At 71.8% G+C, this 115,343-nt stretch carries 94 protein-coding genes and 6 pseudogenes (1 of these 100 cut by a window edge); 65 read left to right on the top strand and 35 right to left on the bottom strand.

Translation table 11 applies throughout. From position 1 onward, the window contains the following. The first annotated feature begins 96 nt into the window (after window positions 1–96). On the top strand, window positions 97–564 hold the full coding sequence (gene rplQ, locus CP981_RS17250) for a 50S ribosomal protein L17 (protein WP_085925694.1): 468 nt from the start codon (window positions 97–99) through the stop codon (window positions 562–564). Between the two features lie 97 nt (window positions 565–661). Next, the gene (truA, locus tag CP981_RS17245) at window positions 662–1,516 is read left to right on the top strand and encodes a tRNA pseudouridine(38-40) synthase TruA (RefSeq protein ID WP_085925695.1); all 855 of its coding nucleotides are present in this window, start codon (window positions 662–664) and stop codon (window positions 1,514–1,516) included. Between the two features lie 49 nt (window positions 1,517–1,565). Here the strand turns inward: truA and CP981_RS17240 are convergent, their stop codons facing one another. Continuing rightward, window positions 1,566–2,432, bottom strand: a complete 867-nt coding sequence (locus CP981_RS17240) for a hypothetical protein (protein ID WP_085925696.1) — start codon at window positions 2,430–2,432, stop codon at window positions 1,566–1,568. Between the two features lie 56 nt (window positions 2,433–2,488). Here CP981_RS17240 and CP981_RS17235 point away from each other — a divergent pair, with 56 nt between their 5' ends. The 4 genes from CP981_RS17235 to glmM all read left to right on the top strand — a co-directional run bounded on the left by CP981_RS17235 (window position 2,489) and on the right by glmM (window position 6,878). Then, the gene (locus tag CP981_RS17235; RefSeq protein WP_085925697.1) at window positions 2,489–4,123 is read left to right on the top strand and encodes an ABC-F family ATP-binding cassette domain-containing protein; all 1,635 of its coding nucleotides are present in this window, start codon (window positions 2,489–2,491) and stop codon (window positions 4,121–4,123) included. A 249-nt stretch (window positions 4,124–4,372) separates the two neighbouring features. Continuing rightward, window positions 4,373–4,816 carry a 50S ribosomal protein L13 gene (rplM, locus tag CP981_RS17230; protein WP_006604900.1) on the top strand — a complete coding sequence of 148 codons (444 nt, stop codon included), beginning with the start codon at window positions 4,373–4,375 and terminating at the stop codon, window positions 4,814–4,816. Between the two features lie 43 nt (window positions 4,817–4,859). After that, window positions 4,860–5,378: a 30S ribosomal protein S9 gene (gene rpsI, locus CP981_RS17225; RefSeq protein ID WP_085925698.1), complete on the top strand. Its 519-nt coding sequence runs from the start codon at window positions 4,860–4,862 to the stop codon at window positions 5,376–5,378. Window positions 5,379–5,519: 141 nt separating this feature from the next. Continuing rightward, the gene (glmM, locus tag CP981_RS17220; RefSeq protein WP_085925699.1) at window positions 5,520–6,878 is read left to right on the top strand and encodes a phosphoglucosamine mutase; all 1,359 of its coding nucleotides are present in this window, start codon (window positions 5,520–5,522) and stop codon (window positions 6,876–6,878) included. Between the two features lie 134 nt (window positions 6,879–7,012). Here the strand turns inward: glmM and CP981_RS17215 are convergent, their stop codons facing one another. After that, the gene (locus CP981_RS17215; RefSeq protein WP_085925700.1) at window positions 7,013–7,951 is read right to left on the bottom strand and encodes a DUF389 domain-containing protein; all 939 of its coding nucleotides are present in this window, start codon (window positions 7,949–7,951) and stop codon (window positions 7,013–7,015) included. A 14-nt stretch (window positions 7,952–7,965) separates the two neighbouring features. Beyond that, window positions 7,966–8,949 (bottom strand): type I pantothenate kinase, encoded by a 984-nt coding sequence (gene coaA / locus CP981_RS17210; RefSeq protein WP_085925701.1) that lies wholly within the window; start codon window positions 8,947–8,949, stop codon window positions 7,966–7,968. 196 nt (window positions 8,950–9,145) lie between these two features. Between coaA and CP981_RS17205 the strand changes: the two genes are divergently transcribed. The 12 genes from CP981_RS17205 (at window position 9,146) to CP981_RS17150 (ending at window position 20,908) form a co-directional block, all read left to right on the top strand. Continuing rightward, entirely contained in the window at window positions 9,146–9,421 is a 276-nt protein-coding gene (locus CP981_RS17205; RefSeq protein ID WP_244329686.1) for a hypothetical protein, read from the top strand. Window positions 9,422–9,690: 269 nt separating this feature from the next. Next, entirely contained in the window at window positions 9,691–10,014 is a 324-nt protein-coding gene (locus tag CP981_RS17200; RefSeq protein ID WP_085925703.1) for a type VII secretion target, read from the top strand. Next, a complete protein-coding gene (locus tag CP981_RS17195; RefSeq protein ID WP_085925704.1) occupies window positions 10,011–11,138 on the top strand; it encodes a WXG100 family type VII secretion target in 1,128 nt (375 codons plus the stop codon). Before CP981_RS17200 ends, CP981_RS17195 begins: the two co-directional genes overlap by 4 nt. Then, on the top strand, window positions 11,135–12,472 hold the full coding sequence (locus CP981_RS17190) for a hypothetical protein (protein WP_244329685.1): 1,338 nt from the start codon (window positions 11,135–11,137) through the stop codon (window positions 12,470–12,472). Before CP981_RS17195 ends, CP981_RS17190 begins: the two co-directional genes overlap by 4 nt. 85 nt (window positions 12,473–12,557) lie before the next feature. Then, on the top strand, window positions 12,558–14,405 hold the full coding sequence (glmS, locus tag CP981_RS17185) for a glutamine--fructose-6-phosphate transaminase (isomerizing) (RefSeq protein WP_085925705.1): 1,848 nt from the start codon (window positions 12,558–12,560) through the stop codon (window positions 14,403–14,405). After that, window positions 14,402–14,770: a holo-ACP synthase gene (locus CP981_RS17180; RefSeq protein WP_085925706.1), complete on the top strand. Its 369-nt coding sequence runs from the start codon at window positions 14,402–14,404 to the stop codon at window positions 14,768–14,770. The genes glmS and CP981_RS17180 overlap by 4 nt, the downstream gene beginning before the upstream one ends. A 97-nt stretch (window positions 14,771–14,867) precedes the next feature. Then, window positions 14,868–16,292: an NAD(P)H-hydrate dehydratase gene (locus tag CP981_RS17175; protein WP_085925707.1), complete on the top strand. Its 1,425-nt coding sequence runs from the start codon at window positions 14,868–14,870 to the stop codon at window positions 16,290–16,292. Between the two features lie 107 nt (window positions 16,293–16,399). Further along, entirely contained in the window at window positions 16,400–17,206 is an 807-nt protein-coding gene (locus tag CP981_RS17170) for a L,D-transpeptidase (RefSeq protein WP_085925708.1), read from the top strand. A gap of 59 nt (window positions 17,207–17,265) precedes the next feature. After that, on the top strand, window positions 17,266–18,453 hold the full coding sequence (gene alr, locus CP981_RS17165; RefSeq protein ID WP_085925709.1) for an alanine racemase: 1,188 nt from the start codon (window positions 17,266–17,268) through the stop codon (window positions 18,451–18,453). Next, window positions 18,450–19,784, top strand: a complete 1,335-nt coding sequence (locus CP981_RS17160) for an alpha/beta fold hydrolase (RefSeq protein WP_085925710.1) — start codon at window positions 18,450–18,452, stop codon at window positions 19,782–19,784. Before alr ends, CP981_RS17160 begins: the two co-directional genes overlap by 4 nt. A gap of 160 nt (window positions 19,785–19,944) precedes the next feature. Beyond that, the gene (gene tsaE, locus CP981_RS17155) at window positions 19,945–20,469 is read left to right on the top strand and encodes a tRNA (adenosine(37)-N6)-threonylcarbamoyltransferase complex ATPase subunit type 1 TsaE (RefSeq protein ID WP_085925711.1); all 525 of its coding nucleotides are present in this window, start codon (window positions 19,945–19,947) and stop codon (window positions 20,467–20,469) included. Between the two features lie 199 nt (window positions 20,470–20,668). Then, window positions 20,669–20,908, top strand: coding sequence for a hypothetical protein (locus tag CP981_RS17150; protein WP_085925712.1), 240 nt, complete (start codon window positions 20,669–20,671; stop codon window positions 20,906–20,908). A 40-nt stretch (window positions 20,909–20,948) separates the two neighbouring features. Here CP981_RS17150 and CP981_RS17145 read toward each other — a convergent pair whose 3' ends face one another. Beyond that, a complete protein-coding gene (locus tag CP981_RS17145; protein WP_085925713.1) occupies window positions 20,949–21,518 on the bottom strand; it encodes a hypothetical protein in 570 nt (189 codons plus the stop codon). Window positions 21,519–21,657: 139 nt separating this feature from the next. On the opposite strand from CP981_RS17145, the gene tsaB reads away from it, so the two are divergent. The 4 genes from tsaB (at window position 21,658) to CP981_RS17125 (ending at window position 24,529) form a co-directional block, all read left to right on the top strand. Then, complete coding sequence (gene tsaB, locus CP981_RS17140) at window positions 21,658–22,317, top strand: tRNA (adenosine(37)-N6)-threonylcarbamoyltransferase complex dimerization subunit type 1 TsaB (protein WP_085925714.1); 660 nt, start codon at window positions 21,658–21,660, stop codon at window positions 22,315–22,317. A 107-nt stretch (window positions 22,318–22,424) separates the two neighbouring features. Continuing rightward, the gene (gene rimI, locus CP981_RS17135) at window positions 22,425–22,898 is read left to right on the top strand and encodes a ribosomal protein S18-alanine N-acetyltransferase (RefSeq protein WP_085925735.1); all 474 of its coding nucleotides are present in this window, start codon (window positions 22,425–22,427) and stop codon (window positions 22,896–22,898) included. A gap of 5 nt (window positions 22,899–22,903) precedes the next feature. Further along, complete coding sequence (gene tsaD, locus CP981_RS17130; protein ID WP_085925715.1) at window positions 22,904–24,043, top strand: tRNA (adenosine(37)-N6)-threonylcarbamoyltransferase complex transferase subunit TsaD; 1,140 nt, start codon at window positions 22,904–22,906, stop codon at window positions 24,041–24,043. Window positions 24,044–24,163: 120 nt separating this feature from the next. Then, window positions 24,164–24,529: a hypothetical protein gene (locus tag CP981_RS17125; protein WP_085925716.1), complete on the top strand. Its 366-nt coding sequence runs from the start codon at window positions 24,164–24,166 to the stop codon at window positions 24,527–24,529. Here the strand turns inward: CP981_RS17125 and CP981_RS17120 are convergent. Both CP981_RS17120 and CP981_RS17115 read right to left on the bottom strand, forming a co-directional pair. Next, window positions 24,513–25,736: a THUMP-like domain-containing protein gene (locus tag CP981_RS17120; RefSeq protein WP_085925717.1), complete on the bottom strand. Its 1,224-nt coding sequence runs from the start codon at window positions 25,734–25,736 to the stop codon at window positions 24,513–24,515. The two genes, CP981_RS17125 and CP981_RS17120, sit on opposite strands and share 17 nt — an antisense overlap. 461 nt (window positions 25,737–26,197) lie before the next feature. Beyond that, window positions 26,198–27,550 (bottom strand): FtsW/RodA/SpoVE family cell cycle protein, encoded by a 1,353-nt coding sequence (locus tag CP981_RS17115; RefSeq protein ID WP_085925736.1) that lies wholly within the window; start codon window positions 27,548–27,550, stop codon window positions 26,198–26,200. A gap of 503 nt (window positions 27,551–28,053) precedes the next feature. On the opposite strand from CP981_RS17115, the gene groES reads away from it, so the two are divergent. Further along, a complete protein-coding gene (gene groES / locus CP981_RS17110) occupies window positions 28,054–28,362 on the top strand; it encodes a co-chaperone GroES (protein ID WP_018090856.1) in 309 nt (102 codons plus the stop codon). A 135-nt stretch (window positions 28,363–28,497) separates the two neighbouring features. Next, window positions 28,498–30,120, top strand: coding sequence for a chaperonin GroEL (gene groL / locus CP981_RS17105; protein ID WP_085925718.1), 1,623 nt, complete (start codon window positions 28,498–28,500; stop codon window positions 30,118–30,120). A 162-nt stretch (window positions 30,121–30,282) separates the two neighbouring features. On the opposite strand, the gene CP981_RS17100 is transcribed toward groL, so the two are convergent. The 3 genes from CP981_RS17100 to CP981_RS17090 form a co-directional block, all read right to left on the bottom strand. Then, window positions 30,283–31,341, bottom strand: coding sequence for a hydroxyacid dehydrogenase (locus CP981_RS17100; protein ID WP_244329684.1), 1,059 nt, complete (start codon window positions 31,339–31,341; stop codon window positions 30,283–30,285). A 215-nt stretch (window positions 31,342–31,556) separates the two neighbouring features. After that, window positions 31,557–32,330: an SDR family NAD(P)-dependent oxidoreductase gene (locus CP981_RS17095; RefSeq protein ID WP_085925720.1), complete on the bottom strand. Its 774-nt coding sequence runs from the start codon at window positions 32,328–32,330 to the stop codon at window positions 31,557–31,559. 133 nt (window positions 32,331–32,463) lie between these two features. After that, complete coding sequence (locus tag CP981_RS17090; protein ID WP_085925721.1) at window positions 32,464–33,129, bottom strand: MOSC domain-containing protein; 666 nt, start codon at window positions 33,127–33,129, stop codon at window positions 32,464–32,466. A gap of 168 nt (window positions 33,130–33,297) precedes the next feature. Between CP981_RS17090 and CP981_RS17085 the strand changes: the two genes are divergently transcribed. Continuing rightward, on the top strand, window positions 33,298–34,209 hold the full coding sequence (locus CP981_RS17085) for a LysR family transcriptional regulator (RefSeq protein WP_085925722.1): 912 nt from the start codon (window positions 33,298–33,300) through the stop codon (window positions 34,207–34,209). A 69-nt stretch (window positions 34,210–34,278) separates the two neighbouring features. On the opposite strand, the gene CP981_RS17080 is transcribed toward CP981_RS17085, so the two are convergent. Further along, entirely contained in the window at window positions 34,279–34,611 is a 333-nt protein-coding gene (locus tag CP981_RS17080; protein WP_042155964.1) for a WhiB family transcriptional regulator, read from the bottom strand. A gap of 380 nt (window positions 34,612–34,991) precedes the next feature. On the opposite strand from CP981_RS17080, the gene CP981_RS17075 reads away from it, so the two are divergent. The 4 genes from CP981_RS17075 (at window position 34,992) to CP981_RS17060 (ending at window position 39,356) form a co-directional block, all read left to right on the top strand. Continuing rightward, window positions 34,992–35,603, top strand: a complete 612-nt coding sequence (locus CP981_RS17075) for a response regulator transcription factor (RefSeq protein ID WP_003948568.1) — start codon at window positions 34,992–34,994, stop codon at window positions 35,601–35,603. 283 nt (window positions 35,604–35,886) lie between these two features. Beyond that, entirely contained in the window at window positions 35,887–36,462 is a 576-nt protein-coding gene (locus CP981_RS17070) for a sigma-70 family RNA polymerase sigma factor (RefSeq protein WP_018090849.1), read from the top strand. Between the two features lie 139 nt (window positions 36,463–36,601). Beyond that, window positions 36,602–38,104, top strand: a complete 1,503-nt coding sequence (guaB, locus tag CP981_RS17065; protein WP_085925723.1) for an IMP dehydrogenase — start codon at window positions 36,602–36,604, stop codon at window positions 38,102–38,104. 124 nt (window positions 38,105–38,228) lie between these two features. After that, a complete protein-coding gene (locus CP981_RS17060) occupies window positions 38,229–39,356 on the top strand; it encodes a GuaB3 family IMP dehydrogenase-related protein (RefSeq protein ID WP_085925724.1) in 1,128 nt (375 codons plus the stop codon). Window positions 39,357–39,415: 59 nt separating this feature from the next. Here the strand turns inward: CP981_RS17060 and CP981_RS17055 are convergent, their stop codons facing one another. Further along, window positions 39,416–40,663 (bottom strand): nucleotide sugar dehydrogenase, encoded by a 1,248-nt coding sequence (locus tag CP981_RS17055; RefSeq protein ID WP_085925725.1) that lies wholly within the window; start codon window positions 40,661–40,663, stop codon window positions 39,416–39,418. A 219-nt stretch (window positions 40,664–40,882) separates the two neighbouring features. Here CP981_RS17055 and CP981_RS17050 point away from each other — a divergent pair, with 219 nt between their 5' ends. Then, window positions 40,883–42,589: a glycerol-3-phosphate dehydrogenase/oxidase gene (locus tag CP981_RS17050; protein WP_085925726.1), complete on the top strand. Its 1,707-nt coding sequence runs from the start codon at window positions 40,883–40,885 to the stop codon at window positions 42,587–42,589. Between the two features lie 18 nt (window positions 42,590–42,607). Here CP981_RS17050 and CP981_RS17045 read toward each other — a convergent pair whose 3' ends face one another. Continuing rightward, window positions 42,608–43,843, bottom strand: a complete 1,236-nt coding sequence (locus CP981_RS17045; RefSeq protein WP_085925727.1) for a serine hydrolase domain-containing protein — start codon at window positions 43,841–43,843, stop codon at window positions 42,608–42,610. Window positions 43,844–44,032: 189 nt separating this feature from the next. Here CP981_RS17045 and CP981_RS17040 point away from each other — a divergent pair, with 189 nt between their 5' ends. Both CP981_RS17040 and CP981_RS17035 read left to right on the top strand, forming a co-directional pair. Beyond that, window positions 44,033–46,147, top strand: coding sequence for a serine/threonine-protein kinase (locus CP981_RS17040; protein ID WP_208852945.1), 2,115 nt, complete (start codon window positions 44,033–44,035; stop codon window positions 46,145–46,147). Between the two features lie 215 nt (window positions 46,148–46,362). Then, window positions 46,363–48,570 carry a protein kinase gene (locus tag CP981_RS17035; protein ID WP_085925728.1) on the top strand — a complete coding sequence of 736 codons (2,208 nt, stop codon included), beginning with the start codon at window positions 46,363–46,365 and terminating at the stop codon, window positions 48,568–48,570. Window positions 48,571–48,577: 7 nt separating this feature from the next. Here the strand turns inward: CP981_RS17035 and CP981_RS17030 are convergent. Further along, window positions 48,578–50,178, bottom strand: a pseudogene (locus CP981_RS17030) (class I adenylate-forming enzyme family protein). A gap of 233 nt (window positions 50,179–50,411) precedes the next feature. Between CP981_RS17030 and CP981_RS17025 the strand changes: the two are divergent. From CP981_RS17025 to CP981_RS17015, 3 genes are all read left to right on the top strand, one after another. Further along, a complete protein-coding gene (locus tag CP981_RS17025) occupies window positions 50,412–51,593 on the top strand; it encodes an acyl-CoA dehydrogenase family protein (protein WP_085925729.1) in 1,182 nt (393 codons plus the stop codon). 7 nt (window positions 51,594–51,600) lie between these two features. Beyond that, window positions 51,601–52,599, top strand: coding sequence for an acyl-CoA dehydrogenase family protein (locus tag CP981_RS17020; protein WP_085925730.1), 999 nt, complete (start codon window positions 51,601–51,603; stop codon window positions 52,597–52,599). 473 nt (window positions 52,600–53,072) lie between these two features. Beyond that, window positions 53,073–53,558 (top strand): ATP-binding protein, encoded by a 486-nt coding sequence (locus CP981_RS17015; RefSeq protein ID WP_085925731.1) that lies wholly within the window; start codon window positions 53,073–53,075, stop codon window positions 53,556–53,558. A 116-nt stretch (window positions 53,559–53,674) separates the two neighbouring features. Here CP981_RS17015 and CP981_RS17010 read toward each other — a convergent pair whose 3' ends face one another. Beyond that, window positions 53,675–54,601 (bottom strand): cyclase family protein, encoded by a 927-nt coding sequence (locus CP981_RS17010; protein WP_085925732.1) that lies wholly within the window; start codon window positions 54,599–54,601, stop codon window positions 53,675–53,677. 108 nt (window positions 54,602–54,709) lie between these two features. Between CP981_RS17010 and CP981_RS17005 the strand changes: the two genes are divergently transcribed. The 4 genes and pseudogenes from CP981_RS17005 (at window position 54,710) to CP981_RS16990 (ending at window position 59,542) form a co-directional block, all read left to right on the top strand. Then, complete coding sequence (locus CP981_RS17005; protein ID WP_085925733.1) at window positions 54,710–55,615, top strand: SDR family oxidoreductase; 906 nt, start codon at window positions 54,710–54,712, stop codon at window positions 55,613–55,615. Between the two features lie 254 nt (window positions 55,616–55,869). After that, window positions 55,870–57,059, top strand: a pseudogene (locus CP981_RS17000) (acyl-CoA dehydrogenase family protein). Beyond that, complete coding sequence (locus tag CP981_RS16995) at window positions 57,059–58,159, top strand: Zn-dependent alcohol dehydrogenase (RefSeq protein ID WP_085928563.1); 1,101 nt, start codon at window positions 57,059–57,061, stop codon at window positions 58,157–58,159. Before CP981_RS17000 ends, CP981_RS16995 begins: the two are co-directional and overlap by 1 nt. Window positions 58,160–58,216: 57 nt before the next feature. After that, entirely contained in the window at window positions 58,217–59,542 is a 1,326-nt protein-coding gene (locus CP981_RS16990) for an MFS transporter (protein WP_085928572.1), read from the top strand. 88 nt (window positions 59,543–59,630) lie between these two features. Here CP981_RS16990 and CP981_RS16985 read toward each other — a convergent pair whose 3' ends face one another. Next, entirely contained in the window at window positions 59,631–60,266 is a 636-nt protein-coding gene (locus CP981_RS16985) for a flavin reductase family protein (protein ID WP_244329683.1), read from the bottom strand. A gap of 195 nt (window positions 60,267–60,461) precedes the next feature. Here CP981_RS16985 and CP981_RS16980 point away from each other — a divergent pair, with 195 nt between their 5' ends. Then, window positions 60,462–61,046 carry an RNA polymerase sigma factor gene (locus CP981_RS16980; RefSeq protein ID WP_085928565.1) on the top strand — a complete coding sequence of 195 codons (585 nt, stop codon included), beginning with the start codon at window positions 60,462–60,464 and terminating at the stop codon, window positions 61,044–61,046. A gap of 8 nt (window positions 61,047–61,054) precedes the next feature. Beyond that, a complete protein-coding gene (locus CP981_RS16975) occupies window positions 61,055–61,708 on the top strand; it encodes a hypothetical protein (RefSeq protein WP_249030750.1) in 654 nt (217 codons plus the stop codon). A 21-nt stretch (window positions 61,709–61,729) separates the two neighbouring features. Here the strand turns inward: CP981_RS16975 and CP981_RS16970 are convergent, their stop codons facing one another. Together CP981_RS16970 and CP981_RS16960 are read right to left on the bottom strand one after the other, a co-directional pair. Then, on the bottom strand, window positions 61,730–62,626 hold the full coding sequence (locus CP981_RS16970) for an enoyl-CoA hydratase/isomerase family protein (RefSeq protein ID WP_244329682.1): 897 nt from the start codon (window positions 62,624–62,626) through the stop codon (window positions 61,730–61,732). 112 nt (window positions 62,627–62,738) lie between these two features. After that, window positions 62,739–64,994, bottom strand: a complete 2,256-nt coding sequence (locus CP981_RS16960; RefSeq protein ID WP_085928567.1) for an acetate--CoA ligase family protein — start codon at window positions 64,992–64,994, stop codon at window positions 62,739–62,741. A 418-nt stretch (window positions 64,995–65,412) separates the two neighbouring features. On the opposite strand from CP981_RS16960, the gene CP981_RS16955 reads away from it, so the two are divergent. Together CP981_RS16955 and CP981_RS16950 are read left to right on the top strand one after the other, a co-directional pair. Next, complete coding sequence (locus CP981_RS16955) at window positions 65,413–65,850, top strand: Zn-ribbon domain-containing OB-fold protein (protein WP_244329681.1); 438 nt, start codon at window positions 65,413–65,415, stop codon at window positions 65,848–65,850. Window positions 65,851–66,004: 154 nt separating this feature from the next. Beyond that, entirely contained in the window at window positions 66,005–66,493 is a 489-nt protein-coding gene (locus CP981_RS16950) for a GNAT family N-acetyltransferase (RefSeq protein ID WP_085928575.1), read from the top strand. A 69-nt stretch (window positions 66,494–66,562) separates the two neighbouring features. Here the strand turns inward: CP981_RS16950 and CP981_RS16945 are convergent, their stop codons facing one another. Both CP981_RS16945 and CP981_RS16940 read right to left on the bottom strand, forming a co-directional pair. Then, entirely contained in the window at window positions 66,563–67,297 is a 735-nt protein-coding gene (locus tag CP981_RS16945; RefSeq protein ID WP_085928576.1) for a pyridoxine/pyridoxamine 5'-phosphate oxidase, read from the bottom strand. A gap of 324 nt (window positions 67,298–67,621) precedes the next feature. After that, window positions 67,622–68,659: pseudogene (locus CP981_RS16940) on the bottom strand (FAD-dependent monooxygenase); the annotation flags it as partial. A gap of 247 nt (window positions 68,660–68,906) precedes the next feature. On the opposite strand from CP981_RS16940, the gene CP981_RS16935 reads away from it, so the two are divergent. Beyond that, the gene (locus CP981_RS16935; protein ID WP_085928568.1) at window positions 68,907–69,680 is read left to right on the top strand and encodes a VOC family protein; all 774 of its coding nucleotides are present in this window, start codon (window positions 68,907–68,909) and stop codon (window positions 69,678–69,680) included. A gap of 18 nt (window positions 69,681–69,698) precedes the next feature. Here CP981_RS16935 and CP981_RS16930 read toward each other — a convergent pair whose 3' ends face one another. Next, window positions 69,699–70,883, bottom strand: a complete 1,185-nt coding sequence (locus CP981_RS16930; protein WP_085928569.1) for a thiolase C-terminal domain-containing protein — start codon at window positions 70,881–70,883, stop codon at window positions 69,699–69,701. A gap of 440 nt (window positions 70,884–71,323) precedes the next feature. Between CP981_RS16930 and CP981_RS16925 the strand changes: the two genes are divergently transcribed. The 5 genes and pseudogenes from CP981_RS16925 to CP981_RS16905 all read left to right on the top strand — a co-directional run bounded on the left by CP981_RS16925 (window position 71,324) and on the right by CP981_RS16905 (window position 76,509). Next, the gene (locus CP981_RS16925) at window positions 71,324–72,886 is read left to right on the top strand and encodes an IPT/TIG domain-containing protein (protein ID WP_244329680.1); all 1,563 of its coding nucleotides are present in this window, start codon (window positions 71,324–71,326) and stop codon (window positions 72,884–72,886) included. A 201-nt stretch (window positions 72,887–73,087) separates the two neighbouring features. Then, on the top strand, window positions 73,088–73,591 hold the full coding sequence (locus CP981_RS16920; RefSeq protein WP_085928571.1) for an allene oxide cyclase barrel-like domain-containing protein: 504 nt from the start codon (window positions 73,088–73,090) through the stop codon (window positions 73,589–73,591). 153 nt (window positions 73,592–73,744) lie between these two features. Further along, window positions 73,745–74,574: pseudogene (locus CP981_RS16915) on the top strand (IS5 family transposase). Window positions 74,575–74,695: 121 nt separating this feature from the next. Then, on the top strand, window positions 74,696–76,039 hold the full coding sequence (locus tag CP981_RS16910; RefSeq protein WP_085928734.1) for an acyl-CoA dehydrogenase family protein: 1,344 nt from the start codon (window positions 74,696–74,698) through the stop codon (window positions 76,037–76,039). Further along, the gene (locus tag CP981_RS16905; protein WP_085928733.1) at window positions 76,039–76,509 is read left to right on the top strand and encodes a nitroreductase family deazaflavin-dependent oxidoreductase; all 471 of its coding nucleotides are present in this window, start codon (window positions 76,039–76,041) and stop codon (window positions 76,507–76,509) included. Before CP981_RS16910 ends, CP981_RS16905 begins: the two co-directional genes overlap by 1 nt. A gap of 211 nt (window positions 76,510–76,720) precedes the next feature. Here CP981_RS16905 and CP981_RS16900 read toward each other — a convergent pair whose 3' ends face one another. Next, a complete protein-coding gene (locus CP981_RS16900; RefSeq protein ID WP_042156052.1) occupies window positions 76,721–77,368 on the bottom strand; it encodes a TetR family transcriptional regulator in 648 nt (215 codons plus the stop codon). Window positions 77,369–78,298: 930 nt separating this feature from the next. On the opposite strand from CP981_RS16900, the pseudogene afsK reads away from it, so the two are divergent. Then, window positions 78,299–80,925 (top strand): annotated as a pseudogene (afsK, locus tag CP981_RS38155) (protein serine/threonine kinase AfsK). A gap of 76 nt (window positions 80,926–81,001) precedes the next feature. On the opposite strand, the gene CP981_RS16890 reads toward afsK, so the two are convergent. Both CP981_RS16890 and CP981_RS39385 read right to left on the bottom strand, forming a co-directional pair. Further along, window positions 81,002–81,985 (bottom strand): IS481 family transposase, encoded by a 984-nt coding sequence (locus tag CP981_RS16890; RefSeq protein ID WP_150522341.1) that lies wholly within the window; start codon window positions 81,983–81,985, stop codon window positions 81,002–81,004. Between the two features lie 162 nt (window positions 81,986–82,147). Next, window positions 82,148–83,128: a hypothetical protein gene (locus tag CP981_RS39385; protein ID WP_107429545.1), complete on the bottom strand. Its 981-nt coding sequence runs from the start codon at window positions 83,126–83,128 to the stop codon at window positions 82,148–82,150. A 194-nt stretch (window positions 83,129–83,322) separates the two neighbouring features. Between CP981_RS39385 and CP981_RS16875 the strand changes: the two genes are divergently transcribed. After that, the gene (locus CP981_RS16875) at window positions 83,323–83,871 is read left to right on the top strand and encodes a hypothetical protein (RefSeq protein WP_085925808.1); all 549 of its coding nucleotides are present in this window, start codon (window positions 83,323–83,325) and stop codon (window positions 83,869–83,871) included. A gap of 24 nt (window positions 83,872–83,895) precedes the next feature. Here the strand turns inward: CP981_RS16875 and CP981_RS16870 are convergent, their stop codons facing one another. The 3 genes from CP981_RS16870 to CP981_RS16860 form a co-directional block, all read right to left on the bottom strand. Next, window positions 83,896–84,690, bottom strand: a complete 795-nt coding sequence (locus CP981_RS16870) for an enoyl-CoA hydratase/isomerase family protein (protein ID WP_085925807.1) — start codon at window positions 84,688–84,690, stop codon at window positions 83,896–83,898. Then, window positions 84,687–85,169, bottom strand: coding sequence for a Zn-ribbon domain-containing OB-fold protein (locus tag CP981_RS16865; protein WP_085925806.1), 483 nt, complete (start codon window positions 85,167–85,169; stop codon window positions 84,687–84,689). Before CP981_RS16865 ends, CP981_RS16870 begins: the two co-directional genes overlap by 4 nt. Window positions 85,170–85,295: 126 nt before the next feature. After that, the gene (locus tag CP981_RS16860) at window positions 85,296–86,447 is read right to left on the bottom strand and encodes a lipid-transfer protein (RefSeq protein ID WP_085925805.1); all 1,152 of its coding nucleotides are present in this window, start codon (window positions 86,445–86,447) and stop codon (window positions 85,296–85,298) included. Between the two features lie 105 nt (window positions 86,448–86,552). Between CP981_RS16860 and CP981_RS16855 the strand changes: the two genes are divergently transcribed. After that, window positions 86,553–88,193: a FadD3 family acyl-CoA ligase gene (locus tag CP981_RS16855; RefSeq protein ID WP_085925804.1), complete on the top strand. Its 1,641-nt coding sequence runs from the start codon at window positions 86,553–86,555 to the stop codon at window positions 88,191–88,193. 77 nt (window positions 88,194–88,270) lie between these two features. Here CP981_RS16855 and CP981_RS16850 read toward each other — a convergent pair whose 3' ends face one another. Then, on the bottom strand, window positions 88,271–88,858 hold the full coding sequence (locus tag CP981_RS16850) for a TIGR03086 family metal-binding protein (RefSeq protein WP_085925803.1): 588 nt from the start codon (window positions 88,856–88,858) through the stop codon (window positions 88,271–88,273). A gap of 186 nt (window positions 88,859–89,044) precedes the next feature. Further along, a complete protein-coding gene (locus tag CP981_RS16845) occupies window positions 89,045–89,767 on the bottom strand; it encodes a dienelactone hydrolase family protein (protein WP_425282136.1) in 723 nt (240 codons plus the stop codon). 125 nt (window positions 89,768–89,892) lie between these two features. On the opposite strand from CP981_RS16845, the gene CP981_RS16840 reads away from it, so the two are divergent. After that, a complete protein-coding gene (locus CP981_RS16840) occupies window positions 89,893–90,375 on the top strand; it encodes a MarR family winged helix-turn-helix transcriptional regulator (RefSeq protein WP_085925802.1) in 483 nt (160 codons plus the stop codon). A 72-nt stretch (window positions 90,376–90,447) separates the two neighbouring features. On the opposite strand, the gene CP981_RS16835 is transcribed toward CP981_RS16840, so the two are convergent. The 4 genes from CP981_RS16835 to afsR form a co-directional block, all read right to left on the bottom strand. Further along, on the bottom strand, window positions 90,448–92,001 hold the full coding sequence (locus CP981_RS16835; protein ID WP_085925801.1) for a class I adenylate-forming enzyme family protein: 1,554 nt from the start codon (window positions 91,999–92,001) through the stop codon (window positions 90,448–90,450). Between the two features lie 250 nt (window positions 92,002–92,251). Continuing rightward, window positions 92,252–92,443 carry a hypothetical protein gene (locus CP981_RS16830; protein WP_085925800.1) on the bottom strand — a complete coding sequence of 64 codons (192 nt, stop codon included), beginning with the start codon at window positions 92,441–92,443 and terminating at the stop codon, window positions 92,252–92,254. 245 nt (window positions 92,444–92,688) lie between these two features. After that, a complete protein-coding gene (locus CP981_RS16825; RefSeq protein ID WP_085925799.1) occupies window positions 92,689–92,991 on the bottom strand; it encodes a hypothetical protein in 303 nt (100 codons plus the stop codon). Between the two features lie 215 nt (window positions 92,992–93,206). After that, window positions 93,207–96,134, bottom strand: coding sequence for an SARP-family global regulator AfsR (afsR, locus tag CP981_RS16820; protein WP_085925798.1), 2,928 nt, complete (start codon window positions 96,132–96,134; stop codon window positions 93,207–93,209). A gap of 258 nt (window positions 96,135–96,392) precedes the next feature. Between afsR and CP981_RS16815 the strand changes: the two genes are divergently transcribed. Continuing rightward, complete coding sequence (locus CP981_RS16815; protein ID WP_085925797.1) at window positions 96,393–97,631, top strand: amidohydrolase family protein; 1,239 nt, start codon at window positions 96,393–96,395, stop codon at window positions 97,629–97,631. An 83-nt stretch (window positions 97,632–97,714) separates the two neighbouring features. Here the strand turns inward: CP981_RS16815 and CP981_RS16810 are convergent, their stop codons facing one another. Next, window positions 97,715–100,525, bottom strand: a complete 2,811-nt coding sequence (locus tag CP981_RS16810; protein WP_085925796.1) for a toll/interleukin-1 receptor domain-containing protein — start codon at window positions 100,523–100,525, stop codon at window positions 97,715–97,717. Between the two features lie 206 nt (window positions 100,526–100,731). On the opposite strand from CP981_RS16810, the gene CP981_RS16805 reads away from it, so the two are divergent. From CP981_RS16805 to CP981_RS16780, 6 genes are all read left to right on the top strand, one after another. Then, on the top strand, window positions 100,732–101,634 hold the full coding sequence (locus tag CP981_RS16805; RefSeq protein ID WP_085925819.1) for a DUF4231 domain-containing protein: 903 nt from the start codon (window positions 100,732–100,734) through the stop codon (window positions 101,632–101,634). Window positions 101,635–101,792: 158 nt separating this feature from the next. After that, the gene (locus CP981_RS16800; RefSeq protein WP_085925818.1) at window positions 101,793–102,704 is read left to right on the top strand and encodes an LLM class F420-dependent oxidoreductase; all 912 of its coding nucleotides are present in this window, start codon (window positions 101,793–101,795) and stop codon (window positions 102,702–102,704) included. 46 nt (window positions 102,705–102,750) lie between these two features. Further along, complete coding sequence (locus CP981_RS16795) at window positions 102,751–103,536, top strand: SDR family NAD(P)-dependent oxidoreductase (protein ID WP_085925795.1); 786 nt, start codon at window positions 102,751–102,753, stop codon at window positions 103,534–103,536. Window positions 103,537–103,651: 115 nt separating this feature from the next. Further along, window positions 103,652–104,776, top strand: a complete 1,125-nt coding sequence (locus tag CP981_RS16790) for an LLM class flavin-dependent oxidoreductase (protein WP_085925794.1) — start codon at window positions 103,652–103,654, stop codon at window positions 104,774–104,776. 29 nt (window positions 104,777–104,805) lie between these two features. Continuing rightward, window positions 104,806–106,545 carry an N-acyl-D-amino-acid deacylase family protein gene (locus tag CP981_RS16785; protein ID WP_085925793.1) on the top strand — a complete coding sequence of 580 codons (1,740 nt, stop codon included), beginning with the start codon at window positions 104,806–104,808 and terminating at the stop codon, window positions 106,543–106,545. A gap of 208 nt (window positions 106,546–106,753) precedes the next feature. Beyond that, complete coding sequence (locus CP981_RS16780; protein ID WP_085925791.1) at window positions 106,754–108,247, top strand: aldehyde dehydrogenase family protein; 1,494 nt, start codon at window positions 106,754–106,756, stop codon at window positions 108,245–108,247. Window positions 108,248–108,277: 30 nt separating this feature from the next. Here the strand turns inward: CP981_RS16780 and CP981_RS16775 are convergent, their stop codons facing one another. Further along, on the bottom strand, window positions 108,278–109,798 hold the full coding sequence (locus tag CP981_RS16775) for a CehA/McbA family metallohydrolase (RefSeq protein ID WP_107429544.1): 1,521 nt from the start codon (window positions 109,796–109,798) through the stop codon (window positions 108,278–108,280). Window positions 109,799–109,971: 173 nt separating this feature from the next. Between CP981_RS16775 and CP981_RS16770 the strand changes: the two genes are divergently transcribed. The 4 genes and pseudogenes from CP981_RS16770 to CP981_RS39535 form a co-directional block, all read left to right on the top strand. Beyond that, window positions 109,972–110,796, top strand: a complete 825-nt coding sequence (locus CP981_RS16770; RefSeq protein WP_085925789.1) for a TIGR03619 family F420-dependent LLM class oxidoreductase — start codon at window positions 109,972–109,974, stop codon at window positions 110,794–110,796. Between the two features lie 310 nt (window positions 110,797–111,106). After that, window positions 111,107–111,505, top strand: coding sequence for a VOC family protein (locus tag CP981_RS16765; RefSeq protein WP_085925788.1), 399 nt, complete (start codon window positions 111,107–111,109; stop codon window positions 111,503–111,505). Window positions 111,506–111,638: 133 nt separating this feature from the next. Then, a complete protein-coding gene (locus tag CP981_RS16760; protein WP_085925787.1) occupies window positions 111,639–114,287 on the top strand; it encodes a bifunctional FO biosynthesis protein CofGH in 2,649 nt (882 codons plus the stop codon). Between the two features lie 127 nt (window positions 114,288–114,414). Continuing rightward, window positions 114,415–114,648, top strand: a pseudogene (locus tag CP981_RS39535) (ATP-binding protein); the annotation flags it as partial. Here the strand turns inward: CP981_RS39535 and CP981_RS37745 are convergent. Next, window positions 114,589–114,738, bottom strand: coding sequence for a hypothetical protein (locus CP981_RS37745; protein ID WP_167536025.1), 150 nt, complete (start codon window positions 114,736–114,738; stop codon window positions 114,589–114,591). The pseudogene CP981_RS39535 and the gene CP981_RS37745 sit on opposite strands and share 60 nt — an antisense overlap. Between CP981_RS37745 and CP981_RS16750 the strand changes: the two genes are divergently transcribed. Next, window positions 114,722–115,343 carry the beginning of a tetratricopeptide repeat protein gene (locus CP981_RS16750; protein WP_085925786.1) on the top strand. It continues 2,627 nt past the right edge of the window, so 622 of the gene's 3,249 nt are visible here — the first part of the coding sequence; the start codon lies at window positions 114,722–114,724; its stop codon lies beyond the right edge, outside the window. The two genes, CP981_RS37745 and CP981_RS16750, sit on opposite strands and share 17 nt — an antisense overlap.

Here is a 115,343-nt window from a genome sequence, read left to right as displayed (position 1 = left end):
CCCTTACGGGGCGCTGGTTGTTGCCGGTGAGCAACCGCTCACCGGGTCCTGACCTCGGTACCTGATACGGCCGGGGCAGATACCAAGGAGAAAAAAATGCCGAAGCCCGCCAAGGGTGCCCGTCTGGGCGGCAGCGCTGCGCACGAGCGCCTCATGCTGCGCAACCTGGCCACCGCGCTCTTCGAGCACGGCCGCATCACGACGACCGAGGCCAAGGCCCGTCGTCTGCGTCCGTACGCGGAGCGCCTGGTGACCAAGGCGAAGAAGGGCGACCTTCACAACCGCCGTCAGGTCATGCAGCTGATCTCGGACAAGAGCGTCGTGCACACGCTCTTCACCGAGATCGCCCCGCGGTTCGAGAACCGCCCGGGTGGCTACACCCGTATCACCAAGATCGGTAACCGTCGTGGCGACAACGCTCCCATGGCCGTCATCGAGCTGGTGGAGGCGCTGACCGTGGCCCAGCAGGCCACCGGTGAGGCCGAGGCCGCGACCAAGCGTGCGGCCAAGGACGCGGAGGCGGCCCCGGCTGCCGAGGCGACCGAGGAGTCGAAGGACGCCTGAGTCCCGGCTTGAGCGTCAGCGGGTCCGCCCTTCGGGGCGGGCCCGCTTTCGTATGCGGGTGCGGGCGCCGCGCGCGGGGCTTGAGAGGATTGCTGGTGTGAGCGACGAAGTGAAGCCGGGCGCTGTCCGGGTGCGGATGGACCTTTCCTACGACGGAAAGGACTTCTCCGGATGGGCGAAGCAGGCCGGCGGGCGGCGGACCGTCCAGGGGGAGATCGAGGACGCGCTGCGGACGGTGACCCGGTCCGCGGAGACGTATGAGCTCACCGTGGCCGGGCGGACGGACGCCGGGGTGCATGCGCGGGGGCAGGTGGCGCATGTGGATCTGCCCGCGGAGCTGTGGGCCGAGCACCAGGACAAGCTGCTGCGGCGGCTGGCCGGGCGGCTGCCGAAGGATGTCCGGGTGTGGCGGCTCGCCGAGGCGCCGTACGGCTTCAACGCACGGTTCTCGGCGATCTGGCGGCGCTATGCGTACCGGGTCACCGATCACCACGGCGGGGTGGACCCGCTGCTGCGCGGCCATGTGCTGTGGCACGACTGGGAGCTGGACGTCGAGGCGATGAACGAGGCCTCCCGGCCGCTGCTGGGTGAGCACGACTTCGCGGCGTACTGCAAGCGCCGGGAGGGCGCGACGACGATCCGTACGCTCCAGGAGCTGAGCTGGGTGCGCGGGGCCGACGGGATCATCACGGCGACCGTGCGGGCCGATGCCTTCTGCCACAACATGGTGCGGTCGCTGGTGGGGGCGATGCTGTTCGTCGGGGACGGGCACCGGCCGGTGGAGTGGCCGGGCAAGGTGCTGGCCGCCGGGGTGCGGGACTCGGCCGTGCATGTCGTACGGCCCCATGGGCTGACGCTGGAGGAGGTCGGCTATCCCGCCGACGAGCTGCTGATGGCGCGTAACCAGGAGGCGCGGAACAAGCGGACGCTGCCGGCGGCCGGCTGCTGCTGAGCGGCGGCCCGGTGGTGGCGCCGCCGGAGGGGCGGCGCCACCGGAGGCGTCAGGACTGGCCGGCCTTCTCCCGGGCTTCCTTCAGCTGCTGCTCGGCGGCCTTGGCGGCCTGGTCCTTGCCGCGCTGGGTGATCTGGCTGAACGCGTAGGCGCCGCCGTCCCGGGCGATCTGCCGGGCCTTGGTCTCGGCGCCGGTGACGTCCTTGCCGTTGAGGTAGCCGGCGATCGTGAAGTAGGCGTAGCGGCCGGTGGCGTTGGTCGCCATCCGGCACTTCGTGCCCTGGCAGAAGTTTCCGGGGACACCGCCGCCGGGCAGCGGCATGAGGTTGGCCTTGTTCTCGTTCATGACCTTGGTGGCCTGGGCCGGGGAGTCGAAGACCGCGATGCCGATGGTGACCGCGACACCGCCCTTGGCGTACGTGGCCCGCAGCAGCTGCCGGCAGCCGTTGTGGGTCAGCGAGGAGACCAGCGGGCCCTGGGCGGCGGCGGTGCAGTCCTTGGTGCCGGCGGTCTTGGCGCGGGGGTAGGTGTGCTCGCCGACGACCATGCTCTTCTGCGGGAAGAGGGTGGCGGGCGTCAGCGGCGCCCTGTCCTTCTTGGGGTCGGAGATGTAGTCCCGCGGGTTGGGCGGGGGCGGGACGGAGACGTCCGGGAAGGACGGCTTGTCGTCCGGCTCCGCGGCCTCGTCGGACGCGCTGGGCGACGCCGTCGGACTGCCGCCCTTCGCGCCGCCGGTCATGACGGCGGCGGTGACGATGCCGGCCACCGCGAGGGCCGCCAGCACGCCGCCGCCGATCCACAGCAGACGCTTGCGGCGGGACTGTGCCTCACTCTCCTCGGCGAGTGCGCCCCAGTCCGGCGTGGACGACGAAGAACCCCCGGGGCCGTCGAACGGCCCGCCTTGCCCAAAGCTCATGCCGCGCATCCTAATGGGGTTGGTAGAAGGCTTGGAGGCCGGTCACAATCCCGTTCATGGGACATCTTGAGGCCGGACATCTGGAGTACTACCTGCCGGACGGGAGGGTCCTGCTGGGGGATGTGTCCTTCCGCGTGGGGGAGGGCGCGCCGGTCGCGCTGGTGGGGGCCAACGGGGCCGGCAAGACGACGCTGCTGCGGCTGATCGCGGGGGAGCTCCAGCCGCACGGCGGGGCGGTGACGGTCAGCGGCGGGCTGGGCGTGATGCCGCAGTTCGTGGGCTCCGTACGGGATGAGCGCACCGTGCGTGACCTGCTGATTTCCGTGGCACAGCCGCGCATCAGGGAGGCGGCAGCGGCGGTGGACGCCGCCGAGCTGGCGATCATGACCGCCGAGGACGACGACGAGGCCGCGCAGATGGCCTATGCCCAGGCACTCAGCGACTGGGCCGAGGCGCGCGGCTACGAGGCCGAGACCGCCTGGGACATCTGCACGACGGCGGCGCTGGGGATGCCGTACGAGAAGGCGCAGTGGCGCAAGGTGCGCACGCTGTCCGGCGGTGAGCAGAAGCGGCTGGTGCTGGAGTCGCTGCTGCGCGGCACCGACGAGGTGCTGCTGCTGGACGAGCCGGACAACTATCTGGACGTGCCGGGCAAGCGGTGGCTGGAGGAGCAGCTGCGGCAGACCCGTAAGACGGTGCTGTTCGTCTCGCACGACCGGGAGCTGCTGGCCCGCGCCGCGGAGAAGATCGTCAGCGTGGAGCCGGGCCCGGCGGGCTCCGACGTCTGGGTGCACGGTGGCGGCTTCGGCACCTACCACCAGGCACGCAAGGAGCGCTTCGCCCGCTTCGAGGAGCTGCGGCGGCGCTGGGACGAGAAGCACGCCCAGCTGAAGAAGCTGGTGGTGTCGCTGCGGCAGGCCGCCTCCATCAGCCATGAGATGGCCTCGCGCTATGCCGCGGCGCAGACCCGGCTGCGGAAGTTCGAGGAGGCCGGGCCGCCGCCGGAGCCGCCGCGTGAGCAGGAGATCACCATGCGGCTGCGCGGCGGGCGCACCGGCGTGCGCGCGGTCACCTGCGAGAACCTGGAGCTCACCGGCCTGATGAAGCCCTTCTCCCTGGAGATCTTCTACGGCGAGCGGGTCGCGGTCCTCGGCTCCAACGGTTCCGGCAAGTCGCACTTCCTGCGGCTGCTGGCTGGGGACGAGGAGAATCCCGTCCCGCACACCGGTGCTTGGAAGCTGGGCGCCCGGGTCGTCCCCGGTCACTTCGCGCAGACGCATGCCCACCCCGAGCTGATGGGCCGCCCCCTGCTCGACATCCTGTGGACCGAACACGCCAAGGACAAGGGTCAGGCCATGTCCGCGCTGCGCCGCTATGAGCTGGAGAAACAGGCCGAGCAGCGCTTCGAGCGGCTCTCCGGCGGCCAGCAGGCGCGCTTCCAGATCCTGCTGCTGGAGCTGGCCGGGACGACCGCCCTGCTGCTCGACGAGCCGACCGACAACCTGGACCTGGAGTCGGCGGAGGCGCTTCAGGAGGGGCTGGAGGCGTACGACGGCACCGTGGTGGCGGTCACCCACGACCGGTGGTTCGCGAAGTCCTTCGACCGGTTCCTGGTCTTCGGCTCGGACGGGCTGGTGCGGGAGACGGCGGAGCCGGTGTGGGACGAGCGGCGGGTGGAGCGGAAGCGGTAGGCCGGGGACGCCCCGGACCGCACGCCGGTTCGGGGGGCGTTTTGACCCCGCTGGGGACGGCCCGGTATTCTGCTGGTTCGTTATGCGTATTGGCTTGCTCTATCTCACGTGAGGGGCCCTTACGCCGGTCCCTGGGCCGATAACCAGCGGCGGACGATCGGGTTGCGTCACCCGTAGTGCCGCCCTGCTGCGGGATCGGTCACGGCGACCAGTACAGGACCCATTCACTTAAGAAGCGAAGGCTAAGACGTGCGTACGTTCAGCCCCAAGCCCGGCGATGTCCAGCGCCAGTGGCACATCATTGACGCGCAGGACGTTGTCCTGGGCCGTCTGGCCACCCAGGCCGCGTCCCTCCTGCGGGGCAAGCACAAGCCGGTCTACGCGCCGCACGTTGACATGGGTGACTTCGTCATCATCGTCAACGCCGACAAGGTGCACCTGTCCGGCAACAAGCGGACCCAGAAGATGGCCTACCGCCACTCGGGCTTCCCGGGCGGTCTGCGGTCGGTCCGTTACGACGAGCTGCTCGACAAGAACCCCGAGAAGGCCGTCGAGAAGGCCATCAAGGGCATGCTCCCCAAGAACACCCTCGGCCGTCAGATGCTCTCGAAGCTGAAGGTCTACGCAGGTGCCGAGCACCCGCACGCTGCGCAGCAGCCGGTCCCGTTCGAGATCACCCAGGTCGCGCAGTAAGTCCGGCCACCCCCTAAGACGACAGAGAATTCTGAGGAGCATCGTGGCCGAGACCACTCCCGAGACCGTCATCGAGAACGAGAACGAAGACGCCGTCGAGGAATACACCACCGAGACCGAGGTCGTGGAGTCGGAGTACACCTCCGAGTCCCTCGCCTCCCGCTTCGGCGACCCGCAGCCGGCGGCCGGCCTGGGCCGTCGCAAGAACGCCATCGCCCGCGTCCGGATCGTTCCGGGCACCGGCCAGTGGAAGATCAACGGTCGCACCCTTGAGGGCTACTTCCCCAACAAGGTGCACCAGCAGGAAGTCAACGAGCCCTTCAAGGTGCTCGAGCTCGACAACCGCTACGACGTCGTCGCCCGCATCTCCGGCGGCGGCATCTCCGGCCAGGCCGGTGCGCTGCGCCTGGGCGTGGCCCGTGCGCTGAACGAGGCGGACGTGGACAACAACCGCGGTGCGCTGAAGAAGGCCGGGTTCCTCAAGCGTGACGACCGTGCGGTCGAGCGCAAGAAGGCCGGTCTCAAGAAGGCCCGTAAGGCGCCGCAGTACAGCAAGCGCTAATCGCGCGTGCTGCACCATGCAGCATCTTGGCGAACGCCCCGGTGGCACCTCCGTGCTGCCGGGGCGTTCGGCTATCCGGGACCAGGGGCGTATACCTGGACTTAATGCTCTGGTCCAAGCTCATCTACTCGGAGGACACCAGTGGGACGACTCTTCGGCACGGACGGTGTGCGCGGCGTCGCCAATGCGGATCTGACGGCGGAGCTGGCGCTCGGTCTGTCGGTCGCTGCGGCGCATGTGCTCGCGGAAGCCGGCACCTTCGAGGGGCACCGGCCGGTGGCGGTGGTCGGACGCGATCCACGCGCGTCCGGTGAGTTCCTGGAGGCCGCGGTCGTCGCGGGCCTGGCCAGCGCCGGTGTGGACGTGCTGCGGGTGGGGGTGCTCCCGACCCCGGCGGTCGCGTATCTGACCGGCTCGCTCGGTGCGGACCTCGGCGTGATGCTCTCCGCCAGCCACAACCCGATGCCCGACAACGGCATCAAGTTCTTCGCCCGCGGCGGCCACAAGCTCGCCGACGAGCTGGAGGACCGGATCGAGCAGACCTACCGCGCGCACAGCTCCGGCGAGCCCTGGGAGCGGCCGACCGGTGCCGGTGTGGGCCGGGTCACCGTCTATGACGAGGGCTTCGACAACTATGTCGCGCACCTCGTCGGTGTGCTGCCCAACCGGCTGGACGGGCTGAAGATCGTCATCGATGGCGCCCATGGCGCGGCGGCGCGGGTCTCGCCCGAGGCGTTCGCCCGGGCCGGTGCCGACGTCATCACGATCGGTACCGACCCCGACGGCCTGAACATCAACGACGGCTGCGGCTCCACGCACCTGGAGCTGCTGCGGGCGGCCGTGGTCGAGCACGGCGCGGACCTGGGTGTCGCCCACGACGGCGACGCGGACCGCTGCCTGGCCGTGGATCACGCGGGCAACGAGATCGACGGCGACCAGATCCTGGCCGTCCTGGCGCTCGGGATGCGCGAGGCGGGCACGCTGCGCAAGAACATCGTGGTCGCCACCGTGATGTCGAACCTCGGCTTCAAGCTGGCCATGGAGGGCGCGGGCATCGACCTCGTCCAGACCGCGGTCGGCGACCGCTACGTCCTGGAGGAGATGAAGGCGCACGGCCTCGCGCTGGGCGGTGAGCAGTCCGGGCACGTCATCGTGCTGGACCACGCCACCACCGGTGACGGCACGCTGACCGGTCTGATGCTGGCCGCCCGGGTCGCCACGACCGGCAAGCCGCTGGCCGAGCTGGCGGGCGTCATGGAGCGGCTGCCGCAGATCCTGATCAACGTCCCCGACGTCGACAAGTCCCGGGTGGCCACCTCGCCCGAGGTGACCGCGGCGGTCGCCGAGGCGGAGCGCGAGCTGGGCGCCACCGGGCGCGTGCTGCTGCGGCCGTCCGGTACGGAGCCGCTGGTGCGGGTCATGGTGGAGGCGGCGGACATCGAGCAGGCCCGTGCGGTGGCCGAGCGGCTGGCGGACGCGGTCAAGTCGGCGCTGGGATGAGTGGCGTAGGCGGTGGCCGCGGTCACCGCTGAGGAAACGGCCTCGCCCCGGGGCGGCACCTTGCCGCCCCGGGGCGAGGCCGTTTCCGGTCCGGGGCGGAGGCGTCCGCTCCGGGGCGAGGCCGTTTCCGGTCGCTAGCGGGCGACCGGGAGGGTGCCGTGCCGGGCCCACAGCAGCTTCTGGGTGGCCAGGGTGAGGGTGCCGGCGATCACGATGCCCACCATGTTCAGCCCGAGCTGGCCGACGGAGCCCCAGGTCTGCGCGTAGTCGCCGTAGGTGAAGGCGACGGCGGCGTTGGCGGCGGCGGGCACGGTCGTCACGGAGATGGCCACGCCCACCAGGGCGCCGGACTTCGCCGAGGTCAGCGAGAGGGTGCCGGCGACGCCGGCGAGGAAGGCCACCACGAACGACATCCAGTCCGGCTGCCAGATGAACGACGTATTGGGCCGCGGACCCTCGACCCGGTGCTCGGTGAACAGCCCCACCGCATCCATGAAGTAGCTGAAGCCGCAGGTCAGCACCATGGCCACGACGAAGCCGACGACCAGCGCCACCAGCGAGCGCCAGGCCGGCCGCAGGGCGCGCCGGACCAGGGCCGTGGAGATGCCCGCCAGCGGGCCGAACTCGGGGCCGACCGCCATCGCGCCGACGATCAGGATGGCGTTGTCGAGGACCACACCGCAGGCCGCGATCATCGTCGCGAGGGTCAGGAACGCGAGGTAGGTGGCCGACAGCGTCGACTCCTCGTGGGTGGCGTCGGTCAGCGACTCCCACAGCACGGCGTCCGCGCCCTCGCCGGGGGCCTCGTCCTCCGCCCGGTCGGCCCGCCGGGACAGCGAGAGATCGATGTGCTCCAGCGCGATGGAACCACTCCGGTCGAGGCCCATCTCCCGCAGCCGGGCCAGCAGTCCGTCACCGGCCTCCCGGGCGACATCGCACAGCACCACATCGCCCCTCGGCTCCCGGGCCGCCCCGCTCAGCACGACGAGATGGGTGGTCCCGACGGTCTGCTCCAGCAGCTGGAGCACCTCGTCCGTACGGTCCGCGGGGACGATCAGGCGCAGATGCAGCACGGTGTTCGCACTCCCTAGAGTTTGCGCAACGACAGCCGTTGCACCTTGTGGTCCGGCCCCTTGCGGAGCACCAGGTTGGCACGGCCGCGGGTCGGGGCGACGTTCTGTTGCAGGTTGGGCTTGTTGACGGTGCGCCAGATCATCCGGGCGTAGTCGAGGGCCTCGTCCTCGGAGACCTGGGTGTACTTGCGGAAGTACGAGAACGGGTTCTGGAAGGCGGTCTCGCGCAGCTTGCGGAAGCGGCCGAGGTACCACTTCTCGATGTCCTCGGTGCGGGCGTCGACGTAGACGGAGAAGTCGAAGAAGTCGGCGAGCCCGAGGCGGGTGCGACCGTCCTTGCCGGGCAGGGCCGGCTGGAGGACGTTCAGGCCCTCGACGATGAGGATGTCGGGGCGCTGCACGGTCAGCTGCTCGCCCGGCACGATGTCGTAGATCAGGTGGGAGTAGACCGGCGCGGTGACCTGGGCCTTGCCGGACTTCACCGCCGCGACGAAGCGGGTCAGCGCCCGCCGGTCGTAGGACTCCGGGAAGCCCTTGCGGGACATCAGACCGCGCCGGTGCAGTTCGGCGTTGGGGAAGAGGAAGCCGTCGGTGGTGACCAGCTCGACGCGTGGGTGCTCGGGCCAGCGGGCCAGCAGCGCCTGGAGCAGCCGCGCGGTGGTGGACTTGCCGACCGCCACGCTGCCCGCGACCCCGATGACGAACGGGGTGCCGGGCTGGGGGCCGCCGCCCGCGTCGCCGAGGAAGGTGTTCAGCGCACCGCGCAGATTGCTGGTGGCGCCGACGTAGAGGTTGAGGAGCCGGGACAGCGGGAGATAGACATCGCGTACCTCGTCGAGGTCGATGACATCGCCCAGGCCACGCAGCTGTTCGACCTCATCGGCCGTCAGGGGCAGCGGGGTTTTCTCCCGCAGGGCGCTCCACTGCGCGCGCGTCAGATCGACGTACGGGGAGCTGTCGGCGCGGCGTCGTTGCTGCGGATCGGTCGTCTGGGGCACGCGCCCATTGTGCGCAGCCGCCACCCGCCGTTCATCTCGGGGTGGCCCGCCGGGCGCCGGAAGGTGGTCTTGTGGATGTCGGGGTGGGCTTGGGTGAATCTCAGCCACCCTGTCTGTACCGGGTCGGTATTGCCCGGTACGGTCAGCGGCGGGGAAGGGCCCGGAGACGGGCCGCGGACGAATCAGGGGGGTTCGGGTGCGCACGCGTAAGGCCGGTCTGCTGGGACATCGGCCATGGGGGAGAAGCGCCGGCGCGGACCACACCGGTCCGGACTGCACCACGGACGGCTTCGCCGCCCAGGTGTACGCCGAGCTGGCCGAGGAACTGCCGGACGAGGACCTGGGCGAGGATCTCGCCGATTTCCTGGAGCGCTACGAGCCGGGCGGCGGGCCCGGCGGGGACGCCGAGGCGGACGAGGAGTCCTTGGAGACGGTGCGGGAGGCGCACGCGCGGATATCGCGGGGGTACTGACGGAGCGTCGGGTGCGTGGGGGCGTTGGGTGCCTCCAGCGTGGATCAGCCACATTGATGAGGGCTCATTACCGCACCTTTGTGAAGTTTGAGAGCAATCAAATCCCGACATATTCAGTGAAATACCCCGGGGTGGAGGGGGCTGATTCGGCGAATCGGCCCCCTCGCCGCGGATGAATCTAACTAGCCTGGCCCGGTCAGAAGCAGGGGCGCTGGGCTGCGTTGTGTATTGATGCGCAGCTGGCGATGCAGAGGACTCGGGGGGCTCCGGTGGCCAAAGAATTCCATATTGAACCTGCTGAGCTGGGAAAACTTGGGAAAGAATTTGCCAGCTATGCGTATGACATTGAGAGTGCCCTCAAAGGGTTCAAGGGGAAGACGGACTCTGAGGCGATCCACGATGGGTTCGGCCTGCTGACCGAGTCCGAGGAGGTCACCTCCGCGTACATCGAGCTGTCCGAGAACATGTCGGAGTCTCTGGGGAAGCTTCATAAGCACCTTGAGGCGATCGGCGAACTCCTGCGGGAGAATGTGAAAAACAGCGAGGAGTCGGACGAACACATCGCTGCTGCATTCAAGCGGGGGGAAAAGTGAGCAACGAAGGAGTCGGCGAGGAGATCGTCGAGGCCGGGCTGGAGCTCGTGAACCCCGGCGGTCGGCCGGATGTCCTGCGGGCGGCAGCCACAGCTTGGCGCAATATGGGCTCGGAGATGGAGGAAGCCTTCGATGCTCTCGATAAAAAGGTACAGGCGACGCTCGGCGAACACTGGAAGGGCGATTCGGCCGATGCCTTCGAGCACCACTGGAACGCGCTGAAGGCGGGCATTGAGAAGACGGAGCCCACCTTTACCCACGCGGCGAAGGGACTCGATGAAGCCGCCGATTCCATCGAAGAGGTCAACGATGAGATCCATGCGATCTACGTCGAGATCGGCGTCTCGATCGGCGTCGGCGTCGCTCTGTCCTTCGTGACGTTAGGCTTCGGAGGAGCAGCCGCGGCCGCCAACGCGACCCGCCTTGCCGCGCAGGCCGCTCGCGTCTCTGCTCGCCTGGCCTCGATGCTCACGCGGCTCGCTTCGGCGTTCCGGCGCATTGCTCAGCTTGCGAAGGCGAACAAGTTTCTCACGAACGTGGCCATCAACTGGGTGGGAAACACCGCGGGATCTGTTGCGGGCGCGGCATGGTCTGGCGGCTCGGTAAGCGGCAAGGACCTCTGGGATGCGACCTGGCAGGGTGGGGTGGGTGCGGCTGTGGGTACGGCACCCGGGCTCAAGGTCGCGAAACTTGTAGAAGGAAGTCATGCGCCGACGTTGCTCCGTGAAGCTGCGAGCGGAGCGGCTGGGGGTGCCACCGGCAACGTCGTCGGCGGCTGGGGTACAGAGGCCGTTAAGGCGGCAAACGGCGATGCGTCCAACTTGGAAGAGTTCGCGTGGGGTACCGCAGCCAATGCCGTTGGTGGTGCCGCGGGTGGCGCGGCCGTCGCGGGAGTCGGGCGCCTCAATCAGCCGACCGAAGGGTTCCAGGTGCCTGAGGGCTTCATCCCGGCGCCTGAGCGGAGCGGCCCCGCGCTGTCGATCGACGGCCCGATGGGTGGGATCAGCGCGGGCTTGGCAGGAGCAGGCCAGGCTGTGGTCCAGGGGGAGGATGAGGCGGAGGAAAAGCAGCCTGATGCCAAGTCAACCCCTCAGAGTCGAAGCGTGAAGGATACTTTCGGATGATTCGGACCCGGGCCGTCAACGCCTTTCTCACGGCGGCGGGTGCAGGAATGCTGGCTGCTGTGCTGCTGGTGTTGATGCGGCCCTCCGCCCTGTTGCCGCGCTGGGACCTGCTCGGCTGCCTTGCGCTGGTGGCAGGTGGCCTGGTGGGTGCCCTCGTGTGTCTGCGGCGGGGGCCCTTGCCGCGAGAGGGGCGGACCGGGACGCGTAGCCACTGGTGGCCTGAGCGCAATCGTGGGTGGATCGCCGCCGGATTGTGCGCCGGCATCGTGCCCGTGGGACTGTTCTTCTACGCGGCCCTTTCGTCCTCCCCGGAAGCGGCTCGGATTACCGAAGCCAAAGGCGGCATTCAAGCGGTGTCCGTTCAGAAAGTACTCTCGTCCGAGTACGTCCGGAGCAAGAACTCGAGGAACTACAGGGTGGTTGCCCGGGTATCCGTACCGTTCGATGCCGGAACGAGATCCGAGAAAGCCGAGTTCACATCGAAGCGCCAGGTGGAACGCGGCGACGAGATCTGGGCCCTCTACGCACCGTCGTCCGCCGAGCTTGGCTTTCTCGTGAACACCGACCGGGAGGTCCTGGAAGAGAGGATGGGGGGCGCCGGGCATCCCCTCATGCTGGCAGGCGTAGGTGCCCTCGCAGTCTTCTGCTCGCTCTGCGGTGTTCTTGGCGAGGTTTCCAGTAGGGTTTCCCGCAGCCTTAGGCGCCCTGTGATGGCGGGCCTTTGTCGTTCGCTCCCCGTAACGGTGAAGAGTGTCGGTGTGGCGGTGGATGAACTCACCGACAGCAAGGGGGTGACGACAAAACAACCGAAGCCTCGGCTGAAACTCGTTCACGCTGAGGGAGGCTTCCTGGAAATGCTGCTTGACCCGGTGGTCGATCCCGCTCAGCTTTCCCGGGAAATCAAGGGCCTTCAAGCAAAGCTGTACTGGGAGAAAGTCGCCGACAGTCGCCCTGGACCGAAGCGGGTCCGCGCGGTGCTGGTCCTGGACGGGCAGCGATGTGTGCGGGGTGTCCTCAGGGTCGCCGATGCGTCGGACTGTCCGGAGGGCACCCCTGTACCTACTGCCGGGTCCCTCCCCGGGGGAGACGGCTTGCGGGCGATTCGGACGTTCCCGGCCTGGGATCCGAAGCTGCACGCTGGTGGGTTGTGGTGGCTTCTGGTGGGGGTGTTCGCGCTCAGCGTGGTCGCCGTCGGTGTTGGACGCTGGGCGACGCTCATCTTGTGCGCTGTTGCTTATGGCGCCTTGTTCATGGCCCGGTGGTGGGTGAAGGACAGTCGCACCCGACACCTTCAGGGCTTCCTGCCGGACGCCGGTCCCGGAGCGGGTGGGTGACCCTTTCAGGGCAGGCGCTACGGCCGCGGAGCCGGGCGCGTTGCCGTACCGCCGTGGTGCGGGACGTGGCGCGTACGCTGCCTCCATGTGCGGAATCGTGGGATATGTGGGCGGGCAGAGCGCCCTTGACGTCGTCCTGGCCGGGCTGAAGCGGCTGGAGTACCGCGGGTATGACTCGGCGGGGGTCGCCGTGCTGGCCGATGGTGGTCTGGCGGCGGCCAAGAAGGCCGGGAAACTGGCCAACCTGGAGAAGGAGCTGGCGGACCGTCCGCTGCCGGCCGGTGCGACGGGGATCGGGCACACCCGGTGGGCCACGCACGGCGGGCCCACCGACGAGAACGCCCATCCGCATCTGGACAACGCCGGCCGGGTCTCGGTCGTGCACAACGGCATCATCGAGAACTTCGCCGGGCTGCGCGCCGAACTCACCGACCGCGGGCACGAGTTGGCATCCGAGACGGACACCGAGGTCGTGGCGCATCTGCTCGCGGAGTGCTACTCGTCGTGCGGTGAGCTGGCCGAGGCGATGCGGCAGGTGTGCCGGCGGCTGGAGGGCGCGTTCACGCTGGTCGCGGTGCATGCCGATGAGCCGGATGTGGTCGTCGGGGCGCGCCGGAACTCGCCGCTGGTGGTGGGCGTCGGGGACGGCGAGGCCTTCCTGGCCTCCGATGTGGCGGCGTTCATCGCGCACACCCGCGAGGCGATCGAGCTGGGCCAGGACCAGGTCGTGGAGCTGCGCCGGGAGGCCGTGACGGTCACCGACTTCGACGGGGCGCCCGCCGAGGTGCGCGAGTACCACGTCGACTGGGACGCCTCGGCCGCCGAGAAGGGCGGCTACGACTACTTCATGCTGAAGGAGATCGCGGAGCAGCCGAAGGCCGTCGCGGACACGCTGCTGGGGCGGATCGACGCGTCGGGCGTGCTGTCGCTGGACGAGGTGCGGATCCCGCCGGAGGTGCTGCGCGAGGTCGACAAGGTCGTCATCGTGGCGTGCGGGACGGCGTACCACGCGGGGATGATCGCCAAGTACGCGATCGAGCACTGGACGCGGATCCCCTGCGAGACCGAGCTGGCCAGCGAATTCCGCTACCGCGACCCGATCCTGGACCGGCACACGCTGGTGATCGCGATCAGCCAGTCCGGCGAGACGATGGACACCCTGATGGCGCTGCGGCACGCCCGTGAGCAGGGCGCGAAGGTGCTCGCCATCTGCAACACGAACGGCTCGACCATCCCGCGGGAGTCGGACGCGGTGCTGTACACGCACGCCGGGCCCGAGGTGGCGGTGGCGTCGACGAAGGCGTTTCTTACGCAGCTGGTGGCCTGCTATCTGGTGGCGCTGTACGTCGCGCAGGTGCGGGGCACGAAGTGGGGCGACGAGATCCGGGCGGTGGTGCGCGAACTGGCCGCCATCGGCACCCAGGTCGAGCAGGTGCTCGGCACGATGGAGCCGGTACGGGAGCTGGCGCGCTCCCTCGCCGACAAGAACACGGTGCTGTTCCTCGGGCGGCATGTGGGCTATCCGGTGGCGCTGGAGGGTGCGCTGAAGCTCAAGGAGCTTGCGTACATGCATGCGGAGGGCTTCGCGGCCGGGGAGCTCAAGCACGGGCCGATCGCGCTGATCGAGGACGATCTGCCGGTCGTCGTCGTGGTGCCGTCGCCGCGCGGGCGGTCCGTGCTGCACGACAAGATCGTGTCGAACATCCAGGAGATCCGGGCCCGGGGCGCGCGGACCATCGTCATCGCGGAGGAGGGCGACGAGACCGTCGTGCCCTACGCCGACCACCTCGTACGGATCCCGCGGACGCCGGTGCTGCTCCAGCCGCTGGTGTCCACCGTCCCGTTGCAGGTCTTCGCCTGTGAACTGGCCACCGCCCGTGGCAACGAGGTCGACCAGCCGCGCAACCTCGCCAAGTCGGTGACGGTGGAGTGATCATCGGGGTGGGGATCGATGTCGCCGAGATCGACCGGTTCGAGGCGGCGCTGGAGCGCACGCCGGAGCTGGCGCATCGGCTGTTCATCGAGGACGAGCTGATATTGCCGAGCGGTGAACGGCGCGGCATCGCCTCCCTGGCGGCGCGGTTCGCCGCCAAGGAGGCGCTGGCCAAGGCGCTCGGGGCGCCGAGCGGGCTGCGCTGGACCGATGCCGAGGTGTACGTCGAGGACAGCGGGCAGCCGCGGCTGCGGGTGCAGGGCACGGTCGAGGCACGGGCGGCGGAGCTCGGGGTCCGCTCGTGGCATGTGTCGCTGAGCCATGACGCGGGGGTCGCCTCCGCCGTGGTGATCGCCGAGGGGTGAGCCGGTGCGGCGCCTGCCCGGTCCGTCGTGGCGGGCGCCGTCCTCGGGCGGGGGGAAATCCCCCGCACCTGGTAGGTGAGGGGCGAGACTTGGCGGTATGAGGACTGCCTACAGCGTGGAGACCGTACGGACCGCCGAGCGCGAGCTCATGGCCCGGCTGCCCGAAGGGGCCCTGATGCAGCGGGCGGCGGCCGGACTGGCCGTGGCCTGCGGGGAGTTGCTGGGCAAGGTGTACGGCAGCCGGGTGGTGCTGCTGGTGGGCAGCGGTGACAACGGCGGGGACGCGCTGTACGCCGGCGCCCGGCTGGCCCGGCGCGGGGCCGGGGTGGCGGCGGTGCTGCTCTCGCCCGAACGGGCCCACCAGGGCGGACTGGCCGCGCTGCGGGCCGCCGGGGGACGCGTTTCGGACGACGCGCCGCGGGACATCGGCCGCGCCGACCTCGTCGTGGACGGCATCGTCGGGATCGGCGGGCGCGGTGGGCTGCGCCCGGAGGCCGCGCAACTCGCGCGGGCGGCATGGGAGTCGGCGCCGGTGGTCGCGGTCGATCTGCCCAGCGGGGTGGACGCGGACAGCGGCGAGGTGCACGGGGACGCCGTACGGGCCGATGCGACGGTGACGTTCGGTGCGTACAAGCCGGGGCTGCTGATCGACCCGGCGCGGGACCGGGCCGGGGCGCTGCGGCTGGTCGACATCGGGCTCACGCTGCCGCAGGAGGCCGAACTGGAGGCGTTGCAGCATGAGGACGTGGCGGAGCTGTTGCCGCGTCCGGCGCCCGAGAGCGACAAGTACCGGCGGGGCGTGGTCGGGGTGGTCGCCGGGTCCGCGCGGTATCCGGGGGCGGCGGTGCTCGCGGTGGCGGGCGCGCTGCGGGGCGGCGCGGGGGCCGTGCGGTATGTCGGCCCGGCCGCCGACGCGGTGCTGGCGCGCTTCCCGGAGACGCTGGTGCACCCCGGACCGCCGGACAAGGCCGGCCGGGTGCAGGCGTGGGTGATCGGGCCCGGCATCGGAGACGAGGCGGACGCGCTGGAGGACGTGCTGGCGGCGGATGTGCCGGTGCTGGTGGACGCGGACGGCCTGCGCTTCCTGACGCCGGAGCGGGTCCGGGCGCGCAGGGCAGAGACCTTGCTGACGCCGCACGCGGGGGAGGCCGCCGCGCTGCTCGGGCGCGGGCGCGAGGAGGTCGAGGCGGCGCGGCTGGCCTCCGTACGGGAGTTGGCGGCGCGCTACGGGGCCACGGTGCTGCTCAAGGGCTCGACGACGCTGGTCGCGGAGGCGGACGGTCCCGTACGGGTCAACCCCACCGGGACCGGCTGGCTGGCGACGGCCGGGAGCGGGGATGTGCTGTCGGGGGTGACCGGGTCGTTGCTCGCCGCGGGACTGCCGGCGCGGGACGCCGGATCCGTCGGCGCGTATCTGCACGGGCTGGCGGCGCGCCGCGCGGCCGGGCCGGACGGCGCGCCGGTCCTGGCCTCCGAGGTCGCCGCCCATCTGGGCGCCGCCTGGCGTGATGTGACGCACTGACAGCTGCCGGGGCGGCGTTACGCCCCGCGGGGGAACGGTGCGGGCACCAGGGCGAACCTGGCGCCCGGCGGGCGGTATGGCCGCGCGCCCACGGCATGCGTGAGGGCATGAAACGCACCCTTTCGGCGCTGCTGGTCGGCGCCTCGCTCCTCGTTGCCGGGCCGCCCGCGGTGGCCGTGGCGCCGTCGCCCACCGTGGCGTCCCCGTCCGCCGCGTACCGCCTGCCCGCCCTGGTTCCCGGGCTGCCGCGCGCGGTGCGGGAGACCACCCGGCCCCGGCACATCGAGTACGTGCCGCGGTCCGAGGCGGCGCCCGCCGGCCGGGCGGCCCGGTGCAGCGCCTCCACCGGGCCCTACCAGCGGCAGGCGGAGCGCTATCTGGGGCGGCAGGTGGACGGGCGGCAGAGCACGGGGGACTGCCGGGCGATCCGGCGGTTCCAGCAGGCCCACCGCATCGCGCCGGCGACCGGCTTCGCCGGCCCGGTCACGGGGGCGATCGTGCGGGTGATGCGGGCCAGGAAGGACCCCAACCGGGCCGGGAACTGCCCCGCCCTCGCCCAGCGGACCGCGTGTGTCGACCTGAACCGGCAGCTGATGTGGGTGCAGCAGGGCGGCCAGGTGATCCTCGAACCGGTGGCGATCCGGTCCGGTGCGCCGACGATGGAGACCCGCACCGGCTCGTACCGGATCTATCTGCGCCACCGGCACCACATCTCGAACCTCTACGGCACGCGGATGCCCTACGCCCAGTTCTTCGACCGCGGGGAGGCGCTGCACGGCGTATACGAGGACATCTTCTCGGGGGCCGGCTCGCACGGCTGCGTCAACCTCACCATGACGGACGCGCGGCGGGCGTGGGAAGTGCTGAGGAAGGGCGACACCGTGTACGTCTGGGGGCGGAAGCCCGGCGTGTGAGCACGCTTTCCGCGCCCGTCCCCCGGGGCCCCGCGGCGTCGCCTGCGACACTGAGGGGGATGAACGAGACAGCGAAGCGCGCCCGCGCCACCATCGACCTCGCCGCCGTGCGGTCGAATGTGCGTGCCCTGCGGGACCGCGCACCCCGGGCAGAGCTGATGGCCGTGGTCAAGTCCGACGGCTATGGACACGGAGCGGTGCGCTGTGCGCGCGCCGCCCGTGAGGCCGGTGCGGGCTGGCTGGGTACGGCGCTGCCCGAGGAGGCCTTCGCGCTGCGGGCGGCCGGTGACACCGGGCGGCTGCTGTGCTGGCTGTGGACGCCGGGCGGCCCCTGGCGCCGGGCCATCGAGCAGGACATCGAGGTCGCGGTGAGCGGGCTGTGGGCGCTGCGCGAGGTGACCGCGGCGGCCCGGGAGTGCGGCCGTGCCGCCCGCGTCCAGCTCAAGATCGACACCGGGCTCGGCCGCAACGGCTGCGCCCCCGCCGACTGGCCGGAGCTGACCGCCGCCGCCCGGGCCGCCGAGGCCGAGGGCGTGCTGACGGTCAGCGGTGTCTGGTCGCACTTCGCCTGCGCCGACGAGCCCGGCCACCCCTCGATCGCCGCCCAGCTGGCCGTCTTCCAGGAGGGGTTGCGGACCGCCGAGCGGGCCGGGCTGCACCCCGAGGTGCGGCATATCGCCAACACCCCGGCGCTGCTGACCCTCCCCGAGGCGCACTTCGACCTGGTCCGTACCGGTATCGGTATCTACGGCGTCTCGCCCAGCCCCGAGGTCGGGACCTCGCAGGACTTCGGGCTGCGGCCCGCGATGACGCTGGAGGCCTCGCTCGCCTCGGTCAAGCGCGTCCCGGGCGGCCACGGCGTGTCGTACGGGCACCACTACACGACGCCCGGGGAGACCTCCCTGGCGCTGGTCCCGCTCGGCTATGCGGACGGCATCCCGCGGCACGCCTCCGGCACCGGCCCGGTGCTGGTCGCCGGCAAGTGGCGGACGGTCGCCGGGCGGATCGCGATGGACCAGTTCGTGGTCGATCTGGGCGGCGACAGCGCCGAGCCGGGGGATCCGGCGGTGCTGTTCGGCCCGGGGGACCGCGGTGAGCCGACCGCGGAGGACTGGGCCAGGGTGGCCGGAACCATCGGCTACGAGATCGTCACCCGGATCGGAAGCCGGGTCCCGCGCGTCTATGTGGACAGCGGCATACGGAGCGAAGCCGAAGGAGACAGCGCGCTCACGGGGGGTACGGCATGACCGAGGGACAGGAGGCCGCCGCGCAGGCGGTCGAGACGGCCGTCGAGGCGGCCGGCAACTGGGCACGGGCGGGCCGGCACGCCGGCGTGGCCGGTGCCGCGATCGGGGTGGTCGCGGCGGGCGCCGCGGCCGGTGTGGCGATAGAGCGGATGACGGTCGGCCGCGGGATGCGCCGCCGGGCCCGGCTCGCACTGGACGCCGCCGGCCCGTACGGCACGCTGCGCGGCACCCCGGGCGCGGCGATCGCCGAGGACGGCACCGAGCTGTATTACGAGGTCGACGAGCCGGGCGTGGAGACGGGCCGGCCGGAGAAGGACGACCACCCGGGCAAGGTCAGGAACGGCAAGGGCAGCAAGGCCGACCGGTCCGCCAAGCCGGTGCGCGGCAAGGAGGCGCGGGCCGCGCAGGAGGCCCAGGGCGGTCTGCGCAAGCGGCTGTCGGCGGCGCTGGGCCGGCGTGGCACGGCCCCCACGGTCGTCTTCAGCCACGGCTACTGCCTCAGCCAGGACTCCTGGCACTTCCAGCGCTCCGCGCTGCGCGGCGCGGTACGCACCGTCCACTGGGACCAGCGCAGCCACGGCCGCTCCTCGCGCGGCCACAGCCAGATCGACGGCACGGAACCGGTCACCATCGACCTGCTGGGCCGGGACCTGAAGGCGGTGCTGGACGCCGCGGTGCCCGAGGGGCCGATCGTGCTGGTCGGGCACTCCATGGGCGGGATGACGGTGATGGCGCTGGCCGATCAGTTCCCCGAGTACGTCGCGGAGCGGGTGGTCGGGGTGGCCCTGATCGGCACGTCCGCGGGCCGGCTCAGCGAGGTCGGCTTCGGGCTGCCGTCCATGGGCGTCAAGGCCTTCCACTGGCTCGCGCCGGGCGTGCTGAGGGCGCTGGGCTGGCAGCGCGAGATCGTCGAGCGCGGGCGGCGGGCCACCGCCGACCTCTTCGCGGGGCTGATCAAGCGCTACTCGTTCGGGACGCCGGAGAAGGTGGACCCGGGTATCGCGCGGTTCGGCGAGCGGCTGATCGAGGCGACCCCGATCGATGTGGTCGCCGAGTTCTTCCCGGCGTTCGCGGTGCATGACAAGACCGAGGCGCTGGTCGCGTACGACGCGGTGCCCGCGCTGGTGCTCGCCGGGGAGAGCGATCTGATCACCCCGGCCGACCACAGCCAGGCGATCGCCGAGGTGCTGCCCGACGCGGAGCTGGTCTGTGTCCCCGGCGCCGGCCATCTGGTGATGCTGGAGCGGCCCGAGCTGGTCAATGAGCATCTGGTGTCCCTGGTGGAACGGGCCGGCGCGGCGGCCCGCAGCTCCCGGCACGCCCGCGCCTGAGCGCCTGGCCTGCCGGGGGCTCCGGCCACCCGGCAGGCCGTGGCCGCGGGCCTCCGGCCACAGCGGCGTGGTCGGGGAGGTGCGGGGCAAGGCCGCCACCGCGCAGCGGTGTCGATGAGGGGTGGTGGTCGGGAGAGGGGCAGGCCGTACCATTTGCGGCATGAGCACCACCGGCGCGATGGCGCACATCACCGTCAAGTCCCCCGAACAGATGCAGGAGTTGGGCCGCCGCCTGGCCCCACTGCTGCGCCCCGGCGACCTGGTACTGCTCACCGGTGAGCTGGGGGCCGGCAAGACGACGCTGACCCGCGGCCTGGGCGAGGGCCTGGGCGTGCGCGGCGCCGTCACCTCTCCCACCTTTGTCATCGCCCGGGTCCACCCCTCGCTGGCCGGCGGCCCCCCGCTGGTGCATGTCGACGCCTACCGGCTCGGCGGCGGGCTGGACGAGATGGAGGACCTGGACCTCGATGTCTCGCTGCCGGAGTCGGTGGTGGTCGTGGAGTGGGGCGAGGGCAAGGTCGAGGAGCTGTCCGACGACCGGCTGCATGTGGTCATCGGCCGTGCCGTGGGGGACGACGGCCCGGCGGCCCTGGAGGCCGACGCGGACGATGTGCGTGAGGTGACGGTCACCGGCTTCGGCGCGCGCTGGGCGGACGCCGGGCTGCTGGCGCTGGAGACCTGCTGACGGCGGGGCGGGACGGCCGCCGCCGCGCCTCGGCCCGGCCCTGGATCCGGCCGGGCGCCCGGTAGTTTCCGACAAGCCGTCGGTAAGATGTTGCGCACCTGGTACCGGGCGTGGTGACATGGGTGGAGACCCCAGTTAGGTCAGCCTAAGTAGCCAGCCTAGCTTCTGTCGCTTGCCCCAGGAGCCCCGGGAGGCGTCCATGTCGGCCCACCAGCCCTTCCCCCCGTCTGACGGCCGCGAGGGCGGCCCCGTCGCGGCGGCCGGGCGCGCCACCCGCGAGACGCCGACGATGAACGAGCTGCTGGCGGCGTGCGCCGCGGCCAGCGCGGTCTCCACACCCCCCGACGCCGCCGAGGAGGCCCGTCAGGACAAGCCCGCGGAGCCGGCGGCGGAGGAGTCCGAGGAGCCGGCGTCCACCGGAGGCCGCGACGCGGCGTAGCCCATAGGGGCGAAGAGCGGACCGACCGGGCGCCGCGCGGTCAGGAGACGACGACGACCTTGGTGCCGGTGGGCGCGAAGTCCCACATGGCCTTGCCGTCCGCACGCGACTCACGGATTCCGCCGGTCTTCTTCCCCGTACCCGGGTCGGGCCGCGAGCCGTCCACAGCGGCGCTGAAGCCGACCGTGACCCCGCTGACACTGGCGAACCGCACCACGTGCTCGATCGCGATCCCGTCCGAGCCGGTGACGCTGACCGACCGCGAGGCGACCGCGTAGGACCCCGGCGGCGGGCTGACGGCGCTCGGCGCGACCGTGAACGTCCGCAGCGCCTTGTCCTGCGCGGTGACCAGCCAGACCCGCTTGGCGCCGAGCGAGTACACGATCCGCTGGCCCTTGCCGGACGCCGCCGGGACCGGGGCCGGAGCCGGGGTCTTGTGCTTCTTGCCCTGCTGGGCCGGGTGCTTCTCGGGGGTGCTGTGCCGGCCGTCGCCGCGGGCCCGGGTGAGGGTGTCCGGGGCGGACGCCGCGGCCTGGTAGCCGAGGACTCCGACCACGACCAGGGCCGCCGTGGTCAGTGCGGTGACGATCGTGCTGCTCTTACCGGGCACCGCTGTGCCACCTTTCCTCCCTCTCCCTGCCGCCGGCCGGGAGTCCCGGGCCTGGAGGCCGGGCTGCTTGCTGCTGGGCTACGGGGGCGACGGTAGCACCGGGAACGGGAACCACCCGTCGAGCCGTAGTCTTAAGGACGTGCTGCTGCTAGCTCTTGACACCGCCACCCCCGCCGTCACCGTCGCGCTCCATGACGGCACCCGCGTTCTCGCCGAGTCCCGCCAGGTGGACGCGCGCCGGCACGGCGAACTGCTGCTGCCCGCCGTCGACCGGGTGCTGGCCGAGGCCGGGCAGAAGCTCGACGCGGTCAGCGACATCGTGGTCGGCGTGGGCCCGGGCCCGTACACGGGGCTGCGCGTCGGCCTGGTGACCGCCGCCACCTTCGGGGCCGTGCTCGGCGTGCCCGTGCACGGTCTGTGCACGCTGGACGGCCTCGCCCACGCCTCCGGACTGACCGAGCCCTTCGTCGTGGCCACCGACGCCCGCCGCAAAGAGGTCTACTGGGCGCGCTACGCCGATGCCCGCACAAGGCTGACCGACCCGGCCGTCGACCGTCCCGCTGACCTCGCCGACCAGATGGCCGGCGTCCCGGCCGTGGGCGCGGGTGCGGTGCTCTACGACACGGTCTTCACCGGCGTACGGCGCGAGGCGCCCGAGCACCAGTCCGCCGGCGCGCTGGCCGGCCTGGCCGCGCTGAAGCTCGCCGCGGGGGAGGAGCTGCTGCCGCCGCAGCCGCTGTATCTGCGGCGTCCGGACGCCCAGGTCCCCGCCAACTACAAGGTGGTCACTCCCCGGTGAGTTCCCGCCCGTCGTCCGAACCCCGCACCCCGGCGCCTCCCGCAGACGCTGTGCCGGGAGACCCCCGGCGCGGCGACGACGCCCGGCCCGCGGCCGTGCTGCGCGAGATGCGCTGGTGGGACCTGGCGCCGGTGCTGGAGCTGGAGCGCGAGCTGTTCCCCGAGGACGCCTGGTCGCCGGGCATGTTCTGGTCCGAGCTGGCGCACGCCCGCGGCCCGTCCGCCACCCGCCGGTATCTCGTCGCCGAGCAGGACTGCCGGCTGGTCGGCTACGGCGGGCTGGCCGCCGTCGACGGCACCGGCGACATCCAGACCATCGCCACCGCCCGCGACCAGTGGGGCAGCGGCCTCGGCGCCCGGCTGCTGACCGAACTCCTGCACGCGGCAACGGACTTCGAATGCCACGAGGTGCTGCTGGAGGTACGGGTCGACAACCTCCGCGCCCAGCGCCTCTACGAGCGCTTCGGCTTCGAGCCGATCGGTTTCCGCCGCGGCTACTACCAGCCCGGCAACCACGACGCCCTGGTGATGCGCCGCACCACCCAGACCTCCTCCGAAGCACCCTCCGTACAAGGAACTTGAGAACCATGGCTGACTCACGCGGCGGACCGCTCGTCCTCGGCATCGAGACCTCCTGCGACGAGACCGGTGTCGGCATCGTCCGCGGCCACACCCTGCTGGCCGACGCGGTCGCCTCCAGCGTCGACGAGCACGCCCGCTTCGGCGGCGTGGTGCCGGAGGTGGCCTCCCGCGCCCACCTGGAGGCGATGGTCCCCACCATCCAGCGCGCCCTGAAGGACGCCGGGGTCGCGGCCTCCGACCTGGACGGGATCGCGGTCACCGCGGGACCGGGCCTGGCCGGTGCGCTGCTGGTCGGCGTCTCGGCCGCCAAGGCGTACGCCTACGCCCTCGGCAAGCCGCTCTACGGCGTCAACCACCTCGCCTCGCACATCTGCGTCGACCAGCTGGAACACGGCCCGCTGCCCGAGCCGACCATGGCCCTGCTGGTCTCCGGCGGTCACTCCTCCCTCCTCCTCGCCCCCGACATCACCTCCGATGTGCGTCCGCTCGGCTCGACCATCGACGACGCCGCCGGCGAGGCGTTCGACAAGATCGCACGGGTGCTGCACCTCGGCTTCCCGGGCGGTCCGGTCATCGACCGCTACGCCCGCGAGGGCAACCCCGACGCGATCCGCTTCCCGCGCGGGCTGACCGGCCCCCGCGACCCGGTCTACGACTTCTCCTTCTCCGGCCTGAAGACGGCGGTGGCCCGCTGGATCGAGGCCAAGCGGGCGGCCGGCGAGGAGGTGCCGGTGGCGGATGTCTCGGCGTCGTTCCAGGAGGCCGTGGTGGACGTGCTGACCCGTAAGGCCGTCCGGGCCTGCAAGGACAACGGTGTGGACCACCTGATGATCGGCGGCGGGGTCGCGGCCAACTCCCGGCTGCGGGCGATGGCCCAGCGCCGCTGCGAGGACGCCGGCATCACCCTGCGGGTGCCGCGGCCCAAGCTGTGCACCGACAACGGTGCGATGGTCGCGGCCCTGGGCGCGGAGATGGTGGCCCGCAACCGGCCGGCCTCCGCCTGGGACCTCTCCGCGGACTCGTCCCTCCCGGTCACCGAGCCGCATGTGCCCGGCGAGGTCCCCGAGGACGCCGCCCACGCGCACTCCCACTCCCACGACCATGACCACGTCCACGAGATGAGCAAGCACAACCTCTACTCCTGAGGCCCGGCGAGGACTCGCTTTGTCCTTCTGCGAGTCCTTACGCCGCCCCCGGCCCGCTGTCCGGCCCGAGGTCTTACCCTGACTGGGGCACCGAGCGTGCGAGTGGGGAGGCGGCAGGCTGTGGACTGGTTCTGGTGGGTCTTCATCTTCTTCATGGCGGGCGGCTTCGCGAAGGTCGCCGACACCGCCCGCACCGCGCTGCGCACCCGGCACGAACGCAAGATGGAGCGCCTGGAGACCGCCCGCCAACAGCGGCAGGAGCTGGCCGCCGCCCAGAAGCCACCGGAGCCGGTGTGCGGGTGTACCCACCACCTCGCCAAGCATGACAAAAAGGGCAAGTGTCATGAGCGGGTGGAGATGGCGGTCGCCTGGGACGCCGACCACAAGCCGGTGCAGTACGAGGCCGGCCAGTGCACCTGCCAGCAGTACATCGGCCCGCAGCCGCTCTCCCAGATCTACGCCGAGGACCTCACCGACCTGGCGTGACCGGGTCCGTGGCCGGGTGCCCCAACAGCATGGTGGGGGCGCCGGCGACCCGGGTGAGGAAGATCGTGCAGGACGTGCGGCCGCCGCCGAGCTTCAGCTTCTTGCGCAGCTCCTCGGGCTCCACCGCGGAGCCCCGCTTCTTGATCACCGCGATCCCGACCCCGCGCTCCCGCAGCAGCGCCTTGAGCTTCTTGACGTGGAACGGCAGCACATCGGTGATCGCATAGGCCGTCGCGTACGGCGTGGCCGTCAGCCGGTCCGCGGTGATGTACGCGATGGTCGGATCGATCAGCCGGCCGTCGAGCTGCTCCGCGACATCCGCGACCAGATGGGCCCGGATCACCGCCCCGTCCGGCTCGTACAGCCAGTCGCCGACCGGGCCCGGCTCGGGGTCCGGCAGCCCCGCGCCCAGCAGTGAGTCGCCGGCCGGCAGCAGCGTGGCCCGGCGGCCGCCGGACGTGATGCGGTCCGCCCCGTCCCCCGCCGCGCCGAACCACACCACGGCTTCCTTGACGTCGCCCCCGTCCGAGATCCATTCCGTCTCGGCGTCCTCGGGCAGCGCCTCGTGCGGCACCCCCGGCGCGATCTTCAGCGCCGCGACCGGTGCCTTACGGGCCGCCTCGACGGCCCAGGACAGCGGCGGCGAGTAGGCCTCGGGGTCAAAAATCCGGCCACCCCGCGCCTTGCTGCGCCGCGCCGGATCGACGAACACCGCGTCGTACCCGGCGGTGTCCACCTCCGTCACATCCGCACAGCGCACTTCGATCCACTCCGCGAGCCCCAGCGCCTCCGCGTTGGCCCGCGCCGCCGCACAGGCCAGCGGGTCACGGTCTACGGCCAGCACCCGGATCCCGGCGCGCGCCAGGGCGATCGCGTCCCCGCCGATACCGCAGCACAGATCGGCCAGCGTACGCACGCCCAGCGCGGCGAGCCGGGTCGCGCGGTGCGCCGCCACCGTGGCGCGGGTGGACTGCTCCACCCCGTTCGGCGTGAAGTACATCCGCCAGGCGTCCGCCCCGAACTTCGCCACCGCCCGCTGTCGCAACCGCGCCTGCCCGAGCGCGGCGGAAACCAGCGCCGCGGGGTGCTCCCGCCGCAACCGGGTGGCTGCCGCCAGCTCATCCGCCGGGTCGTGGTCCCGCAGCTCGGCCAGCAGGGCCTGCCCCTCGGGGGTGAGGAGGTCGGCGAAAGTGTCTCCGTCATTCACGGTGTCATTGTCTCCCCACGTTTTCGGCTTTCTCGCCGTGGGGGTTTCTCGCCGTTGCGCCTGCGGCGGGCCAGGTGGTTTGTGGGTGCGGTGACGGACCTCCGGGGCCGGTGTGTGGGACTGCTTCGCTTTACGTCCCACACACCGGCCCCTCCGGCCCGTCCCCTCCCGTTGGGGGAGTGAGTGCAGGTGGGTGGGGGCTGGCCATTCGTAGCCAGTTCACTGCGATCGGCGAGGCGCACCGGACCACCGACATGCACCCCCACCGACCGTCTTTCCCACCCTCCAACGGGAGGGGACGGGTCTGCGCGGGTGGGGGTTTCCGGACGTAAAGCGAAGCAGTCCGGAAACCCCCACCCGTGCAGGCCCGTCACCGCACCCGACAGCCCCGCGCAGCGGCACCGCTCGCCGCAGGCGCAACGGCGAGGTCCCAGACGGCGGGACGGCCGAAAACGTGGGAATTAAAGCGGCTCACGCCGCCTTTGCGCACGGTCGCTGATGCGCAGCAAAAGCGCCACCATGACCCAGTTGGCGACCAACGAGGAGCCCCCCTTGGCGAGGAAGGGGAGGGCCTTGCCCGTGAGGGGGATGAGGCCGGTGACGCCGCCGGAGACGACGAAGACCTGGAGGAGGAGCGCGCCGGAGAGGCCGACGGCCAGGAGCTTGCCGAAGGGGTCGCGGGCGCTCAGGCCGACGCGGAGGCCGCGCTGGGCCAGCAGTACGTAGAGCATGATCACGGCCATGACCCCGGCCAGGCCCAGCTCCTCGCCGACGGTGGTGAGGATGAAGTCGCTGTTGCCGGCGAAGCCGATCAGTTCGGGGTGGCCCTGGCCGAGGCCGCTGCCGCTGATGCCGCCGCTGCCGAAGCTGAGCAGGGCCTCGGCGAGCTGGTTGGACATGTGCTCGGCCTGGCCCTCCTTGGTGAAGGCCCGCATCGGGTCGAGCCAGGCGGTGACCCGGCCGTGGACATGTGGTTCGAGGGAGCCGACCACGGCCGCGCCGACCGTGGCCATCAGCAGGCCGCACACCACCCAACTGGTGCGGTCGGTGGCCATGTAGAGCATGATCACGAAGACGCCGAAGAAGATCAGCGAGGTGCCCAGGTCGCGTTCGAAGATCAGCACCAGCAGGCTGATCGCCCAGATCGTGAAGATCGGCGCGAGCTGCCGTCCCGGGGGCAGCTGGATGCCCATGACGCGGCGGCCGGCCAGTGCGAGGGCGTCGCGGTTGACGGTGAGATAGCCCGCGAAGAACACCGAGATCATGATCTTCACGAACTCGCCGGGCTGCAACGACAGCGGCCCCAGCAGGATCCAGCGCTTGGCGCCGTACATATCGGCGCCGAAGAAGGCCGGTGCCATCAGCAGGACCAGCGCGATCACCATCGTCAGATAGATGTAGCGCTGGAGGATGCGGTGATCGCGCAGCAGCAGCAGGATGGCGAGGCAGACCATCACCCCGATCACCGTCCACAGCAGCTGGCCGTTGGCCGCCTGGGCGGTTTTCAGCCGGGGCGTCTGTGCGTAGGTGAGGTCGAGGCGGTGCAGCAGCACCAGGCCGATTCCGGTCAGCAGGGTGGCCAGCGGCAGGATCAGCGGATCGGCGCGGGGCGCGTAGCGGCGCAGGACCAGATGCGGGACCAGCGTCATGAACAGCATGCCGGCGGTGAAGACGGCCAGTCCGCCGGGGCGCAGGCCGCCCATCGACAGACCGGTGTAGGTGTAGCCGAAGACCGTGATCAGGACGACGAGGACGAGCAGCCGTGCCTCGGTTCTCCGCCGGTCCGGTGCCTGGGCGAGCGCGGCGAACGTCATGGTGCGCTCGACATCCCGCTCCGGCACCCGGGCCTTCCGGGGAACTCTGGTCGGTGCACGCACGGCTATTCCTCCGCCATCTTGTCGGGGCCGCCGGCCGGCCGGGTGCGGGCCCGGTTCGTCGGCCCGTCAGTCGAGGAAAGAGACGGGGCAGCCGAGGGCGTGGTTGCGAGGAAGGGGAAGGCATGTCCGATTTGGCGGGAAGCTGCCTGCCTCGTAACCCGCCCCGCCCCCGCTGTAGATGGCCATGATCGCCGAAGCCGGGTCGCCGGGAAACCGGGCCCCGGCACGGCCGGTCAACCGGCGAGGCGGGAAGAGCTCCCCGCCGCGCTGGCACTCCGCTTGACCGAGTGCTAACCGCGTCATAGTCTCGGCGTTGGCACTCTCCAGTGGGGAGTGCCAGACACAGCGACGGGCAGGTCCGGCACCCGCGACGACGGATCCACCTGGTCGCCACCTCAGACAGTTAACCCCGTGAGATCTCCGAAGGGGGAGGTCGGATCGTGACGACCACCAGCTCCAAGGTTGCCATCAAGCCGCTTGAGGACCGCATTGTGGTCCAGCCGCTCGACGCCGAGCAGACCACGGCCTCGGGCCTGGTCATTCCGGACACCGCCAAGGAGAAGCCCCAGGAGGGCGTCGTCCTGGCCGTGGGCCCGGGCCGGGTCGAGGACGGCAAGCGCGTCGAGCTCGACGTGAAGGTCGGCGACGTCGTGCTCTACAGCAAGTACGGCGGCACCGAGGTGAAGTACAACAACGAGGACTACCTCGTTCTCTCGGCTCGCGACGTTCTCGCGATCGTCGAGAAGTAAGTCACCCAGTTTTGCCGTGATCTGCGCCCCTGGTTCCCGCGTCTAATCAACCCGGGGCAGGGGCGCAGTTCGTTTGAGCGACAGCGGTCCCCACGTCGTGGCCGAGGATCGCAATGAGAGGACTTGAAGCAACCCATGGCGAAGATCCTGAAGTTCGACGAGGACGCCCGTCGCGCCCTTGAGCGCGGCGTCAACAAGCTTGCCGACACCGTCAAGGTGACCATCGGCCCCAAGGGCCGCAACGTCGTCATCGACAAGAAGTTCGGCGCGCCGACCATCACCAACGACGGCGTCACCATCGCCCGTGAGGTCGAGGTCGACGACCCGTACGAGAACCTCGGCGCCCAGCTCGTCAAGGAGGTGGCGACCAAGACCAACGACATCGCGGGTGACGGCACCACCACCGCCACCGTGCTGGCCCAGGCGCTGGTCCGCGAGGGTCTGCGCAACGTCGCCGCCGGCGCCTCCCCCGCCGCCCTGAAGAAGGGCATCGACGCCGCCGTCAAGGCCGTCTCCGACGAGCTTCTCGCGACCGCCCGTCCGATCGACGACAAGTCCGACATCGCCGCCGTGGCCGGTCTGTCCGCGCAGGACAAGCAGGTCGGCGAGCTCATCGCCGAGGCGATGGACAAGGTCGGCAAGGACGGTGTCATCACCGTCGAGGAGTCCAACACCTTCGGTCTGGAGCTGGACTTCACCGAGGGCATGGCCTTCGACAAGGGCTACCTCTCGCCGTACATGGTCACCGACCAGGAGCGTATGGAGGCCGTCCTCGAGGACCCGTACATCCTGATCCACCAGGGCAAGATCTCCTCGATCCAGGACCTGCTGCCGCTGCTGGAGAAGGTCATCCAGGCCGGTGCCTCCAAGCCGCTGCTGATCATCGCCGAGGACGTCGAGGGCGAGGCCCTGTCGACCCTGGTCGTGAACAAGATCCGTGGCACCTTCAACGCCGTGGCCGTCAAGGCCCCCGGCTTCGGTGACCGCCGCAAGGCGATGCTCGGCGACATGGCCACCCTCACCGGTGCCACCGTCATCGCCGAAGAGGTCGGCCTCAAGCTCGACCAGGCCGGTCTGGACGTGCTCGGCACCGCCCGCCGGGTGACCGTCACCAAGGACGACACCACCATCGTCGACGGTGGCGGCAAGTCCGAGGACGTCACCGGCCGCGTGGCCCAGATCAAGGCCGAGATCGAGTCCACCGACTCGGACTGGGACCGCGAGAAGCTCCAGGAGCGCCTCGCCAAGCTCGCCGGTGGCGTCTGCGTCATCCGCGTGGGTGCGGCCACCGAGGTCGAGCTCAAGGAGAAGAAGCACCGTCTGGAGGACGCCATCTCCGCGACCCGCGCCGCGGTCGAGGAGGGCATCGTCTCCGGTGGTGGCTCCGCGCTGGTCCACGCCGCCAAGGTGCTGGAGGGCTCCCTCGGCAAGGAGGGCGACGAGGCCACCGGTGTCGCCGTCGTCCGCCGCGCCGTCGTCGAGCCGCTGCGCTGGATCGCGGAGAACGCCGGCCTCGAGGGCTACGTCATCACCGCGAAGGTCGCCGAGCAGGACAAGGGCAACGGCTTCAACGCCGCCACCGGCGAGTACGGCGACCTGGTCAAGGCCGGCGTCATCGACCCGGTCAAGGTCACCCGCTCCGCCCTGGAGAACGCCGCGTCGATCGCCTCGCTGCTGCTGACGACCGAGACCCTGGTCGTCGAGAAGCCCGCCGAGGAGGAGCCGGAGGCCGGTCACGGTCACGGCCACGCGCACTGACGCGAGCTGGCGCGCACTGACGTGAGCCGTCGCACCGGCTGACGCGCCGCGTCGGACTGCTTCACCCGAGACCCGGTTCCCGCCTTGGCGGGGGCCGGGTCTTCGGGTTTTCGGCGGGCGGGCGGGGCCATGGCCGCCGGACTCCCCGCCGACGGGCCCGGTTCACGCCGAGTGGTGCAGCTCCTCCCGCCGTACGGGGGCGAGGAACGGGCGGCCTTGGCCGTAGCGTTCGAGTTCGTCGAGGGCGTGGTCGGCCAGGCGGTGGAGCTCGGTGCCCAGCGAACCCGCCACATGCGGGGTCAGCAGCACGTTCGGCAGGTCGTACAACGGCGAGCCGGGGCGCGGGAGGTCGGGCTCGGTGACGTCGAGGACCGCGTGCAGCCGGCCGGTGACCAGCTCGGGCAGCAGGGCCGCCTCGTCGACCAGTGCGCCGCGGGCGGTGTTGACCAGGGTCGCGCCGTCCGGCATCAGGGCCAGCTGCCGGGCGCCGAGCAGATGGCGGGTGGCGGGCAGCTGCGGGGCGTGCACGGTGACGATGTCGCTGTCGGCGCAGAGCGCGTCGAGCGGAACCGGGGCCGCGCCCAGCCGGGTGGCCTCGGCGGCCTCCACATACGGGTCGTACAGCAGAACGCGCAGGTCGAACGGGCGCAGCAGCTCGATGACGCGGCGGCCGATGCGGGAGGCGCCGATGACGCCGACGGTGCGGCGGTAGTTGCCCGCCCCGGCGAGTTCGCCCGGCCAGTCGTGGGGCGCGCGCAGACCGCGGTAGCGGTGGGCGGCGTGCAGCACGCGCTTGTTGGCGAAGAGGATCGCGGCGAGGGTGTATTCGGCGACCGGGAGGGCGTTGGCGGCGGCGGCCGAACTGACGGCGATACCGCGGTCCCAGCAGGCGTCGGTGAGGTGGTGCTTGACCGATCCGGCGGCGTGCACGACGGCCCGCAGCCGGGGGGCCGCGGCCAGCACCCGGTCGGTGAGCGGTGGCGCGCCCCAGCAGGTGAGCAGCACCTCGGCGCCGGCGAGGGCGGCGGCGACCTCGGGGGTGGGGTCGGCCAGATCGTGGGCGACCAGGTGCGGGTCCGTACGGGCCAGCGCCGCGAGGCGGGTGTGGTGGCGGGCGGCGAGGAGCCGGCCGGCCACGCCCGGCCCCATCGACAGCAGCAGACCGGGCCGGACCGGTGGCGTTTCCGCAGGTCCTGGGGGACTGTCAGAGGTGGGGTGCATAGTGCTGAACGGACCTCCTTCGCGGTCGTCCGCCGTCGCGCTTCGCTCGTCCCGCGCGCGCCGCCGGCCGGTCCACGTCGTTGTGCGTCCTGTGCCGTTCCGCGGGGGACGGACCCGTGGGTGCACCGTCCCGGCACCCCACCGCCCCGCCCCGCGCGCCACGGCCATGGCACCACCCCGGCGCCGCCCTCGGCAACGGGCCGGGTGACCCGGCGTCAGCGGGGCCCGTATTTACGGCCGGTACGGGACGTCAGGCCCCCCAGCACGCCACGGGGCGCCAGCTTCACCGCGCCCATGAGCGCCTTGTAGCGCGGATCCGGAATGGACAGCGACTTCCCCCGCGTCAGGTCCTTCATCGCGGCGTCGACCAGCTTGTCCGCGTCCAGCCACATCCACCCGGGGATGTTGTCCGTCCCCATCCCGGCGCGCTCGTGGAACTCGGTCCGTACGAATCCCGGGCACAGCGCCATCAACCGCACGCCGCTGCCCGCCAGATCGCGCGCCGCGCCCTGGGTGAACTGCACGACCCAGGCCTTGCTCGCGCCGTAGGTGCCCCGCGGTACGAACGCCGCCACCGACGCCACATTGACCACCGCGCCGCGCCGCCGGTCCCGCATCCCGCGCACCCCGGCGGTGGTCAGCCGCAGCACCGCCTCACAGTGCACCTTGAGCATCGTCAGCTCGTCGGCCATCGAGACTTCGAGGTACTCGCCCTTGTTGCCGAAACCGGCGTTGTTCACCAGCAGGTCCACCGGGTGCTTGGGGTCCGAGAGCCGGGCCTCGACGGCCGCGATGCCCTCCTCGGTGGCCAGATCGGCGCTCAGCACCTCCGCCTCGATGCCGTGCCGGTCGTGCAACTCGGTGGCCTGCTCGTGCAGTCGCTTCTCGTCGCGGGCCACCAGCACCACGCTGTGGCCGTCGCTCGCGAGCCGCCGGGCGAACGCCGCCCCGATGCCCGCCGTCGCTCCCGTGATCAATGCAGTCGTCATACGGGCACGCTATCCGCCCCGGGCACGACGCCTGAGCCCCAACCCCCGGTGGCGCGGCCGCCCCACGGCCCACCGGAAGCAGATCCTTTGCCGCCCGCTCCGGGCTCCACCGTCCCGGGCCCGGCGGGGCCGCTCAAACCGCCGCCCGCTCCGCATACTTCCGCGCCTTCTGCCGCGCCTCCTCCGGCAGCGCCGCATCTGCCTCCAGCAGCCGCGGCAGCAGCTCCCGCCGGGTCGTCAGGGCCTGGAACATCAGCCCGATCGTCACCTCGTGAGCCGGCCGGTGCACCACCTCGACGGCGTCCCCGGCCCGGATCTCGCCCGGCTCGATCACCCGCAGATACGCGCCGGGCACCGCGGCCTGGGTGAACCGCCTGATCCAGCCGCGTTCGCCGAGCCACGCGTGGAACGTCCGGCACGGAATCCGCGGTGAGGTCACCTCCAGCAGCAGCCGCGGACCCACCCGCCAGCACTCGCCGATACGGGCGCCGGTGACCTCGACGCCCCACGTGGTGAGGTTCTCGCCGAAGACCCCATTGGCCAGCTCGCGGCCCAGCTCCCGCTGCCAGGCGTCCAGATCCTCCCGGGCGTAGGCGTAAACGGCCTGGTCGTCGCCGCCGTGATGGCGCAGGTCGACCACCGCGTCCCCGGCCAGCCCGCTGCCCCCGACGCCCTTGGGGCCGGGCGCGGCCACCGCCACCGGCCCGTCCACGGGCCGCTTGTCGATCCCCGTACCGCCCTCCGCGGTGGTGTGCCGGCACGGGGTCGGCCGCCCCATATTCACGCTCAGCAGCTTCATACGGTGCTCCGTTGTTCGGTCGTGCGACGTGCTCCGGGGCCGGTTCCGCCGGCGTCACCCCAGCTCATGCGCGCCTTCGATCCACGTTAGGCATGTCCGAAGCCGTGTGCCCCAAAAGCAAGGACGCAATTTTTCCCGACCGGTCCAAGCGGCGCTTATGCTCGAAACATGATCGAGGCCCGTCACCTCCGTGTGCTGCGCGCCGTGGCCAGGAGCGGCTCGTTCTCCGCCGCCGCGCGCGAACTGGGCTGCACCCAGCCGGCCGTCAGCCAGCAGATGAAGGCGCTGGAACAGTCCGCCGGCACCCCGCTGCTGGTCCGCGCGGGCCGTGAGATGCGGCTGACCCAGGCGGGTGAGGCGCTCGTCCGGCACGCGGTCGGCATCCTGGCCGGGCTCACCGCCGCCGAGGAGGAGATCGCCGCCATCGCGGGCCTGCGCGCAGGACGGGTGCGGCTGGTGTCGTTCCCCTCCGGCAGCTCGACGCTGGTGCCGACGGCCCTGGCGACGATGCGCGCCGCGCATCCGGGCACCCGGGTCTCGCTGGTCGAGGCCGAGCCGCCGCGCTCGATCGAGATGCTGCGCAACGGTGACTGCGAGATCGCGCTGGCCTTCCGCTACCCCGAGGTGCGCGGTGCGGACCCGGCGGCCGGGGCGGAGTGGGACGACCTGGTGGTGCGCCCGATCCTGGCGGACCGGCTGGTCGGGCTGGTGCCGGCCGGCCACCGGCTGGCGAAGGCGGGCGTCGCGCGCTTCGCCGAGCTGGCCGACGAACCGTGGATCGCGGGCTGTCCCCGCTGCCGCAGGCATCTCGTGGAGGTCTGTGAGAGCGCGGGCTTCACCCCGCGGATCGACTTCGCGACGGACGACTATCCGGCGGTCATCGGCCTGGTCGGGGCCGGTCTGGGAGTCGCCGCGCTGCCGGAGCTCACCCTCGCGTCGGTGCGTCCCAAGGGGGCGACGGCGGTACGTCTGGAGCCTGCCGTCCACCGCGAGATCGTCGCGCTCACCCTGCCGGATCTGGCGCAGGTCCCCGCCGTCGAGGCGACGCTCGACAAGCTGGTGGACGCCGCGGGGCGCTGACGGTCCGGGGTCTCGGCTTCGGCCGCCATTGCAGGAACGTTTCTTCAGGAGCGGTCCGCTCCCGGGGTGTCAGGCGCCCGAGGCGCCCGGGTGGCCGGTCATGGAAGAGGCGGGGACCAGCCGGTGCCGGGCCCGGCCCATGAGTTCCTCGCGCTCGTCCTCCGTCAGCCCGCCCCACACCCCGTACGGCTCACGAACGGCCAGTGCATGCGCCGCGCACTCGGCCCGTACCGGGCAGCGCATACAGACCTCCTTCGCCGATGTCTCACGCGCGCTGCGGGCCGCTCCGCGCTCACCTTCGGGATGGAAGAACAGCGAGCTGTCCACGCCACGGCAGGCAGCCAGCAGCTGCCAGTCCCAGAGGTCTGCGTTCGGGCCCGGGAGGCGGGAGAAATCTGCCATTGCTTGTCCCCTCGAAGCGATGCTGATTCGGGCTCGGTGCTCACGACGGTACATCTACTGTCGAAGTAGATGTAAATATGACTCATTGCGAATCTAGTCATAGTCACCACTAAAATGGAAGAAAGAGAGCCAAATAGGGCATAGGGTGCACGCGCGGATGCCGGTCGCCCATTGAGTCGTCTGCGTATCCGGCTCCTCACGGAGCGTGCTGAACTCGGTCGCCGAAGCCGTAACTCTTTCGAGTGACCGTCGTTGAGAGTGCGGAGGCGGTTGGCAGAGGTAGACCCCGGGCAAATGTCCGAGGGCCGCCAATCGCACAGGTGACGATATGTACCAGCCTGGAGGCTCAAGGTGACGCGCATCAGCTGCGGAGGGCGGTCATGACATCCGTCCTCGTCTGCGACGACTCCCCGCTTGCCCGAGAGGCGCTCCGTCGGGCGGTTGCGACCGTGCCCGGCGTCGAGCGTGTGACGACCGCGGCCAACGGCGAGGAAGTCCTCCGCCGCTGGGGCGCCGATCGTTCGGATCTGATTTTGATGGACGTACGGATGCCCGGTCTCGGCGGTGTCGAGACCGTGCGCCGGCTGCTGTCCGCGGACCCGGGCGCCCGGATCATCATGCTCACGGTGGCCGAGGACCTGGACGGGGTCGCGCTCGCGGTCGCCGCCGGCGCCCGCGGCTATCTGCACAAGGACGCCTCGCGCGCCGAGCTGCGGGCGACGGTGACCCAGGCGCTCGCGGATCCGACGTGGCGGCTCGCCCCACGCCGGCTGCGGTCCGCCGAGATGGGTGCCGCGCCGACGCTCACCGCGCGGGAGATCCAGGTGCTGGAGGGCATGAGTCACGGCCGCTCGAACGCCGAGATCGGCCGTGAGCTGTTCCTCTCGGAGGACACGGTCAAGACCCACGCCCGGCGCCTTTTCAAGAAACTCGGCGCCTCGGACCGGGCGCATGCGGTGGCCCTGGGCTTCCGCTGGGGACTGGTCCGCTAAGGCGTTGTGACGTGCAGCGATGCGGGGGAGTGAAGATCCCCGCCCGCCGTGTGGCGGGCGGGGCGGCAGAGCGCCCCGCGCCCGTCGGCGTACGACGGCGGTCCGATTCGCCGCGCGGTGCCGCATCCTTGGGAGTATGGAGTTCCTCGGGGACGGGCCGGTCGGGCACGAGGGGAGGGCGCAGGACATGACATCAGCCGGCGCACCTGCCGCGCATAACGCTTCAGTGCACAAGTGCGGACCTGATGCCGCGGATCGCGCGGCGCCAAGGCACCATGGTCCGATGCGTGATGACGGGAAGCAGGAAATCGGCGATCTCGTCGCACGCGCCGTGGAGGGTGACCAGCGGGCCACCCACGATCTTCTGGCCCATGTGCACCCCCTCGCCCTGCGCTACTGCCGTACCCGACTGTCGCGGCTGCCGGGTGATGCCCGGCACTTCGTCGAGGATCTGGCGCAGGAAGTGTGTGTCGCGGTGCTCTGTGCGCTGCCGCGCTACCGCGACACCGGCAAGCCCTTCGAGGCTTTTGTCTTTGCCATCGCCGGCCACAAGGTCGCCGATCTCCAGCGGGCCGCCATGCGGCATCCGGGCAGCACTGCCGTGCCGTCCGACGAGATGCCCGAGCAGCCGGACGACTCCCTCGGTCCCGAGGAGCGGGCGCTGCTGAGCAGCGACGCCGAGTGGGCCAAGAAGCTGCTGGCGAATCTTCCGGAGAACCAGCGTGAGCTGGTGCTGCTGCGGGTCGCCGTCGGGCTGACCGCCGAGGAGACCGGGCAGATGCTGGGGATGTCGCCCGGTGCGGTGCGGGTGGCCCAGCACCGTGCGCTGAGCAGGCTGCGGGCACTGGCCGAGCAGTAGCGGTTACCGGTCGGAAGCGGCCGGATGTCGCCGTAGAAAAGCACAAGTGACGAGGCCCTCATCGCTCGTGGAATGGGCCACCCCATTAGGCCGTTAGCATGGGAGTCCGCGCTGAGGCAAGAGCATTGGGGAAGGTGTCATGAGTGACAACGTCGACGGTATGCCCGCCAAATTCGCCATGCTCGGGCTGACATACGACGACGTGCTGCTGCTGCCCGGTGCGTCGGAGGTGCTGCCGAACGCGGTGAGCACCGCGTCCCGGGTCTCGCGCAACGTCACGGTGAACATCCCGCTGCTGTCCGCGGCGATGGACAAGGTCACCGAGGCGCGGATGGCCATCGCCATGGCGCGGCAGGGCGGCGCGGGTGTGCTGCACCGCAATCTGTCCATCGAGGACCAGGCCAACCAGGTCGACCTGGTCAAGCGCTCCGAGTCCGGCATGGTCACCGACCCGATCACGGTCCGCCCGGACGCCTCGCTCGCCGATGCCGACGCGCTGTGCGCCAAGTTCCGCATCAGCGGGGTGCCGGTGACGGACGCCGCGGGCAAGCTGCTGGGCATCGTGACCAACCGCGACATGGCCTTCGAGATGGACCGCAGCCGTCAGGTCCGCGAGGTCATGACGCCGATGCCGCTGGTCACCGGCAAGGTCGGCATCTCCGGCGAGGACGCCATCGAGCTGCTGCGCCGCCACAAGATCGAGAAGCTGCCGCTGGTCGACGACGCGGGCGTGCTCAAGGGCCTGATCACCGTCAAGGACTTCGTCAAGGCGGAGAAGTACCCGAACGCCGCCAAGGACGCCGAGGGCCGGCTGGTCGTCGGTGCCGCGGTGGGCGTCGGCGGCGAGGCGTACGAGCGGGCGCAGGCGCTGGTCGAGGCCGGTGCCGACTTCCTCGTCATCGACAGCGCGCACGGCCACAGCCGCGGCATCCTCGACATGATCGCCAAGGTCAAGTCCAACATCAGCGTCGATGTCGTCGGCGGCAATGTCGCCACCCGCGACGGCGCCCAGGCGCTGATCGACGCGGGTGCCGACGGCATCAAGGTCGGTGTCGGCCCCGGCTCCATCTGCACCACCCGTGTGGTCGCCGGTGTCGGCGTGCCGCAGGTCACCGCGATCTACGAGGCCGCGCAGGCCGCGAACGCCGCGGGGGTGCCGCTGATCGGTGACGGCGGTCTCCAGTTCTCCGGTGACATCGCCAAGGCCATCGCGGCCGGTGCGGACACCGTGATGCTGGGCTCGCTGCTGGCCGGCTGCGAGGAGTCGCCCGGCGAGATGGTCTTCATCAACGGCAAGCAGTTCAAGTCGTACCGCGGCATGGGTTCGCTGGGCGCGATGCAGTCCCGCGGCCAGGCCCGCTCCTTCTCCAAGGACCGCTACTTCCAGGACAACGTGCTCTCCGAGGACAAGCTGGTCCCCGAGGGCATCGAGGGCCAGGTGCCCTACCGCGGCCCGCTCGGCTCGGTCGCCCACCAGCTCATCGGCGGTCTGCGCGCCTCCATGGGCTACGTCGGCTCCGCCGACATCTCCGAGCTCAAGGAGAAGGGCCGCTTCGTCCGGATCACCGCGGCGGGGCTGAAGGAGAGCCACCCGCACGACGTCCAGATGGTGACCGAGGCGCCCAACTACTCTCGTCGCTGAGCGTCCCCGGTCGGCAGCGACCGGATGACAGCATGAGCACCGATGCCCGCGGCCGCTCCCCGGCCGTGGGCTTCGGTGTGTCGGGGATACTGGAACGGCAGACGTAGAGGGAAAGGCCACACACGTGACTGAGATCGAGATCGGGCGCGGCAAGCGCGGCCGCCGGGCATATGCATTCGACGACATCGCCGTCGTACCCAGTCGCCGCACCCGCGACCCGAAGGAGGTCTCGATCGCCTGGCAGATCGACGCCTACCGTTTCGAGCTGCCGTTCCTGGCCGCTCCCATGGACTCGGTGGTCTCGCCGCAGACCGCGATCCGCATCGGTGAGCTGGGCGGCCTGGGCGTCCTCAACCTGGAGGGTCTCTGGACCCGGTACGAGGACCCGGAGCCGCTGCTCGCCGAGATCGCGGAGCTGGACGGCCCCACGGCCACCAAGCGGCTCCAGGAGATCTACGCCGCGCCGATCAAGGAAGAGCTGATCGGGCAGCGCATCAAGGAGGTGCGGGACGCCGGTGTGGTGACCGCCGCCGCGCTGTCGCCGCAGCGTACGGCGCAGTTCTCCAAGGCCGTCGTCGACGCGGGCGTGGACATCTTCGTGATCCGCGGCACCACCGTCTCCGCCGAGCATGTCTCCTCGGCGGCCGAGCCGCTGAACCTCAAGCAGTTCATCTACGAGCTGGACGTCCCGGTCATCGTCGGCGGCTGTGCCACGTACACCGCGGCGCTGCACCTGATGCGGACCGGCGCGGCCGGTGTGCTGGTCGGCTTCGGCGGCGGCGCCGCGCACACCACGCGGAACGTCCTCGGCATCCAGGTCCCGATGGCGACCGCGGTCGCCGATGTCGCGGCCGCGCGCCGTGACTACATGGACGAGTCCGGCGGCCGCTACGTCCACGTCATCGCCGACGGTGGCGTGGGCTGGTCCGGCGACCTCCCCAAGGCGATCGCCTGCGGCGCCGACGCCGTGATGATGGGCTCCCCGCTGGCCCGCGCCACCGATGCGCCGGGACGTGGCCACCACTGGGGCATGGAAGCGGTGCACGAGGACGTGCCGCGCGGCAAGCGGATGGACCTCGGGGCGGTCGGTACGACGGAGGAGGTGCTGCTGGGTCCGTCCACGGTCCCCGACGGCTCCATGAACTTCTTCGGTGCGCTGCGCCGCGCGATGGCGACGACCGGGTACTCGGAGCTGAAGGAATTCCAGCGCGTCGAGGTGACGGTGGCGCCGTCCCAGCACGACAACCGCTGACGCACGACACCCGCCGAAGGGCCCGGACCATGCACACGGTCCGGGCCCTTCGGCATGCGTCACAACCGGTGGGCCGCGCCGGTGGGTGTCGCCCCGCGGGTGTCCAGCAGCAGCTGCGCCTTCACGGACAGGCCCTGGAGGTCGTAGGTGCGGTGGGCCTGGAGCAGGACCGTCAGATCCGCGGCGGCGGCGGCCTCGTACAGCGAGTCGGCCCTGGGCACCGGCCGGTCCAGCACGTTCCACTGGGGGACGTACGGGTCGTGGTACGTGAGGTGCGCGCCCAGTTCCATCAGGCGGGAGGCGATCTCGCGGGACGGTGAGCCCGCCTGGTCGCCGATGTCCGGCTTGTAGGTGACGCCGAGCAGCAGGATGCGCGCGCCGCGGGCGGATTTGCCGTGCTCGTTGAGGAGGGCGGCGCAGCGCTGGATGACATAGCGCGGCATCCGGCCGTTGACCTCCTGGGCCAGTTCCACCATGCGGAGCGGGTGGCCCGGGGCACGGCCCTTGTACGCGAGGTAGTGGGGGTCGATGGGCGCGGCGTGACCGCCCACCCCGGGGCCGGGGCGGAAGGCCTGGAAGCCGAACGGTTTGGTCTCGGCGCAGCGGATGACGTCCCACAGGTCGACGCCGATCTCATGGCAGAAGACCGCCATCTCGTTCATCAGGGCGATGTTGATGTGGCGGTAGTTGGTCTCCAGGAGCTTGGCGGTCTCGGCCTCGCGGGGGCCGCGGGCGCGGACGACCTTGTCGGTGAGGCGGCCGTAGAAGGCGGCGGCCGCTTCCGTGCAGGCGGGGGTGAGGCCGCCGATGACCTTCGGGGTGTTGGCGTAGCGGTGGGTGCGGTTGCCGGGGTCGTGGCGGCCCGGGGAGCAGGCGAGGTGGAAGTCCCGTCCGGCGGTGAGGCCGGAGCCCTCCTCCAGGAGGGGGCGCAGGAATTCCTCGGTGGTGCCCGGGTAGGCGGTGGATTCGAGGATCACCGTGGTGTGCGGGCGCAGTTGTGCCGCCAGGGTGCGGGCGGCGTCGGCCAGGGCGGTGAGGTCCAGGGCGCGGTCCTCGCCGAGCGGCGTGGGCGTGCAGAGGACGGCGGTGCGGACCCGGCCGAGGGCGGTGGGGTCGGTGGTGGTGCGGAAGCCGGCGGAGAGCAGCCGGCGGAGTTCGGTGGCGGTCAGCGGCCCGTCGGCGCCGGAGAGTGCGGCGGTGGGCGGGTCGGGGTCGTAGCCGATGGTGCCGATGCCGGCGGCGGTGGCGGCCTGGGCGAGTGGGAGGCCGAGGTGACCGAGTCCGATGACGGCGAGGTCTGCGGGCATGCTGCGGCCGTCCTTCCCGAGCGACTGCGAATGGCGTGTGCGGCATGACGTGTGCGGGGGTCGCATAAATACACTAAGCGGATATTTGACCCAGAATAGGGATTGGTGGATCAAGGCGGCGGGGTGTTGCCGTCCGGAGCGAAGGGTGGATACCGGCACGCGGCGCGGACAGAATCGACGGACGGGGGGGTGTGGCCCCGATCACAGCGGGAGGCAGCGGTGAAGACAGCGATACTGGGACCGGCGCAGCGGGCCGAGGCGCTCGCTCGAATGGCGGAGCGGGAGCTGGACATTCTCGTGGTCGGCGGTGGAGTCGTCGGCGCGGGGACCGCGCTGGACGTGGCGACCCGCGGTCTGTCCACCGGACTGGTCGAGGCGCGGGACTGGGCCTCGGGCACGTCCAGCCGGTCGAGCAAGCTCATCCACGGTGGTTTGCGGTATCTGGAAATGCTGGACTTCGCGCTGGTCAGAGAGGCGTTGAAGGAGCGGGGGCTGCTGCTGGAGCGGCTGGCGCCGCATCTGGTCAAGCCGGTCCCGTTTCTGTATCCGCTTCAGCACAAGGGCTGGGAGCGCTGGTACGCGGGCTCCGGTGTGGCGCTGTACGACGCGATGTCGGTCTCGTCGGGGCACGGCCGCGGACTGCCCGTGCACCGGCATCTGTCGCAGAAGCGGGCGCTGCGGGTGGCGCCGTGCCTGAAGAGGGACGCGCTGGTCGGTGCGCTCCAGTACTACGACGCGCAGATGGACGACGCGCGCTATGTCGCCACGATGGTGCGGACCGCGGCCGCCTACGGGGCGCAGGTCGCCAACCGGGCACGGGTGGTGGGCTTTCTGCGCGAGGGCGAGCGGGTGGTCGGCGTACGGGTCGAGGACGTCGAGGGGGGCGGCGACTACGAGATCCGGGCGCAGCAGATCGTCAATGCCACCGGGGTGTGGACGGATGACACCCAGGCGCTGATCGGGGAGCGCGGGCAGTTCCATGTCCGGGCGTCGAAGGGGATCCACCTGGTGGTCCCCAAGGACCGGATCCACTCCACGACCGGTTTGATCCTGCGGACGGAGAAGAGCGTCCTGTTCGTCATCCCCTGGGGGCGGCACTGGATCGTGGGGACGACGGACACCGACTGGGATCTGGACAAGGCGCATCCGGCGGCCTCCAGCGCGGATATCGACTATCTGCTGGAGCATGTGAACGAGGTGCTCGCGACGCCGCTGACCAGGGACGACGTGGAGGGGGTGTACGCCGGGCTGCGGCCGCTGCTGGCCGGGGAGTCGGACGCCACCAGCAAGCTGTCCCGGGAGCACACCGTCGCGCATCCGCTGCCGGGGCTGGTCGTGGTGGCGGGCGGCAAGTACACGACGTACCGGGTGATGGCTAAGGACGCGGTGGACGAGGCGGTGCACGGCCTCGACCAGCGGGTCGCGGACTGTGTGACCGAGGATGTGCCGCTGGTCGGGGCCGAGGGATACAAGGCGCTGTGGAACGCGCGGGCCCGGATCGCGGCGCGCACCGGACTGCATGTCGCCCGTATCGAGCATCTGCTGAACCGCTACGGCTCGCTGACCGAGGAACTGCTGGAGCTGGTGGTGGCCGATCCGTCGCTGGGTGAACCGCTGGCGCACGCGGACGACTACCTGCGGGCCGAGGCGGTCTATGCCTGCACCCACGAGGGCGCCCGCCATCTCGACGACGTGCTGACCCGGCGCACCCGTATCTCCATCGAGACCTTCGACCGGGGCACCCGCAGCGCCCGCGAGGTCGCCGAGCTGATCGCGCCCGCGCTGGGCTGGGACGAAGACCAGGTCGAGAAGGAGATCGCGCACTACCAGAAGCGGGTCGAGGCCGAGCGCGAATCGCAGCGGCAGCCGGACGATCTGACGGCGGATGCGGCGCGGTTGGGGGCGCCGGACATCGTGCCGCTCTGAGGCTGCTCTGATGCCGCTCTAGCCCCCGCCGTGCCCGGCGCAGAACTCCGCCGTCAGGACCGCCCTGTCGGGGACCGGGGCCGAGTGGGTGTCGGTGTTCACGCGGTAGCTGAGGACGTGGCGGCCGTCGCGGGTGGCGGCGGTACGGGCGTGGGAGCCGTTGATCTCGCCGTCGTGGCCCCAGACGGTGACGCCGCAGGGCAGCTCGGTCGCGTAGAGGCCGAGGCCGTAGGTGCCGCCGGTGTGCTGCGCGTTGCGTATCTGCGCCATCTGGCGGGGCGCCAGGAACCGGCCGCCGAGGAGCGCGGAGAAGAAGCGGTTGAGGTCGCCGAGGGTGGTGACCATCTCGCCGGCCGCGCCCGCCCAGCTGGGGTCCAGCGAGGTGGCGTCCACCCGCCGGTCGCCGATGCGGGAGTACGCCCGGCCGTGCGGCCTCGGCAGTGCCGGGACGGTGCCGGGGAACGAGGTGTGGTGGAGCCCGGCGGGGACGAGGAGGCGGCGGCGGATCTCGGTGGCGTACGGGTGTCCGGTGACGGCCTGGATGACCAGGCCCAGCACGAGGTAGTTGGTGTTGGAGTAGGAGTACCGGGCGCCCGGGGCGGCCGCCGGCGGATGGCGCAGGGCGGTGCGCAGCAGCTCGGCGGGGGTGTGGCGGTCGTAGCGGTGGGCGCGGAAGCCCGTGCCGAAGAGCTGCCCCGCGAGCCGGGGATCGTCGGTGTAGTTGAACAAGCCACTCGTATGGTCCAGCAGCTGGCGGATCGTCACTCCGCGGAGGCTGCTGCGGGTGCCGGGGCCCGTGACCCGCATGCCCGGCGGGAGGTGGGCGGCGGCGCTGTCGTGGAGGGCCAGCCGGTGCTCGGCGGCCAGCTGGAGGACGACCGTGGCGACCAGGGTTTTGGTGAGGCTGCCGGCCCGGAAGTGGTCCCGGGGGCCCATGGTGCGGCCACTGCGCAGATCCGCCACCCCGGCCGCGGAGAAACGCGCGGCGGGAAAACCGGCGCGGGTGGTGAGGGCGGCCGCGCCCGGGATCCCGTCGCCGACCAGGCGGTGCAGCGCCGGCGCCGTCCGCGCGGGCGGCCGGGCGGGTTTCAGGGACGCGGGGGCGAGGCGGGGTTGGCCGGTGGAGGCCGTCAGGAGCAGCGTGGCCAGGGCCGCCAGGGCGCCCGTACGGACCAGGGCGGGACGGTGGCCCGCCGGGGGCGCCGCCGGGCGGAGTGCGCGGTCCGCGGCCGGGCGACGCGGGCGCTTCGTCATCGGGACTCCCGTTCGTCGGGGCCATCATGACGGGTGCAGGGTGTTGTTCGGCACCGACCCGGGCCTTCCGCACGGCCGCGGATGAGGGAGAATGAAGGCTCTGCCAGGGTGGGTTGTCCGAGTTGGGCCAGTTTGGTGATCGATGGGACGTCGAAGCTGCCAACTCGGCTGGATTGCAGAGGGGATTCAGTGGGCGACGAGGTCGAGATGGACGGCAAGGGGGGCAGGCTGCTCGCCGGGCGGTACCGGCTCGCCGATGTTCTCGGCCGGGGCGGCATGGGCACCGTCTGGCGGGCACGTGACGAGGTCCTGGGCCGCACGGTCGCGGTCAAGGAGCTGCGCTTCCCGGGCGGGGTCGAGGAGGACGAGAAGCGTCGTCTGATCACCCGCACGCTGCGCGAGGCCAAGGCGATCGCCCGGATCCGGAACAACGGCGCGGTGACGGTCTATGACGTGGTCGACGAGGACGACCGCCCGTGGATCGTGATGGAGCTGGTCGAGGGACGCTCGCTCGCCGAGGTCATCCGTGACGACGGTCCGCTTCCCCCGCGCCGTTCCGCCGAGGTCGGCCTGGCGGTGCTCGATGTGCTGCGCGCCGCCCACGCCGCGGGCATCCTGCACCGCGATGTGAAGCCGTCCAACGTCCTGATGTCCGATGACGGCCGGGTCGTGCTCACCGACTTCGGTATCGCCCAGGTCGAGGGCGACCCCTCCGTGACCTCGACCGGCATGCTCGTCGGCGCCCCCTCCTACATCTCCCCGGAGCGCGCCCGCGGCCAGAAGCCGGGACCGCCGGCCGACCTGTGGTCGCTGGGCGGGCTGCTGTACGCCTGTGTCGAGGGCGTGCCGCCGTACGACAAGGGCTCGGCGATCGCCACGCTGACGGCGGTGATGACCGAGCCGGTCGAGCCGCCGAAGAACGCCGGCGGGCTGGAGGAGGTCATCTACGGCCTGCTGGTGAAGGACCCGGCGGGCCGGCTGGACGACGCCGGGGCGCGGACGCTGCTGCTGGACGTGGTGCACGCCCCCGAGGCGCGGAAGCCCGAGCCCCCGCTGGACGAGACCCGGGCGATGGTGCTGCCGACGGTGCCCAAGGAGCGCGCCAAGGCGAAGCCCGACAGCACGCCGAAGCCGAAGCCCGCCGCGAAGTCGCGGGTGCCGCGCAAGCCGAAGCCGGCCGCCGCCGCGGTGGCGGAGTCGCCGGCCGGGAGCGGGCCCGCGTCCGGCGCTGCCACGGCGGGCAAGAGCAAGGCCGGTGCCGCCAAGGCCGCCGGCGCCAAGGCCGCCGCGACGAGCACCCCGGAGCGGACCGGGCGCCCGAAGACGGCCTCCCCGGCCGCCGGGGAGCAGGCCGGCGCGGACCGCGCCGCATCCGGCACGTCCCGTCCCACGCTCACCCGTCCCGGGTTCGACACCGAGGCTGCCAAGGAGCGGGTGCGCGGTGCGCTGCGGACGGTCCGTGCGGCGGCCGTCGCCGCGAGAGCCCGTGTGGACTCCAGACCCGATGACGGGAACCGTCCGGCGCCCCGCGCTTCGGTGACCGATGTCGTCCCGCGCCGCACCCTGGTCATCGTGGCCGTGGTCGTCGTCCTGGCGGTGCTGGGCACGGTCCTGGCCGTCGCGCTGAGCGGCGACGGCAGCACGAAGAACAGCGGCAAGCCGGCCGGCAAGCCGGACAAGTCGTCGTCCGCGGCGAAGGCGGAGCCGTCCACGGAATCGGCCGGCACGGGCGAGGACGCCAAGCAGGGCGGGCCCGGCTCGCCGGCCCCGCAGCCGCCCGGCGGTGTCAGCCCGGCCGAGGAGGAGAGCGACACCGGCGGCAAGGACGGCAAGGGGGACAAGGCGGTGCCGGACGGCTTCGCCCGGATCTCCAACGGCAGGTTCCACTTCGGTATGGCGATGCCCAAGGGCTTCAAGCAGACGGGCACCGCGGGGGAGGGCTCCGGCGTCATCTACAGCGCCTCGGGCGGCTTCCCCCGCGTCCAGGTGGACTACAACGCCGAGCCCGGCACCGACGCGGCGGCTTCCTGGCGCAGCCTGGAGCCCGCGGTGCGCGGCTCCACCGAGGACTACCACCGCATCAGCATCAAGCCGGTGAAGTGGCGGGGCTACCCGACCGTCGCCGACTGGTCCTTCACGCGGCGTCAGAGCGGCCAGCAGGTCCGGGTCCTCGACCGTGGCTTCCGGGCCGACGACCAGCACGGCTACGCCATCATGATCACTTGCAAGAAGGACAAGTGGCCGGACAAGGAGTGCCAGGACGTGGTCTCGGCCGCGTTCAAGACCTTCGCGATCAAGGACTGAGCGCGGGACCGGTTTGCGGGCCGGGCGACGCACGGACAGAGTGCGCGTCGTTGCGCAGACCGGCCCGCAAGCCGCGGTGCGGGCACGTATCGTGAGACCGCGAAGACCGTACGCATCCGCAATCGGCGGGAATACGACCGGAAGTGACCGGAGGCGCCAGCGCCGAGGGTGTTCCGGCGCGACGGTAGACACAGCGCGCGCTGCGGGGAGGCGTCGTGGACGAGTACGCGGGAAGGGTGCTCGCCGAGCGTTACCGCCTGCCGTTGCGGCCCCTCGGCGATGACGACCTCACCGAGTCCCGGGCGTTCGACACGTTCAGCGGACAGGAGGTCCTGGTCCGTCAGGTGCCGCTGCCCGAGGTGGTCGACGCGGAGGTCGTGGGGGCGGAGCCGGCCGGGCCCGCCGAGCGGGGGACCGGCGGCGGCCGCTACGGTGCCGCGCGGCTGACGGGCGGCGCGGGGGTGGCCGACCGCAGCCCCGGGGACCCTGCCGTACGACGCGCGCTGGAGGCCGCCACGACCGCGGCCCAGCTGGCCGATCACCCCCGGCTGGAGCAGGTCTTCGACGTCTTCGCGCAGGACGGCAGCCTGTGGATCGTCGCCGAACTCCTGCTCGCCCGCCCGCTGTCCGCGCTGCTCGCCGAGCGGACGCTGTCCCCGCACCGCGCCGCGGAGATCGCCGCGGATCTGCTCACCGTGCTGCGGGTACTGCACGCGGAGGGCATGCTGCACCGCAACATCACCGCCCGTACGGTCCTGGTCTGCGACGACGGCCGGGCCATCCTGACCGGTCTGGCGGCGGGGGCGGCCCAGGAAGCGCTGTGCGGGACCGAGCCGCCCACCGCCGCGGACCCGCCGGAGAAGCCCGCGCCGGACGCCCCGGCCGCCAAGACCTCGCTGACCAAGCCCGCACGGGACGACGACACCACCGGCCCCGCGTACGGCCGGCCCACCGCCGGGCTCGCCGCCGAACGGGCCCGGCAGGCGCGGCTGACCGTCGTCGGCCCGCTCACCGAGCGCTGGGCGCCGGAGCAGGCCGGACCGGTGCACGAGAACTGGCAGTTGGCGCCGCCGGTCGGCCCGGCCACCGATCTGTGGGCGGTCGGCGCGCTGCTCTACCGGAGCGTGCAGGGGCAGGCGCCGTTCCCCGAGGGCAGCGCCGTGGAGCTGGCGCAGCTGGTCTGTTCGCAGCCGCCCGCGGACGCCGAGGAGTGCGGGGCGCTGCGGCCGGTCGTCGAGTCGCTGCTGCGTCAGGACCCGGCCGACCGCCCGGATGCCGAGGAGCTGAACGGCTGGCTGCGCTCCCTGATCCGTACGGCACCGGAGCCGGCGGTCGGCAGCCGGCTGGTGACGATGCCCGCGGAGGGGGCCGATCCGCGGCGGCTGCCGATCGTGCGGCGCCGCGGCGAACTCGTACGGAAGGGCCGGCACAAGAAGACCCGGACGGCCCGCCGCACCCGGCCGCAGCCGGCCCCGGCCGCCGTGGGGGCCGCCGCGGCCGCACCGCCCGTTCCGCGGGCGCCGGCCCCGGAGCAGCCCACCCCGCTCGTCTCCACCACCCGCCCGCCGCGCCCCCCGAAGCAGCCGAAGCCGCTCCGGCAGTCCAGACCGGCCCGCACCGCCCGGTCCGGCAGACCGGCGTCCGGACAGAGCGGCCCCGCGGACCGGGAGCCGTACGACCAGCGGACGCCGGACCCCTCCGGCCCGGACACCGCCTCCCGCCCGTCGCGCGCGCCGCGCCACCTCGGCCGGCTGCTGCTCACCGCGATCCTGCTGCTGCTCGTCGGCGCGGTCGTCTATGCGCTGGCGTTCCTGCCGAAGTCCGGCCCGGACTCCAAGGCGGGCGAGCGCGGCGGGGACCGTACGGGCAGTTCGGGTGCGGCGCCCGCCAGTCCGGCACCGTCCGGGGACCAGGAGGGCGACCACGCCTCGGCCGGCACCGGCGCACCGCAGACCACCGCGCCCGCCGAGGTCGCCAAGGGCTTCGGGGTACGCAACGACCCGGAGGGTTTCCAGGTCGCGGTCCGCGAGGGCTGGCAGCGGCGCGGCGCCAACGACCGGGGCCAGGTGCGGTACGTCGGCGGGGACTATGAGCTGGTGGTGGTGCCCGGCCGCGACACCACGGCGCGCTTCGGCACCGACCCGATGGCGTATCTCCAGAACAAGGAAGCCGAGCTGGCCCCGTACCGCTCCTCCGGCTGGGCCTCGGCCTCCGGCCTCCAGCGGATCGACGTCGGCAAGACGGCGATGGCCGAGGGCACCTTCTCCTGGCGCGACGGCAGCGGCCGCGAGGTGTACGTACGGAACCTGGCGATGATCCACAAGGGTCGCTACCACCTCGTCCTCGTCATCGGCCCGGACCGCGGCCGGCACGAGATCGACCAGCTCTACACCCAGGCGACGAGCGCCTACCGGCCGGGCTGAGGCGGCGTCACCCGGCCCCGCCGCCCCCGAACCGCTCCCGCAGCTCCTGTTTGAGGACCTTGCGCAGCGTGGCGCCGCGGGGCAGGGCGGGCAGCAGCTCCAGTTGTTCGGGGAGTTTGTACCGGGCCAGGCCCTGGGTGAGGAGGTGCGCCGAGAGGGTGGCCAGGGCCAACTCACCGGCATTTGGGGGCTGTTCGACGACCGCGCAGACGCGTTCGCCGCGTTCGGGGTCCGGCAGGCCGATGACGGCGGCGTCGGCGATGTCCGGGTGGCGGTAGAGGAGTTCCTCGATCTCCTGGGCGGAGATGTTCTCGCCCTTGCGGATGATGATGTCTTTGAGGCGGCCGGTGACGACGAGGTGCCCGGTGACGACGAGGTGCCCGGTGGGGGTGAGGTGGCCGAGGTCGCCGGTGCGGAGGAAGCCGTCGGCGTCGAAGGGGGCGGGCTCGTCGAGGTAGCCGCGGCGGACGGCCGGGCCGCGCAGTGCGATCTCCCCGCTCTCGGGGGCGATCCGGATCTCCATGCCCGCGGGCGGCCGGCCGTCGGTGTGGGCCAGATGTCCGGGGCTGTCATACGGGTCGCCCATGGTGACCATGGGGGCCTCCGTCATGGCGTAGCCGTGGGCGAGTTGGCAGCCGAGCTCGGCGGTGACCTCGTGGTAGAGCGCGGGCGGCTTGGGCGCGCCGCCGCCGGCCAGCAGCCGCAGTGACGGCAGCAGCCGGCGGCCCGGCGGCAGCTTGCGCGCCTCGGCGAGGAAGAGGGCGTAGAAGGCGGTGGAGCCGCCGGCGAGGGTGACCCGGTGACGGCGGTAGGCGGCCAGCGCGCCGGGCAGCGCGAAGTGTTCCAGGAGGACGGCGGGGATGCCGTGTTCCAGCAGCATGACGGTGTAGTCGGGCCCGGCGACATGGGCGTACGGGAAGGCCATCGAGCCGATGTCCGACGGGCCGAGGCGCAGGGCCGCGCCCAGCCAGTGCCCGGCCGTCCGCAGGCTGCGGTCGGTGTGCAGCACGCCCTTGGGGGCCGAGGTGGTGCCGGAGGTCCAGTAGATCCAGCGGACCACGTCGTCGTCGGCCGGGGGCGGGGGCAGGACGGCCGGGTCGGCGTCGGGCAGGGTGTCGTCAGCGTCGATGACGGTGGGCGGACGGGGCAGGCCGGCGGCCAGGCGGTCCGCCATCGCGCGGTGGTCGAAGCCGCGCCGGACGCCGGGGGCGGCGAAGAAGGCCGCGCGGGTGCGGCGCAGCACCTGGCCGGTCTCGTGTGCGCGGTAGAGCGGCAGCAGCGGGCTCTGGACGGCGCCGATCCGGGCCAGTGCGAGGCTGAACAGCACGGTCTCGGTGGGGGTCCCCCCTGCTCCTTAAGAGCTTGGGGGAGGGTCGGCAGCTGCCAGACGACCCGGCTGCCGGGCCGTACGCCCCGCTCGTACAGGCCGGCCGCGACCCTCCCCCATGCCTTAAGGGCATGGGAGGTGCCCCCATGCCGCCGGTGCAGGGCGCCGAAGCTGATCCGCCGTTCCTGCCGGGCGGACCCGTCCCCCTGGATGAGGGCCGGGGCGCCGGGGGTACGGGCGGCGCGCCAGGCCACCAGGTCCCAGAGGGTGGTGCCGGTCACCCGTCCCTCCCGTCGCCGTCTGCTGACGCCTCGTCAGATGCCTGCCGAGAGTAGATGCCGGTGCCTTGTCGGTCCAGAGGGGCCGGGCTAGCCTCTTTCTGACGGTGCATCAGATTCGGACGAGGGGCGACGATGGCGAATCCGGTGGAGGGCGTCGACGACGCGACGGGTCACCCGCCGCGGTGCGGCACCACGGTCCGCGGGCCCGGCCCGGGCCTCGGCGAGTAGCCGCCATGGACCTCAGCTGCACACCGGAGGAGGAGGACTTCCGGGCCCGGCTGCGCCGGTGGCTCGGCGAGGTGCTGCCGAAGCTGCCCGCACCGCCCGCCGCGACCGACTGGCCCGGCCGCCGGGCGTACGACACCGCCTGGCAGCGGATGCTGTACGACGCCGGATACGCGGGCCTGCACTGGCCGCGGGACGCCGGCGGGCAGGGCGCCACCCCCGCCCAGCACCTGATCTTCCTGGAGGAGACCGAGCGCGCCGGCGCCCCCTACGTCGGGGCCAACTTCGTCGGACTGCTGCACGCCGGACCCACCCTCGCCGCCGAGGGCACCGCCGAGCAGCGCGCCCGCTGGCTGCCGCCGATCCTGCGCGGCGAGGAGATCTGGTGCCAGGGCTTCAGCGAACCGGACGCCGGATCCGACCTCGCGGCGCTGCGCACCCGGGCCGTCCGCGACGGGGACGACTACGTCATCAGCGGCGCCAAGATCTGGACCTCGCACGCCGAGGTCGCCGACTGGTGCGAACTCCTCGTCCGCACCGACCCGGCCGCGCCCCGGCACCGCGGCATCAGCTGGCTGGCGATGCCGATGGACGCGCCCGGGGTGACCGTCCGGCCGCTGCGCACCCTCGCCGGTTCGACGGAGTTCGCCGAGGTGTTCCTCGACGAGGTGCGGGTCCCGGTCACCCACCGGGTCGGCGCGGAGAACGACGGCTGGCGGGTGACGATGGTGACGCTGTCCTTCGAGCGCGGCACCGCCTTCGTCGGCGAAGTGGTCGCCTGCCGCCGGGTGCTCGGCGAGCTGGCCCGGGCCGCCCGCGCCAACGGCCGCTGGGACGATGCCGTGCTGCGCCGCAGACTGGGCCGGCTGAGCGCGGAGTTCACGGCGCTGTGGCGGCTGACCCAGTGGAATGTGAGCGAGGCGATGCGGGGCGCCGCGCGCGGCGGGCAGCGGGGGAGTGGCGGCGTCCCGGGCGCCGGCGGCTCGGTCTTCAAGCTGCGCTATTCGCACGCCCGCCAGGAGCTGTACGACGCGGCGGCCGAGGTGCTGGGCGCCGGCGCGCTGGACGCGGACCACGCCTGGGTCGCGGACCGGCTGTCGTCCCTCTCGTACACCATCGCGGCCGGTACCTCGCAGATCCAGCAGAACATCGTCGCCGAGCGGATCCTCGGCCTGCCGAAGGGGCGGTGACCGGGCGGTGGACTTCCAACTCACCGATGAGCAGCGGGCGTTGAAGGACGGCACCCGGGAGCTGCTGGCCGGGCGGTTCGGGCGGGACCGGCTGCGGGCGGCCGTCGAGGAGCCCGCACCGGACCGTGCGCTGTGGCGTGAGCTGGGCGCGGCCGGGTTCTTCGCGCTGCGGCTGCCGGAGCGGGACGGCGGGGTGGGGCTGGGGCTGCCGGAGGCGGTGCTGGTCCTGGAGGAGGCCGGGCGGGCGCTGCTGCCGGGGCCGCTGGTGGCGTGCTTGCTGCTGGCCGGGTTGGTGGACGGGGTCGCGACCGGTGAGCGGATCGCCGGACTCTGCGACGGGGCGCGGGAGCCGCTGCTGTGGGAACACCCGGCCGGCTGCGATGAGTTGATCTTGCTGGAGGGCGACGACGGCCCTGCCGGGGGCGAGGCCGACGGCCGGGCGGAGGGCGCACCGGGGCGTACGGGCGGTGCGTACCGGAGCGCGCCGGACCGGGTGCCCTGCGCCCCGTTTGCTTCCGTCGACCCCCTCACTCCGCTCGCCCGCGTTCTGGACCTGCCGCGCACCGAACCCGTGGCCGTGGACGTGCCCCGGCTCCGCCGCGAGGCCGCCTTGCTCACCGCGGCCCAGCAGCTCGGCAGCGCCGTCCGCACGGTCGAGATGGCGGCCGGCCACGCCCGCGAGCGCGAGCAGTTCGGCGTCCCCATCGGCTCGTTCCAGGCCGTCAAGCAGCTGTGCGCGCAGATGCTGGTACGCGCGGAAATCGCCCGAAGTGCGGTGTATGCGGCATCGGTCACGGAGAGTGCTCTCGACATCACGGGCGCGAAACTGCTCGCCGACGAGGCAGCGGTGCGCAACGCCCGGGACTGTTTGCAGGTCCACGGCGGAATGGGCTTCACCTGGGAGGCCGATGTCCATCTGCACCTCAAGCGGGCCTGGTGGCATGCCGAGCGCTGGGGAACGGCGGGCGGGGCCGAGGAGCTGCTGGCCGCGGGCTTGATCGCCTGACGGCACGGAGGCGGAGGCCGTTGCGGGGTGCGTGGCGGCTGCCGATGTCAGACTGTGGCACTCCGTGTACGGAATGTCGGACCTCACCACGCAGAAGCGGTCACAGAGTGTCGATATCGGGTTGTGTCCTAGGCGTGACTCGTCACAGGGGGGAGTCGGCGTTCCGCTCGGGTACTCTCCGTTGGGTGCGAGTGGTTCTGTGGCGCAACGGACCCGGTGCCGTCGGAAGGACGGCTCCGGGGTACGGACTGCGCGCCGCTCGCCTCAGGCAGGGCCCGGGTTGCCCCCCATGTTCGACTCCCCGCAAAGTGCGTCGCACAGTATGCAGGACGCATACTCCCTTGCGCTGGAATATGCCCGAAGCGCTTGTTGGGGTGACTCAACGTCAACCATGCTGTGCTTCGCCGGGGTCACGCACCGTGACTCCGTGGAGGCGCGAGGCGATGTTTCCGCCGGTTCGGATGGTGTGAGCGGTGCAGGTGCTTCAGGTGCAATTGGACGTACGGCCTGACCCCGCGGAGGTGGGGCGGGCCCGGCGGTGGGCCCGCTCGCGGCTCGCGGGTTCCGGCATAGGGGTCGATGAGCCACTCGCGGAGACATTGATCCTGTTGATCTCCGAGCTCGTCACCAACGCCGTGGTGCACACCGGCGCGGCGGCCGAGCTGCGGATGTGTTTCTCCGGCTCGGGCGCCGTGGTGGGCACGGTCCGGGTCGAAGTGCTGGACGTCAGCGCCCGCCCGCCGCGCCAGCGGCACGCCGACGGCGACGACACCAACGGCCGCGGCCTGGAGCTGGTCGACGGTCTCGCCGACCGCTGGGGCTGGCAGCAGGAGGGCACCGGCAAGCGGATCTGGTGCGAGGTGGACCGCGGCCGCCCGCTGCTGATGGCGGCGGGGGCCGACCTCGGGGCGTATGAGCCCTCTTGTGCCGCGTCACGCACCGTGACGCACCAGGCGTAATCGATCCGATCGGCGCACCACCGGCGCTCCTCCGGCAGATCCCGGCACCTGCCGCCTGACCGGCCGGGCGCCGTCGAGTCGCCGGCCGGTGCGGTCGGCGACTCGGCGCGGCCGCCTCAGAGGATCGCCACGGGGGCGACCGGCGCACCGGACCCGCCGACGAACGGTTCGGCCACCGCGGACAGGAGGAAGGCGAAGCGGCCTTCCTCCGCGCAGGCCGCCGACAGCTCCTCCAGATTCCAGTTCTGGCCCTGAAGCATGCCCATCTCCACGAGGTGGAGGGCGTGCACCGGCATCCACAGGTTCTCGATCTCCGGCGGGAAGATCTCGAAGGTCAGGGTGTCGTTGGCGACCGCCGCGACATCACGCGCGTGGAACCACTCCGGGGTGCGCAGCGACAGCCCGGGTGACGGGAAGGCGTAGCCCTGCCGGTCGCCGGCGAGATAGTGCCGCAGCTGTCCGGTACGGACGAGGACGATATCGCTGGCCCGGACCCTCGTCCCTGCCAGCTCCTCGGCGGCGTCCAGGTCCTCCGGGGTGACGGCGTGCCCGCCGGGCAGCCCTTCGGTGCCGTGCACCCGGGCCACGTCCAGGAGGACGCCGCGGGACACGATCGGGGTGGCCTTCTCCACGCCGAGCGCGGTGGCGCCGCCGTGTGCGGTGACCGAGTCGGCGGGGCGGTTGTTGTAGAGCCGTCCGGAGTGGGAGACATGGGCCAGGCCGTCCCAGTGGGTGGCGGCCTGGAGGCCCATGGTGACCGCGTCGTCGGAGGTCGCGACCGTACCGGGGCCGAAGATCTCCTGGTTGATGGCGGTCATGGTGTGCAGCGGATTGACCCGGCCCGGGATCACGCCGGTCTGGACGCCGTCCTGTCGGAGGGGGAGGGCGAGCGGGATCCGGCGGCCGCTGCGGATGCTGGCGGCGGCCTCCCGGACGACCTGACGGGTGATCAGGTTGAGGGTCCCGATTTCGTCGTCCGCGCCCCAACGCCCCCAGTTGTTCACGCGTTTGGCGATGTCATGGAACTCCTGCGGCAGGGGCATGGGGCCTCCTCGGGGCGGCCGGGGCCGGTTCGGCCCGGGGTCTTGTGTTCGTACCGGGTCTGCTCAAAAATTTAACGGTCCGTCAGAAACTGCGGGAAGGGTCACGGCATGGGGAACTTCTTGGCCGGCAAAGTGATCGCCGTAACGGGGGCGGGCCGCGGCATCGGCCGGGCGGTCGCCCTGGCCTGCGCGGAACAGGGCGCGAAGGTGGTCGTCAACGACTACGGGGTCGCCATCGACGGCGGTGCACCCAGCAGCGAGATCGCCGAGTCCGTGGTGAAGGAGATCGAGGCGGCGGGCGGCGTCGCGACCGCGGTCGCCGACGATGTGTCGACCATGGCCGGCGGCCAGCGGATCGTGGACACCGCGCTGGCGCAGTACGGACGGATCGACGGTGTGGTGTGTGTGGCCGGGATCCTGCGCGAGCGGATGCTCTTCAACATGACCGAGGAGGAGTGGGACCCCGTCGTCGCCACGCATCTGAAGGGGACGTTCACGGTGTTCCGGGCCGCGGCCGCGGTGATGCGCCGCCAGAAATCCGGCACTCTGCTGGGCTTCACCAGCGGCAATCACCAGGGCTCCGTGTCCCAGGCCAACTACGCGTCCGCGAAGGGCGGGATCATCTCGCTCGTACGGAGCGCCGCGCTCGGGCTGCACAAATACGGGGTGACGGCCAACGCGGTGGCGCCCGTCGCCCGGACGCGGATGTCCGAGAAGGTGCCGATGGAGCTGACCGAGATCGGCGAGCCGGAGGATGTGGCGGCGCTGGTCGTCTATCTGCTGAGCGAGCGGGCCCGGGAGATCACCGGCCAGGTCTATACGGTCGCCGGGCCGAAGATCGCCGTGTGGGCCCAGCCGGTGGAGCTGCGCTCCGTGTATGCCGAGGGGGGTGGGTGGACGCCGGAGCGGGTGGCGGAGGTGTTGCCGGGGGCGGTGGGGGTTGATCCGATGCCGATGCTTTCCCGGGTGGCGGCGATGGCGTCTGCGGCTGCGGAGGCGCGGCCGAAGCGGTAGGTGGCCTGCGTGCGTTTTCGGCTGTCCCGCCGTGGTGGTTGTTCGCCGTTGCGCCTGCGGCGGGCCGGGTCCGCTGCGCGGGGCTGTGGGTGCGGTGACGGGCCTCCGGGGCCTGGTGTGTGGACTGCTTCGCTTTACGTCCACACACCAGGCCCCTCCGGCCCGTCCCCTCCCGTTGGGGGAGTGAGTGCAGGTGGGTGGGGGTGGGCGTCGGTGTCGGTGGGCGTCGGTGTGGGTGAGGGTGGGAGGGGCTTGTGGACTTTGGGTTCGGGGGTGCGGATGAGGAATTCCGGGTGGAGGCTCGGGAGTGGCTGACGGGCCATCTCGTGGGGGATTACGCCGCGTTGGCGGGGGCGGGGGGCCCGGGAGTGAGCATGAGGGGGCCCTTGTGCGGCGGGAGTGGGAGCGGGAGTTGGGGAGTGGGGGGTGGATCGGGCTCGGGTGGGAGTGTGCGGAGGGGGCGTACGGGAACCGGGTGGGGAGTCTGACGCAGCAGGTCGTGTGGGCCGAGGAGTATGCGCGGGTCCGGGCGCCGGGGCGGGTGGGGCACATCGGTGAGAATCTGCTGGCGCCGACGCTGATCGCGGCGGGGGACGAGGCGCAGCGGCGGCGGTTTCTGCCGGCCATCGCCCGGGGGGAGGAGCTGTGGTGTCAGGGCTACAGCGAGCCGGAGGCGGGGTCGGATCTGGCGGGGCTGCGGACGGTGGCGGTCCGGGACGGTGGCGGCTATCGGGTCAGTGGGCAGAAGATCTGGACGTCGCTGGCCGGGGAGGCCGACTGGTGCTTCGTGCTGGCCCGGACCGATCCGGGGGAGCGTCGGCACCGGGGGCTGTCGTTCCTGCTGGTGCCGATGGATCAGCCGGGGCGGATCGAGGTGCGGCCGATCCGGCAGATGTCGGGGACGGCGGAGTTCAACGAGGTGTTCTTCGACGGGGCGCGGGCTCCGCATGTGGTGGGCGGGGAGGGCGCGGGCTGGCGGGTGGCGATGGGGCTGCTGGCGCGGGAGCGGGGGGTTTCCACGCTGGTGCAGCAGATCGGGTTCGCCGCGGAGCTGGCCGCCGTGGTCGCCGCCGCGGTCCGTGGCGGGGCGGTGCGGGATCCGGTGCTGCGGGAGCAACTCGTACGGCAGTGGGCCGAGTTGCGGGTCATGCGGTGGAACGCGTTGCGGACCCTGGGCGCCGCCGGGGACGCGGGGGCGCCGAGTGTGGCGAAGCTGCTGTGGGGCGGCTGGCATCAGCGGCTCGGGGAGCTGGCGATGCGGGTGCGGGGGGCCGCGGCGGCGCTCGGGCCCGTCGACTGGAGTGCCCGGGCGCCGTACGAACTGGACGCGCTCCAGCGGTTGTTCCTGTTCACCCGGGCCGACACCCTCTACGGCGGTTCGGATGAGATCCAGCGCAACATCATCGCCGAGCGTGTGCTCGGCCTGCCCAGACTGGAGCGGTGATGAGAGGCGTCATATTCGACGGCGAGCAGCCCCGGGTCGTGGACGATCTGACCGTGCGGGACCCGGGGCCGGGTGAGGTGCTGGTCGGGATCCGGGCCGCGGGGCTGTGCCACAGCGATCTGTCGGTGATCGACGGGACCATTCCGTTCCCGGTGCCGGTGGTGCTGGGGCACGAGGGCGCGGGGGTGGTCGAGGCGGTCGGCGCGGGCGTCGGCCATGTGGTGCCCGGCGATCATGTCGCGCTGTCGACGCTGGCCAACTGCGGGGCGTGCGCGGAGTGCGACCGGGGGCGGCCGACGATGTGCCGGAAGGCGATCGGGATGCCGCAGAAGCCGTTCCGGCGGGGCGAACGCGAGCTGTTCAGCTTCGCGTCGAACTCGGCGTTCGCGGAGCGTACGGTCGTCAAGGCGGTGCAGGCCGTCAAGATCGCCGAGGATATTCCGCTGACCTCGGCCGCGCTGATCGGGTGCGGGGTGCTGACCGGCGTCGGGGCGGTGCTCAACCGGGCGAAGGTGGACCGCGGGGACTCCGTCGTGGTGATCGGGGCCGGCGGGATCGGCCTCAATGTGCTCCAGGGGGCCCGGATCGCCGGGGCGTCGGTGATCGTGGCGGTGGACGCCAACCCTGCGAAGGAGGCGGTGGCCCGGCAGTTCGGGGCGACGCACTTCATCGACGCGTCGGCGGTGGCCGACAGCGTCAAGGCGGTGAAGGAGATCCTGCCGACCGGCGCCGACCACGCCTTCGAGTGCGTGGGCAGCACCCGGCTGATCCGGCAGGCCATCGATCTGCTGGACCGGCACGGCCAGGCGGTGCTGCTCGGGGTGCCGCCGGCCACCGCGGAGGCGTCGTTCCTGGTGTCGTCGATGTACCTGGACAAGTCGATCCTGGGCTGCCGTTACGGGTCGGCGCGGCCCCAGCGGGACATCGCGCTGTACGCCCGGCTGTACCGCGAAGGGCGGCTGCTGCTGGACGAGTTGGTGACCCGGACGTATCCGGTGGAGGACTTCGCGCGGGCGGCGGACGACGCCCATCACGGGCGGGTGGCCCGGGGGGTGCTGACGTTCGGGCCGGACCCCGGGGCGACCCTGGCCCGATCCTGATGAACCCTGGCCTTCCGGCCACTCGTTCCGCCCGGGGTGACGGGCGAAGCTGCTCCGGTGACCCAGACACCTGAACTGCCCCTGCGCGAGGCGGCCCCCGAGCCTGCCCCCGTGCCCGGTCGGCGGCGCCCGCACCGGGCCTGGTCCGTCGCCGCCGTCACCTTCCTCACCCTCATCGGCGCGGCAGGTTTCGCCTCCCTTCCTGGCCTGCTCATCGAGCCGCTGCACGCCGAGTTCCACTGGTCACGCGGCACCATCGGCTTCGCGGTGTCGGTGAACCTCGCGCTCTACGGGCTGACGGCGCCGTTCGCCGCGGCGCTGATGGACCGGTTCGGCATCCGGCGGGTGGTGGCGGTCGCCCTGACGGTGATCGCGGTCGGTGCCGGGCTGACCGTCTTCATGACGACGAGCCTGCAACTCGTCCTGTACTGGGGTGTGCTGGTGGGGCTGGGCAGCGGCTCGATGGCGCTGGCCTTCGCGGCGACGGTCACCGGCCGCTGGTTCACCGCCCGGCGCGGGCTGGTCACCGGCATCCTCACCGCGGCCGGCGCCTCCGGACAGCTGATCTTCCTTCCGGCCCTCTCCTGGATCGTCGAGCGGTACGACTGGCGGCCGGCCGCGGTGACCGTCGCGCTCGCCGCGCTCGCCGTCGTCCCGCTGGTGTGGCTGCTGCTGCGCGACCACCCGGCGGATGTGGGCGTCGCGCCGTACGGGGCGGCGGAGTTCGTCCCCAAGCCGCCGCCGCAGCGGGGCGCGGCCCGGCGTGCTCTGCGCGCCCTGGTCTCGGCAGCCCGTACGGGTCCGTTCTGGCTGCTGGCGGGCACCTTCGCGATCTGCGGTGCCACGACGAACGGCCTGGTCAAGACGCACTTCGTACCCGCGGCGCACGACCATGGCATGCCGATGACGGCGGCCGCCTCACTGCTCGCGGTGATCGGCATCTTCGATATCGCCGGAACCATCGCGTCCGGCTGGTTCACCGACCGCTTCCACACCCGCCGGCTGCTGGCCACCTACTACGGACTGCGCGGCCTGTCGCTGATGTTCCTGCCGCTGCTGCTGTCCGACACCGTCCACCCGCCGATGGTCTTCTTCATCGTCTTCTACGGTCTTGACTGGGTGGCGACCGTCCCGCCGACCCTCGCCCTGTGCCGTGAGCACTACGGGGACGACGCCGCGATCGTCTTCGGCTGGGTGCTGGCCGCCCACCAGGTGGGCGCCGCGCTGATCGCCTTCCTGGGCGGCCTGGCGCGCGATGCGTTCGGCACGTACAACCCGGTCTGGTACGCGTCGGGCGCACTGTGCGCCGTCGCGGCGCTGATGGCCCTGGTCATCCGGCAGGGGCGGGCGGGCGCCGCGGACGGGCGGGTGGCCGCCGGGTAGGGCGCGGGTCGTGGCGGGGTGCGTGCTCGCCGTTCCGGCCCGGCGGGGGGCTGAAAGTGGCGTGCGGGCTGCCTCAGTTGGCAGGCATTTACGGACGGAAGTGGCCGAAGGTCCCCCGGTGAAAGAGGAGCGGGCCGTTCTCGGCGGCGGCCGGGTCGGTGCCGAGCGCCTCGACCCGGCCGACCACGATGAGGTGGTCGCCGCCGGTGTGGACGGCCTGGACCGTGCAGTCGATCCAGGCGGGGACGTCCGCCAGCCGCGGCGAACCGGTCACCGGCGCGGTCCCGTAGGGGACACCCGCGAACTTGTCGCCCCCGCTGACCGCGAACCCGCGGCAGAGACCGCCCTGCCCGGCGCCGAGCACATTGACGCAGAAGACCCCGGCGCGGGCGATCCGCGGCCAGGTGGCCGACGTACGCGCCACCATGAAGGTGACCAGCGGCGGGTCGAGGGAGAGCGAGGCGAAGGACTGGCAGGCGAACCCGGCCGGGCCCGGCTCCCCCGGGGCCGTGATGATCGTGACGCCGCTGGCGAAGTGCCCCAGAACGGAGCGGAATTCCGCCGGGTCCAGAGGCGCGCGCTCGTCCTCGCGTACGGCGCGTAGCGCGGGCCGTGGTGGCGCGGTGGCGGGGGACGGCGCGGCCGCCGTGGTGGGCGCGCCGACGGAGCGTAGGTACCGCACGACCGTGGCCGCCATTCCCGCATGTCCCATCATGTCTCCCATTGAATCTGATGGAGCGTCAGATGTGAAGGCGTGCGGAGCGGGCGCCACCCGCAGGTGTGGTTTCCCGTGCTTCCGGGATGATCTGCGGTGGAATCGGGGGAGATTGGGGGCTGGGTTCCTGATTGCGTGTCGTTCGCGCGGGTAGCGTCCACTGCGGCCGCGTCCGTAGCCGAGCACGGGGGAGAGTTCCGGTACATGGCCGATGCGAGAGCGCCGTCAGCTTCGTCTGCCGCGTCACCCACCTTCGACGAGGTCTTCTGCGGGCTGCTGCCCCGGCTGTACCGAAGGGCGGTGATGCTGGCCGGATCGCGACAGTCCGCGGAGGACGTGGTGCACGAGGCCTACCTCAAACTCGCGGCCCGCCCCCAGCGCTTCCTGGCCCATCCCGAGCCCTACGCCTATGCCTTCACCGCCGTCCTCAACGTCGCCCGCGACGCCTACCGCAAGGACCGGCGCCAGGTGCTGGTCGACGGCTTGGAGGGCGTCGAGGAGGCCGGTGCGGGCGGCGGCGCCGGGGGAGCGCCTGGTGGGGCGCCGGGCGGCTGGGACGGCGGGGTGGAGCGGCGGCAGTCCGAGATCGAAGCGGTGCGCCTGCTGGGGAAGTTGTCGCACCGGCAGGCCGGCATCGTCATCCTCGTCGACCTCGACGGTTACACCATCGACCAGGCCGCCAAGATCATGAAGGTGCATCGTGGCACCGCCGCCCGCCATCGCGCCCGTGCGCTGGACAGGCTGCGCGCCTACCTCGTTGAATCGGAGCACGGGCAGGCCGGGAGGTGAGCGGCACGGTGGACGTGGGGCCACGGTACGACGGCGGTGCGGGCGCGGCGGGCGGTGACGGCCCGGGCTACGGCGGGGGCCGGGGCGACGGCGGCGGGGACGATGCCGAGGCGCTGCTGCGCGCCCGACTCCGGCTCGCGGACGAGCAGATCGAGACACCGCCCGGCCTGTGGGACCGCATCCGGGAGCCGGGTACCGCGCGGGCACCGGCCGTGGTGCCGCTGCCCCGGAGGCGGCCGCGGATGGTCGTGCTCGTGGTGGCGGCGGCGGTGGCCGCGGTGGCACTGGGGGTGTGGTGGCTGGTGCGCCCCGGGCCCGTCTCCGTCCAGCCGGCGGGGCCGACCCCGACGGTGAAGATCACGGTCTACAACAGCGAACAGGCCTGCCGCACGGGCCGTTCCCTGGAGTGCGCGCTGCGGCTGGCCAACGATCCGCGCGCCGAGTACGCCGCACGCGGCAACTCCGCGGGCCGGGTCTGGCACGGCGATGCGCTGGCCGCACGCTGTGTGGTGACGGACGGCCGGATGGTCCGCGACGAAGCGGGCGTCACCTCCACCCGCTGGTATCTGGTCACCAGCGGGCAGGGGGCGCGGGGCTGGCTGCCGGGGGTGCGGACGCGGAACACCCGTGAGGTGCCGGAGTGCCCGGCGGAGGTGAGGTAGGCCCACGGGGGCTCCGGGAGGTCAGCGGCCCCGGAACGTCGGGCGGCGGCGCGCCACGAAGGAGGCGACGCCCTCCTGTGCGTCCGCCGTCGTCATATTGATCTCCTGGGCGGTGGCCTCGGCAGCGAAGGCGGTGCTCCGGTCCGCGTCGAGCGAGGCGTTGACCAGCTGTTTGGTCAGGGCCAGGGCGCGGGTCGGGCCGGCCGCCAGCCGCTCGGCCCACTCCCGGGCCGTCTTCGTCAGCTCCCCGTCCGGCACCACCCGGTTGACCAGACCCAGCCGTTCCGCTTCGGCGGCCGACAGGGCGTCCCCGAAGAACAGCAGCTCCTTGGCGCGCTGCGGACCGATCAGCCGCGGCAGGAGGTAGGCGCCGCCGCCGTCCGGTACCAGGCCGCGGCGGACGAACACCTCGATGAACCGGGCCGATTCGGCGGCCAGCACCAGATCGCAGGCGAGCGCGAGATGGGCGCCGAGCCCGGCCGCGGTGCCGTTGACGGCGGCGATGACCGGCTTCTCGCAGTCCAGCACCGCCGTGATGAGCCGCTGGGCGCCGCCCCGGATCATCCGGGCGACATCACCGGCGACCCGCTCGCCGGCCGGCGGCGCGCCGCGCAGATCGGCACCGGCACAGAAGCCCTTACCGGTCGCAGTGAGCACGACGGCCCGGATACCGGGGTCGGCCGAGGCGTCGGCGAGCCGGCCGATGAGGCGTTCGCGCTGGTCCCAGGTGACGGCGTTCATCGCGTCGGGCCGGTTCAGGGTCAGCCACGAGACGCCGTTGTCAGTGGCGTGCAGTACCAATGAATCGACGGTATCGACGGTATCGACGGTATCGACGGGGTCCGCGCGGGCGGCCGGCTCGTCGGGATCGTCGGGCGCGGCGGGGGGAACGGAACCGGGGGACGGTGAGGGTGTCATGGGGGAGCGGCTCCAGGGGGTGCGGTCGGGGTGGGCACGGCGGCCGGCGGTCCGGTGGACGGCAGCCTGGGTGCGGGCCGTGATGTGGGTGTGGTCGCGGGTGCGGGGGTGGTCAAGGGCAGACGGCGAGTGCGTCGAGGGCCACGGCGCCCTGGCCGCGCGGCAGCACCACCAGCGGATTGATGTCCAGCTCGGCCAGGTCGTCGCCGAGTTCGAGCGCCATCCGCTGCACTCTCAGGACGGTCTCGACCAGCGCGTCGAGGTCCGCGGGCGGCGCTCCGCGCACACCGTCCAGGAGGGCCCGGCCGCGGAGTTCGTCGAGCATCGCGCGTGCCTGGTCCTCCCCGAAGGGCGGTACGCCCACCACGACGTCCCGCAGCACCTCCACCAGCACCCCGCCGAGGCCGACGGTCACGGTCGGCCCGAAGAGGCTGTCCCGGGTGACGCCGACGACCATCTCGACGCCCCGCTCGATCATCTGGCAGACCAGCACCCCGTCCAGCGGCACGTCCTCGTAGCGCGCGATGTCGGTGAGCTCGCGATAGGCGTCCCGGACCTGGCTGGCCGAGGTCAGCTGGACCTTGACCAGGCCGAGTTCGGTCTTGTGCGCGAGTTGCGGCCCGGAGGCCTTCATGACCACGGGATAGCCGACCAGGCTCGCGGCCCGTACGGCCGCCGCCGCGCTGGTCACCAGCTGTTCACGCGGGACCCGGATGCCGTAGGCGCGCAGCAGCTGCTTCGCCGCGTGCTCGCTGAGCTGCTGGCCCGGACGCATCAGGGCCTGCGCCTTGCGCGCGGACGGGGACAGCACGCGCGGGGCGTCGTCGAAGGGCGAGCGGTAGCCGTCGACGAAGCGGTGGTGGTCGAGGTAGGCGCGGACGGCGGTGATGCAGTTGGCGAAGGTGCGGAAGGTCGCCACCCGCGAGGAGCCGAGGAGAGTGCGGCGGTAGGCGTCCTCCGTACCGACCGGCGAGCCCCACACCACACACACCAGCTTGTCCGTCTGCTCCGCCGCGTCCACCAGATCCTGCGCGAGCTTGTCGCTCATCGGCGGGAAGGGGCCGGTGATCGGGCAGATCAGTACGCCGATGGCGGGGTCGGCCAGGATCGCGTCGAGGATCTTGCGGCCGCGCCAGTCGCCGACCGGGTGCCCGCCGTTGTCGACGGGGTTGGCGACGTGCAGGTACTCCGGTATCCACTGGTGCAGTTCGGCCTGCTTGGCGGGGCCGAGGGTGGGCAGCCGCAGACCGGCCGCGGTCGCCAGGTCGGAGAAGTGGGCGCCGGTGCCACCGGAGATCGAATAGACGGCGACGCCCTCGGCGGTGGGCTTCCTGGCGCGGGCCAGCAGCGCCGCGGTGTCCTGAAGCTCGTCGAGCCCGTCGACCCGGATCACCCCGAACTGCCGCATCGCGGCGTCCACGACCTCGTCCGCGCCGGTGAGCTTGCCGGTGTGCGAGGCGGCCGTGCGGGCGCCGGTCTCGGTGCGGCCGACCTTGACGGCGACGACGGGCACCTTGTTGCGGGCGGCCCGGTCGGCGGCCAGCAGAAAACTGCGGCCGTCCTTGAGCCCTTCCACATACGCCGCGATGGCCCCGACCTCGGGGCGGGTGGCGAAGTAGGAGAGGAAGTCGGCGGTCTCCAGATCGGCCTCGTTGCCGGTGGGCGCCCAGTGCGAAAGGCGGATGCCCAGCTCCTGGAGGCTGAAGACGGGACGGCCCTGGTGGCCTGACTGGGTGATCAGGGCGATGGCCGGCCCGTCCAGGTCCGTACGGAACCTCTCGAAGGCGTTGAGGTTGGTGTTCGGGCCGAGCAGCCGCAGCCCGGAGCGGGCGACGGCCTCGGCCAGCCGCTCCTGGGCGGCCGCACCGCGCTCACCGGTCTCCGCGAACCCCGAGGCGAAGGCCACCGCGAACTTCACCTTGGCCTCGGCGAGTTGCTCGATGACCGGCAGCGGGTCGCCGACCAGGAGGACCGCCAGGTCGACGGGTTCCGGCAGATCGGCGACGGAGGCATGGCAGGGCTGCCCGAAGACCTGGGCGCGTCCCGGGTTGACGGGGTGCAGCCGGGCGCCGACCCGTTCCGCCCAGGCGATCAGCTGACGGGTGATGCCGGTATTGGGACGGCCCTCGCTGTCCGAGGCGCCGATCACCGCCACGGACTCGGGCCGGAAGAACCGGTCCAGGTCGGGCACCGGAGCGTGCAGCGGCCGGCCGCTGACATCCCGGTCGACGGGGCAGGCGCCCTGGCCCCCGCCGCCGCGATGCGGTTCACTCATGCCGTGGACGGTGTGTGGTGGTTGCTCCCCACAGGCCACGACGCGGGCCGGCCGGGAGTGAGTGGTGAGGGTGCCGTGAGTCGATCCAAGCATCGCAGACGCCCGCTCCTGTGTGACGGCTCTCCATAACTGACGCATAGTCAGATTACTTGAACTGACGCTCTGTCAGGAATGGGGTTGCAGGGGAAAGCTTGTGTGGTCCCCGGTCCCCGGTCCCCGGTCCCCGGTCCCCGGTCCCCGGTCCCCGGTCGCCGCTCCAGGGGCCGGGGGATCGCGCCGGTCCCCTTGCGCGCCCGGCTCGCTTCGGTTGAACTGACGTACCGTCAGGACTGGTGGTCGCCGCCCTGTGCGCGATGGGCGGGCGGGCTTGGTCGTTCGACGAGGTGCTGGGGGTGTTCCGGTGAGGGCCAGGGCTGATACGGAGACGCGGAGTACGCAGACGCGGCGTGCGGAGGCTCGGGGCGCGGCACATGGCGCGGCACGGAGCGTCGCGCGGTTCGATCTGCCGGAGGTGGATGACTTCACCCGGCCGTACTGGGACGCTGCGGCCGAGGGGCGGCTGCTGCTGCGCCGCTGCCGGGCCGAGGGCTGCGGCGCGGCCCACCACTACCCGCGCGAATTCTGTCCGTATTGCTGGAGCGAGGACGTCGGCTGGGAGCCGGCCACCGGCCGCGCCACCCTCTATACCTGGTCGGTCGTGCACCGTAACGATCTCCCGCCGTTCGGCGACCGGGTCCCGTACGTCGCGGCCGTGGTCGATCTCGCCGAAGGCCCCCGGATGATGACCGAGATCACCGACTGCCCGGAGCCGGAGCTGCGGATCGGGATGCCGCTCGTGGTGCACTTCCGGGGAGTGGGGGAGGGCGGCGGCGAAGGCATCGGCGGGGCCGAGGGCAAGGGCGGGGCCGAGGCTGCCGCGATGGCCGTCCCCGTCTTCCGCCCGGCGTGAACCCGCGCCCCCGGGCCCCGGCCCCGCCCACGGCGCCCGGCCCCACCCCGGAGCCCCGGCCCGGTCCACAGCGCCTCGTCCCCGCTCACAGCGCCCCACCCCGCCCCCGCGTATTCCGGTGGCGCCCCCGCCGGGCCCGAGGCATGCTGTGGCCGTGCAGATCCGTGAGGCGACCGCGGCCGACTGGCCCGCCATCTGGCCCTTCTTCCACGCCATCGTGGCGGCCGGGGAGACCTATACCTATCCGCGGGACATGGACGAGGCGACGGCCCGCGAGAGCTGGCTGCTGACGCCGCCCGGCCGCACGGTCGTCGCCGTCGACGACTCCGGCACGGTCCTCGGTACGGCCAAGATGAACCCCAACCACATGGGCGGCGCCTCGCACATCGCCAGTGCCAGCTTCATGGTCGACCCGCAGTGCGGCGGCCGCGGTGTCGGCCGGGCCCTGGGCGAGCACGTCCTGGCCTGGGCCCGCGCCGAGGGCTACCGGGCGATGCAGTTCAACGCCGTGGTGGAGACCAACACCGGCGCCGTCGCGCTCTGGAAGTCGCTGGGCTTCCAGATCATGACGACCCTCCCCGAGGGCTTCCGGCACCCCACCAAGGGCTATGTGGGGCTGCACATCATGTACCAGCAGCTGTGAGGACGGGCCGGTGCCACCCGCGCCGGCCGCGCCTCACGGCCGGAGCAGACCCTGCTCACGCTTCACGCCTCACGGCCAGAGCAGATCCTGCCTCCAGCGCCCGTTCTCGTAGCGGTAGTTGAGCCGTACGTGCCGGCGCTGCGCATCGCCCTGGAAGAACTCGACTTCCTCCGGGCGCAGCACATACAGCGTCCAGCTCGGCACCGGCGCCGCCGGCTCGCTCCGGGCGCGCTCCCACGCCGCCTCCGAGGCGCGCGCCAGCTCCTCGACGGAGCCGAGCACCTCGCTCTGCCGGCCGACCAGCGCCGCGGCCAGCGCGCCCGTGGAGCGGTGGTGCAGATCGGCCGCGCTCTCCTCGGGGCCCGCCACGGTCACCGGCCCGCTGACCCGCACCTGGCGGCCGACCGCCGGCCAGTAGAAGCCGAGCGCCGCCCGCGGCCGCACGGCCAGTTCACGGCCTTTGCGGCTGCCGCGGTGCGAGGCGAAGTGCCAGCCGCGCTCATCGGCGTCATGCAGCATCAGGGTTCGCACGGAGGGGTTGCCGGCCTCGTCCGCCGTGGCGAGCGTCATGGTGTGCGGCTCGGGGACACCGGCCTCGGCGGCCTCCCGCAGCCACTGCCGGAACAGGGGGAGCGGCTCGGCCGGGGCCGTCGCCGGGTCGAACGACGGCAGTGCGACATCCCAGACCCGCAGCCCGTGCAGCAGCTCGCGGAACGCCTGGGCGTCCGCGTCGTCGGCGTGCTGCGCCGGGGCGCCGGCGGGGCGGGCGTCCGGAGAGTCCTGGTGCGCGCGGTGATCGCTCATGTCAGGCAGCGTACGTCGGGCCTCCGGCGGCCGGAGCACGCCCGGCGGTCGGAGCGTGCCTGCCGGCCGCGACCGGTGCCGGAGGGTGATCGCGTTGGCGCCCCGCTGCACCTCCTCGGCGATCTTCTTCGCGACCAGGTTCTTCCACGGCATGTACGGCAGGATCCGCATCATCAGATGCCGGAACCGGATCTGCCGCCGGGTGTCCGCCGTCATGTCCTTGGCGAACTTCTCGGCCAGCGCATGATTGACCGCGACGTAGCCGCGCATCTCCTTCTCGTAGCGGTCGAACGCCTCCTCCGGCCCGCGGCCGGCCACCGCGAGCTCCCCCGCCAGCACATACGCGCCGACCAGCGCCATCCCCGTGCCCTGTCCCGAGGCCGGCGAGGCGCAGTGGGCGGCGTCGCCGAGCAGCACCACCCGGCCGCGCGACCAGCGGTCCATCTCGATCAACTGGAGCCCGTCGAAGTAGAAGTCGTCCGCCGCACGGGCCGCTTCGAGCAGCCGCGGGATCTGCGTCCAGCCTTCGGACGGGCGGACGCCGACGCCCTTGAACGCGGCGTCGAGCAGCGCCAGTTGCCGGTCGGGCTGCCGGTGGTCGTAGGCCAGCCGCGGCGAGCGGAAGGTGAGCAGACCCTTGGCCGCCGGGTCCCCGGCCGAGCTGTAGACGCAGCTCAGCCTGCCGGGTACCGCGTGGTACAACTCCTCGCGGTCCAGGCCGAGGTCGTTCGGCAGCGAGAACGCGGAGATATACGCCCCGAGGTGCCGTACGAACTGCTCCTCCGGGCCGAAGGCCAGCCGCCGGACGTTCGAGTGCACCCCGTCCGCGCCGACGACGAGGTCGAAGCGGCGCGGCGCACCCCGCTCGAAGGTGACCTCGACGCCGCCGGTGCCGTCAGAGCCGTGGCCGTGGCCGTGTTCGTGCTCGTCCGCCCGCTCGGTGAGGGACGTGATCGAGTCGCCGAAGACGTACTCGACGTCCGCCCGGGTGCGTTCGAAGAGGATGCGCGCCAGGTCGCCCCGCATGATCTCGTCGTCCCGGCCGACCCGGGCGCCGAAGATGGCGGCGGGGAGGGTGGCGATCCGCTTGCCGTCGTCGTTCACATACGCGCCGGTCCGCATGTCCGTACTGGCGCGCTGGATGTCCGCCAGAATTCCCATCCGTTCGGCGACCTCGACCGCCGCACCCCGGATGTCGACCTTGTAGCCACCGGTCCGGAGCTCGGGGGCGCGCTCGACGACAGTCACCGCGAAGCCGTAGCGGTGCAGCCAGTGGGCGAGCGCCGGACCGGCGATGCTCGCGCCGGAAATCAGCACGGTCCGGGGGCTGGTGCGGGAGGACGGCGAAACGGTGCCGGACATGGCGGGGTTCCCTTCGGGGTCGTGGTGCTCCTGCATGCACTGCGCCACGCGGCGGCGGCGCTCGGTCGTGGTGCATTCGCTGACCGGTACCGCGACTATACGAGCGTCTTAAACGCTTGTCTATGACGCTTGTTCAAGTGGTTCGAGGGGCGGCCGGGTCTCCGGCGGCTCTAGGACGTGACCTGTCCTAGATGCTCGCTACCGTCGATACGTACGTCCGGGCAAGGGCACTGCGAAGGAGCAGACGTTGAGCGAGATCAGCATCAATCAGCCGCTCGGTACGCCGACGTGGATCGATCTCGGGGTTCCGGACCTCGACCGGGCGAAGGAGTTCTACCGCGCGCTGTTCGGCTGGGAGTACGAGGAGCGGTCGGCGGCGACCGGCCCGTTCATCCTGTGTCTGCTGCGCGGCCGGCGGGTGGCGGCGCTGCGGCCGGTCTCCGCCGCGGACATCGAGGGCGAGTCCTGGTGGCTGCCGTATCTCGCCACGGACGACTGCGACGCCGTGGCGAAGCAGATCGCCGAGTGCGGCGGGACGGTGCTGCTGCCGCCCTCGGACGTGGCGGGGTCGGCCCGTACGGCCGTCGTCGCGGACCCCGTCGGCGCCCGCTTCGGCCTCTGGCAGGGACAGCCGCTGCCGGGCTGTGAGCTGGTCAACGAGCCCAACACCCTGGTCCGCAACGACCTCGCGTCCCCGGACCCCGGGCCCGCCCGCCGGTTCTACGCCGCCGTCTTCGGCTTCACGCTCGACGGCAACGACGATCTCCCCGGCTTCGACTTCACCTTCCTGCGCCGGCCCGACGGGCATGAGGTCGGCGGAGTCTTCGGCGATCCGGCGGCGCGGGCGTCCCGCTGGCAGACCGTGTTCGAGGTGGCGGACACCGATGACGTGGCGGCCCGCGCCCTAGCCGCCGGCGGAACGGCCGGCACCCCCGAGGACGCCCCCTACGGGCGCATCGCCGCGCTCACCGACCCCTTCGGAACGTCCTTCAGCGTCATCACCCGCCCGCCCGCCGGCTGATCCGGGCCCCGAGGCCCGTCACCCCCGCCCCAACACCACCGTCCCCGACGAACAGAACCAGCCGCCCGTGCCGGAGGCGACCGCGAGCTGGGGCAGCCGGCCGCCGGGTTTGTGGACCTGGCGGTCCGGGCCGGCCTCGCCGCGGAGCTGGCGTACCGCCTCGACCAGCAGGAACAGCCCGCGCATCCCGGGGTGGCAGGCAGCCAGCCCGCCGCCGTCGGTGTTGACCGGCAACGCCCCGTCCCGCAGCAGCCGCCCCTCCCCGACGAACGCCCCGCCCTCACCCTTGGCACAGAAGCCCAGGTCCTCCAGCGTCACCAGGGTCATATAGGTGAAGGCGTCATAGAGCTCGGCGAGGTCGATCTCGGCGGGGCGGACCCCGGCGCGGTCGAAGGCCAGCCGGCCGGAGACCGCCGCGGGGGAGACGGTGAAGTCGTCCCACTCCGACATGGCGGTGTGGGACACCGCGGTGCCCGAACCGAGCACCCATACCGGGGGTTTGGCCAGGTCGGGGACGTAGTCCTCGGCGACGAGCAGGACCGCGCAGCCGCCGTCGGAGCGGATGCAGCAGTGCAGTTTGGTGAACGGGTCGGCGATCACCGGCCCGTCCAGCACGTCGTCGACGGTGATCGGGTCGCGGTACAGGGCGTCCGGATTGGCCGCCGCGTTGGCGCGCGCCTGGACCGCGACCTGGGCCAACTGCTCCAGGGTGGTGCCGTATTGGTGCATATGGCGGCGGGCGGCCATGGCGTATTTGGCGATCAGGGTGTGCCCGTAGGGGACCTCGAACTGGAGCGGTCCACGGGCGCCGAAGGACAGGTTCGCGGTGCGCCGCCCGGCCTTGATGTCGGCGCGGGCGGTGGAGCCGTAGACCAGGAGTACGGCGTTGGCGTGGCCGGCGGCGATCGCGTCGGCGGCGTGCGCGGCGAGCACTTCCCAGGTGGCGCCGCCGACCGAGGTCGAGTCGACCCAGGTGGGGCGCAGTCCCAGGTATTCGGCGACCTCGACGGGCGCGAGGGTGCCCAGACCGGCCGAGGCGAAGCCGTCGATCACCGCCCGGTCCAGCCCGCTGTCGGCGAGTGCCCGGCGGGCGGCCTGGGCGTGCAGGGCGTACGGGGTGACCCGGTCCACGCGTCCGCAGTCGGACAGCGCGACTCCGGCGACGGCGACCTTGCGATTCCCGTAAGTGGTCCCTGAGGTCATGAATCTGACGGTACATCAGATCTGGTGGGGCGGGCAGGGCGCGGAGTGCGCCGCCACCGGCCGGCCGCCGTGCCCGGTGGCCGGAAGGTGACTGCTGCCCGGCGCGGACGCCGTCCGGGGAAGCCAACGTAAAGCGATTATCGGAGAATCGGAGATATGCGGCGGCCTTTAAAAGGCTTCCGGAGAACGGTATTCTCACATCGCTTTGTGCAATTCACCGGCCGCTTCCGGCCGGTTGACTGCTCGCTGTTTGCCCATGCGGTGAAGCAGACATTTCCGTGTGCGGGACAAAGATCGTTCCGCCTGCCTCAGGGAGTGTCATGTTCGCCTTTACACCACACATTCCGGCGCCGGCGCAGGCGCGGGCTTCCGGATTACGGGCCGAATTCGTGGCAGGGGCCGTTATCCCGGTGGGCACGCTGCCCCAGGGAATTACCCTTTTGCCGGATGGAACCCGTGCCTATGTCGGCAACCGGGGCTCGAACACGGTCAGTGTGATCGACACCGCCACCGACACCGTCACGGCCACCATCCCCACGGGGGCCGGGCCCGTATACGTGGCCCTTGGCCCCGACGGCACCCGCGGATATGTGACCGTCGCGGACGCCGGTGTTGTGAGCGTGCTCGACACCGCCACGAACACCCTCGTCGCGGACATCCCCGTAGGGGCGGGACCGGTGATGGCGGCGGTCACCCCGGACGGCACCCGGGTCTATGTGACACAGCAGGCCGACACCACGGTGAGCGTGATCGACACGGCCGCCAACACCGTCACGACCACGATCCCGGTCGGGGTCGGGGGGTCCGGCGTGGTCATCACGCCGGACGGGACCCGCGCCTACGTGGCGTGCTTCTCGGCCGGCGTCCGCGTGATCGATACCGCCACCAACACCGTCACGACGACGATCACGACCGGCGATGTCCCCATCCTGCTGGCGCTCAGCCCTGACGGGACCCGTCTCTATGTCACCAATGTCGGCAGCGCCACGGTGAGTGTGGTCGACACCGCCACCAACACCGTCATCGACGACGTCGGCGTCAGCGCTCAGGCGCGGTTTCCGGCGGTGAGCCCGGACGGCGCCCATGTGCTGGTGGGGAACTCGCTCCCGGACACGGTGAGTGTGATCGACACCGCCACCCTCACCGTCGTCGAGAACATCGGCGTGGGGGCCGGCCCCACCGGCCTCGTGTTCTCCCCCGACGGGACGCGCGCCTATGTGGTCAACTCCGAGGCCAACACCGTCGGCGTCCTCGCGACGACCGTGCTCCCTGACCAGGGGTCGACGGCGGGCGGTGGCACCGTGACGGTGACCGGTCACCATCTGGCCAACGCCACCGCCGTGCGCTTCGGTACCGCGCAGGCCGGTATCACCGCCAATACGGATACCTCGCTGACCGTCACCGAGCCCGCCGGCTCGGGTGCGGTCCCCGTGACGGTCACCACCGCGGGGGGCACCGGCATCCTCGGTACCTTCTACTACGTGCCGCCGCCCGCCCTCACCGGCATCAGCCCCGCCTCGGGGCCGGTCGCCGGCAGCGACCAGGAGATCGTCATCACCGGCCGCAACCTGGCCGGAGCGATCGATGTGTACTTCGGCACCAGCCGCGCCGTGATCCAGAGCGCCTCCGACACCCAGCTCACCGTGCGGGCCTCCGGTGCCCCGGCGCCCGGCGGCGTCGCCGTCACCGTGACCACCGCCGGCGGCAGCGCCGGGGGGCTGACCTACACCTACGTCAGTTCCTCCACCGTCACCGACGTCAGCCCCAATACGGGCCCGACGTCCGGCGGCACGATCGTGACGATCACCGGCACCGGTCTCGCCTACACCGAGCAGGTCACCTTCAACGGCACGCCGGCGCCCTTCGGGGTCGTCTCCGACACCACCGTCACCGCCACGTCCCCGCCCAGCGGCGCCGCCGGCACCGTCAGCGTCGTGCTCACCGGCCCCGCCGGCGACATGCCCAGCGGCTCGTTCACCTACGTCGCCGATCCCGAGATCTGACACCGGACATGCCGGACGGCCGGCCGGGCGGACCCGGCCGGCGCGGCACCGGCACACCGAGTTTCCGGCCGACCGGAAGCCCGGCCGACGGGCCGGGCGGACGGCGCGGGGCCATGCCGTCCACGCGCGAGCGGCCGGGAAGGAGAGCACCTCACGGCATCGCGTCCGAGCAATTCCCTTTCAGTCCCAGAGGAGAAAACTGTGCGTCCCTTCAAGCAGATCGTGCTGAGCGCGGCCACCGGAGTGTCGGCCCTCCTTTTCTGCGCACCCGCCGCAGCCGCGGCAAGCGGTGCCGGCGCCGATTCCTTCCCCCCGAGAGAGGAAATCTTCCAGCTGGTCGCCAAGCAGACCCAGGGCACGTTCGTCGATGTGGACGGGTCGTCCGGGCCCAGCCAGGGCGACGAATTCGTCATCACCGGCAATCTCTTCCGCGGCGTCGTCCCGGTCGGCACCTACAGCCAGATCTGCACGTTGACCCGGACCGCGCCGAACGACGAGTTCGACCTCCAGTGCGCGGCAGATCTCGCGCTTCCCCTGGGGCAGATCACCGTGCAGGGCCGGTTCACCGTCACGTCCGCCGGCCCCGGCGACATCGACCTCGCGATCACCGGCGGCACCGGGCGCTACCGCACGGCGCACGGCCACATCCACGGCGACAACGTCAGTGACACGGAAACGAACCTCACCGTCCATCTCATCCGCTGACCGGCGGGGTGCGAGGCGAGCCGGGTCGCGGTGACGTGACCCGGCTCCGTCCTGCGCTCCGCTGCCCGGAAGCCATGGCGTCCTGGCGCTCATTGCGAACCCGGCCTAGGGGGTGTCTTCAAATGATCTCGGGTGGTGGATCATGGTGGGGTGATACGTCGCCATGAACTGTCGGATGCCGAGTGGGAGTTCGTCCGGCCTCTGCTGCCTGAATCGTTGCGGGGGCGGAAGCGGTTGGATGACCGCACGGTGCTCAACGGGATCGTGTGGAAGTTCCGGACCGGCACGGCCTGGCGGGATGTGCCTGAGCGGTACGGCCCGTGGGCCACGCTGCACACCCGCTTCCGTCGCTGGGCCCTGGACGGCACCTTCGAGCGGATGCTGCAGGCCGCCCAGGCGAGGGCGGACGAGGCGGGGGACATCGACTGGCTCGTGTCGGTCGATTCCACCGTCGTCCGTGCCCACCAGCACGCCGCCGGGGCCCGAAAAGGGGGCTCCAAAGCCCCGGACTCGGACGCTCCCGGGGCGGTCTGACCAGCAAGATTCACCTCGCCTGCGACGCCACCGGCCGTCCGCTCGCCTTCCTCGTCACGGGCGGGAACACCAACGACTGCACCCAATTCACCGCCGTGATGGACGCGATTCGGGTGCCCCGAACCGGCCCCGGACGGCCACGGGTCCGGCCCGCCCACGTGCTGGGCGACAAGGGCTACAGCTCCAAGGCCATCCGGACCTGGCTGCGGCGACGAGGCATCGGCCACACCATCCCCGAACGAGCCGACCAGATCCGCAACCGCCTCCGGCGCGGCAGCCACGGCGGACGCCCGCCAACCTTCGACAAGCAGCTCTACAAACAGCGCAACGTGGTCGAACGCTGCTTCAACCGCCTCAAGCAGTGGCGCGGCATCGCCACCCGCTACGACAAGACCACCGAGTCCTACCAAGCCGCCGTCACCCTCGCCTCGCTCCTGATGTGGGCGTGATATTTGAAGACACCCCCTAGGAAAGTGCACCCCCCGTCCCTACTATGACGGCCCGTCAGATCGGAAGCGGGGGCCCGTCGGACCGGACGGGCGTTGTCGCACGGCCGGGAGGAGCCCGCCGATGGATGCCGCGTTCACCGAGGAGCAGCACGAAATCCGCCGTACGCTGCGCGAACTGCTGCTCAAGCGCTGTGGTCCGGACGAGGTCAAGGCGGCGGTACGCACCCCACCGGGGTACGACACCCAGCTGTGGCAGCAGCTCGCCGGCCGGCTCGGGCTGCCCGGTCTGGCGCTGCCCACGGCGTACGGAGGGGTGGGCTGCGGGCCCACCGAACTCGCCCTGGCCTGCGAGGAAACCGGCCGCGTCGTCCTTCCCTCACCACTGGTCGCGACCGCCGCGCTGGCCGCCCCGCTCCTCCTCGCGCTGGGCAGCGAGCGCCAGCGCACCACCCTGCTCCCGGCCCTCGCCGCCGGGGAGCTGACCGCGACGCTGGCCGTCCCGGGCGGACAGCTCGCCACCGCACTGGCGCTGACCGGGCCGAACGACGGCGACTGGGCGGGTGGCGGCCGGGCCGGCGGCATCCAGGCGAGGAGAGTGCCGGCGGAGGGCGCGGCGGCCCCTTCGCGGAACGGCGGGCAGGCGGCGGGCGGCGGCTGGCGGCTGTACGGCGAGGCCGGCCAGGTGCTCAACGGGCACACCGCGGACGTGCTGGTGGTGGCCGCGCACACCGGCGGGTTCGCGCAGAGCCGCACCCTGCTCTTCCTCGTACGGGCGGCGGACGCGGGCGCGGCCCGGCCCGGCGCGGAGCCCGGTGTGACCGGTCTGCTGCGGACCCGGCAGACCGCGCTGGACGAGACCCGGCCGCAGGCCCGCCTCGAACTGCGCGACGTTACCGCCGAGTTGCTGGGCGAGGGGGACGGCGACGCGGCGGCGGTGGCCCGGGCGCTCGCCGCGACGGGGGTGGTGGCGGCCGCGGCGCTGGCCGCCGAGGCGGTGGGCGCGGCCGATACGGCGCTGGCCCGTACGGTCGCCCATGTCCAGCAGCGGGTGCAGTTCGGCCGGCCCATCGGCTCCTTCCAGGCGGTGCAGCACCGGCTCGCCGATCTGTATGTGGCGCTCCAGGCGGCCCGCTCGGCGGCGTACTACGCGGCCTGGTCGGCGGGCGGCGGACCCGAGGGTGACGCGTCCGAGCCCGGGGTGGGGGCGCTGGCGCTCGCCCAGGCGCTGGAGGCCCTGCGGGCGGTGGCGGCCGAGGCGGTCCAGCTGCACGGCGGTATCGGCTTCACCTGGGAGCACGAGGCGCATCTGTACTTCAAGCGCGCGGCCTGCGACGAACTGCTGCTGGGGCCCGTGCACCGGCTGCGGGTGCGGGCCGCCGAGGAGGCGGGGCTGTTCCCGGACGGGGCGGGCGAGCCGGGAGGTGCGCCCCTCGCGGGCCGGGCGCCGGAGGCGGTGGAGGTCTGATGCGCCCGGGTGAGCGGTTGCTCATGAAGGTCTCCGCGACCCGTGCGTTCGCCCGGACCGCGCCGTACGTCATCCCCGCGCTGGACCGTGCGGTACACCGGCTGACCCGTGGAAAGGTGCTGCTCAGCGCCCGGATGCTGCCCGGAGTGGTGCTGACCGCGACCGGGGCCAGGAGCGGGCGGCCCCGGCGGACCCCGCTGGCGTGCGTACCGGAGGACGACGGCAGCTGGCTGCTGGTCGGCAGCAATTTCGGGCGGCCGGGGCATCCGGCCTGGACCGGGAATCTGCTCAAGAATCCGGAGGCCGAGGTGAGTTGGCGGGGCCGCGACATACCGGTGCGGGCCCGGCTGCTGTCCGGTGAGGAGCGGGCGCGGGCCTGGCGGGCGGCGCTGGCGCTCTGGCCTCCGTACGCGGCGTATCAGGCGCGGGTGACGCGGGAGATCCGGCTGTTCCGGCTGGAGCGGCGTTGACCGGACCGGTGCGCAACGCCGGCCGGTGGGCCGGCAACGCGCAGCGGGCGCCGTGCCGGACCCCGGAGGGTCGCGCGGCGCCCGCTGCGTGTGGTGTACAGCTATGGCAGGACGGACACAGGACCGATGGCGAACCGTCCCGGGAGCCCCGGGACTTCGAGGTGCGGCAGCTTCTCCGGCCGCTTCCCCGACTGCTATCGCGGTGGCTTCGTTATTTGGTCGGCTTTTTTCCGGTGACACCGAGGTGCACCAGCAGCGCCAGATTCGGCTTGAGCTCGGCCTGCTTGACGCCCCAGCTCTGGAAGCCCTTCTGGTGCGCGGCGACCGCCGCCAGCATGGCGACCATCGAGCCGGCAATGGCGGCCGGGCTCACGTCCTTGTCGACCTTGTTCTTGCTCTGGAGGTCCTTGATGGAGTCCGTAAGGGAGTTGGTGACGGCATTGAGGATCTTCATGCGGATCTTGTAGAAACGCTTGTCGCCCTCGGCCGCGCCCAGGTCGACGACGCGCAGAATCGCGTCGTGCTTGCGCCAGAAGGAGAGAAAGCCCTCGACCAGATCTTCCGCGGCCTGCCAGGCGGATTTGCCCACCCAGGAGCGTCCGGCGACAAGATCGGTCAGAGTGGCGCCTTCTTTGGCCATCTCCTCGGCGATTTCGAGGACGGCGCCCTCGACGTCCGGGAAGTACTGATAGAACGTTGCGGGTGAAGTCCCCGCTTTTCGGGCTACATCGATGACCTTGACGTCCCGATAGGGGGACGAACTGAGCATTTCACTGAGGCAGTCGAGAAGCTTTTGCCGCGTCGCCTGTCCGCGGCGGCCGGCAACTCTGCCGTCGACGGTTCGAACTTGTCCTGTCATGCCGTCAGCTTACCGAGGGGTGATCGGAGCGCGATTTGGCTGCCTGCAAATGGGGATGGGGGAGTTAAGGGTGCATGGCCCCGGGGAGTGCCCTGGTGGCGGGCCCGGACGTGGTCACGGCTTATATGGCGCCGCTTGGTCCGAACCAGTGAACGGTGTTATCAACAGCCTGTGGACAACTTTGGTGGATAAGCGGTCACCGTCCGTGCGACAAGTGCACGCCGACGACCGCCGGTTGGGCTTCACGGCCTGCCCTCCGCCGCCCCCGCCACCCTCCCCTCCTGTCACCGGACTCGATTTCCCGTTCGATTCCCCGTCGGGCGGACCGTGCGAACCGGCGCTAGCTTGGGCATATCGCCGCCGCGGCAGCGGCCGCTGTCCGCTGCCCGCATATCAATCAAGGCGCCACGCCCGGCGCGCTGGCACCGAAATGACCTTCGAACGCGCAGAATTGGGGCCGGGGGTCGCGAGTGACGACGGGGAGGGCAGGGCCGGTGGGGGATGGGTGCGTGCGGTCGGTGGTACGGCATGGTTCCGGCCACCGCGGCCACCGGATGCTCCGGGGACTCAACCGATTTCCTCATGTGCGCGTCAAACGGAATGGTGAACGTCCAGATAGTCGGCGGTGCCCCGCGCAGGGGACCCGGAACCGATCGGTAACCCTGTGGTCAATCGCCCGTCGGCGGACGTATCGGAGCACGTCAGGCGGGGTGGGGTGACATCGGGTAACGGGCCCGGTGCGGGCTACGGGAGGTATGCCGTGACACGACGGACAGGCCCCGGGTTCGCAACCGTCGGCTCGGCCAGGAAGAATCAGCACGCGTACGGCCGTTTCGGCCAGGCGGTGAGACGCTGCACGGGGCAGTGGCTCTCGGCGGCTCGTGGCTAGTGAGAGTCTCTTTTTATGCCCCACGGGGAGGTGGCAGGTAAGTGGTGGAGCAGCTGAAGCAGCTGACGCAGCACGATCCCCGGCGGATCGGCCCGTTCGAGGTACTCGGTCGTCTCGGGGCCGGCGGTATGGGACTGGTCTATCTCGCGCGCTCGGCGTCCGGGCGGCGCGTGGCGATCAAGACGGTGCGTACCGAGCTCGCCGAGGACCAGCTGTTCCGGGTCCGCTTCACCCGCGAGGTCGAGGCGGCCCGCGCGGTCAGCGGCTTCTACACGGCCGCGGTGGTGGACGCCGACCCGCGCGCGGCGGTGCCCTGGCTCGCGACGGCCTATGTCCCCGCGCCCTCCCTCGAGGAAATAGTCAATGAGTGCGGGCCGCTCCCGGCCCAGGCGGTGCGCTGGCTGGCGGCCGGGATCGCCGAGGCGCTTCAGTCCATCCACGGCGCGGGCCTGGTCCACCGCGACCTGAAGCCGTCGAATGTGCTGGTCGTCGAGGACGGCCCCCGGGTGATCGACTTCGGTATCGCCTCCGGGGTGTCCAACACCCGGCTGACGATGACCAATGTGGCCGTCGGCACGCCCGCCTACATGTCGCCCGAACAGGCCCGGGACTCGCGCAGTGTCACGGGCGCGAGCGATGTCTTCTCCCTCGGATCGACGCTTGTCTTCGCCGCCACCGGACATGCGCCGTTCCATGGCGCCAACCCCGTCGAGACCGTCTTCATGCTGCTGCGGGAGGGCCCCGACCTGGCGGGCCTGCCGGACGAACTCCGCCCGCTCATGGAGTCCTGTATGCAGATGGAGGCCGGCCAGCGGCCGTCCCCCGCCGATCTCCAGTCCCAGCTCGCGCCGCACCTCTTCGGCTCCGGCAGCGACGACAGCGGTACCGCCTCGGCCTGGCTGCCGCCCGGCGCGGTGGGCCTCATCGAGAGCCGGCGCGGCGGCCGCACCACCGTGCCGGGCAACGGTCAGCGGGCCGGTTCCGGCCGTGGCGCCGTCCGCCCGGCGCCCGCCGCGCCGCCGGCCCCGCCCGCGTCACCCCCGATGCCCGCCGCGCAGCCCGCCCACGCGCCGCGGCGGCCGGAAACGTCCCCGCCGCCGCGGAGTCCGGCTGGCCCGGCCAGATCGGCGCGGGCCCCGGCGCGCACCGCGGCGGCGACCCGCGCAGTGGCCACCCCGGCCCGATGCCGCAGCCCGCGGTGCTCGGCCCGGACGCCTCGACGGCCCGTGCGACCCCGGTCTCCGCGCCGCCGCCCGCCGCCGCGCTGTCCGCCGCACCGCCCGTCCCCTCCTCCGCCACCGGGGACGGTGCCGCCGGTCCCGTACAGCTCGGTGGTTCGCCCGCTCCCATAGGGCCGGGGCCGCGCGCCGACGCTCCGCCGCCGCGCGCGCAGGCCGGTGCCGCGACGAACTGGGTACGGCCGCCCGGCGCCGGGCCCACGACCGGGGTGCCCCCGCAGGGCCCGGCCAACGGCGGGGAGAGCCCGCCCCGCGGTGAGGCCGCGCCGCCCCCGCCGCCCGAGGCCCCGCCCGAGGCGGGCCGCTGGCGCCCCTGGCGGTTCCGGATGTCGAACGATGTGTGGGGCACCCCCGCCGTCGCCGACGACCTGCTCTACGTCACCTCCTTCGAGGTGCATGCGCTCGATGTGGCCAGCGGGCGCCGCAAGTTCAAGACCCGTGACGTCGCCTGGGCGATGGCCGTCGCGGACGGCCGGATCCACGCCTCGGACGGCCCGAGCCTGTACGCGCTGGACGCCGGCGACGGCACCGAGCTCTGGCGGCTGAACACCGAGGGCTGGGTCTACGCCCTCAAGGTCGACCGCGGGACCGTCGTCACCAGCACCCGCGGCGGCGGCATCCAGGCATGGGAGGCCGCCAACGGCGAGCTGCTGTGGGAGACCGGCGGCGTCCAGACCGACTTCGAGACCGCCGAGGCCGGGCCCGTGGTGCACGAGGGCACGGTCTTCGTGTGGGCCGACGCCCGGCTCAAGGCGCTGGAGGCCCGGACCGGCGCCGAGCGCTGGTCGTATCCGGTGGGCGACGCTGCGGCCTGCGGCGGGGTGCCGATGCGGCTGCTGCCGGCGTCGGACGGTGCGGTCTATGTCGTGGCCGGTACCCGGGTGCTGGCGATCGACATCGCACGCGGCGACGTGCGCTGGCACTTCGAGGCGCCCGCGGTGTTCCTGAGCCCGCCTGCCTTCGCCCCCGGCCCGGCCGTCACCGGCGGCGGGGTCTATCTGGCGGACTACCTCGGCACGGTCTACGCGCTGGACCCGGCGGACGGCCGCGACCGCTGGCGGATCGCCACCGAGGCCCGGCAGTCCACCGAACCCGTCCTGGTCGCGCACGGCGCGGTCCATCTGGGCAGCGGCAAGGCGCTCTACACCCTCGACGCGGTGACCGGCACCCCGCGCTGGCGGTTCCAGGCCGGCGCGGAGGTCATCGGCGCACCGGTCGTCGCGGAGGGCCGGGTGCACTTCGGCTCCGCCGACCACTGCCTCTACACGCTCGACGCGATGGGCGGCCAGCTGCGCTGGAAGCTGGCGACCGGCGGCGAGATCACCGGCTCGCCGGTGGCGGTCGGCGGTGTGGTGTACGCGTGCAGCAAGGACCGCTGTGTGTACGCGCTGGACGCGGCCAAGGGGACGGGGCTGGCGCGGCGGTCGTGAGGCGGGGGCGGGCCCCGCGCTGCTTCCCGTAGGGGACGGGCGGCGGGGCGCCTCCCGTAGGGGATGGGCCGGTCGCCTAGGTGTATTGACCCGGAGGGTTGTTAACGCGGCTGATGGGTGGCTTGCCTCCGAGTGCGGTGTGGCACCGGTGATGGTTGTAGTTGTGCAGGAAGGTGTCCAGTGCGGCGGTGCGCTCGTCGTTGCTGGTGTAGGGCCGTAGGTAGGCCCATTCGTCGAGCAGGGTGCGGTTGAAGCGTTCGACCTTGCCGTTGGTCTGTGGCCGGTAGGGGCGGATGTGTTTGTGGGCGATGCCGGCCGCGGTGAGGGTCTGGGTGAACAGCTTGGACTTGTAGCAGGAGCCGTTGTCGGTCAGGACACGCTCGACCGTGATGCCGTGGCGGGCGAAGAATGCCTGGGCCCGCTGCCAGAAGGCGATGGCGGTTTCCTTGCGTTCGTTGGTGAGGACTTCGCTGTAGGCCAGGCGGGAGTGGTCGTCGACGGCGGAGTGGATGTAGCTGTAGCCGATCACCGGCTTGGAGCTCTTGCGCTGGTCGGTGGTGGCCTGCTTGTTGTGGGCGCCCGCGGTCCTGCCGACCGTGCGCCAGCCGCCTCCGTCGGGGATACTGCCGAGTTTCTTGATGTCGACATGGACCAGCTCGCCGGGGCCTGACCGTTCGTAGCGGCGGATCGGCTCGCCTGTGGGCCGGTCGAGCCAGGCCAACCGGTGCAGGCCGTGGCGGGCAAGTATGCGGTGGGCGGTGGAGGCCGGGAGGGCGAGGATCGGACCGATTCTGGCCGGGCCCAGCTTGCGGGTCTGCCGAAGCGCGCAGACACGGTCTTCGACGTCAGGCGCCGTGCGGTGGGGGGTCCTGTGCGGTCGGCTGGAGCGGTCCTGCAGGCCGGCGTCTCCTTCTGTCCGCCACCGTCGCATCCACTTGTGAGCTGTGGGCCGCGATATGCCCATTTCGGCGGCGACGTGGGCCACGGGCCGTCCGGCGCGGACACGTTCGACCAGCAGCCGCCTGCCGTAAACGGTCAGCCGGGCATTACGGTGGGACACGAAGACCTCCGTGCGGTGTAGTCCTAGACACCTCCACCACACCGGAGGTCTTCGCCATGATCAAGCCCGGCGACTGTTAACAACGCTCGTGATCAATACACCTAGGGGACGGGCTGTTCGTCAGGGGACGGGCCGTTCGCCGTCCCGTATCTGCCCGTGGGCCTACTCCCGTTCCTCCGGGGGACGTTCACGCCGGTCGGGCTGTTCGGGCGGTTCGGGCTGCTCAGGCGGTTCGGCCTGGGTGGGGCGCGGCTGACGGTGTTCCCTGCCCCACTCCACCGGTGGTGTGGGCGGCTGCTGATGGCCGGGCCGGGTCGGCGGCGGAGGAGGGGGCGGCGGCCGCTGTTGTTGTGGCTGCTGCGGGGGTGGTTGCTGCGGCTGTTGTTGTGCCTGCGTCCGTTGTTGTTGCTGCGGGGGCGGTGGTGGGGGCGGGGTGACCGGCAGGGGAGTGGTGGGGGTGTCCTGCCCCGGCCCGTACGGGCCGCCTCCGGGGCCGCCGGGACCGGCCGGGGGTCCGGCGGCGGGGGTGGGGCCGGTCGGGTACGGCTCCGGATTCCACTCCTCGGCCCCGGGGCGTCCCGCGTCCCACGGTTCGGGCGTCCCCGGGGGGTAGGGCGTGTACGGGTCGTAGGGCCCGCGTTCGTCGTAGCGCTCGTCGTACCGCTCGTCGTGCGGAGAGCGGCCGTAGCGGCCGTCGTCGTAAGGCCGGTCGTCGTAGTCCGAGCCGTAGACCCGGCTGGGGCGGCCCCGCATGATCAGGGCGCCGAGCAGCAGCAGTGCGCCGCCGCCCAGGGCGTTGGCGACACCCACCCCCAGGCCCCGGGCGCCGGCCGTGAGTTCGCTCGCGGCCTGGCCCTGGCGGACCATCCACAAAATGGTGAACCCCAGCACCACCAGGCCCGCGAGGGCGACCAGCCCCCGGGAGCGCAGGGCGACACCGATCAGGGTCAGCAGAGCGGCGAAGGCCATGGGGAGGAGGATGGAGCCGAAGAGCGCGGCGCTGTTGTGGGTGACCCCGTCGAAGAGGTCCTCGATCCGCACGTCACTACCGTGACGGCCGTCGTACCAGGGACGGAAGGGGCTCCAGACGGCGGCCGCCGCTCCGGCGAGGGCGATCAGCGACCCGAGAACGTTGCGCACCACGGGCGTCGCCTCGCTTCGGGTCGTCCGGTCATCCTCCGGGACCGACGCTACGCCTGAGCCCTGGTAGGCGCGAGCCACGTACGCCCGCCCGCGTTGCCGGGGCCCGTAAGGGGTGTCACCCGCGCTTGCTAGGGTGCCGTGCACGCGTCAATTGAAGAGTGATGAGCTCAGAGTTTTCACGGGGGATGGGCAGAATGAAGCAGCGCATGCGCACGGGCATCCGCGGGGGCACCCGTACGGGTATCAGGGCAGCGGTCGCGGCCGGACTGGCGCTGGTGACGGTGGCGACGGTGAGCGGCTGTGCCTTCGGCCGGCCCCGGGTGAAGGTGCCGGTCTCCTTCCCGAGCCCCACGTACTCCAGCTCGTACGACGCGTCCGCGTCCGCGTCCCCGGCGTACGAGCCCACCTACTCGCCCTCGCCGACCCAGGAGACCTACGACCCGGACGGGCGGTCGGATGTCAGGGGCAGCGGCTGTGACTTCTCCGATTCGCTGCGCCAGTTCACCTACACGGTCTCCATCACCAACCCATCCATGAACGATTCGTTCTCCTATGACATGGCCGTCAACTGGATGAAGGCGAAGCCGGCCGACGGCAAGGCGTACGGGCTGCACGAGCGCTCGATCACCGTCGGTCCCGGCGACACCGAGACGTACACCGCCAAGTACACCGTCAACCAGTCCTCCATCGGGCAGTTCTGGTTCACCTGCGAGATCACCCGGGCGCACAAGACCCGTCTGTGAGGCCCAGGGCCCGTAGGTGAGGGGTCACCTGACCAAAGGGGGACCGCTCTGCCCGCCGGGCCGGCCGTCCTCCCGCTTCCGGCCGGCGAACAGTCCGGCCTGGCGGTCCGGGGGCAGATTGCCCAGCGCGATCAGCTGGGGGGCGTGCGCCAGGGCCTGCGATCTGGCTGCCTCCTTGGCCGTCCACAGGGCGCGTACCGTGCCCTGGACCGCCCCGGTCGGCTGCGCGGCGAGCACGGCCGCGCGGCGCAGCGCCACCTCGGCCGCGGCGCCGGGTGCGGTCAGTTCGGAGACCAGGCCGATCTGGTACGCCCGGGACGCGCCCAGCCGCTCCGCCGTCCCCATCAGGGCCAGCCGGGCGGCCTCCCCGTAGGGCATCCGCTGTGCCATGAACACCGCCTCGTACGCGCTGACCATCCCGTAGGTGGTGTGCGGGTCGAAGAAGGTGGCGTTCTCGGCGGCGACGAGGAACTCGGCCTCGCCCAGGAGGTAGAACGCGCCGCCGCAGGCCATGCCCTCGACGGCGGCGATGACCGGCTTCCACAGGTCGTTGGCCTTCGGGCCGATGTGGAGCAGCGGGTCGTCGACGGAGTAGGGGGAGGACGGCTGGGGGACGTCGACGGAGCGGTCGATGCCGGTGCAGAAGGCCCGGCCGCCGGCGCCGGTGAGCACGGCGGCCCGTACGGTGTCGTCGAAGCGCAACTCCCGCCAGACTCCCGCGAGTTCGTCGGCGGTGGCGAGGTCGATGGCGTTGTGCCGCTCGGGCCGGTCGAGGGTGACCAGCGTGACCCCGTCGGCGCTCTCCGTGCGGACCGTCATGGCCGCTCCAGGAGCCAGCGGGGTACGGTCACGCCTCCTGGCATGGTGTGGAAGACGGCCTTCACCGGGGCGCCGATGCGCAGCCGGGCCGGGTCGACGGAGTTGAGCGGGGCATCGGCGGCGGTGACGAGGTTGCCGACGAGGCGGATGCCCGGGGCCTCGGCCAGCTCCACGATGATCGCGTTGTAGCCCGGCTGCTCGGCGTACGCGGGCAGCAGCGGCGGGTGCGGCAGGACGTAGGACCAGATACGGCCGCGGCCGCTCATCCGCTGCCAGCGGGCGCTGAAGGACCGGCAGTGCGGGCAGCAGGGCCGGGGCGGGAAGCGCAGGGCGTCGCAGTCGGCGCAGGCCTGGATGCGCAGTTCGCCCCGGGCGGCGTACTCCCAGAAGGGCGCGCCGTCGTCGTCCGGGACGGGAAGCAGCAGGCCGGCGGCGCTGTCGGAGCGATTGTCAGTGGCGGGTGCCACGCTCGGTGTCATGGCATCGCGAACGGACTCACGCACCGACTCACGAACGGGCTCGGGCCCTGACTCAGACTCACGAACGGGCTCCCGCACGCTTTCCCGCACGGACTCGGGCGCGGCATCACGAGGGCTCATGGCGTATCAACTCCTCAGCAGCAGGGCCGAGGTGGGCACGCCCTCGCCCGCGGTGACCAGACAGGTGGCGGCGTCGGGGACCTGCGCGGTGCTGGTGCCGCGCAGCTGCTTGACGCCTTCATTGATCAGGTTGAAACCGTGCACATACGCCTCGGAGAGACCGCCGCCGCCGGTGTTGAGCGGGAGCCGGCCGCCGATCTCCAGCGCGCCGCCCTCGGTGAAGGCCGCGCCCTCACCGCGTCCGCAGAAGCCGTAGCCCTCCAGCGAGAGGGGGATCAGGGGGGTGAAGGCGTCATAGATCTGTGCCACGTCGACGTCCTGCGGTCCGAGGTCGGCGCCCTTCCACAGGTGCCGGGCGGCGGTCCAGGCCGGGCCGGTGAGCGGATCGTCGGTCCAGTAGTTGACCATGCCGTGGTGCTGGGCGGGCAGGCCCTGGGCGGCGGAGTGCACGTAGACGGGCCGCTGCCGGCAGTCGCGGGCGCGCTCGGCGGAGACCACGACGCAGGCCAGCGCCCCGTCGGTCTCCAGGCAGTTGTCGAACAGGCAGAGCGGCTCGCTGATCCAGCGGGCGGTCATATACATCTCGCGGGTCAGCGGGCGCTCGTACATCATCGCGGCGGGATTCTGGTTGGCCCGGTTGCGGCAGGCGAGTGCGACATTGAAGAGGTGGTCGCGGGTGGCGCCGTATTCGTGCATATAGCGGCGGGCCAGCATGCCGATCTCGTCGGCGGGGCGCAGCAGCCCGAAGGGGCGGGTCCACTGTCCCGGGGTGGGCAGCTGGACCTGGGTGTTCTTCCAGGGGCGCGGCCCCGAGCCGCGCTTACGGGACCGCCAGGCGACGCCGACGCTCGCCTGGCCGGTGGCGATGGCGGCGGCCAGATGCGCCACCGTCGCGCAGGAACCCCCGCCGCCGAAGCCGACCTTGGAGAAGTGGGTGAGGTCCCCGGCGCCGATGGCCTTGGCTATCTCGACCTCGTCGGTCTCCTCCATGGTGTAGGAGGCGAAGGCGTCCACCTCCGAGGGGGCGATTCCGGCGTCGTCCAGCGCCGCGACGATCGCCCGGCAGGCCAGCGTCTTCTCGGATTCCGGGAGTTGCCGGGCGAACGGGGTCTGTCCGATACCGGCTATCGCCGTAGCGTCCTTGAGGGTCGCCCCCATCGCCACCTCCGTGGTCGGTCGCCAGTGCTGACAGCGGAGGAGGCTACCGCTAATCTGACGGTCAGTCAGCTAGTGGCGTACAGCTCTTCGGCGGGAGGCAGTGCGATGCACGACGACGTGGATGCGCGGGCGGACCTGGAGTACGGCGTCATCCCCCGTCTGGTGCGCGCGGCCGCCCGGCGGTACGGCTCCCGGGAGGCCGTGGTCGAGGGCCGCACCCGGGTCACGTACGCCGAGCTGGGCGAGCGGGTGGAGCGGGCGGCGGCCGCCTGTATCGCCTCCGGGGTCGCGCCCGGCGACCGGGTGGCCGTATGGGCGCCCAACACCCTGGACTGGATCGTCTCCGCCCTCGGGGCCGTCACCGCCGGCGCCGTCCTGGTCCCCGTCAACACCCGCTTCAAGGGCACCGAGGCCGCCTACGTCCTGCGCCGCACCCGCGCCAAGCTCCTCTTCATCACCGGCACCTTCCTCGGCACGTCCTACATCGCCGCACTCCGCCGCGCCGCCCGGGAAGGCGCCGGTCCCGGCCCGCTGCCCGGACTCCCGCGGCTGGAGAAGGTCGTGGTGCTCTCCGACGACGCCCCCGCCGACTTCGCCACCTGGCAGGAGTTCCTCGCCGACGGCGCCGCGGTGCCCGCGGAGACCGTCCGCGCCAGGGCCGACGCCCTGCGCTCCGACGCCCCCTCGGACATCGTCTTCACCTCCGGCACCACCGGCCGCCCCAAGGGCGCCGTGATCACCCATGCCCAGACCCTGCGCGCCTACGACGTCTGGAGCGAACTGGCCGGCCTCCGGGAGGGCGACCGCTACCTGATCATCAACCCGTTCTTCCACACCTTCGGCTACAAGGCCGGGATCATCGCCTGTCTGCTGCGCGGCGCGACGATGATCCCGCAGCCGGTCTTCAGCGTGGAGACCGCGCTCGCCAAGATCGCCGCCGAACGGATCTCCGTCCTCCCCGGCCCGCCCACCCTCCATCAGCAGCTCCTCGACCACCCGGCCCGCGCCCGGCACGACCTCTCCGCGCTGCGCCTGGTGGTCACCGGCGCCGCCGTGGTCCCCCTGGAGCTGGTCGAGCGGCTGCGCGGCGAGCTGAAGATCTCCACCGTTCTGACCGCCTACGGTCTTTCGGAGAGCTCCGGCGTCGTCACGATGTGCCGCCGCGGCGATCCGCCCGAGGTGATCGCCGCGACCTCCGGCCGGGCGCTCCCCGGCACCGAGGTCCGGATCGTCGACGCCGCGGACCGCCCGGTGCCGCCCGGCGACCCCGGCGAGGTGCTGGTCCGCGGCTACCACGTGATGTCCGGCTACTTCGAGGACCCGGCCGGAACCGCCCGCGCGATCACCCCCGACGGCTGGCTGCGCACCGGCGACGTGGGTGTGCTCGACGCGGACGGCAACCTCCGGATCACCGACCGCATCAAGGACATGTTCATCGTCGGCGGCTTCAACGCCTATCCCGCCGAGATAGAGCAACTCCTCGGCCGCCACCCGGACATCGCCGAGGTCGCCGTCGTCGGCATCCCCGACCCCCGCCTCGGCGAGGTGGGCAAGGCCTATGCGGTCCGCCGCGCCGGCTCGCTGCTCACCGCCGACGATCTGATCGCCTGGTCCCGCCGCGAGATGGCCAACTACAAGGTTCCGCGGGAGGTCGCCTTCGTCCCCGCCCTCCCGCGCAACGCCAGCGGCAAGATCCTCAAGACCCGGCTGCGGGAGGGCGCCCCGGGGCCCGCGCCCGCCGCGTGACCGGGCCGCCCGCCGGCCGTCCGGGGCCCGCGCCCGCCGCATGACCGGGCCGCCCGTCGGCCGTCGGAGGACCCCGGCTACGACGCCGGCGGCGTCCAGTCGGGCCGGCGGCCGCTGAGCGCCACCACCTGGTCGAGGAGCGGGGCATCCGCCGCCACCGCCACCGGCGGGCCGAACGGCCCGCGGTCCCCGCCCTCGGCCGAGGGCGCCAGCAGCGCATACGAGACCCCGAGGCTCGCCGTATCGGGCGCGTACTCCTGGCCGGTGGCCCGCGCCAGGTCCCAGCCGTGCAGCACCAGCTCGTTGAGCGCGATCCGGCCCGCGATGGCCGCGGGCAGGTCCACTCCGCCCGCCCGCGTCTCGCCCTCCCAGGCCTCCGGGGCGTGCCAGGCCTCCGTCATCCCCACCAGATTCCGGTCCAGCTCGGTGCGCCACCCGGACTCCACATCGGGCACCGACGTATCGGGGGAGACGTTCGTCATCGGCCCGAGGTCCTTGCGCGCCGCCGCCTGGAAGGCCGCGGTCAGGCCGACGAGATGGCCCAGCAGATGGCGCACCGCGTACGCCTCGCAGGGCGTGGGGGCTTCGAGCTGCTCATCGGCGGTGCGGGCCGCGAGCTGCGACACCAGCCGGGCCTGCGCCGCGAAGTCGATCGTCTCGGTCATCGTGCGGTCCTTCCGTCCTGCCGGTGCGTGCTGCCGGGCCGCCACCGGTGCGGCCGTCCCACACGCGCTGCCACTCCCAGTGAAGACTCCACCGGGCCCCGGAACTCATCGCCACACCGCGGCCCGGCCCCGGCCGGGGCTGTCTGGCGGAGCAGGGACGGGCCCGGGGCATGGGGGGCCGGTGCCTCAGCCGTTGGCCAGGGTGCGGCCGAGGAGCGGGAGCAGGCGGTCCCAGTGACGCTGAAGTGCGGCGGGGTCGAAGGCGTCGGTGTCGGACATGGTGAAGCCGTGGACGGTGCCGGGGTAGATCTCGGAGAGGTGGTCGACACCCGCGGCGTCCAGGTCCTGGTTGAGCTCGCCGAGGGCCTCGGGCGTCACGTCGGATGCGGCGTGGCCGAGGTAGACCTGTGCGGTGATCTTGGCCAGGCTGTCCGGCCCGTCGGCGGCCACGGGGCCGTGGAATCCGGCGACGGCGGCCACCTGGCCGGGGTGGGCCGCGGCGGTGCGCATCGCCAGCAGGCCGCCGATGCAGTAGCCGGTCACCCCGACCGGTCCGGCGCTGACCTCCGGCTGGGCGGTGAGGAACCTGAGATAGGCCTCGGCGTCGCGCAGGGCACGTTCGGTGGTGTGCGCCTCGATCAAGGGCATCAGCCGGGCGAAGACCGCGGGCCGGTCCTCTTCTCCGAGGTGCTCAGGAAGTTCGATCACCGGTGCCGGGCCGTGCCGGTAGAAGAGGTGGGGGACGAGCACGTAGTACCCGTGCCCGGCCAGTTCGCGGGCCATCGCCGTCAGCGCGGGCCGGATGCCGAAGCCGTCCGCGTACATCAGCACCCCTGGGTGCCGCTCGCCGTGGTCGGGGAAGGCGGCGAAGGCGTCGGCCTGGCCGTCCGTGGTGGGAATCTGCACCATCTTGGTGGGAATAGCGGGTCTTCCTTCCTCGGTGTTCACCGAATGAACGTTTATTGCACTAACGTTTTCGGTGGAGGCGAACGTACATCGTTAGTCTGACTAACGCAATGGGTAGGATGGGCGCCATGACCGGAGCCGAAGCCGCGGACCTGCCCGACGACGGAGCGCGCGAGACGCCCGGCAGGCTGCGCCGGCGGGCGAGCCGGCTGCTGTCGCAGCTGACCGTGCGGTCGGACCGGCTGATCAATGAGGGGCTGGGCCGGGTCGACGCCCGCAAGTGGCACTACGCCGTGCTCGCCTCACTGGTGGAGTACGGGCCGGCCAGCCAGGCGACGCTGAGCCGGCGCACCGGCATCTACCGCAGCGACATGGTCGGCGTGCTCAACGAACTGGCCGAGCGCGGCCTCGTCGAGCGGGTCCCGGACCCCGACGACCGGCGCCGCAACATCATCACGATCTCCGCCCGGGGCCGCCGTCGCCTGCCCCGCCTCGACAAGGTCCTGGACGACCTCCACGACGAACTGCTCGCACCGCTGAGCCCGGCCGAACGCGACCAGCTCGTACAGTTGCTCACCCGCCTGCTGGACCACCACACCCGGACTTCCTGACCCCGCATAGCGGCTGCCCGGCGCGCGGTCTTTCAAGTCGCCGCCTGTGTCCGGCCTATCCGGGCCATGCCTCTACTCCGTATACCGCTCCCGCAGCACCGACTTGAGCACCTTGTGCAGCGGCCCGCCGCGCGGCAGTTCGCCGACGGTCTCCAGCTGCTCCGGCAGCTTCTGTGTCATCAGCCCGGCCGCCCGCAGATGCGCGGTCAGCCCGTCCAGGGTCAGCGGCGGTGCGGCCGGATCGGCGGGCGTGACCACCGCGCACACCCGCTCGCCGCGCTCCCGGTCCGGCAGTCCGATCACCGCGGCCTCCGCCACCGCCGGATGGGTGCGCACCAGCTCCTCGATCTCCTGCGCGGAGAGGTTCTCGCCCTTGCGGATGATGATGTCCTTGAGCCGCCCGGTCAGCACCAGATGCCCGTCGGGGCGCAGATACCCCAGGTCACCGGTGCGGAAGGCGCCGTCGGCGGTGAATGCCTCCGCGGTCAGCGCCGGATCGGTGTAGCGCCGGAACAGCATCGGCCCCTCGACCGTCACCTCACCGCTCTCCCCGTCCCCGGCCCCGGACCCGTCCGGCCGGATGATCCGCACCCGCGCGCCCACCACCGGCCTGCCGACCGTCCGCGCGAGCTGCTCGTCGCTGTCGTACGGCGTCCCCATCGCGATCATCGGACACTCGGTCATCCCGTACCCGTGCACGATCGCGCACTCCAGCTCCCGCCCCGCCGCCGCATACAGCTCCGGTGGCATCGGCGCCCCGCCACCGGAGAGCAGCCGCAGCGAGGGGATCAGCCGCCCGGCGTGCGGCAGTTGCTGCCGGTAGCGGCGCGACTCGTCCAGGAACGCCTGGTAGAACGCGGTGCTGCCGCCCGCCATGGTGACCCCGTGCCGCCGGTGGACGGCGGCCGCGCGGCCCGGCTCGAAAGTGTCCAGGATGACCGCGGGAAAGCCGCTGACCAGCATGGCGATGACATAGTCCGGACCGGCGATATGCGCGTACGGAAAGGCGATCGAGCCGATGTCGTCCGCGGACATGCCGAGCGCGGTGGCCAGCCCGACGCCACCGGCGATGAGCGACGCATCGGTGTGCTCCACCCCCTTAGGGGCGGAGGTCGTGCCGGAGGTGTAGTAGATCCAGGTGGTGGCCCCGTTGTCCCCGCCGGACGGCGCGGCGGGCAGCCCGGCCGGGTCCGCCGTGGGGAGCCCGTCCCCGACCGGGAGCACCCGCACGCCGTCCCCGGCGAGCTTCCGGACCATCGCGGTGTGATCGAACCCCCGCCACACGCCCGGTACGAGCACGAACTCCGCTGCCGACTCCGCCAGGATGAAGCCGACTTCCCGCTCCCGGTGCAGCGGAATCACGGGCGTCTGCACGGCACCCAGCCTGGCCAGCGCCAACGACGCGACAACCGTCCCGACCCGCGTCGGCAACTGCCACGCCACCCGCGTCCCGGCCCCGACCCCGAGCTCCCGCAACCCGGCCGCCACCCGCAGCGCCTCGTCCCGCACACCGTCGAAGGTGGCCGCCCGCCCGTCCCCGTCGAAGAACATCGGCTTCCCGCCCGAGGCCCGCGCGCGGTACTCGACCAGTTCCCAGAGCGTCCGTATACGGGCGGGGTCGAACATGGGGCGCCTCCTGGCTGCTGGCAGGGCAGATGAGTGCCGCGGCACTGTAGCACCGGAACTGACGAGTCGTCAGATGTGGGGCAGGAGGAAAATCCGGCGGCGACGGCTGATCCGGCACGCGCCCGCCCACAGGGTGGAAAAGGGCAACGGGGTCCGGGCGTCAGCCCGGCCCCCGCTCTGCGTTACGCCTCGCCTCGCATGCCGGCGGCCAGGGCGCTGGGCGATATGCCGCGTGCGCGCCGTGGAGCGATCAGGGCATGTGGTTGTCCGGCGGCGACAGCGGGGCGTGGCGGTCCAGCGATATCGCCGGGGAGCCGGCCTGGGCCGTCAGGGAGTGCGGCGGCCCGGGCATGTGGTTGTCGGCCGTGGCGGGCAGCGTGGCGACGCCCAATGCGGCCGCCGCGATACCGGCGACGATAAAGGCCTTCTTTGCGTGGGTCATTCCAACTCCTTGGAGAAGAGGGGAGGTTGACGTTCACGAAACACGCTAGCGGTAATTGCGGGCAGATGTTCGATCATCATGGAAATGCGAGAAATATCGCCAGTTTTGCGGTGGAAGGCAAAAACGCCGCAGGGACCGGTTTTCGATGGCATCCCCTCCGCGCCATCGAAACCGGCCCCTGCGATCCCCCGAATACCCCCCCGTTGGTTTGACGGGCCCTCACTCGGAGTCGTGGTGAACGGGCGTCAGTCCTTCTTGGAAACGCCGTTCCCCGGAGTGGGCTGGTGATTGTCGTCCGTCAGGGGCGTGGCGATCGGCTGGTGGTTGTCCATGGGCTTGAGGACGTCCCGGTCCTCGGACTTCTTCACCTGGGTGCCGACGCCGGCTCCGCTGATGGGCTGGTGGTTGTCCATGGGCTTGAGGACATCCCGGTCCTCGGACTTCTTCACCTGCGTGCTGACGCCGGCTCCGCTGATGGGCTGGTGGTTGTCCATGGGCCGGATGATGTCCCGCTCACCTGGGACTGCGGCCTTGTTGTCGGCGTTCACTTGGATCAACTCCTGTGTGGGCGCTTACTGCTTGGTCACCCGGCCGGCGACTCCCCCGTGGGCCGCCGGACGGGCGTAGCATGGCCGCTTACGATAACTGTGCGGCCTGGGCACCGAGCCGCTTGCCCCCCGAGGCGGCGGATCGATGTTGTTAAGAGTGGCCCGACGCGATGAACGATCGATAAACGTCGGAGTCCACCGCCCGGTGAACGCGCTTATGCGATCACGGTGGGCGAGAGAAGTGCCTGCACAGCGGTGCCGTCAGAGGAACCCAGGCGCTCGAACGTAGCCAGTGCTTCCTGCCAGCACACCCTTGCACGGCCGGTCTGCCCGAGGGCGTGCAGCGCGCGCCCCAGGGTGGTCAGGACCGTGGCGCGCCAGGAATCGCCGCCGATGCCGCGCAGCGCGGTGAGCGCCTGTTCGGCATGGTTGGCGGCGGTGGCGGGCCGGTGGGCGGCGAGCTCGACCTCGGCGAGCCGGAAGTTGGTCATCCCTTCCCAGAAGCGCTGCCGGCTGTCCCTGAAGATGGCCAGGGCGGCGGTCAGCTGCTCGGTCGCCTCCTCCAGGCGCATGGCCTGGGTGTAGGCGAGAGCGAGGGCGTACATACCGTTCGCGAGCCGGCGCTTGGCCCCCAGCCGGCGGTATATCGAGAGCCCTTCTTCCGCCAGGTCGATCGCGCTGTCCACGCGCCCGGTGTCCAGATGGACACGGGAGAGATTGCACAGGGCGCTGGCCTCGGCCTGCCGGTTCTTGTCGTCGCGGAAAGCGGACAGGGCCTGTCGCAGATAACCCTCCGCGTCGGCATGGCGGTGCTGCGCGTTGGCGATGATCCCGCGGTCATTGGGAGCGGACGACGAGACGTAGGGGTCCTCGGAGGCAAGGCCGAGCAGCATGGCGGACTTGGCGTTCTCATCGGCCTCGTCCAGCCGTCCCGACAGCGTGCGGACGTACGTGAGCGCCAGGTGGAAGCGCGCTTCCGCGTGCTGGTCCCCGGCCTCCCGGGCGGCCGTCAGCAGCGTGACGTTGGCCTGCTCGTACTGGAGCGCGTCGGCACCGGATTCGGCCAGGTCCTTGGTGAGCAGTAACAGATCGGCGGCCCGTCGCAGGGTGTCCGGGCTGCTGGACTGCCGGGCACAGGCGAGCAGACATCCGGCCTCGTTGAACAGCCATTCCAGGGCCGCCGCACGGTCGGCGAAGACGAGGCCCGGGTAGTTGGTGGCCTCCATGTGGTCGATCAGGCGGTCACCCGGGCGTTCGAGCGCGTACATCCGTGCGGCGGTCGCCAGATAGAAGTCCAGCAGCCGGGAGATCGCCAGGTCCCGCTCCGACGGCGGGTGTTCGTCCCGCTCGGCGCAGGCACGCGCGTAGAGCCGTACCAGGTCGTGGTAGCGGTAGCGGCCCGGTGCGGCGGACTCCAGGAGCGAGCTGTCCACGAGGGATTCGAGGAGTTCCTCGGTGTCCTCAGTGTCCATGTCAAGCACGGCGGCGGCTGCGGCCAGTGAGATGTCCGGGCCGTCCGCCAGCCCCAGCAGCCTGAACGCACGGGCCTGCGCGGGCTCCAGCTGCTTGTAGCCCAGCTCGAAGGTGGCCTTCACGGCGAGGTCGCCGGCCCGGAGTTCGTCCAGGCGGCGGCGCTCGTCGCCGAGCTTGCGGGCCAGGATGGACACCGTCCACGTACGGCGGGCGGCCAGCCGGGAGGCGGCGATACGGATGGCCAGCGGGAGGAAGCCGCAGGCCCCGACGACGGCCATGGCGGCCTGCCGTTCCGAGGTGACACGTTCCTCGCCGACGATGCGGGTGAAGAGCGCGAGCGCTTCTTCCGGGCTCATCACGTCCAGGTCGACGAGATGGGCACCGGCCAGGTCGATCATGCGGGCGCGGCTGGTGATCAGGGCGGCGCAGCCCTCCGTGCCGGGCAGCAGCGGCCGGACCTGGGAGGCGTCCCGGGCGTTGTCCAGGAGGGTCAGCACCCGGCGGCCGGCCAGGATGGAGCGGAAGAGCGCCGAACGCTCCTCCAGGCCATCAGGGATGGAGGCGTCGGGTGTGCCCAGGGCGCGCAGGAAGGCGCCGAGGACGGCGACCGGTTCGGAGGGGTTGTGGCCGGCGCCCTGGAGGTCGACGTAGAGCTGTCCGTCGGGGAAGTGGTCGCGGGCGGCGTGGGCCACATGCACGGCGAGAGTGGTCTTGCCGACGCCACCGATGCCGGTCAGGGCCGAGACGGCCATCACGCTGCCCTCGGCGGTGGCGAGTTGGTCGCCGAGCTCGGTGACGAAGGCGGCGCGGCCGGTGAAGTCGGCGACCGTGGCCGGAAGCTGCTGGGGGCGCACCACCGCGGAGGCGGCGGGGTCGGTGTCGAAGCTGACGGCGGGCGCGTCCAGATCCGGGTCCGCCTGAAGAATCCGCTGCTGGAGATCGGAGAGCGAGGCGCACGGGTCGACCCCCAGCTCGTCCGCGAGCAGCCGGCGGGTGTCGGCGTACACCGCGAGCGCCTCGGCCTGCCGTCCGCTGCGGTACAGCGCGAGCATGAGGAGTTCGCGCAGCCGTTCGCGCAGCGGGTGGGCGGCGGTGAGCGCGGTCAGCTCGGACACCGCGTCGGCGTGGCAGCCGGCTTCCAGTATGAGTTCGAGGCGGGACTCCGTGAGGGACAGCCGCCATTCGTCGAGGCGGGTGCGCTGGGTGTCGGCGTACGGGCCCGCGAGGCCGGCCAGCGGTTCGCCCTCCCACAACGCCAGTGCCTTGTCGAGGAGTTCACGGGCGCGGCTGCGGTCGCCGGTCGCCCGGGCCTTCTCCGCCTCGGCGGCGTACTGCTCGGCGTGATCGTGGTCGAGGTCCAGCGGGCGGCCGTCCACCGGGCGGATCGCATAGCCGCCGGACTCGCTGACCAGGGCGTCGGCGCCCAGGGCCTTGCGGAGCCGGGAGGCGTAGGTGCGCAGCGCGGCGAGCGCGGCATGCGGCGGCTCGTCGCCCCAGAGGGCATCGACGAGTTCGGGCGCGGTGGCGGTGCGGCCGCCGCGCAGCAAGAGCGCAGCGAGCAGCGCCCGCTGCTGCGGGGAGCCCGCTGCCAGCGGTGTTGCGCCGCGCCAGGCCCGTACGGGACCGAGCACGGTGAAGCGGAGCCGCTCCCGCCCCGGACCGTCGTCCATGGTGCCCCCCTGCCGTGTGTGGCATCTGTTCGCGCTGTGCGCACTACCTCGCTGTGTGCAACGGCCAGTCTGCCTTGTCGCGGCTGCTTACGTCAGTAGGGGTCCGGACCGTCCACAAAGCCTCCTCGGACGATCGGTGACGGAGGCGGGGTGGCGCAGGGCAGGGGCGCGGAGGTGAAGCTTCCGTGCGCCCCCTGCCATGCGGTCCGCCTCTTCCGGTAGCTGACGCATCGTCAGATCAGCGCTACCGTATCCGCCATGGAGACCTTCCCGAAGATCATCTCGGTGGACGACCACACGGTGGAGCCCCCCAACGTCTGGCGGGACCGGCTCCCGTCGAAGTACCAGGACACCGGCCCGCGCATTGTTCGGGCGCCGGTGAAGGAAATGAGCTTCGTGGGCGGAAAATTCGCTCCAAAGATGGGTGCCGTCGGTGACGACGGGCCGATAGCCGACTGGTGGGTCTATGAAGACCTGCACCGTCCGCTGACCCGCCTCGACACGGCCGTCGGCTATGCGCGCGACGACATCAAACTCGAAGGCATCACCTACGAGCAGATGCGGCCGGGCTCCTTCAGCGTGCCCGACCGATTGGCCGACATGGATGTCAATCATGTTCAGTCGGCGCTCTGTTTCCCGACCTTTCCCCGTTTCTGCGGCCAGACGTTCACGGAGGCCAAGGACCGCGAACTGGGCCTGCTGGGAGTGCGCGCCTACAACGACTGGATGGTGGAGGAGTGGTGCGGCCCGCAGGCGCGCGGGCGGCTGATCCCGCTCGGGCTGATCCCCTTGTGGGACGCCGAGCTGGCCGCCGCGGAGGTACGGCGCAACGCGGCCCGCGGTGTCCGGGCCGTCTGCTTCAGCGAAATCCCGCCCCACCTGGGGCTACCCAGCATCCACACCGACTACTGGGACCCGTTCCTGCGCGCCTGCGACGAGACCGGCACGGTCATCGCCATGCACATCGGCTCGTCCAGCAAGATGCCCTCGACCTCCGCCGACGCCCCGCCCGCCGTCGGATCGACGATCACCTTCGCCAACTGCTGCTTCTCGATGGTCGACTGGCTGATGAGCGGTAAGTTCGACCGCTTCCCGGACCTGAAGATCATGTACGCCGAGGGGCAGATCGGCTGGATTCCGTATGTCCTGGAGCGCGCGGATGTGGTCTGGGAGGAGAACCGCGGCTGGGGCGGCGTCGCCGACAAGGTCCTCCGCCCGCCGTCCGAACTCTTCACCGAGCACATCTACGGCTGCTTCTTCGACGACGCCTTCGGCCTGAAGAACCTGGACGCGATCGGCGCGGGGAACGTGCTGTACGAGACGGACTACCCCCACTCGGACTCGACCTGGCCGAAGTCGCGGGAGGTCGGCGAGTCCCAGATGGGCCACCTGGCGCCGGACGTGGTGGAGCGGATCGTCCGCGGGAACGCGATCTCGCTGCTGGGGCTGACGGGGGAGGGGCTCTGGGGGCCGTCCGCTCCGAAGCCGGCGGGGTGACGGCGGGATTCAGGTGCATCGCAGGCCTGCCTGTCGACCACCGGCCGCCGTCGCCTCCTGACCGGTCGCACGCCGCTCCGCCGTCAGCCACAGGTAGGCCGGGACGGCGGGGCGGTCCCCACATAGCGGCGCCATTCGGCGTCGGTCAGGTTGCGGTCGGCGATCCGGCAGAGCCCCTCGATCCAGGAGGCCACCGAGAAGTCCCATGAGAGGACCTCGCCGCCTTCGGTGGCTGTCCACAGGGTGCCTGCGCTGTCCATCACGAAGCCGGTGTGCTCCCCGATGCCGCCGTTGCCGGACATCGTATGGAGCGGGATGGGGATCTCGGGGCCGCCCAGCCGGTCCCCGGTGTCCGCGTCCCACCTGGTCAAGGCGCCGCTGTCGGCCAGGGTGAGGACCGTGCGGCCGTCCGCGCTCGACGTCACCCGGGCCCCGTTCGGTTCGTCGCTCCGCCAGCGGAACCGCTGTGTGTCCAGGTCCCAGCGGGCGAAGGTTCCTCTGCTGCCGTCGAGGAACAGCGCGTGTCCCCCGCCGGCCAGCGCGAGCGCATTCACCTTCTCGCCGTCCAGGCGAACCGACTGCGTCTTCCGGCCGGAGTCGACGTCGTAGAGGTCGACGGCGCCGTCGGTGTTCTCCACCGCGGCCGTCCGGCCGTCGTCGCTCAATGAGGAGAGCAGGCCGCGATGAGGGTCGCCGGTACCGCGTGGTACCGCGATCCGGGTGCGCTGCGCCGACGGGCCGGCGACATGGACGGCCCCGTCGTCCGTGGTGAGGACCAGGGAGCCGTCCGCGCGCGGGCTGATCGCGATCGGGTCCCGGTAGTCGTCCTGCGGTCCGGAGAAGGCCACCGTGCGCCGTTTCACCAGGCGGGTGTCCTGGATCTGCCATGACTGCACGCCGCCGGACAGGCCGGCGTACAGGGTCCGGCCGTCGGGGCTGAAGGCGAGCGCGTCGTAGAGGGCATCCTCCCCGCCCACGAGCATGCCGCGGCGCTTCGGGCTCCAGACGTGCAGCCTGGTTTCCTTGCCGAAGGTGTCGTCCTGCAGGGGGTTGTCCCAGGCGACCTGGCCGTCCGGGCCGACGGCCAGCGCCGGGCTGTGGATCATGGTCTCGTCATCCGAGAGGGGCAGGCCATGTGCATGGGCCGTCCGGGATGACTGCTGGAGGTTCCACAGCGCGACCGTCCGGCCGTGTGCGGAAGCGAGCCTTTCTCCCGAATCCGAGAACCGCAGCAGCGAGGGGCGGCCGACACCGGTGAGCGTGCGGAGCCGACCGGTCTCCCCTTTGGTCTGCGCGTCGGCCACCGTGATGCCGGACGCCGTGCCCACGGCCATCCGGCCGTTGTCGGACAGCGCCAGCAACCTGGCTTCCTCGTTGGGGAGCGCGGGGAAGTCCGGGCAGGTGTCGGCGAGGGACTCGTGGCCCTTGCGTTTCGGCAGTCCGGTGCTGATGAACTGCCCGAATTTGAGGTAGCCGAAGCAGTGGCCACCGTTCGAGACGGCCTGCACGTACTGGCCGGCGGGCAGGGAGAACTCGTTGCTTTCCAGGACCGTGCGCAGCTCGGGCACGGTGTACAGAGCGCCGCCACCCACCCTGTCGCGCACCAGAAGGTGGGAGTCGACGTTCTGGAAGACGGTCACGGTGCCGGAGTGCCCGGTGTGCTTCGCGCGGACCATCCTTCCGCTTTCCTCGTACAGTGCCACCGTGCCGGCCTCGTCCACGACGGCCAGTTGTCCCGCCATGCCGAATCCCAGTGAGGAAACGCTTTTCGGCCGGGGAGCGAGCCGTCGCAGTGTCTTGCGCGTGAGGTCATAGACCCCCACATTGCCCTTGCTGTCCCCGGCGGCCAGCCGCTTCCCGTCCTGGCTGAAGCCCACTGCCGTGATACGGCCCGGCAGCGAGGTCCGGGCGCGCAGGGCGCGGCTGTCGGCGCGCCGCACCGCCACCGCACCGCCCTCGTCCCCGACGGCGACCGTCTTGTCGTCCGTGCTGAAGGCGAGTGCGCTGATGTCCTTCGCGCTCGACATCATGCTCACCAGATGAGGGCTGTCCGTGGAGAGCCGGTTCAGCGTGGCGATGGCCTCGGGCGACTCCTGCATGCGGTACGCCTCGATCGCCAGCAGCGAGGCCAGCCGAAGGTTTCCGTCCTTGAGGTTCAGGGCGGTCGCGGCCAGCTGCCGCGAGGTCGCCAGCAGGGCCTGCCGCTGGGCCTCGTCCCGCTGTTGGACGGCGTTCACCCACCCCAGGCCCGCTGCAACGGCGAGAGCGGTGATGACGGCGAGCGCACCGCGCACGAGCCGCTTCGTCCTGCGCTGCCGGGTGACGTCCGCACCGATCAGATCCTCTTTGGGGCGCCCGTGCAGCGGGGCCGCCAGGTCGGCCACGCATTGCTGGAAGCGCGAGTCCCGCAGCGAACCGGGATCCGCTTCCGACATCCAGCGCAGATCGACCCACCGCGGCTCGTCGCTGAACATCCCCGCCATGGTGCGCGGCAGGCAGGTGGTGTGCTCCCAGTTGAAGTCCCCTGCCCCGTGGTCCCACTTCAGCTCGCCACCGGTGACGACGATCAGCATCCGCCGCGCCCCGAGGCCGGCGCGCCACCAGTTGATCTCCTTCTGCACCCAGTCCGATCCGGCGGACCTCGGGCAGGCGAGCAGGATGAAGGCGCCGGAATCCGCGAGATGCCGCTCGATTTCGGGCCACAGCCCCGGGTTTGCCGACAGCGAGGCATTGTCGAGGAAGATGCGCAGTGCGCGTAATTGCCGCCAGCTGCTGCGCGCGAAATTCTGTAGCCCCCGCCGAAGATGATCAGCCTTGGCGCTGTCGGCCGCATGGCTGTAGGAAAGGAAGGCGTCGTAGCGGTGGGTGCGCTGTGAAACGTTCTGACCAGCCATTCCGGTTCCCCCGTTGTCAGGTCGGGCACGGGGGCGCCGCACGTCCCCGTCGCCGCATCATCCACACCGCCGGGGCGAGGTGCAACGGCGCCTTGCAGTGGTGAAGTTGGCAGCGCCACGCCGTCTCGTTCCCGGCCCGGCTCCCTTTCTTGAATGCCGGGATGGCCTGGTCGATCGGCTCTACACTTCCTTCGTATTTCGGACTGATGTTGCGGGATGCGAGGGGGCGGGCTGCGGTGAGCGAGGGGCAACCACTCGGCGAAGCGGATTTTCCGGCGGTGTTCCGGTCGGCGGACGCCGCTTCTCTTACGGGGCAGCGCCGCCACATGTGGGGCACGAAATGGCGGTTGGTGCTGACGGTCCTGGCCGCCGTCTGCGCGGTGTCGGGCAAGGACGCGGCGGTGGCGGTGGTGCTCCTGGCCTTCTTGGCGACCGTCTACTTAGAGGTGTGGATGCTCGCGGAGCGGCCGGAGCGTGCCTGGTACGACGGCCGTGCCCTGGCGGAGTCGGCGAAGACGCTGTCCTGGCGGTACGCGGTGGCGGGCGAGCCGTTCCCGGCCGCGCTGCCCGTGGACACCGCGGAACGCAGGTTCCACGAGCGGCTGGAGGTCCTGCTCAGGGAGGCGCCGGCCGACAGCATCGTTCCGGTCGGCTCGATGGCCGCCACCCCGGCCATGGGCGAGTTGCGCCGCAGTCCGTTCGCGGTCCGTAAGCAGGCCTACCTCGCCGGGCGCATCGCGGACCAGCAGCAGTGGTACGGGACCAAGGCGGCCATGAACATCGCCCTGGCCCGGCGCTGGCGGATCGGCCTGATCGTGGTGGAAGGGCTGGGTGTGCTCGCCGCCGTGCTGCGCCTGATGAAGGTCATCGACTTCGATCTGCCCGGTGTGCTGGCGGCGGTGCTGGGTGCCGGGGCCGCCTGGTTGGCGGTGCGGCAGTACGAGTCGCTCGGCCGCGCCTACACCTTCGCGGCCACCGAGCTGAGCATCGTGCACCAGCGACTGTCCGCGACCCATGAGGAGTCGGACTGGGCGCAGGAGGTGGCCGACGCCGAGGAGGCGATCAGTCGCGAACACACGATGTGGCGGGCCTCCCGGGGCGCCGCGTAGCCCCTTGCGCACCGGCGCCGCCCTTGCCTGATGCCGCGCCAGGCACCACGATGTCCCGCGCAAGCTATGTGACGGTACGTCAGATATAGCTGGAGGGGCCGGTGGACGGCGTGCGTGATGGGGTGTGGCGGCCGGAGGACGGGCGGCTGGTGTACGGCATGCAGTTGCCGGTGCAGTCGCAGAGCACGCTGTTCGCGGAGAGCTGGGAGGCGGCCGCGGGGCCCGCTGAGCTGGTCGAGATCGCGCGGGTGGCGGACCGGTGCGGCTTCGCGTATGTCGCCTGCTGTGAGCATCTGGCGATTCCGCGGCGGCTGGCCGAGGCGATGAGCACCGTCTGGTACGACCCGGTGGCCACGCTGGCGCATCTGGCCGCCGTGACGGAGCGGGTCCGGTTGCTGAGTCATGTGGCGGTGGCCGGGCTGCGGCATCCGCTGATCACGGCCAAGCAGTACGCGACGCTGGACCGGCTCTCCGGCGGGCGGCTGATCCTCGGGGTCGGCGCCGGGCACGTGGCGGAGGAGTTCGAGGTGCTCGGGGTGGACTTCGGGCGGCGTGGGGCGGTGCTGGACGAGACCCTCGACGCGCTGAAGGTGGCGCTGGGGCCCGAGGAGTTCCCGGAGTTCGCGGGGGAGCGGTTCGCGTTCGAGGGGCTGGGGCAGGCGCCGCGGCCGGTGCAGACGCCGAGGCCGCCGATCTGGGTGGGCGGCTCCTCGCCCGCCGCCGTACGCCGGGCCGCCGAGCGCGGCGACGGCTGGCTTCCGCAGGGTGACCGGCGCGATCAGCTGCCCGGCCAGATCACCAGGCTGCGGCGGCTGCGGGAGGCGGCCGGCATCGGGGAGCCGGTCGTGATCGGCACCATCGCCGAGCCGCTGTACGTCGGTGAGCCGGGCTGGGAGGTCGGCCGGCGGACGCTGTCCGGGGCGGCGGAGCGGATCGCGGACTCGCTGCGGGAGTACCGCGCGATGGGTGTGCAGCAGGTCCAGGTGCGGTTCCGCAGCCGGAGCCGCGGTGAACTGACCGATCAGATGGTGGCGTTCGGCTCGGAGGTCGCGCCGCTGCTGAACGGCTGACGGCCCGGACGGGCGCGGAGCAACTCACCAGCGGAGGAGTGCGGGTATGGGCAAGCTCGACGGGCGGGTCGTCATCGTCACGGGTGCGGCGCGTGGGCAGGGGGAGCAGGAGGCGCGGCTGTTCGTCGCGGAGGGCGCGAAGGTCGTGCTCGGCGATGTGCTGGACGCGCAGGGCGAGGCGCTCGCCAGGGAACTGGGGGAGGCGTCCGCGCGGTACGTCCCGCTGGATGTGACGCGGGAGGCGGACTGGCAGGCCGCGGTCGTGGCGGCCAAGGACACCTTCGGGAAGATCGACGGACTGGTCAACAACGCCGGGATTCTGCGCTTCAACGAGCTGGTGTCGACGCCGCTGGACGAGTTCCAGCAGGTGGTGCAGGTCAACCAGGTCGGCTGCTTCCTGGGGATCCGTACGGTGGCGCCGGAGATCGAGGCGGCCGGCGGCGGCACGATCGTCAACACCGCGTCGTACACGGCGCTGACCGGGATGGCCTTCGTCGGCGCGTATGCCGCGACCAAGCATGCCGTCCTCGGGCTGACCCGGGTCGCCGCGGTGGAGCTGGCGGCCAGGAAGATCCGGGTCAACGCGGTGTGCCCGGGGGCGGTGGACACCCCGATGACCAACCCGGCCGCGCTCGATCCGGCCGTCGATCCGGCCGAGTCGAAGCGGGCCGTGGACGAGCTCTACCAGAAGCTGGTGCCGCTGGGGCGGATCGGACAGCCCGAGGAGGTCGCCAAGCTGGCGCTCTTCCTGTCGTGCGAGGACTCGTCGTACATCACCGGGCAGCCGTTCGTCGTCGACGGCGGGTGGCTGGCGGGGGTCAGTGTCTTCTGACGGCACGTCAGGCAAGTGCGGCGACGGCTCTTGACGCTCTCCGGGCGCGGTGGAACAGTCGGCACATCGAATCTGACGCTACGTCAGATATAGCCATCAGGGACGGTGAACCTCCTTGGAATTCGGGCTCTTTGTACAGGGATATGTGGGCAAGCGGGCCGAGACCGACCCGCTCGCGGAGCACAAGGCGCTGATGGAGGAGACCGAGTACGTCATCCAGGCGGACAAGTCCGGCTTCAAGTACGCCTGGGCGTCCGAGCACCACTTCCTGGAGGAGTACTCGCACCTCTCCGCCAATGACGTCTTCCTCGGCTATCTGGCCCACGCGACCGAACGCATCCATCTGGGCTCCGGGATCTTCAACCCCCTCGCCCAGGTCAACCACCCGGTGAAGGTCGCCGAGAAGGTCGCCATGCTCGACCATCTCAGCGAGGGACGCTTCGAATTCGGCAGCGGCCGGGGCGCCGGCAGCCACGAGATCCTGGGGTTCCTGCCGGGCATCACCGATATGAACCACACCAAGGAGATCTGGGAAGAGACCATCGCCGAGTTCCCGAAGATGTGGCTCCAGGAGGAGTACGTCGGGTTCCAGGGCAAACACTGGCAGCTGCCGCCGCGCAAGATCTTCCCCAAGCCGTACGGGGCCTCGCACCCGGCGATGTGGTACGCGGCCGGCTCGCCGACCTCGTACGCCATGGCGGCGAAGAAGGGCCTGGGAGTCCTCGGCTTCAGCGTGCAGAAGGTCTCCGACATGGAGTGGGTGCTGGAGCAGTACAAGACCGCGATCCGGGACGCCGAGCCGATCGGTGACTTCGTCAACGACAACGTGATGGTGACGTCCACCGCGATCTGTGCCGAGACGCACGACAAGGCCGTGGAGATCGCGGTCAACGGCGGACTCAACTACCTCCAGTCGCTGGTCTTCCGCTACCACGACACCTTCCCGCGGCCCGACGGCATCCCCGAGTGGCCCGAGCTGCTGCCCGACTACACCACCGAGATCATCGAGCTGCTGATCGCCGAGGAGCTGATGATCTGCGGCGACCCGGACGAGGTGCTCGGGCAGTGCAAGCGCTGGGAGCAGGCCGGCGCCGACCAGCTGAGCTTCGGGCTGCCGATCGGGGTCTCGTACGAGGACACCATGAACAGCATCAAGCTCATCGGCGAGCACGTGATCCCGAAGATCGACACCGATCCGGTGCACCGCACGACCCGGTTCCGGCAGGCCACGGGCAGCTGAATTCCGCCGAGGGGAAGGGGGCGCACCCCATGCTCGACCACCTGATCAAGGGCGCGACCGTTGTGGACGGGACGGGCACGCCCTCGTACACCGCCGATGTCGGCATACGCGACGGCCGTATCGCTGTCATCGCGCCGCCCGGCACCGTCACCGAAGAGGCGCGGAGCAGCGAGGACGCCACCGGGCTCGTCCTCGCCCCCGGCTTCGTCGATCCGCACACCCACTACGACGCCCAGCTCTTCTGGGACCCGTACGCCACGCCCTCGCTCAACCACGGGGTGACGACCGTGGCGGGCGGCAACTGCGGTTTCACGCTCGCCCCGCTGAACCCGGCGCGGCCCGCCGACGCCGACTACACCCGCCGGATGATGGCCAAGGTCGAGGGCATGTCCCTGGTGGCGCTCGAAGAAGGGGCGCCCTGGTCGTGGAGCTCGTTCGGCGAGTACCTCGATGCCCTGGAGGGCCGGATCGCCGTCAACGCGGGCTTCATGGTGGGGCATTGCGCACTGCGCCGCCATGTCATGGGGGAGGACGCCATCGGCGGGCAGCCGACGCCCGAGCAGCTGGAGCGGATGCTGGCGCTCTTCCACGAGGCGATGGCGGCCGGGGCATGGGGCTTCTCCACCACCCAGTCCGCCACCCACTCCGACGGGGACGGGCAGCCGGTCGCCTCCCGGCACGCCGCGCCGGCGGAGCTGCTCGCGCTGTCGCGGGCCGTCGCCGCGCACGAGGGCACCCAGATCGAGGCGATCGTGGCCGGCTGCCTCGACCAGTTCAGCGACGCCGAGATCGAGCTGCTCGTCGAGATGAGCGCGGCAGCCGGGCGCCCGCTGAACTGGAATGTGCTGACCATCGACGCGGCCGTGCCCGAACGGGTGCCACGGCAGCTGGCCGCCGGCGAACGGGCCCGGGAGGCCGGCGGCCGGATCGTGGCCCTGACGATGCCGATCCTCACCCCCATGAACATGTCCCTGGGCACCTTCTGCGCGCTGAATCTGATCCCCGGCTGGGGCGACATCCTGGGCCTGCCGGTCCCCGAACGGATCGAGCAGCTCCGCGACCCCGCGGTCCGGGCCGAGATGCTGCGGCGCGCGGACAGCAAGGAGGCGGGCGTCTTCCGGCGGCTCACCCACTTCGGCCGCTATGTCATCGGGGACACCTACTCCGCCGCGAACGAGGGCCTGACCGGCCGCGTCGTGCAGGACATCGCGGCCGAGCGCGGCCAGGAGCCGTTCGCGTGCCTGGTGGAGATCTGCGCCAACGACGAGCTGCGCACCGTCCTGTGGCCGATGCCCACCGACAACGACCCGGACTCCTGGGCGCTGCGCGCCGAGACCTGGCAGCACGAGGACGTCATGCTCGGCGGCTCGGACGCGGGCGCGCACCTGGACCGGATGTGCGGCGCCCCGTATACGACGCGCTTTCTCGGCGACTGTCTGCGGGGCCGGAAGCTGATGGGTCTGGAGCAGGCCGTGAAGATGCTCACCGACGACCCCGCCCAGCTCTTCGGGCTGCGCGAGCGGGGCCGCATCGAGGAGGGCTGGCACGCCGACCTCGTGCTCTTCGACCCGGTACGGATCGACGCGGGCAAGGCCACCCTCGTCCACGATCTGCCCGGCGACAGCCCGCGCCTGGATTCCCGGGCGATCGGCATCAACGCGGTATGGGTCAACGGCGTCGAGACGATCCGCGAGGACGTGGTGACCGGCGTGGTCCCGGGGACGGTGCTGCGGTCGGGGCGGGACACGAGGACGGTGAGCACGAAGTGAGGACCGTTTCGGGCGAGGCGCTGGTCGTGGGGTGGGGTGTGGGTGAGTTGGCAGTTGCGGGGCGGGGTGTGGGGGAGGCGGCGGTTGTGGGGCCGGGTGCGGGTGAGGTTTTGGTCGTGGGGTGGGGTGCGAGTGAGCTGACGCTCGTGGGGCGGGGCAGGCGTGGACGGCGGCATGTGGGGCGGGGGCCGGTGGCGGTGAGCGTCAAGTGAGCTCCGCAGGGCGGCTGTTCATCGGTGGGGAATGGGCCGAGCCCGACGGCGGCCACTATGAGGTCATCGACCCGGCGACGGAGGACGTTGTCGGGCTCGCGCCCGAGGCGAGCCGGGAGCAGGTGTACGCGGCGGCGTCCGCGGCGGCCGGAGCCTTCCCCGCCTGGTCCCGTACGCCGCCGCAGCGCCGCGCCGCGATCCTCGACCGGGCCGCGGAGGTGATGCAGCGCGACTTCGCGGCGCACGCCGAGGTGGCGCAGGCGGAGAGCGGCGCGACGACCGGCACGGCGCGCGGTATGCAGGTCGCGGTCGGGGTGGCGCGCTTCCGGCGGTATGCGAAGGGGGCTCTGGAGCCCGTGGAGCAGGGGCTGCCGCCGCAGATCAACGAGGCCGGGCGTGGGGGCACCTCCCATGCCCTTAAGGCAATGGGGGAGGGGAAGGCAGGCGTGCTCGGCGCCCTGGCGGTACGGCAGCCGGTCGGCGTCGTCACCTGCATCACCTCGTACAACAACCCGTGGGCCAACCCGGCGGGCAAGATCGCCCCGGCGCTGGCGATGGGCAACACCGTCGTGGTGAAGCCCGCCCCGCAGGACCCGCTGTCGGTGTACCGGATGGCCGCGGCGCTGGCGGAGGCCGGGGCGCCGCCGGGGGTCGTGAACGTCGTCAGCGGAGCCTCCGCGGAGGTCGGCGCGGCAGCCGTGGACGCGCCGGATGTGGACATGGTGAGCTTCACCGGCTCCACGGCCGTCGGGCAGCGCATCGCCGAGGTGTGCGGCCGCGGGATGAAACGCCAGCTCATGGAGCTGGGCGGCAAGGGCGCCGCGGTGGTCTTCGACGACGCGGACCTGGACTCGGCGGTGGCCGGCATCGGCACGACGTTCTCCTTCTACAGCGGGCAGATCTGTACGGCACCGACCCGGGTGCTCGCCCAGCGAGGCGTGTACGAGGCGCTGGTGGAGCGGCTGACGCGGTACCTCGGGCGGCTGACGGTCGGCGATCCGCGCGCGCCGGGCACGGTGGTCGGGCCGGTGATCTCGGCCGCGCACCGTGACCGGATCGAGGCGTATGTGGCGCTGGGCCGGAAGGAAGGCGCCCGGGTCGTGGCGGGCGGCGAACGGCCGTCCGCTCCGGAGCGCGGCTTCTATGTCGCGCCGACGCTGCTGGCCGACTGCACCCCGGACATGCGGGTCGTACGGGAGGAGATCTTCGGTCCGGTCGTCGTCGTCCTGCCCTTCGACGAGGAGGACGAGGGGGTCGCCCTCGCCAACGACAGCGACTACGGGCTGATCGACTACGTGTGGTCCGGCGATATCGCCCGCGCCTTCCGGGTGGCCCGGCAGCTGCGGGCCGGCGGGGTCGGGGTGAACACGGTCGGCCGGAACATGGAGGCACCGTTCGGCGGTTTCAAGAAGAGCGGGGTGGGGCGCGACGTGGGCTCGTACGCGCTGCACGCCTACAGCGAACTTCAGGCGATCGTCTGGCCGGGGTGAGGGCACCGTTCGCCCCGCGCTCCGCCGGGCTCAGCCCCAGCGGCCCAGGAACACCGGGTTGGTCATGGCGGCCATGGGGCCCGGCAGGCCCGGCGTTGTCGAGGGGTGGCGGACTTCGGCGCGTATGTAGGCGGCGTAATCCGGGGTGGTCTGCCAGCTGACGGTGCCGTCGCCCGAGGGCGGCAGCGCGGTGGAGTACAGCCGCCCCTGGTCGGTGACGAAGGAGACCGTGCAGCCGGGGGTGCCGGAGACCGTCAGCCGGGCGGTGACCTTCGCCGTACGGGAGACCGCCAGCCGCTCGCCGATTCCGGCGTGTTCGCCCCGCTCACCGGTGACGGAGAACGCCAGGTCGACCTTCGACGACTCGGCGATCCAGACCCGGCCGGCCCGGATGCCGTTCTGAAGAGCCCGGCGCGAGAGATCGTCGGCGAGCACCACGGTCTGCGGCAGGCCGACGACATCGGGGTCGCGATGGGCGTCGCTGTGGCCGACGGCCGGCAGCCAGTCAGCGCGGCCCTGGACGTGGGCGACCAGGGTGTTGTCCCACTCGGCGAGGGTGACCTCGTCGTCGGGGGTGTACGGCCCGTTCCAGACCTCCACCGCATCGGCTTCGTTCAGCCCGAACTTCCAGTTGCAGCCGATGCAGGTGGCGTGCGGATGCGCCGGGATGACCAGGCCCTCGGCCCGCCGGATGGCGCGTGCGTACTTCCCGAAGGCGTTGTCGCGGGCCCGGTAGCGCCAGTCGATGAAGACCTCCGGGTCGGTGCCCATCGCGACCACGTGCCCATTGCGGGTGGTGACTTCCTCGCCGGTCAGGATCAGCAGGTCGTCACCCCACAGCCCCTCCCAGGCGCGATGCGCGGAGGTGGTGTTGTGCTCGGAGGTGTTGATGAAGTCCAGCCCGGCGGCGCGGGCCAGCGCGGCGATCTCGGCGGGGGTGCGTTTGCCGTCGGAGTGCACGGAGTGCAGATGGCTGTCGCCGCGGTACCAGGCGCGGCCCCGGCCCCGGGCGCGCTCGGGCGGATGGACGGGCGCCGGGGTGCGCCCCTGGGGGCCGTACTTCAGGGTGACCGTGACGTCGTAGGACAGGCCCTGCGGCGCGACCGTGTACGGGCCGAGGGCGATATGCCAGGTGCCGGGGTTGACGGGGCCCGGGAGATAGCCGGGGGTGGCCTCGTCGGCGCGCAGGAAGAACTCCGTACGCGCCCCGCCCGACCAGCCGCGGAAGCCGGCGCCGCCGAGGCCGGTGCCCCGTTCGTCGAAGATGCCGATGTCGCAGGCGTTCCCGGCCGTGCCCTCCGGGACGGTGGGTTTGTCATAGCGGTAGGCCACGGCGATTTCGCGCACCCCGCCCGGCACTTCGACCGGCAGGTACACGAAGTCGGGTGAGCCCGTGGGCAGATGGCCGGTGACCCGCCGGGTCTGCTCTCCCGGCCCGCCTCCGGCTCGCCCGTCCGTGGGCGCCGCGTCGGCGAAGCTCACACGTCCGAGCGTAAGCGCGCCCGTCGCGCCCGCAACCGCCGAAAGTCTCAGAACGTCGCGTCGTTCCATCCCCGCCCCCGCGTCATGTCGTGTCGGATGAGTGCCGCGTCGCGGCCGGCTCGTCGCACCGCGTGAAAACTGTTGTACGCGGGTGTGACACCGAGGGAAAGGGCTGTGGATAACCGTCGGGCGGTGAGGCAACATGCGGTCACGCACACGCCCGACGCGGAGGTGTTCCCAGCATGCGGATCGCGACCACGATCTTCCTGACCGACGAGACGATCCGGCCGGACCGGCTGGCCCGCGAGCTGGAACAGCGCGGCTTCGCCGGCCTCTATCTCCCGGAGCACACCCATATCCCGGCCGGCCGGGACACCCCCGCCCCCATGGGCGAGCCGCTGCCCCGCGAGTACGGCCGCACCCTCGACCCGTTCATCGCGCTCGGCCAGGCCGCCGCGGTCACCGAGCGGCTCGCCCTCGGGACCGGCATCACCCTGGTCGCCCAGCACGACCCGGTCGACCTCGCCAAGCAGATCGCGACCCTCGACTTCCTCTCCGGCGGCCGCTTCACCCTGGGCATCGGCTACGGCTGGAACGTCGAAGAGGCCGCCGACCACGGGGTGGAGTGGTCGACCCGGCGGGAGCTGACCCGGGACCGGGTGGCGCTGATGCGCGCCCTGTGGGCCGCGGAACCGACCGCGTACAAGGGCGCCTTCGGGTCCGTACGGGCGTCCTTCGCGCACCCCAAGCCGGCCCACGGCGCGCCGCGCATCCTCCTCGGCGGCGGGGCCGGGCCCAAGCTCTTCGGGCAGATCGCCGAGTACGCGGACGGGTGGCTGCCGATCGGCGGACGGGGGCTGACCGAGACCCTTCCGGTACTACGGCAGGCGTGGTCGGACGCCGGGCGCACGGGTGAACCGGTGGTGGTCCCGTACGCGGTCCATCCGTCACCCGGGAAGCTGGCGTACTACCGCGAGCTGGGACTGCAAGAGGTGGTTCTGCAACTGCCGCCGGCCGGGGAGGCGGAGGTACTGCGGACGCTCGACGACTTCGCGCAGTTCCTGTGACGTACGGCAGCGTGCCGTACCGGATGCGTGACGACACCGGACGGGCCGCCTGAGGGCTTGGTGGACGGCCGCCGGACCGGACACGCCTAGGACCAGCGGTGTAAGGCCCTCGTCCCCCAGGATCGGTACCGGAGGCCGATTCGCGCCCGCCCCGTCCAGTCGTAGCGTCGGAGGTGAGGGCTTGGTGAACCAACCCGCATTCAACGGTCCAAGGAGAACGGGCCACGGTCCCGAAAGAGCCACGGTCCGGACGATCCCGCAGATCAGGGGACCACGCCGAGCACGGGACCAGAGAGATCAAGGAGACCCCATGCCTAGCCTCGACCACACGATCGTGCACAGCACCGACCGTTTCGCCTCCGCCCGGTTCCTGGCCGGTCTGCTCGGTGCGCCCGAGCCCAAGGCGTTCGGCCCCTTCGCCGCCCTCAAGCTGGACAACGGGGTGGCCCTCGACTACGCCGAGCATGTCGCAGGCGGCGAATTCGTCCCGACGCACTATGCGTTCCTGGTGACCGAGGAGGAGTTCGACGGGATCTTCGGCCGCATAGAGGAGCGCGGGCTCTCCTACTGGGCCGACCCCATGCACACCAAGCCTCAGGAGATCAACCACCACGACGGCGGCCGCGGTGTCTACATCCTTGACCCCGACGGCCACAACATGGAGTTCCTGACCAGGACGTACTCCGACGAGCTGCTGGCAAGCATGTGAGCGTGCGGTGCGCCGCTGCCGGGAAGTGCCCTCTCCATGCCCTGACGGAACCTTCGTCCGCAGTGATCAGCGGCACAGCAACGGCGCCTTCTCCGGCGGCGGGGCTGTCGGCGGGCGCTCGTATGCTCGGAGGATGACTTCCAGCGCGCAGGTACCCGGCCAGGCATCCGACCAAGGGACCGACCGCGAGACGAACGCCGGGCCCGCCGCCGCGGGCCGCCCCACGGCGAACGCCATGCGCCGCGCGCTCAAGCGGGCCCGCGACGGTGTCGCGCTGGACGCCGGCGAGGCCACGGTGCTGCTCCAGGCACGCGGCGAGGACCTCAGGGACCTGTGCGCCTCAGCGGCCCGGGTGCGGGACGCCGGCCTGGAGGCCGCGGGCCGCCCGGGGGTCATCACCTACTCGCGTGGTGTCTTCATCCCGTTGACGCGCCTGTGCCGGGACAAGTGCCACTACTGCACCTTCGTCACCGTCCCCGGCAAGCTGCGCCGGGACGGCCACGGGATGTTCATGTCGCCCGACGAGGTGCTGGACATCGCCCGCCGCGGCGCCGAAATGGGCTGCAAGGAAGCCCTGTTCACCCTGGGGGACAAGCCGGAGGACCGCTGGCCCGAGGCCCGCGAATGGCTGGAGGCGCACGGCTACGACGACACGCTCTCCTACGTCCGCGCCATGGCCATCCGCGTCCTGGAGGAGACCGGCCTGCTGCCGCACCTCAACCCCGGGGTGCTGTCCTGGACGGACTTCCAGCGGCTCAAGCCCGTCGCCCCGTCCCTGGGGATGATGCTGGAGACGACCGCCGAGCGGCTGTGGAGCGAGCCCGGCGGTCCCCACTACGGATCGCCCGACAAGGAACCGGCCGTCCGGCTGCGTGTCCTGGAGGACGCCGGCCGCTCCAACGTCCCCTTCACCACCGGGCTGCTCATCGGCATCGGTGAGACGTATGAGGAGCGCGCCGAGTCCCTGTTCGCGCTGCGCCGTATCCAGCGCGCCTACCACGGCATCCAGGAACTGATCATGCAGAACTTCCGCGCCAAGCCGGACACGGCGATGCGCGGAATGCCGGACGCCGAACTGGAGGAGCTGGCCGCGACGATCGCGGTGGCCCGGCACATCATGGGCCCCTCGACCCGTATCCAGGCACCGCCCAACCTCGTCGACGGCGAATACCAGCTGCTCATCGACGCCGGCATCGACGACTGGGGCGGCGTCTCCCCGCTGACCCGCGACCATGTGAACCCCGAGCGCCCCTGGCCGCAGATCGACGAGCTGACCGAGCGCTGCGCCGCGGCCGGCTTCGAGCTGCGGGAACGGCTCCCCATCTACCCGGAGTTCCTCCAGCGCGGTGAGCCCTGGCTCGACCCGCGCCTGCTGCCGCACGTCCGCGCCCTCGCCGACCCGGAGACGGGCCTGGCCATCGAGGACGCCCCCGTGGTGGGCCGCCCCTGGCAGGAGCCCGACGAGGGCTTCACGATGAGCTCCTCGGGCCGTACGGACCTGCACCACACCATCGACACCGAAGGCCGCACCGCCGACCGCCGCGACGACTTCGACGAGGTCTATGGCGACTGGGAGGCACTGCGCGAGGCCGCGGCCCCCGGGATGGCACCGGAGCGCATCGACTCCGACGTACGCCAGGCCCTGGCGCAGGCCGCCGACGACCCCACCCGGCTCACCGACGCGCAGGCCCTGGCGCTGCTGCACGCCGACGGGCCCGCCCTGGACACGCTCTGCACCATCGCCGACGAGCTGCGCCGCGACACCGTGGGCGACGACGTCACCTACATCGTCACCAGGAACATCAACTTCACCAACGTCTGTTACACCGGCTGCCGCTTCTGCGCGTTCGCCCAGCGCCGCACGGACGCCGACGCCTACACCCTCTCCCTCTCCCAGGTCGCCGACCGCGCCCAACAGGCCTGGGACGTGGGCGCGGTGGAGGTCTGCATGCAGGGCGGCATCCACCCCGACCTGCCCGGCACCGCCTACTTCGACATCGCGCGCGCCGTCAAGGAACGTGTCCCCGGTATGCATGTGCACGCCTTCTCGCCCATGGAGGTCGTCAACGGCGCGACGCGCACCGGGCTGTCCGTCCGCGAGTGGCTCAGCGAGGCCAAGGCCGCCGGTCTCGACAGCATCCCCGGCACCGCCGCCGAGATCCTGGATGACGAGGTCCGCTGGATCCTCACCAAGGGCAAGCTGCCCACCGCCACCTGGGTCGAGGTCATCAAGACTGCCCATGAGCTGGGCATCCGCTCCTCCTCGACGATGATGTACGGCCATGTCGACCAGCCCCGCCACTGGCTGGGCCACCTCCGCCTGCTCGCCGAAATCCAGCAGGAGACCGGCGGCTTCACGGAGTTCGTCACCCTCCCCTTCATCCACACCAACGCCCCCGTCTACCTCGCCGGTATCGCCCGCCCCGGCCCCACCACCCGTGACAACCGCGCGGTGACGGCCATGGCCAGGGTCCTGCTGCACCCGCACATCACCAACATCCAGACCAGCTGGGTCAAGCTCGGCACGGACGGCGCCGCCGAGATGCTGCGCTCCGGCGCCAACGACCTGGGCGGCACTCTGATGGAGGAGACCATCTCCCGGATGGCGGGTTCGAGTTACGGCTCCTACCGCTCCATCCAGGACCTCATCGCCATCGCCGACCTCGCCGGCCGCCCGGCCCGCCCCCGCACCACGACCTACGCCCCGGTCACCGAGGAACGCCAGGCGGCCGCCCTGGCGTCGGACGGACATCTGCCGGAGCTGCTGCCGGTCGTGGAGTAGCCGGCGGCGGCCGCCATCCGCGGTTATCCACAGCCCCCTTCCCGCACCGCCGCCGGCGGCTAATCTGCGGGAGCAGGTCAGAAAAGCCGGCACCGCGGCGAACGCCGGGGCGGAGGGGGTGGACTCGATGGCGCGCAACAGGCTCTCGCGGCAGGAGCTGATCCGGCTCCGGCGGCGGGAGGGGTTCATCGGGCGGCGCGGCGAGATCGCCGCGTTCCGGGACAACTTCGCCCGCGCGGTGGAGGATCCGGCACATCAGTTCCTCTTCCATGTGCACGGCCAGGCGGGCGTCGGCAAGACGTCACTGGTCCGGCAGTTCGAGGAGACCGCGCGCGAGCAGGGCGCGCCGACCGCGTATGTCGACGAGGCGGTGCACGACGTCCCCGAGGCCATGGCGGCCATCAGCGGTCAACTCGCCGCGCAGGGACACCCCCTTGAAGGTCTTCGACAAGCTGCTCGCCACCTACCGGGAGCGGCGTCACGAGGCCGAAGCGGCGGCCGTCACCGCGGAGGCGGCGCCCGGCCCGGCGGACCAGGACGACCCCCAGGGGGTCGCCCCCTCGCCCGGCAGCATGATCGCCGCCCAGGCCGGGCTGGCCGGCCTGGGGCTGTTACCCGGCGTCGGTGCCCTCACCGGAGGACTGGACCCCCGCCAGGTGGCGCGCGGCGCCGACCGGCTGCGCGGGCTGCTCAGCGCCCGGCTGCGCAGCCATGACGAGGTGCAGCTGGTGATGGCGCCGCTGGAGGTCCTGACGCCCGTCTTCGTCCGTGAAGTGAGCGCCGTCGCGGACGAGTCGCCCTCAGTGGCGCTCTTCTTCGACACCTACGAGCGGACGGGCCCGCTGCTCGACATCTGGCTGCGTGACGTCCTGGTCAGCGATCGCTACGGCCCGCTGGCGCCCAACGTGGTGGTGACGCTGGCCGGCCAGACCGCGCTGGACCGCCGGTGCTGGGCCGACTGCCTGGACTGTGTGACGGATCTGCCGCTGGACGCCTTCACCGAAGACGAGGCACGCCAGTTCCTGGCAACCAGGGACATCACCGACGAGCGCGTCG

The sequence above is a fragment of the Streptomyces platensis genome, assembly GCF_008704855.1.
Taxonomy (GTDB): Bacteria; Actinomycetota; Actinomycetes; order Streptomycetales; family Streptomycetaceae; genus Streptomyces; species Streptomyces platensis.
Note: the sequence above shows the minus strand (reverse complement) of the source record. Positions and strands in the feature narration are given on the sequence as shown.

Excerpts from the sequence above, each read along its gene's own strand:
- CP981_RS17075 (WP_003948568.1), top strand. The coding sequence starts at position 34,992 with ATGACATCCGTCCTCGTCTGCGACGACTCCCCGCTTGCCCGAGAGGCG.
- CP981_RS16875 (WP_085925808.1), top strand. The coding sequence starts at position 83,323 with ATGAAGCAGCGCATGCGCACGGGCATCCGCGGGGGCACCCGTACGGGT.
- afsR (WP_085925798.1), bottom strand. The coding sequence starts at position 96,134 with ATGGACGACGGTCCGGGGCGGGAGCGGCTCCGCTTCACCGTGCTCGGT.
- CP981_RS16795 (WP_085925795.1), top strand. The coding sequence starts at position 102,751 with ATGGGCAAGCTCGACGGGCGGGTCGTCATCGTCACGGGTGCGGCGCGT.
- glmS (WP_085925705.1), top strand. The coding sequence starts at position 12,558 with ATGTGCGGAATCGTGGGATATGTGGGCGGGCAGAGCGCCCTTGACGTC.
- CP981_RS16910 (WP_085928734.1), top strand. The coding sequence starts at position 74,696 with ATGGATGCCGCGTTCACCGAGGAGCAGCACGAAATCCGCCGTACGCTG.
- CP981_RS16855 (WP_085925804.1), top strand. The coding sequence starts at position 86,553 with ATGCACGACGACGTGGATGCGCGGGCGGACCTGGAGTACGGCGTCATC.
- CP981_RS16815 (WP_085925797.1), top strand. The coding sequence starts at position 96,393 with ATGGAGACCTTCCCGAAGATCATCTCGGTGGACGACCACACGGTGGAG.
- CP981_RS16945 (WP_085928576.1), bottom strand. The coding sequence starts at position 67,297 with ATGAGCGATCACCGCGCGCACCAGGACTCTCCGGACGCCCGCCCCGCC.
- rplQ (WP_085925694.1), top strand. The coding sequence starts at position 97 with ATGCCGAAGCCCGCCAAGGGTGCCCGTCTGGGCGGCAGCGCTGCGCAC.
- CP981_RS17070 (WP_018090849.1), top strand. The coding sequence starts at position 35,887 with ATGCGTGATGACGGGAAGCAGGAAATCGGCGATCTCGTCGCACGCGCC.
- CP981_RS16800 (WP_085925818.1), top strand. The coding sequence starts at position 101,793 with ATGCAGTTGCCGGTGCAGTCGCAGAGCACGCTGTTCGCGGAGAGCTGG.
- CP981_RS17175 (WP_085925707.1), top strand. The coding sequence starts at position 14,868 with ATGAGGACTGCCTACAGCGTGGAGACCGTACGGACCGCCGAGCGCGAG.
- CP981_RS17115 (WP_085925736.1), bottom strand. The coding sequence starts at position 27,550 with ATGACGTTCGCCGCGCTCGCCCAGGCACCGGACCGGCGGAGAACCGAG.
- CP981_RS16845 (WP_425282136.1), bottom strand. The coding sequence starts at position 89,767 with ATGGTGCAGATTCCCACCACGGACGGCCAGGCCGACGCCTTCGCCGCC.
- CP981_RS16860 (WP_085925805.1), bottom strand. The coding sequence starts at position 86,447 with ATGGGGGCGACCCTCAAGGACGCTACGGCGATAGCCGGTATCGGACAG.
- CP981_RS16850 (WP_085925803.1), bottom strand. The coding sequence starts at position 88,858 with ATGACCGAGACGATCGACTTCGCGGCGCAGGCCCGGCTGGTGTCGCAG.
- CP981_RS17080 (WP_042155964.1), bottom strand. The coding sequence starts at position 34,611 with ATGGCAGATTTCTCCCGCCTCCCGGGCCCGAACGCAGACCTCTGGGAC.
- tsaE (WP_085925711.1), top strand. The coding sequence starts at position 19,945 with ATGAGCACCACCGGCGCGATGGCGCACATCACCGTCAAGTCCCCCGAA.
- CP981_RS16900 (WP_042156052.1), bottom strand. The coding sequence starts at position 77,368 with ATGACAGGACAAGTTCGAACCGTCGACGGCAGAGTTGCCGGCCGCCGC.
- CP981_RS16805 (WP_085925819.1), top strand. The coding sequence starts at position 100,732 with ATGTTGCGGGATGCGAGGGGGCGGGCTGCGGTGAGCGAGGGGCAACCA.
- CP981_RS16770 (WP_085925789.1), top strand. The coding sequence starts at position 109,972 with ATGCGGATCGCGACCACGATCTTCCTGACCGACGAGACGATCCGGCCG.
- CP981_RS16960 (WP_085928567.1), bottom strand. The coding sequence starts at position 64,994 with ATGCTTGGATCGACTCACGGCACCCTCACCACTCACTCCCGGCCGGCC.
- CP981_RS17055 (WP_085925725.1), bottom strand. The coding sequence starts at position 40,663 with ATGCCCGCAGACCTCGCCGTCATCGGACTCGGTCACCTCGGCCTCCCA.
- CP981_RS16985 (WP_244329683.1), bottom strand. The coding sequence starts at position 60,266 with ATGGGAGACATGATGGGACATGCGGGAATGGCGGCCACGGTCGTGCGG.
- CP981_RS16995 (WP_085928563.1), top strand. The coding sequence starts at position 57,059 with ATGAGAGGCGTCATATTCGACGGCGAGCAGCCCCGGGTCGTGGACGAT.
- CP981_RS17005 (WP_085925733.1), top strand. The coding sequence starts at position 54,710 with ATGGGGAACTTCTTGGCCGGCAAAGTGATCGCCGTAACGGGGGCGGGC.
- CP981_RS16980 (WP_085928565.1), top strand. The coding sequence starts at position 60,462 with ATGGCCGATGCGAGAGCGCCGTCAGCTTCGTCTGCCGCGTCACCCACC.
- CP981_RS16970 (WP_244329682.1), bottom strand. The coding sequence starts at position 62,626 with ATGACACCCTCACCGTCCCCCGGTTCCGTTCCCCCCGCCGCGCCCGAC.
- rimI (WP_085925735.1), top strand. The coding sequence starts at position 22,425 with ATGCGCTGGTGGGACCTGGCGCCGGTGCTGGAGCTGGAGCGCGAGCTG.
- CP981_RS16785 (WP_085925793.1), top strand. The coding sequence starts at position 104,806 with ATGCTCGACCACCTGATCAAGGGCGCGACCGTTGTGGACGGGACGGGC.
- CP981_RS17240 (WP_085925696.1), bottom strand. The coding sequence starts at position 2,432 with ATGAGCTTTGGGCAAGGCGGGCCGTTCGACGGCCCCGGGGGTTCTTCG.
- CP981_RS16765 (WP_085925788.1), top strand. The coding sequence starts at position 111,107 with ATGCCTAGCCTCGACCACACGATCGTGCACAGCACCGACCGTTTCGCC.
- CP981_RS17150 (WP_085925712.1), top strand. The coding sequence starts at position 20,669 with ATGTCGGCCCACCAGCCCTTCCCCCCGTCTGACGGCCGCGAGGGCGGC.
- CP981_RS16840 (WP_085925802.1), top strand. The coding sequence starts at position 89,893 with ATGACCGGAGCCGAAGCCGCGGACCTGCCCGACGACGGAGCGCGCGAG.
- CP981_RS17160 (WP_085925710.1), top strand. The coding sequence starts at position 18,450 with ATGACCGAGGGACAGGAGGCCGCCGCGCAGGCGGTCGAGACGGCCGTC.
- CP981_RS17190 (WP_244329685.1), top strand. The coding sequence starts at position 11,135 with ATGATTCGGACCCGGGCCGTCAACGCCTTTCTCACGGCGGCGGGTGCA.
- CP981_RS16810 (WP_085925796.1), bottom strand. The coding sequence starts at position 100,525 with ATGGCTGGTCAGAACGTTTCACAGCGCACCCACCGCTACGACGCCTTC.
- CP981_RS17095 (WP_085925720.1), bottom strand. The coding sequence starts at position 32,330 with ATGACGACTGCATTGATCACGGGAGCGACGGCGGGCATCGGGGCGGCG.
- CP981_RS17100 (WP_244329684.1), bottom strand. The coding sequence starts at position 31,341 with ATGCACCCCACCTCTGACAGTCCCCCAGGACCTGCGGAAACGCCACCG.
- CP981_RS17025 (WP_085925729.1), top strand. The coding sequence starts at position 50,412 with ATGGACCTCAGCTGCACACCGGAGGAGGAGGACTTCCGGGCCCGGCTG.
- CP981_RS16870 (WP_085925807.1), bottom strand. The coding sequence starts at position 84,690 with ATGACGGTCCGCACGGAGAGCGCCGACGGGGTCACGCTGGTCACCCTC.
- CP981_RS16930 (WP_085928569.1), bottom strand. The coding sequence starts at position 70,883 with ATGACCTCAGGGACCACTTACGGGAATCGCAAGGTCGCCGTCGCCGGA.
- tsaD (WP_085925715.1), top strand. The coding sequence starts at position 22,904 with ATGGCTGACTCACGCGGCGGACCGCTCGTCCTCGGCATCGAGACCTCC.
- CP981_RS17235 (WP_085925697.1), top strand. The coding sequence starts at position 2,489 with ATGGGACATCTTGAGGCCGGACATCTGGAGTACTACCTGCCGGACGGG.
- CP981_RS17090 (WP_085925721.1), bottom strand. The coding sequence starts at position 33,129 with ATGAAGCTGCTGAGCGTGAATATGGGGCGGCCGACCCCGTGCCGGCAC.
- CP981_RS16835 (WP_085925801.1), bottom strand. The coding sequence starts at position 92,001 with ATGTTCGACCCCGCCCGTATACGGACGCTCTGGGAACTGGTCGAGTAC.
- CP981_RS17010 (WP_085925732.1), bottom strand. The coding sequence starts at position 54,601 with ATGCCCCTGCCGCAGGAGTTCCATGACATCGCCAAACGCGTGAACAAC.
- CP981_RS16775 (WP_107429544.1), bottom strand. The coding sequence starts at position 109,798 with ATGGAACGACGCGACGTTCTGAGACTTTCGGCGGTTGCGGGCGCGACG.
- alr (WP_085925709.1), top strand. The coding sequence starts at position 17,266 with ATGAACGAGACAGCGAAGCGCGCCCGCGCCACCATCGACCTCGCCGCC.
- CP981_RS17045 (WP_085925727.1), bottom strand. The coding sequence starts at position 43,843 with ATGACGAAGCGCCCGCGTCGCCCGGCCGCGGACCGCGCACTCCGCCCG.
- CP981_RS17170 (WP_085925708.1), top strand. The coding sequence starts at position 16,400 with ATGAAACGCACCCTTTCGGCGCTGCTGGTCGGCGCCTCGCTCCTCGTT.
- CP981_RS16905 (WP_085928733.1), top strand. The coding sequence starts at position 76,039 with ATGCGCCCGGGTGAGCGGTTGCTCATGAAGGTCTCCGCGACCCGTGCG.
- groL (WP_085925718.1), top strand. The coding sequence starts at position 28,498 with ATGGCGAAGATCCTGAAGTTCGACGAGGACGCCCGTCGCGCCCTTGAG.
- CP981_RS16830 (WP_085925800.1), bottom strand. The coding sequence starts at position 92,443 with ATGACCCACGCAAAGAAGGCCTTTATCGTCGCCGGTATCGCGGCGGCC.
- guaB (WP_085925723.1), top strand. The coding sequence starts at position 36,602 with ATGAGTGACAACGTCGACGGTATGCCCGCCAAATTCGCCATGCTCGGG.
- CP981_RS16865 (WP_085925806.1), bottom strand. The coding sequence starts at position 85,169 with ATGACACCGAGCGTGGCACCCGCCACTGACAATCGCTCCGACAGCGCC.
- CP981_RS16760 (WP_085925787.1), top strand. The coding sequence starts at position 111,639 with ATGACTTCCAGCGCGCAGGTACCCGGCCAGGCATCCGACCAAGGGACC.
- CP981_RS17085 (WP_085925722.1), top strand. The coding sequence starts at position 33,298 with ATGATCGAGGCCCGTCACCTCCGTGTGCTGCGCGCCGTGGCCAGGAGC.